General features: G+C 62.6%; 112 protein-coding genes and 2 tRNA genes (1 of these 114 only partly in view). 53 read left to right on the plus strand and 61 right to left on the minus strand.

All coding sequences use genetic code 11. The features are described 5' to 3' along the window. A partial coding sequence (locus HB630_RS25595) for a TIGR02300 family protein (RefSeq protein WP_213775501.1) occupies positions 1-222 on the plus strand: 222 nt, incomplete at its 5' end. Positions 223-397: 175 nt separating this feature from the next. Further along, positions 398-473 (plus strand) — tRNA-Ala (locus HB630_RS25600). Between the two features lie 96 nt (positions 474-569). On the opposite strand, the gene HB630_RS25605 is transcribed toward HB630_RS25600, so the two are convergent. Then, positions 570-1,040 (minus strand): MarR family transcriptional regulator, encoded by a 471-nt coding sequence (locus HB630_RS25605; protein WP_213775502.1) that lies wholly within the window; start codon positions 1,038-1,040, stop codon positions 570-572. 163 nt (positions 1,041-1,203) lie between these two features. Here HB630_RS25605 and HB630_RS25610 point away from each other — a divergent pair, with 163 nt between their 5' ends. From HB630_RS25610 to HB630_RS25625, 4 genes are all read left to right on the plus strand, one after another. Next, entirely contained in the window at positions 1,204-1,629 is a 426-nt protein-coding gene (locus tag HB630_RS25610; RefSeq protein WP_213775503.1) for an organic hydroperoxide resistance protein, read from the plus strand. A 200-nt stretch (positions 1,630-1,829) separates the two neighbouring features. Then, positions 1,830-3,035, plus strand: a complete 1,206-nt coding sequence (locus tag HB630_RS25615) for a CaiB/BaiF CoA-transferase family protein (protein WP_213775504.1) — start codon at positions 1,830-1,832, stop codon at positions 3,033-3,035. 285 nt (positions 3,036-3,320) lie between these two features. Next, complete coding sequence (locus HB630_RS25620) at positions 3,321-3,746, plus strand: Hsp20 family protein (protein WP_213775505.1); 426 nt, start codon at positions 3,321-3,323, stop codon at positions 3,744-3,746. Between the two features lie 51 nt (positions 3,747-3,797). Next, on the plus strand, positions 3,798-4,064 hold the full coding sequence (locus tag HB630_RS25625) for a DUF1150 domain-containing protein (protein WP_213775506.1): 267 nt from the start codon (positions 3,798-3,800) through the stop codon (positions 4,062-4,064). Between the two features lie 282 nt (positions 4,065-4,346). Here the strand turns inward: HB630_RS25625 and HB630_RS25630 are convergent, their stop codons facing one another. Then, positions 4,347-5,294 (minus strand): AEC family transporter, encoded by a 948-nt coding sequence (locus tag HB630_RS25630; RefSeq protein WP_213775507.1) that lies wholly within the window; start codon positions 5,292-5,294, stop codon positions 4,347-4,349. 99 nt (positions 5,295-5,393) lie between these two features. On the opposite strand from HB630_RS25630, the gene HB630_RS25635 reads away from it, so the two are divergent. Beyond that, positions 5,394-6,269, plus strand: a complete 876-nt coding sequence (locus HB630_RS25635; protein ID WP_213775508.1) for a LysR family transcriptional regulator — start codon at positions 5,394-5,396, stop codon at positions 6,267-6,269. Between the two features lie 91 nt (positions 6,270-6,360). On the opposite strand, the gene ptsN is transcribed toward HB630_RS25635, so the two are convergent. The 7 genes from ptsN to HB630_RS25670 form a co-directional block, all read right to left on the minus strand. Continuing rightward, positions 6,361-6,822, minus strand: coding sequence for a PTS IIA-like nitrogen regulatory protein PtsN (gene ptsN / locus HB630_RS25640; protein WP_213775509.1), 462 nt, complete (start codon positions 6,820-6,822; stop codon positions 6,361-6,363). 235 nt (positions 6,823-7,057) lie between these two features. Next, a complete protein-coding gene (gene raiA / locus HB630_RS25645; RefSeq protein WP_213775510.1) occupies positions 7,058-7,669 on the minus strand; it encodes a ribosome-associated translation inhibitor RaiA in 612 nt (203 codons plus the stop codon). 60 nt (positions 7,670-7,729) lie between these two features. After that, positions 7,730-9,379, minus strand: a complete 1,650-nt coding sequence (gene rpoN, locus HB630_RS25650) for an RNA polymerase factor sigma-54 (RefSeq protein WP_213775511.1) — start codon at positions 9,377-9,379, stop codon at positions 7,730-7,732. Between the two features lie 195 nt (positions 9,380-9,574). Continuing rightward, positions 9,575-10,585 carry an LPS export ABC transporter ATP-binding protein gene (lptB, locus tag HB630_RS25655; protein ID WP_213775512.1) on the minus strand — a complete coding sequence of 337 codons (1,011 nt, stop codon included), beginning with the start codon at positions 10,583-10,585 and terminating at the stop codon, positions 9,575-9,577. Positions 10,586-10,795: 210 nt separating this feature from the next. Beyond that, on the minus strand, positions 10,796-11,470 hold the full coding sequence (locus tag HB630_RS25660) for an LptA/OstA family protein (RefSeq protein ID WP_249781060.1): 675 nt from the start codon (positions 11,468-11,470) through the stop codon (positions 10,796-10,798). Between the two features lie 38 nt (positions 11,471-11,508). Then, entirely contained in the window at positions 11,509-12,273 is a 765-nt protein-coding gene (lptC, locus tag HB630_RS25665; protein WP_213775513.1) for an LPS export ABC transporter periplasmic protein LptC, read from the minus strand. Between the two features lie 415 nt (positions 12,274-12,688). Beyond that, positions 12,689-13,303: a ribonuclease D gene (locus tag HB630_RS25670; protein ID WP_213775514.1), complete on the minus strand. Its 615-nt coding sequence runs from the start codon at positions 13,301-13,303 to the stop codon at positions 12,689-12,691. 279 nt (positions 13,304-13,582) lie between these two features. Between HB630_RS25670 and HB630_RS25675 the strand changes: the two genes are divergently transcribed. Beyond that, the gene (locus tag HB630_RS25675) at positions 13,583-14,854 is read left to right on the plus strand and encodes an MFS transporter (protein WP_213775515.1); all 1,272 of its coding nucleotides are present in this window, start codon (positions 13,583-13,585) and stop codon (positions 14,852-14,854) included. Positions 14,855-14,965: 111 nt separating this feature from the next. Here the strand turns inward: HB630_RS25675 and HB630_RS25680 are convergent. After that, a tRNA-Leu gene (locus tag HB630_RS25680) sits at positions 14,966-15,052 on the minus strand. A 149-nt stretch (positions 15,053-15,201) separates the two neighbouring features. Between HB630_RS25680 and HB630_RS25685 the strand changes: the two genes are divergently transcribed. Continuing rightward, entirely contained in the window at positions 15,202-16,170 is a 969-nt protein-coding gene (locus tag HB630_RS25685; RefSeq protein WP_213775516.1) for a complex I NDUFA9 subunit family protein, read from the plus strand. A 193-nt stretch (positions 16,171-16,363) separates the two neighbouring features. Here HB630_RS25685 and HB630_RS25690 read toward each other — a convergent pair whose 3' ends face one another. Then, positions 16,364-17,170, minus strand: coding sequence for an undecaprenyl-diphosphate phosphatase (locus HB630_RS25690; protein ID WP_213775517.1), 807 nt, complete (start codon positions 17,168-17,170; stop codon positions 16,364-16,366). Positions 17,171-17,460: 290 nt separating this feature from the next. Between HB630_RS25690 and HB630_RS25695 the strand changes: the two genes are divergently transcribed. Further along, positions 17,461-18,153 carry a glutathione S-transferase family protein gene (locus HB630_RS25695; RefSeq protein WP_213775518.1) on the plus strand — a complete coding sequence of 231 codons (693 nt, stop codon included), beginning with the start codon at positions 17,461-17,463 and terminating at the stop codon, positions 18,151-18,153. After that, the gene (queG, locus tag HB630_RS25700) at positions 18,102-19,307 is read left to right on the plus strand and encodes a tRNA epoxyqueuosine(34) reductase QueG (protein WP_213775519.1); all 1,206 of its coding nucleotides are present in this window, start codon (positions 18,102-18,104) and stop codon (positions 19,305-19,307) included. The genes HB630_RS25695 and queG overlap by 52 nt, the downstream gene beginning before the upstream one ends. A gap of 92 nt (positions 19,308-19,399) precedes the next feature. Here the strand turns inward: queG and HB630_RS25705 are convergent, their stop codons facing one another. Both HB630_RS25705 and HB630_RS25710 read right to left on the minus strand, forming a co-directional pair. Then, a complete protein-coding gene (locus tag HB630_RS25705) occupies positions 19,400-19,870 on the minus strand; it encodes a nuclear transport factor 2 family protein (RefSeq protein WP_213775520.1) in 471 nt (156 codons plus the stop codon). Between the two features lie 62 nt (positions 19,871-19,932). Next, positions 19,933-20,730 carry an alpha/beta hydrolase gene (locus HB630_RS25710; protein ID WP_213775521.1) on the minus strand — a complete coding sequence of 266 codons (798 nt, stop codon included), beginning with the start codon at positions 20,728-20,730 and terminating at the stop codon, positions 19,933-19,935. Positions 20,731-21,025: 295 nt separating this feature from the next. Between HB630_RS25710 and infC the strand changes: the two genes are divergently transcribed. The 7 genes from infC (at position 21,026) to HB630_RS25745 (ending at position 28,132) form a co-directional block, all read left to right on the plus strand. After that, positions 21,026-21,565 (plus strand): translation initiation factor IF-3, encoded by a 540-nt coding sequence (gene infC, locus HB630_RS25715; RefSeq protein WP_213775628.1) that lies wholly within the window; start codon positions 21,026-21,028, stop codon positions 21,563-21,565. 359 nt (positions 21,566-21,924) lie between these two features. Next, entirely contained in the window at positions 21,925-22,125 is a 201-nt protein-coding gene (gene rpmI / locus HB630_RS25720) for a 50S ribosomal protein L35 (RefSeq protein WP_213775522.1), read from the plus strand. Between the two features lie 77 nt (positions 22,126-22,202). Continuing rightward, positions 22,203-22,562, plus strand: coding sequence for a 50S ribosomal protein L20 (rplT, locus tag HB630_RS25725; RefSeq protein WP_213775523.1), 360 nt, complete (start codon positions 22,203-22,205; stop codon positions 22,560-22,562). Between the two features lie 186 nt (positions 22,563-22,748). Next, on the plus strand, positions 22,749-23,831 hold the full coding sequence (gene pheS / locus HB630_RS25730; RefSeq protein WP_213775524.1) for a phenylalanine--tRNA ligase subunit alpha: 1,083 nt from the start codon (positions 22,749-22,751) through the stop codon (positions 23,829-23,831). After that, a complete protein-coding gene (pheT, locus tag HB630_RS25735) occupies positions 23,828-26,251 on the plus strand; it encodes a phenylalanine--tRNA ligase subunit beta (RefSeq protein WP_213775525.1) in 2,424 nt (807 codons plus the stop codon). Before pheS ends, pheT begins: the two co-directional genes overlap by 4 nt. 58 nt (positions 26,252-26,309) lie before the next feature. Next, positions 26,310-27,080, plus strand: coding sequence for a sulfite exporter TauE/SafE family protein (locus HB630_RS25740; RefSeq protein WP_213775526.1), 771 nt, complete (start codon positions 26,310-26,312; stop codon positions 27,078-27,080). A 107-nt stretch (positions 27,081-27,187) separates the two neighbouring features. Beyond that, positions 27,188-28,132, plus strand: coding sequence for an MBL fold metallo-hydrolase (locus tag HB630_RS25745; RefSeq protein WP_213775527.1), 945 nt, complete (start codon positions 27,188-27,190; stop codon positions 28,130-28,132). A 131-nt stretch (positions 28,133-28,263) separates the two neighbouring features. Here HB630_RS25745 and HB630_RS25750 read toward each other — a convergent pair whose 3' ends face one another. Beyond that, entirely contained in the window at positions 28,264-29,697 is a 1,434-nt protein-coding gene (locus HB630_RS25750) for an FAD-dependent oxidoreductase (protein ID WP_213775528.1), read from the minus strand. A gap of 196 nt (positions 29,698-29,893) precedes the next feature. On the opposite strand from HB630_RS25750, the gene HB630_RS25755 reads away from it, so the two are divergent. Continuing rightward, on the plus strand, positions 29,894-30,778 hold the full coding sequence (locus HB630_RS25755) for a YiiX/YebB-like N1pC/P60 family cysteine hydrolase (RefSeq protein WP_213775529.1): 885 nt from the start codon (positions 29,894-29,896) through the stop codon (positions 30,776-30,778). Positions 30,779-30,802: 24 nt separating this feature from the next. Here the strand turns inward: HB630_RS25755 and HB630_RS25760 are convergent, their stop codons facing one another. After that, entirely contained in the window at positions 30,803-31,570 is a 768-nt protein-coding gene (locus HB630_RS25760; protein WP_213775629.1) for a DUF3313 domain-containing protein, read from the minus strand. Positions 31,571-31,822: 252 nt separating this feature from the next. Between HB630_RS25760 and HB630_RS25765 the strand changes: the two genes are divergently transcribed. The 3 genes from HB630_RS25765 to HB630_RS25775 all read left to right on the plus strand — a co-directional run bounded on the left by HB630_RS25765 (position 31,823) and on the right by HB630_RS25775 (position 34,768). Then, the gene (locus tag HB630_RS25765; RefSeq protein WP_213775530.1) at positions 31,823-32,563 is read left to right on the plus strand and encodes a response regulator; all 741 of its coding nucleotides are present in this window, start codon (positions 31,823-31,825) and stop codon (positions 32,561-32,563) included. After that, a complete protein-coding gene (locus tag HB630_RS25770) occupies positions 32,560-33,906 on the plus strand; it encodes an ATP-binding protein (RefSeq protein ID WP_346656140.1) in 1,347 nt (448 codons plus the stop codon). Before HB630_RS25765 ends, HB630_RS25770 begins: the two co-directional genes overlap by 4 nt. 109 nt (positions 33,907-34,015) lie before the next feature. Then, positions 34,016-34,768 carry a sulfate transporter family protein gene (locus HB630_RS25775; RefSeq protein WP_213775531.1) on the plus strand — a complete coding sequence of 251 codons (753 nt, stop codon included), beginning with the start codon at positions 34,016-34,018 and terminating at the stop codon, positions 34,766-34,768. Positions 34,769-34,795: 27 nt separating this feature from the next. Here HB630_RS25775 and HB630_RS25780 read toward each other — a convergent pair whose 3' ends face one another. Together HB630_RS25780 and nth are read right to left on the minus strand one after the other, a co-directional pair. Further along, complete coding sequence (locus tag HB630_RS25780) at positions 34,796-35,998, minus strand: ABC transporter substrate-binding protein (protein ID WP_213775631.1); 1,203 nt, start codon at positions 35,996-35,998, stop codon at positions 34,796-34,798. 161 nt (positions 35,999-36,159) lie between these two features. Continuing rightward, the gene (gene nth / locus HB630_RS25785) at positions 36,160-37,005 is read right to left on the minus strand and encodes an endonuclease III (protein WP_213775532.1); all 846 of its coding nucleotides are present in this window, start codon (positions 37,003-37,005) and stop codon (positions 36,160-36,162) included. A 22-nt stretch (positions 37,006-37,027) separates the two neighbouring features. Between nth and HB630_RS25790 the strand changes: the two genes are divergently transcribed. Both HB630_RS25790 and HB630_RS25795 read left to right on the plus strand, forming a co-directional pair. Further along, positions 37,028-37,549, plus strand: a complete 522-nt coding sequence (locus HB630_RS25790; RefSeq protein WP_213775533.1) for a DUF2244 domain-containing protein — start codon at positions 37,028-37,030, stop codon at positions 37,547-37,549. 54 nt (positions 37,550-37,603) lie between these two features. Next, entirely contained in the window at positions 37,604-38,500 is an 897-nt protein-coding gene (locus HB630_RS25795) for a bifunctional helix-turn-helix domain-containing protein/methylated-DNA--[protein]-cysteine S-methyltransferase (RefSeq protein WP_213775534.1), read from the plus strand. A gap of 18 nt (positions 38,501-38,518) precedes the next feature. Here the strand turns inward: HB630_RS25795 and HB630_RS25800 are convergent, their stop codons facing one another. The 8 genes from HB630_RS25800 to dnaK all read right to left on the minus strand — a co-directional run bounded on the left by HB630_RS25800 (position 38,519) and on the right by dnaK (position 45,691). After that, positions 38,519-39,142, minus strand: a complete 624-nt coding sequence (locus HB630_RS25800; protein WP_213775535.1) for a 2,3-bisphosphoglycerate-dependent phosphoglycerate mutase — start codon at positions 39,140-39,142, stop codon at positions 38,519-38,521. A gap of 33 nt (positions 39,143-39,175) precedes the next feature. Further along, positions 39,176-39,991 carry a 4-hydroxy-tetrahydrodipicolinate reductase gene (dapB, locus tag HB630_RS25805; RefSeq protein ID WP_213775536.1) on the minus strand — a complete coding sequence of 272 codons (816 nt, stop codon included), beginning with the start codon at positions 39,989-39,991 and terminating at the stop codon, positions 39,176-39,178. A 76-nt stretch (positions 39,992-40,067) separates the two neighbouring features. Beyond that, on the minus strand, positions 40,068-40,370 hold the full coding sequence (locus HB630_RS25810) for a DUF1330 domain-containing protein (RefSeq protein ID WP_213775537.1): 303 nt from the start codon (positions 40,368-40,370) through the stop codon (positions 40,068-40,070). A gap of 24 nt (positions 40,371-40,394) precedes the next feature. After that, the gene (gene pyrF / locus HB630_RS25815) at positions 40,395-41,105 is read right to left on the minus strand and encodes an orotidine-5'-phosphate decarboxylase (RefSeq protein ID WP_213775538.1); all 711 of its coding nucleotides are present in this window, start codon (positions 41,103-41,105) and stop codon (positions 40,395-40,397) included. A gap of 6 nt (positions 41,106-41,111) precedes the next feature. Then, positions 41,112-41,690, minus strand: coding sequence for an NAD(P)H-dependent oxidoreductase (locus HB630_RS25820; RefSeq protein WP_213775539.1), 579 nt, complete (start codon positions 41,688-41,690; stop codon positions 41,112-41,114). A gap of 122 nt (positions 41,691-41,812) precedes the next feature. After that, positions 41,813-42,412: a methyltransferase domain-containing protein gene (locus HB630_RS25825; protein ID WP_213775540.1), complete on the minus strand. Its 600-nt coding sequence runs from the start codon at positions 42,410-42,412 to the stop codon at positions 41,813-41,815. A 95-nt stretch (positions 42,413-42,507) separates the two neighbouring features. Beyond that, a complete protein-coding gene (dnaJ, locus tag HB630_RS25830; RefSeq protein WP_213775541.1) occupies positions 42,508-43,647 on the minus strand; it encodes a molecular chaperone DnaJ in 1,140 nt (379 codons plus the stop codon). A gap of 142 nt (positions 43,648-43,789) precedes the next feature. Continuing rightward, positions 43,790-45,691, minus strand: a complete 1,902-nt coding sequence (dnaK, locus tag HB630_RS25835; protein WP_213775542.1) for a molecular chaperone DnaK — start codon at positions 45,689-45,691, stop codon at positions 43,790-43,792. 397 nt (positions 45,692-46,088) lie between these two features. On the opposite strand from dnaK, the gene HB630_RS25840 reads away from it, so the two are divergent. Both HB630_RS25840 and pncA read left to right on the plus strand, forming a co-directional pair. Further along, the gene (locus HB630_RS25840) at positions 46,089-47,033 is read left to right on the plus strand and encodes a hypothetical protein (RefSeq protein ID WP_213775543.1); all 945 of its coding nucleotides are present in this window, start codon (positions 46,089-46,091) and stop codon (positions 47,031-47,033) included. Then, the gene (pncA, locus tag HB630_RS25845; RefSeq protein ID WP_213775632.1) at positions 47,030-47,686 is read left to right on the plus strand and encodes a bifunctional nicotinamidase/pyrazinamidase; all 657 of its coding nucleotides are present in this window, start codon (positions 47,030-47,032) and stop codon (positions 47,684-47,686) included. The genes HB630_RS25840 and pncA overlap by 4 nt, the downstream gene beginning before the upstream one ends. Here pncA and grpE read toward each other — a convergent pair. Beyond that, positions 47,683-48,285 (minus strand): nucleotide exchange factor GrpE, encoded by a 603-nt coding sequence (gene grpE, locus HB630_RS25850; protein WP_213775544.1) that lies wholly within the window; start codon positions 48,283-48,285, stop codon positions 47,683-47,685. The genes pncA and grpE overlap by 4 nt on opposite strands. A 113-nt stretch (positions 48,286-48,398) precedes the next feature. Further along, a complete protein-coding gene (gene hrcA, locus HB630_RS25855; RefSeq protein ID WP_213775545.1) occupies positions 48,399-49,487 on the minus strand; it encodes a heat-inducible transcriptional repressor HrcA in 1,089 nt (362 codons plus the stop codon). 146 nt (positions 49,488-49,633) lie between these two features. On the opposite strand from hrcA, the gene rph reads away from it, so the two are divergent. From rph to hemW, 3 genes are read left to right on the plus strand one after another with little or no spacing between them, the layout of a single operon-like run. Next, the gene (gene rph, locus HB630_RS25860) at positions 49,634-50,347 is read left to right on the plus strand and encodes a ribonuclease PH (protein WP_213775546.1); all 714 of its coding nucleotides are present in this window, start codon (positions 49,634-49,636) and stop codon (positions 50,345-50,347) included. A gap of 24 nt (positions 50,348-50,371) precedes the next feature. Further along, a complete protein-coding gene (gene rdgB, locus HB630_RS25865) occupies positions 50,372-51,007 on the plus strand; it encodes an RdgB/HAM1 family non-canonical purine NTP pyrophosphatase (RefSeq protein ID WP_213775547.1) in 636 nt (211 codons plus the stop codon). Next, positions 50,994-52,151, plus strand: coding sequence for a radical SAM family heme chaperone HemW (hemW, locus tag HB630_RS25870; protein ID WP_213775548.1), 1,158 nt, complete (start codon positions 50,994-50,996; stop codon positions 52,149-52,151). The genes rdgB and hemW overlap by 14 nt, the downstream gene beginning before the upstream one ends. A 57-nt stretch (positions 52,152-52,208) precedes the next feature. Here hemW and HB630_RS25875 read toward each other — a convergent pair whose 3' ends face one another. Continuing rightward, entirely contained in the window at positions 52,209-53,432 is a 1,224-nt protein-coding gene (locus tag HB630_RS25875) for a penicillin-binding protein activator (protein ID WP_213775633.1), read from the minus strand. Between the two features lie 237 nt (positions 53,433-53,669). Between HB630_RS25875 and rsmI the strand changes: the two genes are divergently transcribed. The 7 genes from rsmI (at position 53,670) to HB630_RS25910 (ending at position 60,689) form a co-directional block, all read left to right on the plus strand. Then, entirely contained in the window at positions 53,670-54,629 is a 960-nt protein-coding gene (gene rsmI, locus HB630_RS25880) for a 16S rRNA (cytidine(1402)-2'-O)-methyltransferase (RefSeq protein WP_213775549.1), read from the plus strand. Continuing rightward, entirely contained in the window at positions 54,616-55,035 is a 420-nt protein-coding gene (locus HB630_RS25885; RefSeq protein ID WP_213775550.1) for a YraN family protein, read from the plus strand. Before rsmI ends, HB630_RS25885 begins: the two co-directional genes overlap by 14 nt. A 36-nt stretch (positions 55,036-55,071) precedes the next feature. Next, positions 55,072-56,019, plus strand: coding sequence for a glutathione synthase (gshB, locus tag HB630_RS25890; RefSeq protein ID WP_213775551.1), 948 nt, complete (start codon positions 55,072-55,074; stop codon positions 56,017-56,019). A gap of 335 nt (positions 56,020-56,354) precedes the next feature. Next, entirely contained in the window at positions 56,355-57,158 is an 804-nt protein-coding gene (cpaB, locus tag HB630_RS25895) for a Flp pilus assembly protein CpaB (protein ID WP_213775552.1), read from the plus strand. 34 nt (positions 57,159-57,192) lie between these two features. Next, positions 57,193-58,650 (plus strand): type II and III secretion system protein family protein, encoded by a 1,458-nt coding sequence (locus HB630_RS25900; RefSeq protein WP_213775553.1) that lies wholly within the window; start codon positions 57,193-57,195, stop codon positions 58,648-58,650. Between the two features lie 39 nt (positions 58,651-58,689). Continuing rightward, positions 58,690-59,427, plus strand: coding sequence for a CpaD family pilus assembly protein (locus HB630_RS25905; protein ID WP_213775554.1), 738 nt, complete (start codon positions 58,690-58,692; stop codon positions 59,425-59,427). Further along, a complete protein-coding gene (locus HB630_RS25910) occupies positions 59,424-60,689 on the plus strand; it encodes an AAA family ATPase (protein ID WP_213775555.1) in 1,266 nt (421 codons plus the stop codon). Before HB630_RS25905 ends, HB630_RS25910 begins: the two co-directional genes overlap by 4 nt. A 135-nt stretch (positions 60,690-60,824) precedes the next feature. Here the strand turns inward: HB630_RS25910 and HB630_RS25915 are convergent, their stop codons facing one another. From HB630_RS25915 to HB630_RS25925, 3 genes are all read right to left on the minus strand, one after another. After that, complete coding sequence (locus HB630_RS25915) at positions 60,825-61,646, minus strand: tetratricopeptide repeat protein (RefSeq protein ID WP_213775556.1); 822 nt, start codon at positions 61,644-61,646, stop codon at positions 60,825-60,827. A 308-nt stretch (positions 61,647-61,954) separates the two neighbouring features. Beyond that, positions 61,955-62,200, minus strand: coding sequence for a PilZ domain-containing protein (locus tag HB630_RS28800; RefSeq protein WP_213775557.1), 246 nt, complete (start codon positions 62,198-62,200; stop codon positions 61,955-61,957). A gap of 181 nt (positions 62,201-62,381) precedes the next feature. Continuing rightward, the gene (locus HB630_RS25925; RefSeq protein ID WP_213775558.1) at positions 62,382-63,242 is read right to left on the minus strand and encodes a mycofactocin-coupled SDR family oxidoreductase; all 861 of its coding nucleotides are present in this window, start codon (positions 63,240-63,242) and stop codon (positions 62,382-62,384) included. Positions 63,243-63,467: 225 nt separating this feature from the next. Here HB630_RS25925 and HB630_RS25930 point away from each other — a divergent pair, with 225 nt between their 5' ends. From HB630_RS25930 to HB630_RS25940, 3 genes are all read left to right on the plus strand, one after another. Beyond that, entirely contained in the window at positions 63,468-65,006 is a 1,539-nt protein-coding gene (locus HB630_RS25930; protein ID WP_213775559.1) for a YifB family Mg chelatase-like AAA ATPase, read from the plus strand. Between the two features lie 152 nt (positions 65,007-65,158). Next, positions 65,159-65,626 (plus strand): hypothetical protein, encoded by a 468-nt coding sequence (locus HB630_RS25935; protein WP_213775560.1) that lies wholly within the window; start codon positions 65,159-65,161, stop codon positions 65,624-65,626. A gap of 261 nt (positions 65,627-65,887) precedes the next feature. Continuing rightward, positions 65,888-68,152, plus strand: coding sequence for an ATP-binding protein (locus tag HB630_RS25940; protein ID WP_213775561.1), 2,265 nt, complete (start codon positions 65,888-65,890; stop codon positions 68,150-68,152). Between the two features lie 209 nt (positions 68,153-68,361). Here HB630_RS25940 and coaA read toward each other — a convergent pair whose 3' ends face one another. The 7 genes from coaA to hisB all read right to left on the minus strand — a co-directional run bounded on the left by coaA (position 68,362) and on the right by hisB (position 73,305). Then, positions 68,362-69,318 (minus strand): type I pantothenate kinase, encoded by a 957-nt coding sequence (gene coaA / locus HB630_RS25945; RefSeq protein WP_213775562.1) that lies wholly within the window; start codon positions 69,316-69,318, stop codon positions 68,362-68,364. 131 nt (positions 69,319-69,449) lie between these two features. Then, positions 69,450-69,773 (minus strand): phosphoribosyl-ATP diphosphatase, encoded by a 324-nt coding sequence (locus tag HB630_RS25950; RefSeq protein ID WP_213775563.1) that lies wholly within the window; start codon positions 69,771-69,773, stop codon positions 69,450-69,452. A gap of 82 nt (positions 69,774-69,855) precedes the next feature. Further along, the gene (hisF, locus tag HB630_RS25955) at positions 69,856-70,632 is read right to left on the minus strand and encodes an imidazole glycerol phosphate synthase subunit HisF (RefSeq protein WP_213775564.1); all 777 of its coding nucleotides are present in this window, start codon (positions 70,630-70,632) and stop codon (positions 69,856-69,858) included. 137 nt (positions 70,633-70,769) lie between these two features. Next, positions 70,770-71,519 carry a 1-(5-phosphoribosyl)-5-[(5-phosphoribosylamino)methylideneamino]imidazole-4-carboxamide isomerase gene (gene hisA / locus HB630_RS25960; RefSeq protein WP_213775565.1) on the minus strand — a complete coding sequence of 250 codons (750 nt, stop codon included), beginning with the start codon at positions 71,517-71,519 and terminating at the stop codon, positions 70,770-70,772. Then, entirely contained in the window at positions 71,507-72,157 is a 651-nt protein-coding gene (gene hisH, locus HB630_RS25965; RefSeq protein ID WP_213775566.1) for an imidazole glycerol phosphate synthase subunit HisH, read from the minus strand. The genes hisA and hisH overlap by 13 nt, the downstream gene beginning before the upstream one ends. After that, on the minus strand, positions 72,154-72,681 hold the full coding sequence (locus HB630_RS25970; RefSeq protein ID WP_213775567.1) for a DUF2628 domain-containing protein: 528 nt from the start codon (positions 72,679-72,681) through the stop codon (positions 72,154-72,156). The genes hisH and HB630_RS25970 overlap by 4 nt, the downstream gene beginning before the upstream one ends. A gap of 30 nt (positions 72,682-72,711) precedes the next feature. Beyond that, positions 72,712-73,305 (minus strand): imidazoleglycerol-phosphate dehydratase HisB, encoded by a 594-nt coding sequence (gene hisB, locus HB630_RS25975; RefSeq protein ID WP_213775568.1) that lies wholly within the window; start codon positions 73,303-73,305, stop codon positions 72,712-72,714. Positions 73,306-73,474: 169 nt separating this feature from the next. Here hisB and hslV point away from each other — a divergent pair, with 169 nt between their 5' ends. After that, positions 73,475-74,032, plus strand: a complete 558-nt coding sequence (gene hslV / locus HB630_RS25980; RefSeq protein WP_213775569.1) for an ATP-dependent protease subunit HslV — start codon at positions 73,475-73,477, stop codon at positions 74,030-74,032. 102 nt (positions 74,033-74,134) lie between these two features. Next, on the plus strand, positions 74,135-75,436 hold the full coding sequence (hslU, locus tag HB630_RS25985) for an ATP-dependent protease ATPase subunit HslU (protein WP_213775570.1): 1,302 nt from the start codon (positions 74,135-74,137) through the stop codon (positions 75,434-75,436). Positions 75,437-75,529: 93 nt separating this feature from the next. Here the strand turns inward: hslU and HB630_RS25990 are convergent, their stop codons facing one another. The 3 genes from HB630_RS25990 to HB630_RS26000 form a co-directional block, all read right to left on the minus strand. After that, complete coding sequence (locus tag HB630_RS25990) at positions 75,530-76,123, minus strand: Smr/MutS family protein (RefSeq protein ID WP_213775571.1); 594 nt, start codon at positions 76,121-76,123, stop codon at positions 75,530-75,532. Then, positions 76,120-77,544: an MltA domain-containing protein gene (locus HB630_RS25995; protein WP_213775572.1), complete on the minus strand. Its 1,425-nt coding sequence runs from the start codon at positions 77,542-77,544 to the stop codon at positions 76,120-76,122. Before HB630_RS25995 ends, HB630_RS25990 begins: the two co-directional genes overlap by 4 nt. 124 nt (positions 77,545-77,668) lie before the next feature. After that, complete coding sequence (locus tag HB630_RS26000; RefSeq protein WP_213775573.1) at positions 77,669-78,373, minus strand: Tim44/TimA family putative adaptor protein; 705 nt, start codon at positions 78,371-78,373, stop codon at positions 77,669-77,671. 557 nt (positions 78,374-78,930) lie between these two features. Here HB630_RS26000 and secB point away from each other — a divergent pair. Continuing rightward, on the plus strand, positions 78,931-79,422 hold the full coding sequence (secB, locus tag HB630_RS26005; RefSeq protein WP_213775574.1) for a protein-export chaperone SecB: 492 nt from the start codon (positions 78,931-78,933) through the stop codon (positions 79,420-79,422). Between the two features lie 14 nt (positions 79,423-79,436). On the opposite strand, the gene dnaQ is transcribed toward secB, so the two are convergent. From dnaQ to HB630_RS26025, 4 genes are read right to left on the minus strand one after another with little or no spacing between them, the layout of a single operon-like run. Beyond that, positions 79,437-80,153: a DNA polymerase III subunit epsilon gene (gene dnaQ / locus HB630_RS26010; RefSeq protein ID WP_213775575.1), complete on the minus strand. Its 717-nt coding sequence runs from the start codon at positions 80,151-80,153 to the stop codon at positions 79,437-79,439. Positions 80,154-80,178: 25 nt separating this feature from the next. Further along, a complete protein-coding gene (gene coaE / locus HB630_RS26015; protein WP_213775576.1) occupies positions 80,179-80,778 on the minus strand; it encodes a dephospho-CoA kinase in 600 nt (199 codons plus the stop codon). A 38-nt stretch (positions 80,779-80,816) separates the two neighbouring features. Further along, complete coding sequence (locus tag HB630_RS26020) at positions 80,817-81,425, minus strand: Maf family protein (protein WP_213775577.1); 609 nt, start codon at positions 81,423-81,425, stop codon at positions 80,817-80,819. Positions 81,426-81,435: 10 nt separating this feature from the next. Beyond that, on the minus strand, positions 81,436-82,275 hold the full coding sequence (locus tag HB630_RS26025; protein WP_213775578.1) for a pyruvate, phosphate dikinase/phosphoenolpyruvate synthase regulator: 840 nt from the start codon (positions 82,273-82,275) through the stop codon (positions 81,436-81,438). Between the two features lie 464 nt (positions 82,276-82,739). Between HB630_RS26025 and hemJ the strand changes: the two genes are divergently transcribed. From hemJ to HB630_RS26060, 7 genes are all read left to right on the plus strand, one after another. Then, a complete protein-coding gene (hemJ, locus tag HB630_RS26030) occupies positions 82,740-83,162 on the plus strand; it encodes a protoporphyrinogen oxidase HemJ (protein ID WP_213775634.1) in 423 nt (140 codons plus the stop codon). A gap of 253 nt (positions 83,163-83,415) precedes the next feature. Next, complete coding sequence (gene rho, locus HB630_RS26035; RefSeq protein ID WP_213775579.1) at positions 83,416-84,681, plus strand: transcription termination factor Rho; 1,266 nt, start codon at positions 83,416-83,418, stop codon at positions 84,679-84,681. Positions 84,682-85,023: 342 nt separating this feature from the next. Beyond that, positions 85,024-86,385 (plus strand): tRNA uridine-5-carboxymethylaminomethyl(34) synthesis GTPase MnmE, encoded by a 1,362-nt coding sequence (gene mnmE, locus HB630_RS26040; protein ID WP_213775580.1) that lies wholly within the window; start codon positions 85,024-85,026, stop codon positions 86,383-86,385. A gap of 145 nt (positions 86,386-86,530) precedes the next feature. Next, positions 86,531-88,408 (plus strand): tRNA uridine-5-carboxymethylaminomethyl(34) synthesis enzyme MnmG, encoded by a 1,878-nt coding sequence (gene mnmG / locus HB630_RS26045; RefSeq protein ID WP_213775581.1) that lies wholly within the window; start codon positions 86,531-86,533, stop codon positions 88,406-88,408. A 125-nt stretch (positions 88,409-88,533) separates the two neighbouring features. Then, positions 88,534-89,235 carry a 16S rRNA (guanine(527)-N(7))-methyltransferase RsmG gene (gene rsmG / locus HB630_RS26050; protein ID WP_213775582.1) on the plus strand — a complete coding sequence of 234 codons (702 nt, stop codon included), beginning with the start codon at positions 88,534-88,536 and terminating at the stop codon, positions 89,233-89,235. Continuing rightward, entirely contained in the window at positions 89,232-90,083 is an 852-nt protein-coding gene (locus HB630_RS26055) for a ParA family protein (RefSeq protein WP_213775583.1), read from the plus strand. The genes rsmG and HB630_RS26055 overlap by 4 nt, the downstream gene beginning before the upstream one ends. Positions 90,084-90,249: 166 nt before the next feature. Beyond that, the gene (locus HB630_RS26060; protein ID WP_213775635.1) at positions 90,250-91,131 is read left to right on the plus strand and encodes a ParB/RepB/Spo0J family partition protein; all 882 of its coding nucleotides are present in this window, start codon (positions 90,250-90,252) and stop codon (positions 91,129-91,131) included. Positions 91,132-91,141: 10 nt separating this feature from the next. Here HB630_RS26060 and holA read toward each other — a convergent pair whose 3' ends face one another. From holA to HB630_RS26080, 4 genes are all read right to left on the minus strand, one after another. Then, positions 91,142-92,170: a DNA polymerase III subunit delta gene (holA, locus tag HB630_RS26065; protein ID WP_213775584.1), complete on the minus strand. Its 1,029-nt coding sequence runs from the start codon at positions 92,168-92,170 to the stop codon at positions 91,142-91,144. 124 nt (positions 92,171-92,294) lie between these two features. Then, positions 92,295-92,843: an LPS assembly lipoprotein LptE gene (lptE, locus tag HB630_RS26070; RefSeq protein WP_213775585.1), complete on the minus strand. Its 549-nt coding sequence runs from the start codon at positions 92,841-92,843 to the stop codon at positions 92,295-92,297. Then, positions 92,830-95,469: a leucine--tRNA ligase gene (gene leuS, locus HB630_RS26075; RefSeq protein WP_213775586.1), complete on the minus strand. Its 2,640-nt coding sequence runs from the start codon at positions 95,467-95,469 to the stop codon at positions 92,830-92,832. Before leuS ends, lptE begins: the two co-directional genes overlap by 14 nt. A gap of 104 nt (positions 95,470-95,573) precedes the next feature. Continuing rightward, a complete protein-coding gene (locus HB630_RS26080; protein ID WP_213775587.1) occupies positions 95,574-97,271 on the minus strand; it encodes a diguanylate cyclase in 1,698 nt (565 codons plus the stop codon). Positions 97,272-97,377: 106 nt separating this feature from the next. Between HB630_RS26080 and HB630_RS26085 the strand changes: the two genes are divergently transcribed. After that, positions 97,378-98,067 carry a YggS family pyridoxal phosphate-dependent enzyme gene (locus HB630_RS26085; protein ID WP_213775588.1) on the plus strand — a complete coding sequence of 230 codons (690 nt, stop codon included), beginning with the start codon at positions 97,378-97,380 and terminating at the stop codon, positions 98,065-98,067. A gap of 103 nt (positions 98,068-98,170) precedes the next feature. Here the strand turns inward: HB630_RS26085 and HB630_RS26090 are convergent, their stop codons facing one another. Continuing rightward, positions 98,171-98,692, minus strand: coding sequence for a L,D-transpeptidase family protein (locus HB630_RS26090; protein WP_213775589.1), 522 nt, complete (start codon positions 98,690-98,692; stop codon positions 98,171-98,173). A gap of 248 nt (positions 98,693-98,940) precedes the next feature. Between HB630_RS26090 and HB630_RS26095 the strand changes: the two genes are divergently transcribed. Together HB630_RS26095 and HB630_RS26100 are read left to right on the plus strand one after the other, a co-directional pair. Further along, complete coding sequence (locus tag HB630_RS26095; RefSeq protein ID WP_213775590.1) at positions 98,941-99,627, plus strand: response regulator transcription factor; 687 nt, start codon at positions 98,941-98,943, stop codon at positions 99,625-99,627. 51 nt (positions 99,628-99,678) lie between these two features. After that, positions 99,679-100,122 (plus strand): cyclic nucleotide-binding domain-containing protein, encoded by a 444-nt coding sequence (locus HB630_RS26100; protein ID WP_213775591.1) that lies wholly within the window; start codon positions 99,679-99,681, stop codon positions 100,120-100,122. A 54-nt stretch (positions 100,123-100,176) separates the two neighbouring features. Here HB630_RS26100 and HB630_RS26105 read toward each other — a convergent pair whose 3' ends face one another. The 8 genes from HB630_RS26105 to tesB form a co-directional block, all read right to left on the minus strand. Next, on the minus strand, positions 100,177-100,992 hold the full coding sequence (locus HB630_RS26105; RefSeq protein ID WP_213775592.1) for an exodeoxyribonuclease III: 816 nt from the start codon (positions 100,990-100,992) through the stop codon (positions 100,177-100,179). A 99-nt stretch (positions 100,993-101,091) separates the two neighbouring features. After that, positions 101,092-101,889 carry an outer membrane lipoprotein carrier protein LolA gene (locus tag HB630_RS26110; RefSeq protein WP_213775593.1) on the minus strand — a complete coding sequence of 266 codons (798 nt, stop codon included), beginning with the start codon at positions 101,887-101,889 and terminating at the stop codon, positions 101,092-101,094. Positions 101,890-102,027: 138 nt separating this feature from the next. Beyond that, positions 102,028-104,481, minus strand: coding sequence for a DNA translocase FtsK (locus tag HB630_RS26115; protein WP_213775594.1), 2,454 nt, complete (start codon positions 104,479-104,481; stop codon positions 102,028-102,030). A 10-nt stretch (positions 104,482-104,491) separates the two neighbouring features. Then, positions 104,492-105,706 (minus strand): aminotransferase class I/II-fold pyridoxal phosphate-dependent enzyme, encoded by a 1,215-nt coding sequence (locus HB630_RS26120; RefSeq protein ID WP_213775595.1) that lies wholly within the window; start codon positions 105,704-105,706, stop codon positions 104,492-104,494. Between the two features lie 253 nt (positions 105,707-105,959). Next, on the minus strand, positions 105,960-107,468 hold the full coding sequence (locus tag HB630_RS26125; RefSeq protein WP_213775596.1) for an ammonium transporter: 1,509 nt from the start codon (positions 107,466-107,468) through the stop codon (positions 105,960-105,962). A gap of 44 nt (positions 107,469-107,512) precedes the next feature. Continuing rightward, the gene (locus HB630_RS26130) at positions 107,513-107,851 is read right to left on the minus strand and encodes a P-II family nitrogen regulator (protein WP_028348349.1); all 339 of its coding nucleotides are present in this window, start codon (positions 107,849-107,851) and stop codon (positions 107,513-107,515) included. A gap of 367 nt (positions 107,852-108,218) precedes the next feature. After that, on the minus strand, positions 108,219-108,557 hold the full coding sequence (locus tag HB630_RS26135; RefSeq protein WP_213775597.1) for a P-II family nitrogen regulator: 339 nt from the start codon (positions 108,555-108,557) through the stop codon (positions 108,219-108,221). 266 nt (positions 108,558-108,823) lie between these two features. Next, entirely contained in the window at positions 108,824-109,684 is an 861-nt protein-coding gene (gene tesB, locus HB630_RS26140; protein ID WP_213775598.1) for an acyl-CoA thioesterase II, read from the minus strand. Between the two features lie 205 nt (positions 109,685-109,889). On the opposite strand from tesB, the gene HB630_RS26145 reads away from it, so the two are divergent. Further along, the gene (locus HB630_RS26145; RefSeq protein WP_213775599.1) at positions 109,890-111,110 is read left to right on the plus strand and encodes a ubiquinone biosynthesis hydroxylase; all 1,221 of its coding nucleotides are present in this window, start codon (positions 109,890-109,892) and stop codon (positions 111,108-111,110) included. Positions 111,111-111,159: 49 nt separating this feature from the next. Here HB630_RS26145 and HB630_RS26150 read toward each other — a convergent pair whose 3' ends face one another. From HB630_RS26150 to HB630_RS26160, 3 genes are all read right to left on the minus strand, one after another. After that, on the minus strand, positions 111,160-112,098 hold the full coding sequence (locus HB630_RS26150) for an alpha/beta fold hydrolase (protein WP_213775600.1): 939 nt from the start codon (positions 112,096-112,098) through the stop codon (positions 111,160-111,162). A gap of 3 nt (positions 112,099-112,101) precedes the next feature. After that, a complete protein-coding gene (locus tag HB630_RS26155) occupies positions 112,102-112,299 on the minus strand; it encodes a Trm112 family protein (RefSeq protein WP_213775601.1) in 198 nt (65 codons plus the stop codon). A gap of 123 nt (positions 112,300-112,422) precedes the next feature. Next, positions 112,423-113,001 carry the 3' portion of an LON peptidase substrate-binding domain-containing protein gene (locus HB630_RS26160; protein WP_213775602.1) on the minus strand. 99 nt of this gene lie beyond the right edge of the window, so 579 of the gene's 678 nt are visible here — the last part of the coding sequence; the start codon falls outside the window, past its right edge; the stop codon is at positions 112,423-112,425.

The raw sequence follows: 113,001 nt of genomic DNA on the forward strand, positions 1-113,001 counted from the left end.
CCCGCGGAGGCCGAGGAGCTGGTATCGCTCGAGGAAGCCGACGCCGAGGAGAATAGCGGAAAGGTTCAGGCCGTCGTTCCGGAGTCGGAAGACGACATCGAAATCGATGAGACCATCGAAGACGATGATGATGACGACTCCACCTTCATCGCCGACGAAGAGGAAGGCGACGAAGACGTCACCGACATTATCGGCGACGTCGGCGGCGACGAGGAGACTTGAGATAATCCCCGAACTGTGTTCAGGGTTTTCTATCCCGTGCGTCGCCCAAGGCGCGCGGGCGAGCATGATCCGGCCCCTTGATGGGCACGTTGGCGGAAGGCAATTTTCCGGATCGATCATGCTCAAAAGAGTAGAGCGGGACGGCGATCTGATTTAAATCGATCGCGCTGGTTTCGGGGCCATAGCTCAGCTGGGAGAGCGCTTGCATGGCATGCAAGAGGTCGGCGGTTCGATCCCGCCTGGCTCCACCAACGTTTCGCAAGCCGTTTCGGCCGTGTTCTCTCCCGGAACGAACGCCCGTTAAGTTCCGTGGCACCCGCCAGATCCGTGACTGCGACGATTGGAAGTTACTGCGCGGAGCTGTCTTCCAGCGCGGCGTTCAGGCGGTCGCGCAAGGCGGTGAGCTGATTTTTCGTCGCCAATAATTCGGGGACCGAGCACGCGGACGCGGCGAGGATGGCGTGCGGCACCGATTTGGCCTTTTCCTGCAGCGCCTGGCCTTGCGGCGTGAGCGAGATCAGGACCTGCCGCTCATCCTCGGTGTTACGGGTGCGCTTGACGAGCTGCGCCACTTCCAGCCGCTTCAGCAGCGGCGTCAGCGTTCCCGAGTCCAGAAACAGCCGTTCGCCGATGTCCTTGACCGGCAGGCCGTCGCCCTCCCACAGCACCAGCATCACCAGATATTGCGGATAGGTCAGCCCCAGCCGGTCAAGCAGCGGCTTGTAGACGCGATTGAAGGCATGCGCGGTCGAGTAGACCGCAAAGCAGATCTGGTTGCCGAGCAGAAGCTGCGGGTCCGCAGGATGTTTTCTGGCCATTTGTAAATCCTTCCAACCGGCAGGTCGGCCGGTCAATTCTGGGCCCGGCCGGGCCAGCAATCAATTGCGAACAATTAAATGTGAGGCCTTCTTATTTATATTGCGCACAATCTACTTGTGTGCAATATATTTGCTGTCGAAACCCGAACCAAGGAACGCCACCATGTCCGTTAATGTGCTTTACCGAACCAGCGCCAAGGCAACCGGGGGCCGCGATGGCCACGCCGCGACGCTGGATGGAACGCTCGACGTCACGCTTGCCACGCCGAAGGAACTCGGCGGCGGCGGTGGCGCGGGCAACAATCCCGAGCAATTATTCGCCGCCGGCTATGCCGCCTGCTTCCTTGGCGCGATGAAATTCGTTGCTTCGCAGGGGGGCCCGAAAGTGCCGGCCGATACGTCGGTGACCTCGACGGTTGGCATCGGTCCGAGATCGGCCGGCGGCTTCGGCCTGGATATCCAGCTCGAGATCGCCCTGCCCGGGGTTCCGCGCGCGGATGCGGAAGCGCTGGTGGAGAAGGCGCATCAGGTATGCCCCTATTCCAACGCCACCCGCGGCAATGTCGACGTCCGCCTGACGGTTGTCTGACGAAGCCGGCTGGCCCGCCCGGCAAGCTGGCGGGCCAGCCGTCGCTTGAAGAAGCGCCGGACAGCCGGCGGGCCGCTTCCCGACATCTGTGACATGCGGCTGCGCGTGCGAAGGCATTGCTGCCGCCCCCGAACCTCGCTAGCTCTGTGATCCGAACACGCTTGCTTTCGTTCGATCAACATTTAGCGAAGGTTGTTTTGATGACTTCCCCAGTTGCTCCCGGCGCGATGGCGGGGCTGCGCGTAATCGATCTCACGCGCGTTCTCGGCGGCCCTTACTGCACGCAAATCCTCGCCGATCATGGCGCCGACGTGATCAAGGTGGAGCCCCCCGCCGGCGACGAAGTCCGCGACTGGGGCCCTCCCTTCCACGAAGAAGACGCGGCCTATTTCGTCGGCGTCAACCGCAACAAGCGTTCGATCGGACTCGACCTCGCCTCGGAAGGCGGACGCGCGGTGCTGATGAAGATGCTGGAAGGCGCGGATGTCCTGATCGAGAATTTCAAGCCGGGCACGCTCGACAAATGGGGCATCGGCAACGATCTTTTGCGCGCAAAATTCCCGCGCCTCGTACACTGCCGGATCTCGGGCTTCGGCGCCGATGGTCCGCGCGGCGGCAATCCGGGCTATGACGCCATCATCCAGGCGATGACAGGGATGATCAAGGCCACCGGTTCGCCGCAAAGCGGGCCGATGCGAATCGGCGTGCCGGTGGTCGACATCACCACCGGGCTTTATGCGGCGATCGGCATCCTGATGGCGCTGTCGGAGCGGCAACGGTCGGGGCTTGGGCAGTTTCTCGAAACCACGCTGTATGAGACCGGCCTTGCGGTCATGCACCCGCATGCCGCGAATTATTTCATGCATGGCAGGCCGCCGCAGCTCACCGGCAACGAGCATCCCAACCTCGTGCCCTATGCGATCTTTCAGACCCGCACCGACGATATCTTCATCGGCGTCGGCAATGACGGCACCTTCCGCAAGCTAGCCAAGGAAATCGGCAAACCCGAACTCGGCACCGATCCGCGCTTCGCGCGCAACAAGGACCGCATCGCCAACCGCGATGCGCTGCGCGCCGAGCTGGCAGCCGTTTTCAGCCAGCACGAAGCAGGTCCGCTGTGCGATCGTCTGCTGGCCGCGGGACTTCCCGCCGGCCCGGTGCAGTCGATCGATCAGGCGCTGACGAGCGCGCACACCGTCTATCGCGGCGACGTCATCGAGAAGGACTGGTACAAGGGCGTGGCTTCGCCGATCCGGCTGGAGCGCAGCAAACCGAGCCTGCGCCGGACGCCGCCGAAATTCAGCCAGCACACCAAGGAAGTGCTGTCGGAATTCGGATATTCCGAGGGCGAGATCGAAACCATGATCGCCAAGGGCGCGGTCTGCGGTCCGACCCGCAGGCGTTGAACCTGCCGTCGCTTCGGGGCTGGCAGAGCTGGCCGGCCCCGAAAGCCCGGCCGTTAACCAAATCCGGTCCTTGCAGGAGGCCCGACGGAACGCGAGTTCCCCAACTGCGCTCGGCCCGATGCCCTTCATCGCCCCCGCAACGATGCCCGATAGCGGGGCTCCACCGGCGCTTGAACGCCAGCAAAATCATGCCCATATTGCATGTTGACCGCACGGCAGTCCGCCGGACGGCCAAAAATGGGGTGCCGCAAGGGCCCCTCAAAGTCGCTTCGAGAGGACTTTGGAATGTCTCGTGTTCCTTCGTTATCCAGTCCGTTCCTTTTGGGATTCGACGAAATCGAGCGTGCGCTCGATCGTGTCGTGAAAGGCGCCGACGGTTATCCTCCGTACAACATCGAGCGCTGCGAACGCAGCAACGGCCAGCCCGAAAGGCTGCGCATCACGTTGGCGGTGGCGGGCTTCACCCGCGACCAGCTCGATGTAACCATTGAGGAAAACCAGCTCGTGATCCGGGGCCGCCAACAGGACGACAAGGCCCGGCAGTACATCCATCGCGGCATCGCCGCACGCCACTTCCAGCGCACCTTCGTGCTGGCGGAGGGGATGCTGGTGCTGGGCGCGGATTTGAAAAACGGGCTGTTGTCGATCGATCTGGCCCGGCCTGAGCCGGAAAAAATCGTTAAGACAATCGCTATCAATGAGCACGAATAATGGGAACGAGTAGCGGACTCGACCGCTTAGTCTCACAGAGGAGTCGAGACCATGACTGAAGGTAATTTTGCGTACGAACCGACCAATGTCTCCCCCGAGGCGCTGGCGCATCTGGGCGAGGGTCATATCGCCTATGTCAAGCAGGTCCGTTCCGAGGACGTGCCTGACCTGTTTCCGCAGGCGCCGAAGATCGCGCCCGGACTGAAGCTGTTTGCGCTCCACGCCGCCGACGGCACCCCGATCATGCTGACCGACAGCCGGGAAGCTGCGATCGCGAATGCATGGAGCAACGAGCTCCAGGCCGTCAGCGTGCATTGAGACCCGCCAGCCTGGCTGGTGTCATTCGCGGAGGGCCGCTTTTACAACCGCCGCTGACCCGAAATTAGAGCCTTATCGGTTCTGATTGAATCAGAACCGCACTCTAATACTTTGTTTAGACGCGTTTTCTTCACGCGAACCGGAATCCACTTCGCTTGAAAACGCTATACGCCAGCGTCGGCTGTTGAATCCGGACAAGAGTTGCGAAGCGCGCGTTCGCCCTCGATCGGTGGGCGCGGACGCGCGCTTGCTTTCGACTGCCCTTGGTCAGCCATGCTCGCGTCAGCCAGGGACATGGCCGAGCAGCATCAGGCAGGCTGTCAATGAGACGACGGATGCCATTGTCGTGAGAAGAATCGTTCCGGATGTCACGACGGCTTCGCGTTTGTAGAATTCGGCGATCATGAACGGGCCCGTACCTGTCGGCAATGCCGAAAGCAGCACAACGATCGCGGCCGGCATCGGCTGCAGCTTGAAGATGCCGTAGGCGCAGATCGCGGCGATCCCGGGCTGGATGATCAACTTCAATGCTGTGAGCATCGCCGCGATCGGCCAGTTGGACCGGCTACCGTGGTGCCTGACGGCGAGAAACAGGCCCAGCGAGACCAAGGCACAGGGACTCGCCGCGTCGCCCAGCATATGAAGCACGACCTTGGCGGCTTCCGGGACAGGCGTATGGGTCGTCGACCACAAGGCCCCCAGCAACGGCGCGACCAGCAACGGATTGCGGATCAGCGCCTTGCCGATCTTGACGAACAGACGGTGCGGCCGGCGTTCGGTCTGCAGGCCTATTTCCACAAAGATGATCGCGGTCGCGAACAAGACGCTGACCGTCAGGATGGTCGCGATCGTCACCAGAGCCAGGCTTTGACGGCCAAAGATCAATTCACAGAGCGGAAATCCGACGTAGCCGACGTTCGCGTAGCCCGCGTTCAGACCGTCAATCGACGCATCCGTCAAATGATGCCCGTTCGCGACCCGATAGATCAGCGTGCCGCCGAATATGACGACGATGCCGATCGTAAACGACGCGATGAACCCGGGCTGCCACAGCGTCGGCCAGTTCGCATCGGCCATGACCTGGAACAACAATGCAGGCAAGCCGAGATAAACGACAAAGCGATTCAGTTCCGAACTTGCCGCAGGCCCGAGCAATCCGAGACGGCCGCAGCCGAAGCCCGCGACGATCAGGGCAAACACCGGGCAGACCACGGACAGCGACGTGAGCATGGAGAATCCTTCAAATCGGCGCCCCTTGACTAGCCGATCCGAACTATTCCATTCCAATGCCGTTTTTGCTCCTTTCGATACCTTATAGGTATGATGGCGATGGCCCCCTCCCTCAATCAACTGCGGTATTTTTGCGAACTGGCGAAGGCCGGCAATTTCGGTCGCGCCGCCGAGCGTCTGCATATGTCGCAGCCGCCGCTGAGCCGGCAGATCGCGGCCCTGGAGCGGGAGCTTGGAACCCCGCTGTTTATGCGCTCCTCGAAGGGAGTTGTGTTGACCACGGCTGGACGCCAGTTCCTCTCGGACGCAACCGAGATTCTTCGTCTGGTCGAGCAGGCGCAACGCAACGCGGCCGCCACCGGGCGCGGGGAAGCCGGTCAGTTCACCATGGGCTTTACGATGTGCGCCGCCTACAGCGTGGTGCCTGACCTGACCCGCCGCTATCAACGGGCTTTCCCCGATGTCGATTTGCGTGTCCGCGAATTGATGCCGAATGCGCTGGAAAGCGATTTGAGGGACGGCGTCATCGATATCGCCATCAGCTTCCCCGGCAATGACGGTTCACGCTTCGAAACCCGCCCGCTGTTTCGGGAACCGCTCAATCTGGTCTTGCCGGAACGCCACCCGCTGGCGAGATCGAGGAAAATAAAAGTCGAGGATCTCGCGCAGGAGCGGTTTTTGATCGTGCCGCGCGATCAGGTGCCGTCGCTTTACGAGAGCATCGTCCAGTGTTGCCGCGCGGCGGGTTTCGATCCGGTGATCGGGCTCGAGGTTTATTTGCAGCAAACCATCGTCAACTTTGTTGCCGAAGGGCTTGGGATCGCCTTCGTGCCGGCATCCATGCAACGTTCGCAGATCAAGGGCGCGGTATTCAGAAAGGTCGATCATCCGCCGATGATCGACCAGCTTTTATATTGGTCGCCGGTCAACAAGAACCCCTGCCTCGCCGGATTTCTCGCGCTTTCGGAACGGTGACGGATGAAATCCGTGACGCGGCTCGCTCGCGAAAGAGCCTGCACGGCCGAAGGACCGGTGATGCGAGGTGGAAGCGATTGAGAAGCGCGCCTTACGCGGCGCTGGCCGGCGGCAGCGCCAGCACGGAGTAGATCGCCTGCGCGTCGCGCGAGGCGCGCAGCTTCTTGGCGACGTCCTGATCACGCAACAGGCGGGCGATCCGGGCCAGCGCCTTCAAATGATCGGCACCCGCGCCTTCCGGCGCCAGCAGCAGGAACATCAGATCGACGGGCTGGCCGTCCATCGCCTCGAAATCGATCGGCCGTTCGAGCCGGGCGAACAATCCGAACAGCTTTTCGAGCTTGGGAAGCTTGCCGTGGGGAATCGCAACGCCATAACCCACCGCGGTCGTGCCCAGCTTTTCACGTTGCAGCAGAACCTCGAAAATCGCGCGTTCGTTTTGCCCGGTCAGGCTGGCCGCGCGCGCCGCCAATTCCTGCAGCGCCTGCTTCTTGCTGTTAACCTTCAACGCCGGGAGAATCGCCTCGGGTGCGACCAGATCGGTAATCGTCATTGGGCGTTCCGAGGTGAATTAGACCGTCAGGGTGCGAAATAGGTTTAAAGCGGTAGCGTCAGGAAGATGCGACGGGAGACAGATTCTGGCCTGGCTCCCCGACGGGGCTTCTACTCCAACGCTTGCCCGGTGCCAACTACCCGCAAGGTTGTTCCTCAGGCTATCCCTGTCCCTGTCCTTAAAACGGCGCGGACCATAGGGAGGGGACCCAAAAGGCGTCAATGCCTGTCCGCATTCAACCCCCGGCGTTAACGGCCGGTGGATCGATCCAACCGACATTGCCGTCTGCACGGCGGTAGATGATGTTCACCCGGCCGCTCGATCCGTGCTGAAATACCATGCAGGGAGCGCCGGTCAGATCCAGTTCCATCACCGCTTCGCTGACCGAAAGCCACTTCAGCGACGTGGTCGCCTCCGCGATGATCACGGCGTTGTAGCCGCTCATCTCGTCTTCGCCGTCGGACGCCGGCGCCTCGATGACATAGCTCGGCGCGTCCAGCGTCGGCGCATCGATCTCGGCAAGCGCGGCGGAAGCCGCATAGGCCTTGCGGGCCGAGCGATCCTTCAGACGGCCCTTGTAGCGGCGCAGGCGCTTTTCGATCATCAGCAGCGCCTGATCGGCGCTGGCATAGGCGTCGGTGGCGTTGGAATCGGCTTCCAGCGTGATCCCGGAATCCAGATGCAGCGCGCAATCGGTGCGGAAGCCGAAGCCGTCCTTGCTGAGCGTGATGTGGCCGGAATAATTGCCATCGAAATATTTGCGGAGCACTTCCTCGGTGCGCGCGCTGACGCGGCCACGCAGCGCTTCGCCGATGCTGATGCTTTTTCCCGAGATCCGAAGAGTCATGGTGACGGCCTCGATTGGATGAAGGGGAACCGAGACTACCGCGATTTATCGCCGACGCAATCAAGCCGGTGCGGTGTCGCGGGAACGGTCCGAAGAGGCGGCGGGAGCGGAAAGGGCATTGCCGAGCATGCTCTGTTTGTCGCGGCGGCGCTGCACCGAGGACGGAATCCGCATCGCCTCGCGATATTTCGCGACGGTGCGGCGGGCGATATCAATGCCGGAATCGCGCAATCGTTCCACGATGGTATCGTCGGAAAGGATCGCGGCCGGATCTTCCGCGTCGATCAACTGCTTGATGTGGTGCCGCACAGCTTCCGCGGAATGGGCCTCGCCGCCGTCGGCCGACGCAATCGAGGCGGTGAAGAAATACTTCAATTCAAAACTGCCGCGGTTGGTCGCCATGTATTTGTTGGCGGTCACCCGCGACACCGTCGATTCATGCATCTGGATCGCGTCCGCCACCGCTTTCAGGTTCAGCGGCCGCAGATGCGCGACGCCCTTGGTGAAGAAGCCGTCCTGCTGACGCACGATTTCGGTCGCGACCTTCAGGATGGTGCGTGCGCGCTGATCGAGGGCGCGCACCAGCCATGTCGCGTTCTGCAGGCAATCGGTGAAATAGGACTTGTCGCCGTCCTTGCGGATCGTCTTCGACAGCTCGGTGTAATAGACCTGATTGACCAGCACGCGGGGCAACGTGTCGCTGTTGAGCTCGACATGCCAGCCGCCGTCGGGTCCGGGACGCACATAGACGTCCGGCACCACGGTCTGCAGCCGTGATGCGCCGAACTTCAAACCTGGCTTCGGATCGAGACGGCGAATCTCGCCGATCATGTCGGCGATATCCTCGTCATCGACGCCGCAGAGTTTGCGCAAGCCGGCGATATCGCGCTTCGCCAGCAGATCCAGATGCTCGACCAGCGCCTGCATCGCCGGGTCGTAACGGTTGAGCTCCCGGAGCTGGATCGCGAGGCACTCGCTCAAGCTGCGCGCGCAGACGCCGGGCGGATCGAATTTCTGCAATACCGCGAGCACGTCTTCGACGTCCCTCGGCGCCGCCCCAAGCCGCTCGGCGGCCTGTCCCAGATCCGGCGGCAAATAGCCGGCCTCATCGACCAGATCGATCAGATACTTCCCGATCATGCGCTGCGCCGGCGCGGTGACCGCCACGGCCAGTTGCTCGGCCAGATGATCGGCCAGCGTGAGCTCGGCGGCGACAAAGGCCTCGAGGTTATATTCGTCATCGTTGGACGCGCCGCCGCCCCATTCGGTATAGGCGGTCGGCGCCGCGTCCTGCGCGGTCCGCGCCGCGGCTTCGGCGGGCTCTTCGGAAAATACGTTGTCGAGACCGGTATCGAGGGTCTGCTCGATCTCGGTGCGGCTGCCGAGGTCGCTGTTCAGCCATTCCTCCTGGACCGGCTCGGAGCCTTCGCCGGACAAACCAGCCCCCTCGCCGTGATCGCCATCCGGCTCGCCGTAGCCCGCATCGCCGGAATCGGAAAACTCCGCCCGCTCCGGCACCGGTTCGCCCGCCACCGGCGCTTCGGGTCCGTCGCTGGCGCGCTCCAGCAGCGGATTGCGCTCCAGCTCCTCCTCGACAAAGGCCGAGAGGTCCAGATTGGACAGTTGCAGCAGCTTGATCGCCTGCATCAACTGCGGCGTCATGACCAGCGACTGCGACTGGCGGAACTCTAATCTCTGCGTTAGCGCCATGAAGGCAAGAACCGTTCCTAAAAATTGGTCCAATTCTTGCTTAGCGTAGTCCAGGACCGATGTATACGGCTTGACGGATTAGAAAATTTGATTAGAGCCGCCGACCGGCAAATTAAGGTCGCCGGTTTTGCGCCGGGATCGAGCCCCAAACATCACACCCCAGATAAAATCACACCCCAGGCCGGAGGCGGAAAATCAGAGGCGGAATTCCTCGCCGAGATAAAGACGGCGAACATCCGGATCATTCACGATCTCGTCTGGACTGCCTTCTGTCAAGATCTCACCGGCATAGACGATATAGGCACGGTCGGTCAGGCCGAGCGTTTCCCGCACATTGTGGTCGGTGATCAGGACGCCGATGCCGCGATTGGTGAGATGGCGCACCAGCGCCTGAATGTCGCCGACCGCGATCGGATCGATGCCGGCAAAGGGCTCGTCGAGCAGCATGTAGTTGGGCCGCGTCGCCAGCGCGCGCGCGATTTCGACACGCCGCCGCTCACCGCCGGAGAGCGCGATCGAAGGCGATTTGCGCAAGCGCGTGATATTGAACTCGTCGAGCAGGGAATCGAGTTCGTGCTCGCGCTTTTTCCTGTTGGGCTCGACGACTTCCAGCACCGCGCGGATATTCTGCTCCACCGTGAGGCCGCGAAAGATCGAGGCCTCCTGCGGCAGATAGCCGATCCCGAGCCGTGCGCGCTGGTACATCGGCAGCTTGGTGACGTCGTGACCGTCGAGCTCGATCGCGCCGCGGTCGGCCGGGATCAGGCCCGTGATCATGTAGAACACCGTGGTCTTGCCGGCGCCGTTCGGACCCAGCAGGCCGACCGCCTCGCCGCGCCGGACATAGATGCTGACGCCGCGCACCACCTGGCGGGTGCCGAAACTCTTTTCCACGCTATGCACAGCCAGATAGCCCGGCCGCTTCAACAATTGCGGCGCGGCAGGCGCCCCGTTGCTTCTGGCCTTCGGACGGGGTCTCGGCTTTTCGGCCGGCGGCGCCCGTTCGGGTCGCGGCGAATTGGGGTAGGGCGGATCGATGCGCGGCGCCGGCGCGTCGCGGGCGGTCGGCGGCGCATCGCGCACCGGACTGGTCAGCATGTCGCTGAAGGGATCGCGCAGCGACGTGATGTCGTCATGCGCGCGCGCAAATCCGGGCGGCTTGCGCTTCGCCGGACGTCGCCGGAACATGCCGAGTAAGTCGACCATCGAAGCTCAGCTCAGCCTTTCACGGTGATCCCGCGAGACGCCTGCGGGCTGATCGATTCGCGCACGAACCATGAATGAGTGGATGTCCGTTGCCCAGCCAAACGCCTCGATCCCGAGGCGCTTATCCCCCCGCCGGCTTACGCGCTAGATACAGTCTCGGTGGGCAAGCTTCAACCGCAGCGCCTGTGGATTTTACACAAGTAATTGATATTATTTCGGTTTATTTGATCCAGACCCCGCCCCGGCGGCGGGATTGGCGAGACCCGGAATCGCCGGAGTGCCGCCCTGATTGCCGGACGAGATGAACAGGCCCTGGACCTTGCCGTTATCTGATTCGACCCGCGACACGCCCGTCGTCATGTCGACCATCAGCCGGTCGCCGCGCAGCACGTTCTTGCCCTGGGTCAGAACGACCCCGCCAAGCATGGTGACGAGGTTGGTCTTGGTGTCGAACACGGCGGTCTCCCCGGTCACGACCTGTTCCTTCTGGGTGACGACGACATTGCCCCGCGCTTCCAGCCGGCGGATCGACGAGCTGCCGCCGGGTCCGGGCGTAGCCGACTGCATCGGCGCCGGTTTGGCCTGGGCCTTTGCATTGCCGGCCGGAGCGGCTGCGGGCGGGTTGTTCGAATCATAGAACACGACGAGCGTCTTCGAGGTCATGGTGGTGTCGCCCTGCACCACTTTCACATTGCCGGAGAATGTCGCTTCCTTTTGCTTGTCGCGCATCTCCAGCGTCGCCGCCTCGATCTGGATCGGCTGGTCCCGGTTCTGCGAAAAGCCCTGCATGGCGTTGGGCACGCCCTGTACCGCGCTCTGTGCCGCGGCTTCACCGATCAGCAGCGCGAATACGACGACGGACGCAACGCATCGCGCGGTTCGCATGATTCGGGCCCGGTGCCGGAAAAACATCGTCATGATCGTTATTTCGGGTTGGCGGATTTGTGGGACGGAGACCGCGGCTTGCCGGACCGCGCGGACGCCGGATCCGGCGCCACGGGCTCCGCCGATGCGGTGTCGGATTCCGCCGGCGGGTCCGGGGGAGGCAGCCGGTCCAGATGCATCACGACATTGCCTTCGAAGATGATCACCTCGCCGCTGCCGGTAATCCTGAGCCTGTCGGAAGACAGCGTTCCATTGGTCAGCTTGACGTCGACATGTTCGTCCGACGTCACCGTGCCCTTGCCCATATCGACCGACGCCTGGCTCAGGCGCGCTTCATAGCCTGTCGAAGTTTGCAGAAAGATATCCTTGTGCAGATCCAGCAGCTGATCCTTGGTGTTCATGAATCCCTTTTTGGCATCCAATGTCAGCGTCGACTGATCCTCCATCAATAGCTTGGCGCGCAGGATATTGAGGTCGAGATGGTCCGGGTCGGTTACATCCTGGATCGCGGTTTTCGCCCAGACTTCGTAGGGCCGACGATCGGTCGTGTAGCCGGCCATATGCGGCGATTCCATCGTAATCTTGGTGCCGGAGACGACCAGATTGTCGGCATCGATCGGCAATTTCGGCAGCAGCATCCGGAACGGATTGAAGACCGAGACCGAGACGATCGCCGCGAGCGACATCAGCACGACCGCCGGGACCGCGATACGCAGTATCCGCACCATCCGGCTGTGGCGCGCCGCTGCGGCGAAGCGCGCCTCCAGCCTTGTATCATAGGTTGGGCTTTGAACCGAATTCACCGCTGCTCCAAGGCGCTGGTCCCGTAAAAGGTTCTGATGGAATCAGAACCAGGGCGCTCATCTCGTGTTGACGTGTTTCTCGACGCGAACCGGTTTCCGCCGCTCCGGATCGCGCTCGATACCCGATCCGCCGTTCCGTGAACGGATCGGCGAAAGGATCAGATACAGGTTTAAGCCCGATTACCCGGCAAACCAGACCTTGACCCGACAAAATACGTGCCGGATGTAGCCGATGGCGATTTCCATTCTGGCCGTCCCCAGACCCTCGTCCCATGAGTATGTCCGAAACGGGGCGGTGCCCCGCGGCAAAACGCGTTGTCCGCGCGTGGACTCAAGGGCAGACTCCAGCTTCCGCAAAGAACCTGCGCCAGAAGGATAAAGTCCAGGCGCTGATTTTCTCGGAGCCGGAATGGCCTCAGGAATGCGCGAAGATGTCTTCGCTGTCCCAGCCGTCGAGGTCGAGTTTCGCCCGCGTCGGCAGAAATTCGAAACAGGCCTTCGCGAGTTCCGTGCGGCCCTCGCGCGCGATCATAGCATCGAGCTTTTCGCGTAGGGCGTGCAGATGCAGCACGTCGGACGCCGCGTAAGCCAGTTGCGCTTCGCTCAAGGCCTGCGCGCCCCAATCGCTCGATTGCTGCTGCTTCGACAGATCGATGTTGAGCACCTCGCGCACCAGATCCTTCAGGCCGTGGCGATCGGTATAGGTGCGGCAGAGCCGCGAGGCGATCTTGGTGCAATAGACCGGCTGCGGCATCACGCCGAGGGCGTTGTAGAGCGCGGCCAGATCGAACCGGGCGAAATGGAAAATCTTGACGACCTTGGGATTGGCAAGCAGCGCCTTCAGATTCGGCGCGTTGCTGTGCCCCTTCGGGATCTGCACCACATCGGCACTGCCGTCGCCATTCGACATCTGCACCACGCAAAGCCGGTCGCGATGCGGATGCAACCCCATGGTCTCGGTATCGATCGCCACCGAATCGGTATAGCGGGACAGATCAGGCAGATCGCCGCGGTGCAGGCGGATGGTCATGATTTCCAAAAACCTCGTCGAATCGATACCGGCCAACCTACCGCCCGAATCCGGAACAGGCGAGCGGGCTTGGCGCGAAGAATGTCTAACCAGCAATGGATCACAGGCGCGGACGGATTTCCACCTCAAAACGATTTGATTTTGCTTGGCTTTTCGATCATTGCGGCGGCGCAACACCTTGGCGCGACTTTGCGCCGACGTCGTGAAATTCCGCTAAACCGACCCCATCTCTTGCCGGCAAGCGCAGCGCGCTGCCGCCCCTCCTTACGAAAGAGTGCCATGAGCGAACAGACGCTGGCCGGACCGATCGACGATCAACAGGAGCTGGAGCGCGGCTTTTCGCGCTACCAGGCGCGCCTCGTGGCGCTGCTTGCGCTGGTGCAGTTCACGGTGATTCTCGACTTCATCATCATGTCGCCGCTCGGCGCCATCATCATGCCGGCGCTCGGCATCACGGCCGGACAGTTCGGCATCGCGGTTTCGGCCTATGCGTTCAGCGCCGGCATTTCCGGCGTTCTCGCGGCGGGCTTTGCCGACCGATTCGATCGCAAGCGTCTTTTGGTGTTCTTCTATATCGGCTTCGCCACCGGAACGGCGCTGTGCGCGCTGGCACCGAATTATCACCTGCTGCTGCTCGGCCGGATCGTCACCGGATTGTTCGGCGGCGTAGTCGGCTCGATCGTGCTCGCCATCGTCACCGACCTGTTTCCATTACACCTGCGCGGCCGTGTGATGGGCTTCGTGCAAACCGCGTTTGCGGCCAGCCAGGTGCTGGGCATCCCGGTCGGGCTGTTTCTGTCCAACCACTGGAACTGGCACGTCGCTTTCGGAGCGCTGGTCGGCCTGGCGCTCGCCACGATCGCCGCCGTCCTGATGTTGATGGAGCCGGTGAACGGCCATCTGCGGCTCAAGCAGGACAGGAACGCCTTCCGGCACCTGATCGCGACCGTCGGGCAGCCGCGCTATACGCTGGCGTTTGCGGTGACCACGCTGCTTGCCACCGGCGGCTTCATGCTGATGCCGTTCAGCAGCGCCTACACCGTGCATAATCTCGGGATCGATATCGTGCATCTGCCGACGATCTATCTGGTCTCCGGCATGTTCAGCATCTTCACCGGCCCGCTGGTCGGCCGGGCCAGCGATAGGTTCGGCAAGTTTCCCACCTTCGTCTTCGGCAGCGCGATATCGGTCGTGATGGTGACGATCTACACCCATCTCGGCCATGTCACTTTGACGACCGCGATCATCGTCAACGTCTTGATGTTCGTCGGCATCTTTTCGCGCATGATTCCGTCGCAGGCGCTGATTTCGGCGATTCCCGAACCCAGCCAGCGCGGCTCGTTCAGCGCGGTCAGCGCCTCGCTGCAACAGCTCTCCGGCGGGCTCGGATCGGTGCTGGCTGCGGCGATCATCGCGCAAAATGCCGACGGCTCGCTCCAGCATTTCGACCGGCTGGGCTACATCGTCGTCGCGACCTCGATTCTGTCGCTGATGGCGATGTATTTCGTGCAGAGGCAGGTCGCGAAACAGACCGGCGAGCCGGTTGTGTGAGGCCGGAGCTTATTTGTTGAGGCTGGACGCCAGGGGTTGCCCGACACGGACACCGCCGTTTCAGCGCACGGCCCTCGGTCCGCCGGCTTTTGCGCGGGATTCCGCGCAAAATGGTGCCCAGGAAAGGACTCGAACCTTCACGGCCGTTAAGCCACTGGCACCTGAAGCCAGCGCGTCTACCAATTCCGCCACCTGGGCATGGGGGGCGTTACTACGGATCGGTTGCGCGCTTGTCAAATTGGTGACCCCCGGGGCAAATATGCTACAGCGCGGGACATGACGGCGCGGCGCGAAAGCGCTAGATATCGGCGACACTCCCCTCGGCTTTGACTGGCAGGAACATCCCCATGGCATCGAATCTGGACACCCTCGTCACGGTTTTCGGAGGATCGGGCTTTCTGGGACGCCATGTGGTCCGCGCGCTCTGCAAGCGTGACTACCGGGTCCGGGTGGCGGTCAGGCGGCCGGAATTGGCCGGGCACCTGCAGCCGATCGGCAAGGTCGGGCAGATTCACGCGGTCCAGGCCAACATACGCCATCCGGCCTCGGTCGAGGCGGCGATGCGCGATTCCCACGTCGCCATCAATCTGGTCGGCATCCTGGCCGAAAGCGGCGCCCAGACCTTCGACGCGGTGCAGGGCAAGGGCGCGGAAACGATCGCCAGAGCCGCCAGCGCCATCGGCGCCCGGATGGTGCATGTCTCCGCCATCGGCGCCGACGAGAACTCCCGCTCGCGCTACGCCCGCGCCAAGGCCGCCGGGGAAAAAGCGGTGCTGGCGGCCATCCCCTCGGCCACCATCATGCGGCCCTCGGTGGTGTTCGGCCCGGAGGATCAGTTCACCAACCGCTTCGCGGCGCTGGCCAGGGTGTCGCCGGCGCTGCCGCTGATCGGCGGCGGCGCGACCAAGATGCAGCCGGTCTATGTCGGCGACGTCGCGACCGCGGTTGCGGACGCCGTCGACGGCCTAGCCAGGTCCGGCGCGACCTACGAGCTCGGCGGCCCGGAAGTGCTGACGATGCGCGAAATCCTGGAAATCATCCTGGCCATCACCGAACGCGACCGGATGCTGCTGCCGCTGCCGTTCGGGCTCGCGAAATTCAAGGCCGCGTTCCTGCAATTTGCGCCGGGCGCCCTGAAGCTGACGCCGGATCAGGTGGAACTGTTGCGCACCGACAATGTGGTGTCAGCGACCGCGAAATCCGCCGGCCTGACGCTGGAAGGGCTCGGCATCACCCCAGATTCGCTGGAAGGGGTGGCCCCGCAATATCTCTGGCGGTTCCGCGCCGCTGGCCAATTCCAGCGGAAGAGCGCGTAAGAACGGCTATTTGCGGCCGTCATTCCGGACGACGCGGAGCGGCGATCCGGAATCTCGAGATTTCCCGATGCGCCATTGCGCATCTGAGGTCTGGTCTGGAGCTTGTCATCGGGCGGCGCAGAGCGCCGACCCGGTAAGACCATCCCGGAATGACGAACCCGAATTCAACGCATCATCGCTGCGCGAAAAACGCTTACCGCCCCATCGCCAGCGCGATCAGGCCGAGCGTGCCGACGATGACACGCCACCAGGCGAACAGCTGAAAGCCGTGGCGTGTCACATATTCCAGGAACGTCTTCACCACGACGATCGCGGTGACGAACGAGACCACGAAGCCGATGGCGATGATTCCCAAATGATCGGTCGTCATCTCGGCGCGGCTTTTGTAAAAATCGTAGGCAAAGGCGCCGACCATGGTCGGGATCGCCAGAAAGAACGAAAACTCCGCCGCCGCGCGCTTGTCCGCACCCAACAGCATCGCCGCCACGATGCTGGCGCCGGAGCGCGACACGCCGGGAATCATCGCCAGACACTGCGCGATCCCGATCCACAGATAGGTCATCAGCGGAAATTTCGTCGCATCATGTTCGTGCGGGTTGTGATCGAGCTGATCGACCCACAGCAGGATCGCGCCGCCGACGATGAGCGAGAAGCAGACCACCCAGGGATTGAACAGGTGCTCCTTGATGAGTTTGCCCGCGATCAGGCCGATAATGACCGCGGGCAGGAACGCGACCAGCAGACCGATGACGAATCGCCGGTCATCGGGATTGGTGAACATGCCGAGCGCGACCCGCCACAGCCTTCCGAAATAGAGCACGACGATCGCCAGGATCGCCCCCAGCTGAATCAGGATGTCGAAGCTCTTCCAGAAATCATCCTCGCCGAGGTCGAAGAAACGCCCCGCCAGCAACAGATGGCCGGTCGAGGAAACCGGCAGAAATTCCGTGACGCCCTCAATAATGCCGAGAATCACCGCTCTCAATGTGTCAGACATCATGCTGGCGCCTTGTTCCCAAAGTTCGTTCGGCTACGCGCCTGGATGTCCCTGATACGACTTGCCGGAAAGCATGCAGGAACTTCAAATCGGTGACACCAGCCGCTATGATCGAAATGCGTCAAAAAAGCCGCGTTCTTCTCGCTTATTCGCCCCCCTGCCGCAATCGCAAAATGCAAAAACGCCGGTTGCCTCGCGCCGCTTCTTGAGTAGTTTGGCGCGCTTCCGAGCCGGGCCGCGCAGCCTCGCGGCAGTGAGAATTTCTTAAGCAACATAAAATTATCAAGGGCTTCATGTTCACGCTGTTCCATCATCCATTCTGTCCGCATTCGCGTTTCGTCCGCCTGGCGCTCGGCGAATACGGCCTCGATCTGCGGCTGGTGGAGGAACGGGCCTGGGAGCGGCGCGAGGGGTATCTTGCGCTCAATCCCGCGGGCACCACGCCGCTTTTGACGTCGGATGGCATTCCGCCGATTCCCGGTCCCGGCATCATCGCCGAATATCTGGACGAAACCTACGGCGAGAAGATGAACAACCGCCGGCTGCTGCCGACGACGACGGCCGAACGCATCGAAGTGCGCCGGCTGATGGCGTGGTTCAACGAGAAATTTTTCGAGGAAGCCTCCAATCCGCTGGTCACCGAGCGCATCTACAAGCGCTTCATGAGCGAGCAGAATGGCGGCGGCGCGCCGGCGACGGACGTGATCCGCGCAGCCAAGGCAAATGTGCGCTATCATCTGGCCTATATCGGCTGGCTGGCGCAGACGCGGAACTATCTGGCCGGCGACAACCTGACCTATGCGGATCTCGCCGCCGCAGCGCATCTTTCGGCGATCGATTATCTGGGCGATGTGCCATGGATCGAGGACGAGGCAGCAAAGGCCTGGTACGCGCGGGTGAAATCCCGCCCGTCGTTCCGTCCGCTGCTGAGCGAATGGCTGGCGGGGGTGCCGGCGTCGCGCACCTATGTGGACCTCGACTTCTGAACGCCGGCGTCAAGCTCGCGCCAACAGACCTCAAGGCCGCGCTCGCCAACGAAGCCCGCGCGCTTGGTTTCGACTGCGTCGGCGTCACCGATCCCGATGTTCCTGGAAGCGCCGCGCGGCATTTCCGCGCCTTTCTCGATGCCGGCGCGCATGGCGGCATGGACTGGCTCGCGGCACAGCCGGAACGCCGGATGGATCCGCGCGTGCTGTGGCCCGGTGTACGTTCCGTGATCATGCTCGGCGTCAATTACGGGCCGGATGAAAACCCGCTCGCGATCCTGGAGCGGCGAACACACGGCGCGATCTCGGTCTATGCGCAGGGCGACGATTACCACGACGTCATCAAGAAGCGGCTGAAGGCGCTGGCGCGCTGGCTGGCCGCAACCTCGGGCACCGAGGTGAAAGTCTTCGTCGATACCGCGGCCGTGATGGAAAAGCCGCTGGCGCGGGCGGCCGGGCTCGGCTGGCAGGGCAAGCACACCAACCTGGTCTCGCGCGAGTTCGGCTCCTGGCTGTTTCTCGGCGCCATCTTCACCGCCGCTGATTTGTTGAAAGACGAGGCAGAAGCCGATCATTGCGGTTCCTGCCAGGCCTGTCTCGACATCTGCCCGACCGCGGCGTTTCCCGCACCCTACAAGCTCGATGCACGGCGCTGCATTTCGTACCTGACGATCGAGAACAAGGGGATGATTCCCCATGAATTCCGCAAAGCGATCGGCAACCGCATCTATGGTTGCGATGATTGCCTCGCGGCGTGCCCCTGGAACAAATTTGCCCAGGCCGGGCGCGAGGCCAAGCTCGCCGCGCGCGACGAATTGCGCGCGCCGCACCTTGGCGATCTCGCCCGGCTGGATGACGCCGCATTTCGTGCCTTGTTCACGAAATCGCCGGTCAAACGCATCGGCCGCGATCGATTCATCCGCAACGTGCTGATCGCGATCGGCAACTCGGGCGATGCCGATATGGCGATCGAGGCCCGGCGCCTGCTCGACGACAACAGCCCGCTGGTCCGTGGCGCCGCGGTCTGGGCACTGTCACAACTGATGGAGCAAGAAGCATTCGCGGCGCTGGCGGCCGAGGCGATCGGCGCGGAGGCGGACGAAACTGTTCGCGAGGAATGGCAACTCGCAAATACGGCTGTCGCGAGAAACTAACCGTCACTGCAAGCGAACAATGGAATCAAGGCTGTGAAAAAGAAACTGGATGGCGTTGGAGCTCACGCTCCCCGCAATGACGGAATGAAAAATCACCGCTCCAGATGTCGCTTCATCTCGGGCCGCGCCTTCAATTCCGCGCCCTGTCTGGCGGCGATCCTGGCGATGCGCTCCGGGGCGAAGTTCATATCGACGAAGGCAGGCGCGGTGTCGGCTACCTCGCGATAGCTCGCGATTCCGCCGTCGCGGAGCTGCATGATCGCGACGCCCTCGAACATCGCGCGAGCATCTTTGGCCTCCAGCAGCGTCGAGCGATAGCTGAACGTATAGCGCGCATAGAGCGTCTCGCCGTCGCTGACCGGCGTATGCATGTCCCAGCGAAAATCCGCCGCCGTGCGGTAGAACCAGTCGTCGATCATGGCGGCGATCTTCTCGCGGCCTTCGAAGACGCCGTAGAAAACATCGTGATAGACGCCATCCTCGGTGAACAGGGAAGCGAACGCCCGGCCATTTCGCCGTTCGACGGCGTCACAGAAGGCGCGCAGCATGGCGGTCGGGTTCATCGCGTCCTCCCAATCAAAACCGTCATGCCCGCGAAGGCGGATGATGACGTGCAGAAATAAGTTTACTTCATTTCCGCCACCGCCGCGATGATCCGCGCGATATCCTGCGGCCGCGACAGGCGGTGATCGCCGTCCTGGACCATCGTCAGCACCACGTCGTCGGCCGGTAGCCGGTGCGCCAGCGCGAAGGCGTGCCGCCACGGCACATCCGGATCCTGCGCACCCTGCAGGATATGCACCGGGCAGCCGACCTCGATGGCGCTGCCGAGCACGAGATGATGGCGGCCCTCCTCGATCAACGCACGCGTGATCGGATAGGGCTCGTCGCCATATTGCGACGGACGCAGCCACTCGCCGCTGGTTTCGATCTGCTGGCGAATCTCCGGCGAAAAACCTTTCCACATCAGTTCTTCGGTAAAATCCGGCGCCGGAGCGATCAGCACCAGCCCCGCCAGCGAGGCGCGCTTGTCGGCCCGCCGCGCCATTTCGCGCGCCAGCAGCAACGCGATCCAGCCGCCCATCGACGAACCGATGACCACCTGCGGACCGCTGCAGAAACGGTCGAACACCGCGACCGCCTCCTCGAACCAGCGCCCGATGGTGCCGTCCCTGAACGCACCGCCGGATTCGCCGTGTCCGGAATAATCGAACCGGACGCAGGCGCGATTCTGTTCGGCCGCCCAGGCATCCAGCGCCAGCGCCTTGGTGCCTTTCATGTCGGAGTGGAAGCCGCCCAGCCAGAACAGGCCCGGACCACCGCCCGTGCGGGCGCGCACCGCGATGCGGCGCAGACCACCATCTTGGCCGACTTCGATAAAGGCCAGTTCCGGATCGGTTGCGTTTGCTGATGGCTCGGTCATGGATCTTTCATCTTTCGCCTGCTGTTTGATGCAGCAGGCGCCGTCCGTCAACGGACGCAGATACCGGCTTGTGGCCATCGCGACGCTTGCGAAGCAAAACCCTGCTCTCTATGTGAGGTGATCCCAGCCTTTGATGCGAGCCGGCCTGAACCTTTGGCCCCGATGCGCGTTGTGGGCCGTGACCGAAATGTCTCGTATTTGATGGTTTTTGAGCAGGGGCGCGCGTGCGAGCTTGCCGGCTCGGCCTTATTCCTTCAGAATAGCGCCCTTCCTTCACAACTTTGGAGAGTTACCCATTCGCCGTCCTAATAGAGCCCCGCCCGCTGCGACCAAAGACGGGCCGCGCACCAATGATGAGATCCGCAACGCGCAGATCCAGCTGATCGACCAGGGCGGTACCAACCAGGGTACCGTCGAAACGGTGGTTGCGATCAAGATGGCCCTCGATGCCGGTATGGATCTGGTGGAGATTTCGCCGAATACCGTTCCTCCCGTTTGCAAGATTATGGACTACGGGAAGTTCAAATATTCCGCGCAGAAAAAAGCCGCCGAGGCCCGCAAGAAGCAGAAGATCGTCGAGATCAAGGAGATCAAGCTGCGGCCGATGATCGATGATCACGATTACGATGTGAAGATGCGGGCGATGCAGCGCTTCTTCGAGGAAGGCGACAAGGTCAAGATCACCTTGCGCTACCGCGGCCGCGAAATGGCGCACCAGGAAATCGGCACCAAGCTGCTGGACAAGGTGAAGGCCGATGTCGCCGAATACGCCAAGGTCGAGCAGGACGCCCGGTTCGAGGGCCGTCAGGTCGTGATGGTTCTGGCGCCGCGCTAGGTTAATCACGAACTGCCATTGGATAACGGTCCGCCAGGGCAGTCTGGCGGACCTTTTTATTCTATCGGCTCCCGCCTCGCGGTGGCCGTCTCCCTTTTCCCGCAAATGGGAGAACGGGCCCTGCGCTGCCTTTCCGGCGCACAATGCCGCCGTGCGGCCTCGTTCCGTTATTGCCAATTCGGCCTGGCTCTGCCATAAGCCCTGCCTTCATCGCCCGGCTGATTAAGGGCTGCCGTGGCGGTGTTTATGCGGGCTGTTTCATTTCGGAAATAGCTAAGCATTTTCAACGCTCTAACGAGCATTTTAGCCGACCGGACGCCTTCACGGGCGTTTTCGTGTTGCGGCCATAGGAGAGCCAAATGCCCAAGCTGAAGACCAAATCGGGCGCTAAAAAGCGCTTCAAGGTGACTGGCACCGGTAAAGTGATATCCGCCCATGCCGGCAAACGCCACGGCATGATCAAGCGGACGAAGAAGCAGATTCGTCAGCTCCGCGGCACCCGCGTGCTGTTCAAGACCGACGGCGACAACATCAAGAAGTATTTCTTGCCGAACGCCTGATCGCAGAACAGCGATTCATTGAGCCGGGCCGCGTCCGCGCGGCATTCCATCACCTCTGATTTCCAAGGATATCTGTCATGTCTCGCGTCAAACGCGGTGTGACCTCTCACGCCAAGCACAAGAAAGTCTACAAGGCCGCCAAGGGTTTTTACGGCCGCCGCAAGAACACCATCCGCGCCGCCAAGGCCGCTGTCGACAAGGCCGGCCAATATGCCTTCCGCGACCGCAAGCGCAAGAAGCGTACCTTCCGCGCGTTGTGGATCCAGCGCCTCAACGCCGCGGTGCGCCCGTTCGGCATGACCTACAGCGTCTTTATCAACGGCCTTTCCAAATCGGGAATCACCGTGGACCGCAAGGTGCTGTCGGATCTTGCGATCCACGAGCCGGCGGCGTTCCAGGCCATCGCCGAAAAGGCCAAGGCCGCGCTGGCGGCGTAAGTTCTCGAAAAGCCTTTGCTTTCACCTCTCCCATCGGGAGAGGTCGGCGCGTAGCGCCGGGTGAAGGGTTACGGCCTATCGATAGATCGTAACCTCTCATCCCAGCCCTCTCCCAAAGGGAGAGGGGGCGCGCCTTCGTTGCGGCAGCTTAAGTGGTTCTTCAACTGCCTTTGCCCAAGGATCGCCATGTCCGACCTCGCTCAACTCGAATCCGAAATCCTCACGCAAATCGCCGCGGCGGATAATGAGGCCGCGCTGGAGGCTGTGCGGGTCGCGGCCCTCGGCAAGAAGGGATCGATCTCGGCTTTGCTGGCCACGCTCGGCAAGATGTCACCGGACGAACGCAAGACCCAGGGCGCGACCATCAACCTGGCCAAGGACAAGGTCACGCAGGCGCTGGCCGAACGCCGCGACGTGCTGAAATCGGCCGCGCTCGATGCGCGGCTGGCCTCCGAGACTCTCGACGTCACGCTGCCCCTGCGCGAGGCGCCCGCGGAAACAGGCCGCATCCATCCGCTCAGCCAGGTGATGGACGAATTGACCGCGATCTTCGCCGACATGGGATTTTCCATCGCCGAAGGGCCGGACATCGAGACCGACGATTACAACTTCACCAAACTGAATTTCCCGGAAGGCCACCCGGCGCGGGAGATGCACGACACGTTCTTCTTCAACCCGAAGCCGGACGGCTCGCGCATGTTGTTGCGCACCCACACCTCGCCGGTGCAGGTGCGCACCATGCTGACGCAGAAGCCGCCGATCCGCATCATCTGCCCGGGCCGCACCTATCGCATCGATTCCGACGCCACCCACACGCCGCAATTCCACCAGGTCGAGGGCCTCGTCATCGACAAGGAATCGCATCTCGGCCACCTCAAATGGATCCTGCACGAGTTCTGTAAGGCGTTCTTCGAGGTCGATCACATCAACATGCGCTTCCGCCCGTCGTTCTTCCCCTTCACCGAGCCGTCGCTTGAGGTCGATATCCAGTGCCGGCGCGACAAGGGCGAGATCCGCTTCGGCGAGGGCGAGGACTGGCTGGAGATTCTCGGCTGCGGCATGGTGCATCCCAACGTGCTGCGCGCCTGCGGCATCGATCCCGATGTGTATCAGGGCTTTGCCTGGGGCATGGGCATCGACCGCATCGCGATGCTGAAATACGGCATGTCGGACCTGCGGCAATTGTTCGAGAGCGACGTGCGCTGGCTCAGCCATTACGGCTTCAAACCGCTCGACGTCCCGACGCTGGCGGGAGGGCTGAGCTCATGAAATTCACCCTTTCCTGGCTGAAGGAACATCTCGACACCGACGAGCCGCTGGAAAAGCTCGCCGACAAGCTCACCATGATCGGGCTTGAAGTCGAACACATCGAGGACAAGGCGAAGGCGCTTGCGCCTTTCACCATCGCGCGGGTGATTTCGGCCGAGCAGCATCCCAATGCGGACCGCTTGCGGGTCTGCATGGTGGATACCGGCCAAAAGAACGAACAGGGCGCCGCCGCACCGGTGCAGGTGGTCTGCGGCGCGCCGAATGCGCGCGCCGGCCTCGTCAGCGTGTTTTCGCCGCCCGGCACCTTCATCCCCGGCAAGAACATCACGCTTGGCGTCGGCACCATTCGCGGCGTCGAGAGCCGCGGCATGCTGTGCTCGGCGGCGGAATTGCAGATTTCGGAAGATCACGACGGCATCCTGGAGCTGCCGGCCGATGCGCCGATCGGCGCCGGCTATGCGCAATGGGCCGGGCTCGGCGATCCCGTGATCGAGATCAACCTCACGCCGAACCGGCAGGACTGCACCGGCGTCCACGGCATCGCGCGCGATCTTTCCGCGGCCGACATGGGGAAGCTCAAGGACCCCGCGATCCGTCCCATCAAGGGCGAGTTTCCCTGCCCGGTGAAAATCACCGTCGACGATGAAGGGCTCTGTCCGGGCTTCGCACTGCGGCTGGTGCGCGGCGTCAAGAATGGTCCGTCGCCGGAATGGTTGCAGCAGCGCCTTACCTCGATCGGGCTGCGGCCCATCAACGCGCTGGTCGATATCACCAATTTCATGACCTACGACCGCGCCCGGCCGCTGCATGTGTTCGACGCCGCGAAAGTGAAGGGCCACCTCACCGTGCGCCGCGCGCGCGACGGTGAGACGCTGCTGGCGCTCGACGGCCGTACCTATACGCTGGACAACAATGTTTGCGTCATCGCCGACGATCACGGCGTCGAATCGCTGGCCGGCATCATGGGCGGCGAAGCCTCCGGCTGCGACGACAGCACCACCGACGTGCTGATCGAATCGGCGCTGTGGAACGAGATCAATATCGCCCAGAGCGGCCGCAAGCTCGGCATCAACTCGGACGCGCGCTATCGTTTCGAGCGCGGCGTCGATCCGGCTTTCATGGTGCCGGGGCTCGAAATGGCGACGCGGCTGGTGATGGAGCTGTGCGGCGGCACGCCTTCCGAGAACGTCGTCGTCGGCAAAGCTCATGGCGACGACCGCGTGATCGATTTTCCGCTGTCCGAGGTGAAGCGTCTCGCCGGCATCGAGGTATCGCTGGCGGAGACGCGGCGCATCCTCAGCCACCTCGGCTTCATGATGGCCGGCACCGGCCCGGTGATGAAGGTCGCGGTGCCGTCCTGGCGCAGCGACGTGCATGGCAAAGCCGATATCGTCGAGGAGATCGTGCGCATCGTCGGCGTCGACAAGGTGCCGATGACGCCGTTCGAGCGCGGCGACGCGCCGCGCAAGCCGGTGCTGACCCCGATCCAGCTCCGCACCCGCCGCGCCAAGCGCGCGCTGGCCGCGCGCGCCATGGTCGAGGCGGTGACCTGGTCGTTCATCGCCAAGCCGGCCGCCGGATTGTTCGGCGGCGGCCAGGCCGAGCTCACGCTCGCCAATCCGATCGCCTCCGACCTGTCGGAGATGCGGCCGAGCCTGCTGCCGGGCCTGGTCGCGGCGGCGCAGGCCAACAACGATCGCGGTTTCGCCGATGTGGCGCTGTTCGAGGTCGGGCAGATCTTCAAGGGCGACAGACCGCAGGACCAGTTGATCGCCGCCGCCGGCGTCCGCCACGGCTTTGCGTCGTCGAAAGGCATCGGGCGCAACTGGTCGGGCTCGGCCACAGCCGATACGTTCGACGCCAAGGCCGATGCGTTCGCGGCGCTGTCGGCCGCCGGCGCGCCGATGCAGGCGCTGCAAATCGTCCCCGGCGGTCCCGGCTGGCTGCATCCGGGGCGTTCCGGCACCATCCAGATCGGCCCGCAAAACATCCTCGGTTATTTCGGCGAGTTGCATCCGCGCGCGCTGGAAACGCTCGACGCCGACGGCCCCCTGATGGCGTTCGAGGTGATCCTCGATCGCATTCCCGACGCCAAGAAGAAACCGACCCGCGCCAAGCCGCAGATCGAGCTGTCGGCATTCCAGCCGGTGTCGCGCGATTTCGCCTTTATCGTCGATCGCAGCGTCCGCGCCGGCGATATCGTCCGCTCCGCGCAAGCCGTCGACAAGAAACTGATCACCGATGTCACGGTGTTCGATGTCTATGAGGGCAAAGGCATCGAGGACGGCAAGAAGTCGATCGCGATCGCCGTCACGATCCAGCCGCGCGAGAAGACCATGACCGACCAGGAAATCGACGCGGTCGGCGCCAGGATCGTGGCCGAGGTGACCAAGAAGACCGGCGGCAGCCTGCGCGCATGAACCCCGTTTCTTTTCGGAGTGTGATCTCCACGCAAACGCTTCGCGTTTGCCGCGAGGGATGAGCGCGTTCAGCCTGATCCCGGCGGATGTCAGCATCAGTGTCGTCGCTGGTATCTGCGCGATCGCGTTGTTGTCCGGCGTCGCACGCGGGTTTTCCGGTTTCGGCTCGGCGCTGATTTTCATGCCGCTGGCCAGCAGCATCGCGGCGCCGCGCCTGGTCGCCGCGCTCTTGCTGGTGATCGATTTCGTCGCCGCCGCGCCGCTTCTGCCCAATGCCTGGAAACATGCGGATCGCAAAGCAACCGCCGTGATGGTCGCCGGCGCCTTCTTCGGCGTGCCGATCGGCACTTATTTCCTGATCCGGCTCGATCCCGTGACGACGCGCTGGATCATCTCCGGATTTGTCGTCGCCCTGCTGATTCTGCTGCTGTCGGGCTGGCGCTATCGCGGCAAGGATCACCCCCTGCTTTCCATCGTCATCGGCGGCCTGTCCGGCTTTGGCAGCGGACTGGCGCAGACCGGCGGACCGCCGATCGTCGGCTACTGGCTCGGCCGGCCGATCGCCTCCAACATCGCACGCGCCAACATCCTGCTGTTCTTCGGCGCCTCGGACTCCTTTTCCGTCGTCAGCTACGCTTTCACCGGGTTGATCACATGGGACGCGCTTCGCTTCTCATGCCTGGTCGGTCCGGCCTATGCCGTCGGTGTCTGGTTCGGCTCCAAATTATTCGGCCGCGCCAGCGAGGCGCTGTTTCGCTCGATCTGTTACGTCTTGATCGCCGCCGCGGTGATCGTCGGCCTGCCCACACTCGACCGCGTATTGCGCTGATCCGCCGTGGTTGCCGGCGTGACGAAAGTCGGCTTTGCTCCATCGGTGAATACCGTTAGCTACGCGCCGCAAGAAACGACCAACGGAAAGATCAACGGGAGGACATCATGATCGAACGCCGCGATATCCTGAAGCTCGCCCTCGCCGGTGCCGCTACCGCGGTCGCCGGACCGGCGCTTTCGCAGACAGCGGCGAAGCCCCGCACCAAAATCGTGTTCCTGGGCACCAAAGGCGGCCCGCGCGTCAGCGTCACGCCCTCCAATCCCGCTAACCTCGTGATGGTCAACGACACCCCGTTCGTGATCGATTGCGGCATGGGCGTCAGCCATCAGCTTGTCAGCGCCGGCGTGCCGCTTGAATCGGTGAAATATATTTTCATCAGCCATCACCATTCCGATCACAATCTCGAATACGGCAATCTCGTCTACAACGCCTGGGCAGCCGGCCTTTCGACGCCGCTCCATTCCTTCGGCCCGAACGGCCTCGAAGCGATGACCAGGACCTATTGGGAGCTGAACAAATTCGACGTCGAGACCAGGATCGAAGACGAAGGCCGTCCCGATCCGCGACCGCTCCTGATCGCAAAGGACATCACCGAAGACGGCGTGGTGCTGCAAACGCCGGACGTCAAAGTGACGGCGTTCCGCACGCCGCACCCGCCGATCACCGATAATTTCGCCTACAAATTCGAGACGCCGGACGGCGTGATCGTGTTCTCCAGCGATACCGCCTACAATCCGAAACTCGCGGAATTCGCCAAGGGCGCCGACGTGCTGGTGCATGAGGCGCTCTACGTCCCCTGGGTCGATCGCCTGGTCACCAGGGTCAAGAATGGCGCGACGCTGAAGAAACATCTGCTGGACAGCCATACCGCCGCCGACGATGCCGGCCGCATCGCCGACGCCGCGGGCGTCAAGGTGCTGGTGCTCAGCCATCTGGTGCCGGGCGACCTGGATGTGACCGACGAGGACTGGAGCAGCGAAGCCAAGAAGACGTTCAAGGGCCGGATCGTCGTCGCCAGGGATTTGATGGAATTGAAGCTGCCAGTGTGATCCTCGACTCAACCACTGTCATTCCGGGATGGTGCGTTAGCACCAGACCCGGAATGAGGGCATCGGATCAAATGCAGGGCAAGCTCCCGCTCGAAAACGCGATAGCCATCGCGCGCGATGCGGCCACGGCATCAATCGATCGGCGAGAACGGCGTTGCGGTTCGGGCCGGCGCCGCAGCGCGGCGCGGCTTCGGCGTCCGCGCCTGCGGCGCTCGCACGGACGACGTATCTTTCGGCCCGCCGATTTTTTGCAGCGCTGCATCCGCAGCGCGCTCGCCGCTTTCCCAGGCGCCATCGACCGTTCCCCACAGCGTCTCATGGGTCGCTTCCCCGGCGAAGAACAGGCTGCCGACCGGCTCTTTCAAAATCCCGCGCGACGGCTGTCCGCCGGGCGCGGCCGATGACATCGCACCGAGCACGAACGGCGCTTCGTTCCAGCGCGTGACGCTGGTCTTCCTGATCGCCGCGGCCGTCTCGCTGCCGAACAGTTTTGCCAGCCATTCCGAGGCGAACGCCACCATCGCCGCCTCGCCCTGCGCCGACAGATCGCGGCCGAACGAGCCGGCAACATCGATCACGCATAACGACGACGATCCGATATCGGCGAACAACAGCGCCGTCCGCGTCGAATTGCTCTGCTCGATGATGACATCGTCACGCGCCAGCCCGAGCGGATTGCCCGACAGTTGCAGCGCAATGTGATCGTAGCTGCCAAGGCTCAATTTCGCCGCGGCATCGAGCTGGCGCTTGGGAAGATCTGGCGTGAATTTGATGTTGCCGGCCGCCAGTACATTGCTCGACACCGTGATGATGGCGGCGCGCGCTGCGATCTTGCCGGCCGGCGTTTCGACCATGACATCGCGCCCGCTCCAGCTGACGCGGTTCGCCGGCGTCGACAGCGCGACGGGAACGTCTCCGCCGAGTCTTGCAACCAGCGTACCCAGGCCCTGCCGACAGGCGATCGCGACGTTGTGGTCATGGGCGCGGGCCTTGTCGATCGCGGAAATGTCCTTCAGATCCTTGCCGGCAAAATCGGCCCCCAACACGAACTCCACCGTCCCGGCCCAGTCGCCGAGGTCTTTCGGCAGAACCGAGGCGCAGGATATATCGGCCCGGCCGCGCGCAGCGTCGTCGATGGCGCGGTTGGCGCGCACCAGGGCGGCGAGAAATTCCTCGGTTTCACCGGCCCGCGCGTTGCGGCGGCCGATACGGATTTTCTGGCCCAGCGGCGCCGGCGAGATATCGAGACCCGCACTCCGCCCGAGCTTGATCATCGGATTGGTGTCGGAATTCTGCAACCAGCGGGCGCCGCGATCGAACGGCGCCTCGAATGTCGTGGTGTCGGTGAGGCAGCGGCCGCCGATCTGGCTCGCGGCCTCGACCACGATCACCTTGCGATTGGCGGCCTGAATCCGCCGCGCCGCCGCGATCCCGGCAGCGCCGGCGCCGATCACGACGATATCGGCTTCACGGGGAAGCGGCGCTCCCCAGGCGCGGGCGCCAAGCGCCGGTGGCATCGCCAAGGCCACGGACGCCGACAGGAAATCGCGGCGCGTCATTGTCATGTCGTGGTTTCCGAAAGGCTTGCAAATACGGGAACGTCTGGTGAATCTTGCCGCATCCCAAGGGGCTCAGCAACCATCATGGTGAATCAATCATGATTGATCTGCCAAGGGCATGAACCAAATTGCAACAGCTTTCGCCCATGATAAGGAAAGACAAAGCGGCCGGACAAGGCCGCCTGGGGGGAAAGCTGCTCTCATGGGCGTCGTGCTCGATACCGTCGGCAAGTGGATCGCAAGGTACCTGCAAAAGGAATTGCCGGGCTACGAGCCGTTTACGCCAAGCGACCCCGAACATCTGCGTGGCGTTATCGAGCAGGGCGACGTCCTGCTGGTCGAAGGCAACAACCGGGTTTCCGGCATCATCAAATACCTTACCCAGTCCACCTGGTCGCATTCCGCGTTGTTCGTCGGGCCGATCGAGGGCGCGACCGAGCCCGACGGCGAACCGCATGTCCTGATCGAGGCCAATATCGGCGAGGGCGTCACCACTGCGCCGCTGTCGAAATATTTTCCCTATCACACCCGGCTCTGCCGCCCGATCGGCCTGTCGTTCGAGGACCGCAACACGGTCTGCCGCTACGCGATCAACCGGATCGGCTTCGGCTACGACACCAAGAACATCCTTGATCTGATGCGCTATCTGGTTCCGCTCCCGGTCCCGCAACGCTGGCGGCGGCGAATGATCGCGTTCGGCTCCGGCGATCCCACCAAGATGATCTGCTCGGCGCTGATCGCGCAGGCGTTCGATGCGGTGCGCTATCCGATCCTGCCCAAGGTCACCCTTGCCGGCAGCCGTCAGGCCCGGCGCGAAATCCTCCACATCCGCGACTCGTCGCTCTACATGCCGCGCGATTTCGACATCTCGCCCTATTTCGAAATCGTCAAACCCACCATCGTGCTCGGCTTCGACTACACCGCGCTGCACTGGGCCGACAAACAAAAGCCGCTCCGGGAGGTAGCGGGCGATCTCGGCCTGTTTCCAGGACCGCTCCAGCCGCCGCCGCTCGTTCCTGAAGGGATTGACGAGGAAGCGGCGCTTCCTGGAGAAGAAATAACCTCGGTTGAAGAAGCAGCGGCTTGAAAGCTGGCCGGATGCCAGGCGGACTTACGGCTTGTCAGCCGGCGCCGCGCCGTCATCGGTCCATTCCGGCGGCAAGCCGACATGCTCAGCAACCATGCCGGCCACGCCTGGCGCCTTTCCGAATGCTGAACAGGCGGCATATTTCGGCTTTCCGCCGAGCGACGATCCGATCTTCTGCAACGATGGCAATGCCGGCATCTTTCCGAACGGCGTGCTACCGGTCACCAGTAACCGGCTAAAATCACCGCCAAACGCCGTCGCAAGGTCATAGGCATCACCCGATGTCGAAACCCTTGGAGAACTCGTGAATGAATCGGCGCCGCGCGCCCAGATCATGGCGGCTTGCTGGTGGCCGGCCCTGTCAAGGGCTTCCGCCTCGAGGGAAAGACTTCCCAATCCGATCGGAAGGCGCGGCACCGGAACAGGCGCGCCAAGGCTGAGAGCCGCGGGCACGATTGAAATAACTTTCGATGCGCCTGCCGCCACTTCGTTCGTAGCTGCGGCATCCGTGATGACGGCGTGAACCGTCAGATCGGCCGGCTCGCCGCTGCCCACCACTTCGAACCGGTCGCTCAGACTGGCGCACAACGACCGGTCAACCGCATTCGCTACCAGTACACGCTCTTTCGCGGGAATCGGAGACGACACAGCCTCCGGAAACGCCGTCGGTATAATCCTCACCGATCTTGCCGCAAGAACATAATCATGGTCGACACGGATAAGCGACTTGGTCAACGCGCCGTTCGAGGACTCCATATTATCGTAGGAAGTGAGCGACCCCGTCCGGGTCATCGGCGCGCTCGCGCAACCTGACAGCGCCACCGCCGCTGTCAGTTGCGCGGTAAAAAACAGCAGCTTTGGCAGCGATGGTTTTACCAACTTGTCTGTTCCGGTCACGCAATTTTTTCGATGAACAACGTCATGACCGTCCTTGCCCGGCAGCGCAATGGCGGGGCGCGGCCTTAATAAAACTTTACATTTACGGCTATGATCTCGAACGCCATTTGCCTTTAAATTCGCCAAATGCTCGGCTTAACGGAATCCATGGGTCTTCTGCCTCTTGTTCCGCTGCGCGCAAAAGCGCGCATCCTGTGCGTCGAAGACGATGCAGAGATTGCCCGCATGTTGACCGAGGTGCTCAAGGAGAGCGGATTTGAGCCGTTCTTTGTCGGCTCGGCAAAAGAGATGGATGCGGTGCTAGACCAGCACCGCATCGACTTCGTTCTGCTTGACCTCATGCTGCCGGACGAGGATGGTTTCAGCATCTGCCGCCGGCTCCGGGCGCATTCATCGATTCCGATCGTGATGGTCACAGCGCGGGGCGAGGACATCGACCGCATTGTCGGCCTGGAGATGGGCGCCGATGACTATGTTACAAAACCCTTCAATTCACGCGAGCTTGTCGCCCGGATACGCACCGTCCTGCGTCGCACTGAAACTGCGCCGGGACTGACGCGACTGCGCGAGCGGAAACTTTGCTTTGCCGGATGGCAGATTGATCCCACGCCGCGCGAACTTCACGATCCCGATGGCATCAGGATTGCCCTGACCAGCGTCGAATTCGATCTGCTGCTTGTCTTCTGCCGCAACCCGGGACAAATCCTGACGCGAGAGCAGTTGATCGAACTGACCCACGGGCGTTTGGCCGGTCCCGTCGAACGAAGCATCGACGTCCATATCAGCCGCATCCGACAGAAGATCGAGGCTGATCCACGTGATCCGTCCATTATCAAGACCGTCCGTCTGGGAGGATATGTCTTTACGCCCGATGTGGTGCAGGCGTGACGAAAGCGTTGAAACGCCTGATCCCGCGTAGCCTGACCGGGCAGGTCACGGGTATCGTCGCCGTCTCGGTGATACTCGGCATGATATTCACCTTGGCCGTCGTCGTTTTCTTTTTCGATGTGACCTTTCCCGGACGAAGCTCAAGCTCCGCAGCGTTTCGCATTTCCGACATCACCAGGCTCGTTCGCGCGGCAGCGACTCCCGATGAAGCAGACACCGTTATCGCAAACGCACGCAATATCGGCTTTGAGGTCAGCCGCGTCGCAATATCCAGTCTCGCGCCCTTGCCGGGCCGCGTCGGCATGCCGGTGTCATCCTCGCTCGTGATCCGAAGATTGAATGCGGAGCCGGGGATCGAAGTCCTAAACAGGCTTCGAACGCCTTCCGGTTCACGATATCAGCTCATCGTGAGGCTCGATGAACGGCAGGCTCTCGTGTTCGAACCGACGGAGGGAATCAGTCTGTGGCGTCACCTGTTGACACCGACCACCCTCGTGTTGGCGATCATCATGATCTTCGCGCTGCTGCTTTCGATATACGCGATCCGTTGGATCATCGCACCGCTAGCCGCCGTCGCCAAGGCGGCGCATTCATTCGGCCGCTTGCCGCAGGACGATCAGGACGTCAGTCTCAAGGGCCCGCGCGAAATCAGGCAGGTGGCGGATGCCATCAACGGGATGCGGACGCGCATCCGTGCGCTGCTCGACGATCGTGGCCGCATGCTTGCGGCGATCAGCCACGATCTGAGGACGCCGCTCACCCGCCTGAGGCTGCGTGCCGAGCGCGTTGGCGACGCCGGCCTGAGTGGCGCGATGCTCGGCGACATCGCCCAGATCAGCCGCATGCTGGACGAGACGCTGGACTATCTGCGCGATGACGCAAAGGCCGAAACGATGTCCAAGGTAGACCTGCCGAGCCTGCTGCAGACGATTTGCTCCGACTTCGCGGATATCGGACATTCCGTCTCCTATCGGGGACCGGCCCGGCTGACCTGGGTCTGCCAGCCGAAGGCCCTGACGCGCGCGCTCACCAACATCGTCGAGAATGGCCTGAAGCACGGCCACACCGTCATCGCGGGAATCGGCATCGACCAGAAAGGATCGGCCGAAATCGAAATCTCCGACGACGGACCAGGGATTCCCGAGCCATTGCGCGACCGGGTATTCGAGCCCTTCTTCAAGGCGGACCATGCGCGCAGCGATGGCGGCTTCGGCCTCGGACTTTCAATCGCCAGCGATATCGTCAAAAGACATGGCGGCGATATCGCCCTCGTCGATCGCGCGCCGCGTGGCCTCATCGTGCGGATCACGCTGCCGGAAGAAATAGCACTCGGAGCCGCCTGAGGCGGCGGGCGTCGAAGGAACGGCCCGTGATCGTTCCCGCCACCCGGCCTTGCCGAAACCGGCTTGTATCTCTACCTCTGCGAGGACCGTTCCGGAGGAACCGACGACGATGATAGATGCTGCCGCCAGGGCGCTCTCGCAAATCCTGTCGCCGCCGATGCGTTCGATCCTGTGGCGATCGATCGGGCTGGCGCTAACCTTGATCGTGGTGCTGGCGATCGGGCTGCAGCGGCTGTTGAGCTGGTTCGCGACATCGGGCGAAGGCTGGGCGGAGGCGATGCTGGGCCCGGGCTCCCACACCCCGCTCAATATCGTTTCATGGATCGTCTCGATTGCCGCCGGCCTCGGTATCGTATTCGGGGCGGTGTTCCTGATGCCGGCGATCACCTCGCTGGTGGCAAGCATCTTCGTCGACGAGGTCGCCGATCATGTCGAGCGCGAACACTATCCGGCCGAGCGGCCGGGAACGGCGCTGCCGTTCAGCGTCGCCATGATCGAAGGCATCAAGGCCGCGCTGCTGACGATCCTGGTCTATCTGATCGCACTGCCATTCGTGTTCATTGCGGGGGCCGGCGTCATCGTATTCTTCATCGCGACCGCATGGCTGCTCGGCCGGGAATATTTCGAACTCGCCGCCATGCGATTCCGCTCGCCTGAGGAAGCCAAGGCGATGCGGCGGCAAAATGCCGGGATCATCTTCACCGCCGGACTGGTGATCGCGGCGTTCGTGTCGATCCCGATCGTCAACCTGGCCACGCCGCTGTTCGGCATGGCGTTCATGGTTCACATGCATAAGCGACTCTCCGGCTCGCGGCCGGAACTGATCGAGCCGGCACGCAAGACCGGCCTGCCGGCAGCATAGCGCCGCTTCACCAGCACCATTCCGCGATCAGTGCTGCGCTGCCAGCGGGCAACCGCCTTTGTCCAGCGGGCGGAACGCCTGATCGCCGGGAATCGTTGCCAGGATCCTGTAATAATCCCACGGCGCGGCGGATTCCGGCGGCGTCTTCACCTGGGCCAAATACATGTCATGCACCAGGCGGCCGTCTTCGCGCAGGCGTCCGTTCCTGACGTAGAAATCATTGACCGGCATTTCCCGCATCTTCGCCATCACTGTCTTGGCCTCATCGGTGCCCGCCGACGTGACGGCGGCCAGGTAGTGACGGATCGCCGAATAGGCGCTGGCCTGCACCATGGTCGGCATTTTTCCCTGTCGCTCGAAAAAGCGTTTTGACCAGGCACGGGTCTCGTCGTTGCGATCCCAATAGAAGCCGGTGACGAATTTCAGTCCCTGCGCAGCCTCAAGCTGCATGGCGTGAACATCCGACAGGAACACCAGCAACGTCACCATCGTCTGGTTTTTGGTCAAGCCGAATTCGTTCGCCTGCTTGATGGCATTGACCATGTCGCCGCCGCCATTGGCGAAGGCCACGACTTTCGCGCCCGACGCCTGGGCCTGCAGCAGATAGGAGCTGAAATCCGCGGTGTTGAGCGGATGTCGCACGCTGCCGAGCACCTTGCCGCCGGCCGCCTGCACCGCGCTGGTCGCATCGGCCTCGAGCGAATGTCCGAACGTATAGTCGACCGTGATGAAGAACCAGGTGTCGAGGCCTTGCGCGACGATCGCCTTGGCAAGGCTCGTGGTGAGCGCGTAGCTGTCATAGATCCAGGATGCTTCGGTCGGCGTGCAGGACTTGCCGGTAAAGGCCGTGCTGCCGACCGCGCCCGCAATCGCGATCCGGTCATGTTCGGCAGCGAGCTGCTCGACTGCGAGCGCCACCGACGAATTGTCGAATCCGATCGCCATGTCTACCTTGCCGGCCTCGAACCATTGCCGCGCGATCGCTGCCCCGATATCGGCCTTGTTCTGATGATCGGCGAAGATGATGTCGACGGGCTTGCCGAGCACGCTGCCGCCGGCATCCTCCGCCGCCATGCGCGCCGCGGTAACGGTGCCCGGGCCGCCGAGATCGGCATAGAGGCCGGACTGGTCGTTGAGCACGCCGATCCTGACGACATCGTCGGAAATCTGCGCCCGAGCTTCGGATCCGAAGGACAGAAGAAGGCAAGCGGCTTCCACGGCCGCAACCACAGCGGATTGCAATCGCACGGCGTCTCTCCCGATTGGTCCTTGATCCGGACCTTGATGGGAGAGCGTATGCCCGGCCTCAATCGCACACAAGCACGGCGATCATCCGAAGATTCTTACAGAAGGCGGGATGATCGCCGGAGCGAGCGGGCGCGGGTCCGCACCTACACTGTTTTTTCCGGCCAGCGGCAAAGATCGTTGATCAGGCAGACCTCGCAGCGCGGTGCTCGCGCGAGGCAGGTATAGCGGCCGTGCAGGATCAGCCAGTGATGGGCATGCAGCATGAACTCGGACGGGATCACGCGCTCAAGCCCGAGCTCGACTTCGAGCGGCGTCTTGCCGGGTGCGAGGCCGGTGCGGTTGCCGACGCGGAATACATGGGTGTCGACCGCCATCGTGCGTTCCCCGAACGCCATGTTGAGCACGACGTTGGCGGTCTTGCGCCCGGCGCCGGGCAGCGATTCGATCTCGGCGCGGGTGCGCGGCACCTCGCCGCCGAAATCGGTGATCAGCTTTCGCGATAGCGCGATGACGTTCCTGGCCTTGGTGCGGTAAAGGCCGATGGTCCTGATGTAGTCGCGCAGCCTGTCCTCGCCGAGCTCGATCATCTTTTGCGGCGTATCGGCGACGGCAAACAGGGCGCGCGTCGCCTTGTTGACGCCGGCATCGGTCGCCTGCGCCGACAGCACGACGGCGACCAGGAGTGTATAGGGATTGAGATGCTCAAGTTCGCCCTTCGGCTCGGGATTGGCCTTGCGAAAGCGGCTGAACGCCTCGTAGACCTCGGCGGGTGTCCAGGGCTTGACGGGCCTGGTGGTGGACCCGGCTGAAGCCTTCGGCGATTTTTTCGCTACGCCCGCGGGCGGTGATTTGGCCTTGGTCTTTTGCGGCGATTTGGCGAAGGCTGATTTGGCTTCCGGTTTCTTGCCCGATCGAACGGGGGACTTGCCGTCGCGTTGGGCGGCTTGGCGGCTGGATTTGGCGGGCGCCTTGCGGATGATTTTGGCCATGATCCGGGTATACTGAGCTGCGATGACCGCAGGCAATGACTTTGATCCGGCGCCGCGCGAGCCCGAATTGTTTTCCGCGCTGCTGACGCCGCACCGTTCGCTGAACCGCACCGGCTTTATCCTGCTGATGACGTTTCTCAGCGCGATCAGCTTTGTCGCAGGCTTTGCATTCTGGCTGATGGGCGCCTGGCCGGTGTTCGGCTTTTTCGGACTGGACGTGCTCCTGATCTACTGGGCGTTCAAGATCAATTTCCGGCGCGCCAGGGCGACCGAGGAGATTTCGGTGACGCCCTCCGAATTGCGGGTAAGGCGGGTCAGCCACCGCGGTCACGTGGTCGAGTGGGTGCTCAATCCGGTATGGGTACAGCTCGATCAGGAGATCCATGCCGAGTTCGGTATCGAGCGGCTTTATCTGGTCTCGCGGGGCCGCCGGGTCTCTATCGCCAATTTCCTGGGGCCCGATGAAAAAGCAAGCTTTGCCAAGGCGTTATTGGCGGCGTTGCAGGCCGCCAAACGCGGTCCGACCTATAATCCGATCACTTGAACGCGGTCAGGAATCGGGTGGTTTGGGAGCCCTGCCTGACCTACATCCACGGTGATGATGACCCTCGCCATCAATGAAAATCGGCTCGCCAAGCCCGGCCCGCAGAACGCCGCGCTCCGCGACTATGATTCGGTGCGGCGGGCGATCGCCTTCATCTCCGAACGCTGGCGCGCGCAGCCGGCCATCGAGGCGATGGCGGAAGCGGCCGGCGTGACGCCCGACGAACTGCACCATCTGTTTCGGCGCTGGGCCGGGCTGACCCCAAAGGCCTTCATGCAGGCGCTGACGCTCGATCACGCCAAGGGCCTGCTGCGCGATTCCGCCAGCGTGCTCGATGCCGCGCTCGATTCCGGCCTGTCCGGTCCGGGGCGGCTGCACGATTTGTTCGTCACCCATGAGGCGATGTCGCCGGGCGAATGGAAGAACGGCGGCGCCGGCATGACGCTGCGCTATGGATTTCACGTTTCCCCGTTCGGCAGCGCGATCGTGATCGCAAGCGACCGCGGACTGGCGGGGCTTGCCTTCGCCGATCCCGGCGGTGAACAGGTTTCATTCGCCGACCTGAAACGGCGCTGGCCGAACGCGGCCTATGTCGAGGACCATGATGGCACGGCCGCATTGGCGCAGCGGGTCTTCGATCCGAAATTGTGGCGTCCGGAGCAGCCGCTGCGCGTGGTCCTGATCGGCACCGACTTCGAGGTCCGGGTGTGGGAGACGCTGTTGAAAATCCCGATGGGCCGCGCGGTCTGCTATTCCGATATCGCGACCCGGATCGACAAGCCGAAGGCGTCCCGCGCGGTGGGCGCTGCGGTCGGCCGGAATCCGGTGTCGTTCGTGGTGCCCTGCCATCGCGCGCTCGGCAAGGGCGGCGCGCTGACCGGCTATCATTGGGGCATCACTCGCAAGCAGGCGATGCTGGGCTGGGAAGCCGGGCAGGTGGGGCTCCCCTAAAATCCCGGCGACGAGGTTTCAGGCCGCGAGATCGAGCTTCGAGGCGACCGTCGCATCGGCATTGAGCCGGTAGATGATCGGCACGCCGGTGGCGAGTTCGCGCTTCAGGATGGTTTCCGGCGACAGCTTCTCCAGCACCATGATCAGCGCGCGCAGCGAATTGCCGTGCGCCGCCACCAGCGTACGCTCGCCGCGCAGCACGCCGGGCAAAATCTCCTGGACATAATAAGGCAGCGTGCGCGCCAGCGTGTCCTTGAGGCTTTCGCCGCCGGGCGGCGGCACGTCGTAGGAGCGCCGCCAGATCAGGACCTGTTCCTCGCCCCATTTCTTGCGGGCGTCGTCCTTGTTCAGGCCGGATAGATCGCCGTAGTCACGTTCGTTGAGCGCGAGGTTCTTGCTGACCGGAAGCCCGGTCTGGCCGATTTCAGCCAGCATGAGATCGAGCGTGTGCTGGGCCCGCGTCAGCATCGAGGTGAAGGCGACATCGAACGACAGTCCCTGCGCCTTCAGCTTGCGGCCGGCTTCCTTGGCCTCCGCGACACCCTTCTCGGTGAGATCAGGGTCTTTCCAGCCGGTGAAGAGATTCTTCAGGTTCCATTCGCTCTCGCCGTGGCGCACGAGCACAAGAAGACGATCGCTCATTGCTCTGGTTTCCGTTGTACTTTCGAACTGAATTCAGGTGTCGCCGAGGCCGAGCACGTCGGCCATCGTATAGAAGCCGGGCTGCTTGCCATGCGCCCATAACGCTGCTTTCAGCGCGCCGTGCGCAAACAACATACGGTCCTCGGCATGATGCGACAGCGTGATGCGCTCATGGGGACCGGCGAAGATCACACTGTGATCGCCGACCACCGTGCCGCCGCGCAACGAGGCAAAACCGATATCGCCGGCCCGCCGCGCGCCGGTAACGCCATCGCGGCCGCGCGCCGAATGTTTGTCCAGTTCGATTCCGCGGCCCGCGGCGGCGGCTTCGCCGAGCATCAACGCCGTGCCCGATGGAGCATCGATCTTGGACTTGTGATGCATCTCCAGAATTTCGATGTCGAAATTTTGGTCCAGCGATTGCGCCACGCGCTTCACCAGCGCCGCCAGCAGATTGACGCCGAGGCTCATATTGCCCGACTTGACCACGATAGCGCGCGAGGTGACGCTCCTGATCACGGCATCGTCCGACGCCGACAGGCCGGTGGTGCCGATGACGTGAACCAGCCCGCGCTGGGCGGCAATGGCGACATTGGCGATGGTGGCGCCCGGCACCGTGAAATCCAGAATGCCGTCGGCATTGGCCGAGAGCGACCACAGGTCGGCGGACAATGCGACGCCATTGGCGGGCAGGCCCGCCAGCACACCGGCGTCCTGGCCCAGCAGTTCGGAACCGGGCGCCTCCAGCGCGCCGGCCAGCGCCGCGCCCGACGTCTCCGCAATGACGCGCGTCAGCGCCCGGCCCATCCGGCCGCCGGCCCCCGCAACGATCAAGCGCATATCCGCCATGGCTCTCCCTCTCTTCGCCGTATAGCGGTCGCAGGCAGTTCCGGCAACCGACCGAGACTGGATCAGGCGTTCGGGTTCAGGGCTGCGGCCCGTCGTAACCTTCGATGACGATGATCTCGGCGACCGAATGCGGCTGCCGTACCTTGATGTTGTCCTGGTATTCCGGCGAGCGGTAGCAGGCCAGCGCCGTCTCGTAGTCGGGAAATTCGATCACGACGTTGCGCGAGCGGCTTTCGCCCTCGACTGCGGTGAACTTGCCGCCACGCACGACAAACCGCCCCCCGAATTTCTTGAAGATGGCCGCGTTGGCCAGCGCATAGGGCTTGTAGCCTTCCTCGTTGTGAACATCGACGCGACCGATCCAATATCCCTTCGCCATCCGTTTTTCTCCCTCGTTGCTTGTTTAACCCAGCGCTTGCGCGATCTCCGCCTGGATGGCCTCCGCCGCGCCCTTCGGATCGGCGGCCTCCATCACCGGCCTGCCGACCACAAGATAATCGGCGCCGGCGGCGATGGCGCGGGCCGGCGTCATGATACGTTTCTGGTCGCCTGTCGCCGATCCCGCAGGCCGAATGCCCGGCGTCACCAGATTCATCTGCCGGCCGATCATGTTGCGCAAATGGGCGGCCTCTTCCGGCGAACAGACCAGACCATCGATACCGAGCGCCTGCGCCTGCCGGGCCCGGGTCTCGACCAGAGCGGATACGCCAAGGCGATAACCGGCAGCCTCGAGATCGCCGTCGTCATAGGAGGTCAATACGGTAACGGCGAGGATCTTCAAATTCGATCCCGCCCGCGCCTCGGCGGCCGCCTTCATGGTCTGCGGATAGGCATGCACGGTGAGAAACGTCGCGCCCAGCGAAGCGATGCTCTCGACCCCGCGCGCCACGGTGTTGCCGATGTCGTGCAACTTGAGATCGATGAAGACCTTTTTCCCCGCATCCGCGAGCCGGCCGACCAGCGGCAGGCCGCCGGCATAGGCGAGCTGGTAACCGATCTTGTAGAAGGTGACGCTGTCGCCAAGCCTCGCGATCATCTCTTCCGCCGCGGCCACGCCGGGCACGTCGAGCGCTACGATCAACCGGTCGCGAGGGGCGATATTGGCGGGCTGCATGTCACCTCACATCGAATATTGAGAGAATTCGATCAACTGCCGCACCAGCGCCTCTAGCTCTTCGGCGTCGGCGGGCTGTTTCAGCCGATCCATGTCGTCATAGGCTTCGTTCGCATAGGACAGCGCAAGCTGGTTCGGAATCACCGTCGCCCGGCAGGCCGTGAGAATCAACCGCAGCGCCGCCAGCGCCCGGGTTCCGCCGAGGCGGCTTTCGGAAGCCGCCGCGATCGCAAAGGCGCGTTCGCGAAACACCTGGCCCCGGGTTTCGTGGAGATCCTGTACGCGCGTCACCCAGTCGATCATGTTCTTGACCAAGGGCGGGACCGAAGAATTGTATTCCGGGGTCACGATCAGAACCCCCTGATGCGCGCCGATCATGCGCTTGAGATTGACCGCGTTCTTCGGCACGCCGGATTTTGCCTGCAGGTCGCCGTCATAGATCGGCAGCGGAAAATCCGCGAGCGAAATCCGAGTGACCTCGACGCCGGCCAGCGCGATTTCATGGGCGATCGCCGCCGCCAGTTTCGCATTGAGCGAGCCGGTGCGCAGCGAACCGGGGATCACGAGGATTTTCAGCGCGGCCATGATTGGAAATCGCGTTGGAGCATGATCCGGAAAAGTGGGAACCGGTTTTCCGAAAGATCATGCTCAAACTAAAGAGGGATCACGATCCACCGGAAACCGCCGCGCGACAAATTCGGGCGGTATCAGCGCTTGCGATACACCCAGACCCGCGCGGGGGGAAGGTTCATCCAGACCCGTTCGGACGCTTCCGTGGAAACGCCCGGCAGCGATTTCGGAATCGGCGGCACCACCGAATAGGTGAACTGCACGAACGGTGCGCCCGGCGCCAGCGCCGCAAAGGCTTCGCGGATCAGTTTCAGGCGCGTCAGCATCGGCTTGGTGACCAGCGGCAGGCCGGAGACCACGGCGGAGGCCGGATCGCTTAGCACCTCCCACAGCGAGTCCCGCAACTTGTAGGCATCGCCCTGCACGACCTTGGCCTGCGGGTAGCGATCGCGCAGCAGCGCGCAGAAGCCGGGATTATATTCCACCAGCACGAGCCGCTTCTGATCGATGCCATGCTCGATCAGCGCGTTGGTAATCGCGCCGGTACCCGGCCCAAGTTCGACGACAGGTCCTGAGGAGTCGACATCGACATATTGCGCCATGGTGCGGGCAAGCATCCGCCCCGACGGCATCACCGCGCCCATATGCAGAGGTTTCTCGATCCATGAACGGAGAAAGCGCACCTCGTCATCGAGACGGGGCTTTTTCAACGCTCGCACAGACGAGTGCAATGACATGTCACTACCAGGAGGGACCGCAATGAAGCGGCAAATGTCAGAATATCGTCACAAAGACGTATAGGCCGCCGTTGAAACGGTCAAGCCAAACACCGTCATTGCGGGGCAGCACGGCTGCCGAAGAAATCCTTGACTTTCGTGAAGAAACCCGCGGCTTCCGGTTGCGTTGCACCGGACGATAATTTTTCGAACTCAGCGAGCAATTCCTGCTGCCGCTTGGTCAGATTTTGAGGCGTTTCGACCGCGACCTGAACGTACATGTCGCCGGTCTGGCGCGAGCGCAGGATCGGCATGCCTTTTGATGCAATGCGAAAACGCCGGCCGGACTGAGTCCCGGAAGGAATTTTCACCTTGGTCTTGCCCTTGTCGATGGTCGGCACGTCGAATTCGCCCCCGAGCGCAGCCGTCACCATCGAGATCGGCACGCGGCAATGCAGATCGGCGCCGTCGCGCTGGAAAAACTCGTGCGAGGCCAGCGACAGGAAAATGTAGAGGTCGCCCGAAGGCCCGCCGCGGACGCCGGCTTCGCCTTCACCGGCAAGGCGGATGCGGGTGCCGTCTTCGACGCCCTGCGGAATATTGACCGACAAGGTCCGCTCCCGCGTCACCCGTCCCGACCCCGAACATGAGGGGCACGGATCCTCGATCATCTGGCCGCGTCCCTGGCAACCCGGACAGGTTCGCTCCAGCGTAAAAAATCCCTGCGCCTGCCGGATACGGCCGGCGCCACCACACATCGAGCAGGTTTTCGGCTTGGTCCCGGCCTTGGCTCCGGTGCCCGAGCAGGATTCGCAGGTGACGGAAACCGGAATCTCGATCTGCGCGGTCTTGCCGAGATAGGCTTCCTCCAGCGTGATTTCCATATTGTAGCGCAGATCCGCACCGCGCTCGCGGCCACCGCCGCCGCGCCCACGCTGTCCGGCCATGCCGAACAGATCCTCGAAAATATCCGAAAACGACGAGGCGAAGCCCGCGCCGAATCCAGGTCCGGCGCCGCCGGTGCCCTGTTCGAACGCCGCATGGCCGTACCGGTCATAGGCGGCGCGCTTCTCACCGTCCTTGAGAACCTCGTAGGCCTCGTTGATTTCCTTGAAGCGCACTTCGCTGCTGGCATCGCCCGGATTCCGGTCCGGATGCCATTTCATCGCCAGCTTGCGGAAGGCTGCCTTGAGCTTGGACTCGTCGGCGTCGCGCTCGACTTCGAGGGTTTCGTAATAGCAGCGCTTGGTGGACATCCGTCAAATCCGCCAGAAGTTCGTCGTCATTTCAAGGGAACGCGCTTTGAAAGATGCGGTCTTCGGCTTGATGAAAAATGACCCTCACCCATTGAGACGCACCGTGCGCTCTTTGGCATGAGGGTCATGTTCGTCGCCTGAATTAAGCAGACTTCTTGTTGTTCTTGTCGTCGTCGACCTCGGTGAATTCCGCGTCGACGACATCATCCTTTGCCGCGTCTTTGGCCGCATCGCTCTCGGCCTGCTGCGTATACATCGCCTCGCCGAGTTTCATCGAGGCCTGCGCCAGCGTGTTGGTCTTGGTCTTGATCGCCTCGGCATCGTCGCCCTTCAGCGCTTCCTTCAGGTCGCTGACGGCGTCCTCGATGGCGCGGCGCTCGGTGTCCGCGATCTTGGAGCCATGCTCGGCCAGCGCCTTCTCGGTGGAATGCACCAGCGAATCGGCGTGGTTCTTGGCATCGACCGCCTCGCGGCGCTTCTTGTCGGCCGCAGCATTGGCTTCGGCGTCCTTGACCATCTTGTCGATGTCGGATTCGGACAGACCGCCGGACGCCTGAATCCGGATCTGCTGCTCCTTGCCGGTCGCCTTATCCCTGGCCGAAACGTTGACGATGCCGTTGGCGTCGATATCGAAGGTCACCTCGATCTGAGGCATGCCGCGCGGCGCCGGCGGAATGCCCATCAGGTCGAATTGGCCCAGTATCTTGTTGTCGGCCGCCATTTCACGCTCGCCCTGGAAGACGCGGATGGTGACGGCGTTTTGACTGTCCTCGGCCGTCGAGAACACCTGGCTCTTCTTGGTCGGGATCGTGGTGTTGCGCTCGATGATGCGGGTGAACACGCCGCCCAGCGTTTCGATGCCGAGCGACAGCGGGGTCACGTCGAGCAGCAGCACGTCCTTGACGTCGCCCTGCAGGACGCCGGCCTGGATCGCCGCGCCGATCGCCACGACTTCGTCCGGGTTGACGCCCTTATGCGGCTCCTTGCCGAAGAACTGCTTCACCACTTCCTGGATCTTCGGCATGCGGGTCATGCCGCCGACCAGCACCACTTCGCCGATCTCACCGGCGGTAAGGCCGGCATCCTTCAGCGCCTTGCGGCAGGGCTCGATGGTCTTGTCGACGAGATCGGCAACCAGCGCCTCGAATTTGGCACGGGTCAATTTCATCGTCAGATGCTTCGGCCCGGTCTGATCGGCCGTGATGAAGGGCAGGTTGATTTCGGTCTGTGTGGTCGAGGACAGCTCGATCTTGGCCTTTTCGGCGGCCTCTTTCAGGCGCTGCAAGGCGAGCTTGTCGTTGCGCAGGTTGATGCCCTGCTCCTTCTGGAACTCGTCGGCCAGATAGCTGACCAGCCGCATGTCGAAGTCTTCACCGCCAAGGAATGTATCGCCGTTGGTCGACTTCACCTCGAACACGCCGTCGCCGATCTCGAGGATCGAGACGTCGAAGGTGCCGCCGCCGAGGTCATACACCGCGATGGTGCCGGCTTTCGACTTGTCGAGGCCATAAGCCAGAGCGGCCGCGGTCGGCTCGTTGATGATGCGCAGCACCTCAAGCCCGGCGATCTTGCCGGCATCCTTGGTGGCCTGACGTTGCGCGTCGTTGAAATAAGCGGGAACGGTGATGACGGCCTGATCGACCTTCTGGCCGAGATGGGCCTCAGCGGTCTCCTTCATCTTCTGCAGGATGAAGGCGGAGACCTGCGAGGGCGAGTAGGTCTTGCCGTCGGCCTCGACCCAGGCATCGCCGTTGGAGGCCTTGACGATCTTGTAGGGGACGAGCTTCTTGTCCTTCTCGACCATCGGGTCGTCGTAGCGGCGGCCGATCAGGCGCTTGACCGCAAAGAAGGTGCGCTCGGGATTGGTCACCGCCTGGCGCTTGGCAGGCTGGCCGACCAGACGCTCGCCATCATCGCTGAAAGCGACGATCGACGGGGTGGTCCGCATACCCTCGGCGTTCTCGATGACTTTCGGCGCCTTGCCATCCATTACGGCAACGCACGAATTCGTGGTGCCGAGATCGATCCCAATGACCTTTCCCATGGTTCTCATACCCTTTTTTCTGTGGCAGGTTGGTCGGGCCCTGACGGCGCACCAAACCGAACCCCCAAGCGTTCAAAAACTCGCGATATTGCGACGGTGAGCCTCATATAGGAGGGGGGCTAGGGCCTGCAAGGACTGGACGCAAGCTTCACCCCGCGAAAAGCCTGCCCTTTTTCAAAGATAGTGTCGGGCAGGCCGGCGGTTCAGGGCGTTGCCGACATATCCGCAAGCGAGCCGGTCAGCAACAGGTTAACCAGGACCTGCCCCCGATCTGTTGCCGGGAGACCAAACCGGCTAAAAGCGGGTACCCTGAATCGGGTCGCGCCTCCGAATCCTGCCGCGACTGGCCGCCCCTGCCGACCATTGAACGGCCTCAATGCGAACCCAGTAGATTTTCATGACCCACATTCGGTTTTTATCCGCGCTCGCCCTGCTCATCGCCACGCTCTGCCCGGCCTTCGCCGCGGACCCGGTGTTTCCGCCGGGCATCCGGGTCGGCCTGACCCCGCTGGTCGGCCTGGCGCCCGCCAAGACCTTCCTCGGATTCGAGACCGAGGACCATAGCGTCAAAGTGCTGGTGGCAGAGCTCCCGGCGGGCGCCTACAGCGAAGTCGCGAACGCCTTGAAGTCCGAGACGGCAAACAATATCCCCGGCGTCAGGCCGGAGAGCATCGAGACCACGGCCGGCATGGCCTACTACACCGTCGAAGACGCCAAGGATGGCGCCGTCAACCTGCGCCGCTATTCGATGATCATGCCGGGCGGCACGTTCTCCGGCTATATCGCGGTGCAGGTTCCGGAAAACGTGAGCAAGATCTACACCGACGATGCGGTGCGCAAGATGTTTGCCTCGGCCGCGATCCGCAAGGAGGTTCCGGTCGACGAGCAGCTTGCGCAGATGCCGTTCAAGCTCACAGAACTCGCCGATTTCAAGAACGTCCGCACGCTGGCGATCGGCGCCGCTGTCGTTCTCGCCGATGCCGACGAAGCGACCGGATTCGAGGCCGCTCCTTTCATGGTGATCGGCGTGGTCGGGCAGTCGCCGGCGACGCCCGACGATCGCGACCGGTTTGCCCAACAAGCCCTGACCTCGTTTCCGGGCATCCATGAATCCAGGATTACGATGTCGGAGCCGGTCAGGATCGACGGCATGCCCGGATTTGAGACGCGTATCGACGCGACCAGCGGCAAGGACAACACCAAGGTCACGGTGGTGCAATGGCTGCGATTTGGTGGCGGCCCCAACGTGTTGCGCATCGTCGGCAGCTCGCCGCGCGACCAGTGGGAAAAGGCGTTTCCGCGTTTCCGCGCCGTGCGTGACGGACTTCAGCAGAAGGGCTGATTGGGCTTGAGGCAGCAGCATTGATCAAACCCGGCGACGCATCGGTCCTTCTGGTCATCGACGTCCAGTACGGCTTTCTGCCGGGCGGCAGCCTTGCCGTCAAAGACGGCGATCAGGTCGTGCCTGTCATCAACCGGATCGCCGGCGGCTTCGCCCATGTGGTGATGACGCAGGACTGGCATACTCCCGGACACATCTCCTTTGCCTCCTCGCATCCGGGCAAGAAGCCTTTCGAAACGATCGATCTGCCCTATGGCAAGCAGGTGCTGTGGCCCGACCATTGCGTGCAGGGAACCGACGACGCCGCGCTTTCTCGGGATCTCTCGATCCCGCAAGCCGAACTTATCATTCGCAAGGGATTTCACCACAACGTCGACAGCTATTCGGCCTTCACCGAGGCTGACGGCAAGACCACGACCGGATTGGCCGCCTATCTCCGGGCCCGCGCGTTCGAGCAGGTATTCGTGGCCGGCCTGGCCACCGATTTCTGCGTCGCCTGGACCGCGCTCGACGCGCGCAAGGCCGGCTTCGAGACCTGGGTGATCGAAGACGCCTGCCGCGGCCTCGACACCTTGGGCTCGCTTGCCAAGGCCTGGGCCGACATGACCCAGGCCGGCGTCAAACGCATCCAGTCGGCGGATATCGCGCTTTAGTTCTGGGTCGCCTCAGGCGCGGCGGCTTTCGCGCCGCCCTTCGAGACCGCCACCAGCGCCGGCCGCAACACGCGCTCGCCGATCATGAAGCCGGCCTGCACGACCTGCACCACCGTCCCGGCAGGCACCGACGTATCGGGGACTTCGTACATCGCCTGCTGGAAATTGGGATCGAATTTCTCGCCCGACGGATCGAACTTCTTGACGCCGTTTTTCTCCAGCGTGTTGATGAGCGAGCGCTCGGTCAATTCGACGCCTTCGATCAGCGCTTTCAGGCCGGGATCGGCGGTGGCCTTGGCCTCGGCGGGGAGCGCATCCAGCGCCCGCTGCAGATTATCGGCGATGTCGAGAATGTCGCGCGCAAAGCCGGTGATGCCATAAGTGCGCGCGTCGGCCACTTCACGGCTGGTGCGCTTGCGCAGATTTTCCATCTCCGCCAGCGTACGCAGCATCTTGTCGCGCGCCTCAGCCACTTCCTTTGTCAACGCCTCGACCGATCCTGTCTCCGGATCGTCGGGCATCACATAGGGCTTCGAGACCACGGGCTCGGCCTGCGCCGCATTCGCCGGATCTTCATGGGGCCGGTTCGGATCGGTCATGGGTTGCCTTTTCGAAAAATCGCTCAGGTTCGGGTCAATCGGGGATTTGCTGGCCCGGGATATCGTGCTTTAGGCGACGAAAATCAAGCTCTCGAAGCGCGGCGCAGGCGGGTTCACCCGCCCAGCATCCGGCTGACGATGCGGGCGGCATAATCCACGGTCGGGATCACCCTTGCATAGTTCAGCCGAGTCGGCCCGATCACGCCGAGGACGCCGACGATATGGCCGGCGCCGTCGCTATAGGGCGCAATGATGGTGGACGAACCGGACAGCGAAAACAGCTTGTTTTCCGAGCCGATGAAGATCCGCACGCCATCGCCGCTTTCGGCGCGGCCGAGCAGATCGATCACGCCGCGCTTGGTTTCGAGATCGTCGAATAACAGCCTGATGCGTTCGAGGTCATCGAGCGCGTGCAGATCTTCCAGCAGATTGGCGTGCCCGCGCACGATGAGTTGCCGGTCCTCATTGTCGCCGCCGGACCAGCTTGCAAGGCCCGCGGCGATCACCTTCTGCGTGAGATGATCGAGCTCGGTGCGGTCCTGCGCCAGCGCGGTTTCCAGTTCCAGACGAGCCTCCGCCAGCGTGCGCCCCCTGATGCGCGCGTTGAGAAAGTTGGAGGCTTCCGTCAGCGCCGAGGGGGGAACTCCGGAAGGCAACGTCAGCACGCGGTTTTCCACCTGGCCGTCTTCGCCGACCAGCACCGCCAGCGCCTTTTCCGGTTCCAACCGCACGAATTCGATGTGCTTCAGCCGCGAATTGGATTTGGCCGTTAACACCACCGCCGCGGCCCGGGTCAGGCCGGACAGCCGGGTCAACGCTTCGCCCAGCGCGGCCTCGACCGACTGCGCGCGGCCGACGGCGGCGAGCTGGGTCTGGATCGATTGCCGCTCCGCCTCGGTGAGATCGCCGACCTGCATCAGGGCGTCGACGAAGAAGCGCAACCCCAGTTCGGTCGGCAGCCGGCCGGCCGAGGTATGCGGCGCGTAAATCAGGCCAAGCTGCTCGAGATCCGACATCACATTGCGGACCGAAGCCGGCGACAGCGGTACCGCGATCAGCCGCGCGATATTGCGCGAACCGACCGGCTCGCCGGTGGCGAGATAACTTTCTACGATTTGACGAAATATGTCGCGCGAGCGCTCATTGAGCTGCGCGAGCCCGGCATATGGCGCCATCAGACTGATCGGATCGTGGTGGGCCACTGGCTACTCCCTGAGACAACCGTCCCTAATCTGTCCATCGGGCGGCCCGGTGACAAGCCATCATCGGTGCCAAAGGCCTTGCCGCACCGCCCAGCCGCCCCTACAAGCACGGCCAACCCTTTCCGCTGATTTTTTGGAGAATTCCGATGCGGCCGAGCCGCCGAGCCCCCGACGAACTGCGTCCCGTGTCGCTGGAACGCGGGGTCGTCAAATATGCCGAGGGTTCCTGCATGGTGAAATTCGGCGATACCCATGTGCTGGTGACGGCCACGCTGGAAGAGCGGTTGCCGCCGTGGCTCAAGGGGCAGGGCCGGGGCTGGGTCACGGCCGAATACGGCATGCTGCCGCGCGCGACCCTGGAGCGCACCCGCCGCGAAGCCGCCGCCGGCAAGCAGGGCGGCCGCACCGTCGAGATCCAGCGCCTGATCGGCCGCTCGCTGCGCGCGACCGTCGATCTTGAAGCCCTGGGCGAACGCCAGATCACGGTGGACTGCGACGTATTACAGGCCGATGGCGGAACCCGTACCGCCTCGATCACTGGCGCCTGGGTCGCCCTCGCCGACTGCATCGGCTGGATGAAGACCCGGAACATGGTGAAGGGCAACGTGCTGCGTGACAATGTCGCGGCGGTCTCCTGCGGCATCTATAACGGCACGCCGGTGCTCGACCTCGACTACGCCGAGGATTCGGAAGCCGATACCGACGCCAATTTCGTCATGACCGGTGACGGACGCATCGTCGAGGTGCAGGGCACGGCGGAAAAGACGCCGTTCTCGCAGGACGAATTCCTGGCGCTGATGGCGCTGGCGCGCAAGGGCGTGGCGCGGCTGGTCGACCTGCAGAAAATAGCGGTCGCGTAATCGGGATGGCGTAGACTGCAAGCCATGCACCGCCGAATCACTGGCCAGCTCGTGATCGCGACCCACAATCCCGGCAAGCTTGCCGAGATGCGTGAATTGCTGGCGCCTTACGGCATCGAGGCGGTGTCGGCCGGCGAGCTTGGCCTGGATGAACCGGAGGAGACCGGTACGAGCTTTCGCGCCAACGCACAGATCAAGGCCCTTGCAGCGGCGAAAGCCGCGCAGTTGCCGGCCTTCGCCGACGATTCCGGACTGGTGGTCGATGCGCTCGACGGCGCACCTGGAATTTATTCCGCACGCTGGGCCGGCCCGAACAAGGATTTCACCGGCGCGATGACGCGGATCGAGCGATTGCTGCAAGAGCGCGGCGCGACCACGCCCGAGCAGCGCCGGGCGCACTTCGTTTCCGCCCTGTGCGTGGCCTGGCCCGACGATCATATCGAGGAAGTCGAGGCGCGCGCCGACGGCACGCTGGTATGGCCACCGCGCGGAACCGCAGGCTTCGGCTATGATCCGTCGTTCATGCCCGACGGGCATACACGCACCTTCGGCGAAATGACCAGCATCGAAAAGCATGGCCTGCCGCCGCTGGGGCTCGGCCTGTCGCATCGGGCCCGCGCCTTCGTCAAGCTCGCGGAGATTTGCCTTGAGCCGCGCTGACCGAGAAGCCTTCGGCGTCTATGTGCATTGGCCGTTTTGCCTGTCGAAATGCCCCTATTGCGATTTCAACAGCCATGTCCGGCATGCGCCGATCGACGAGGAGCGCTTCGCGCGCGCCTTTGCGCGGGAAATCGAAACCACGGCGGCGCGCGCGCCTGGCCGCGAAGTGACGTCGATTTTTTTGGGAGGCGGCACGCCGTCGCTGATGCGGCCGCAAACCGTCGGCTCGATCCTGGATGCGATCGGAAAGCATTGGCGCGTGGCGTCGGATGCGGAAGTGACGCTGGAGGCCAATCCCACCAGTGTCGAGGCGACGCGGTTTCGCGGCTATCGCGCCGCCGGCGTCAACCGGGTCTCGCTCGGCGTGCAGGCGCTCGACGATGCCTCACTGAAGGCGCTGGGGCGTCTGCACACGGCGCGCGAAGCACTGGATGCGGTGGCGATCGCGCGCGGCGCCTTCGATCGTTACTCGTTCGATCTGATTTACGCCCGTCCCGACCAGACGCCCGAAATGTGGGCCGATGAACTGAAGCTCGCCATCTCCGAGGCCGCCGAACATCTGTCGCTCTATCAGCTCACGATCGAGGAGGGCACGCCGTTCTTCGGGCTGCATGCCGCCGGCAAACTGAAGACGCCGGATGAAGCCGTCGCGCGCGCGCTCTACGACGTCACGCAGGAGGTCTGCGCGGCGCAGGGCCTACCGGCCTACGAGATTTCCAACCATGCGCGCGCGGGCGCGGAATGCCGGCATAATCTGGTTTATTGGCGCGGCCGGGAATATGCCGGCATCGGCCCGGGAGCGCATGGCCGCCTCGACATCCACGGCGCAAGACATGCGACCGTCACCGAAAAACGGCCCGAGGCGTGGCTGATGCGGGTCGAATCGATCGGCCACGCCATCGTCACCGACGACATCCTGAACAGCGAAGAGCGCGCCGACGAATTCCTGCTGATGGGCCTGCGTCTGGCCGAGGGCATCGACCCCGAACGCTACGCGGCCTTGTCAGGCCGCGCGCTTGATCCAGACCGCATCGCGACGCTGCGCGAGGAAGGCGCCATCATTGTCGACGCCGATGGACGGCTGCGGGTGACGCAGTCCGGATTTCCGGTGCTCGATGCCGTGGTGGCGGATCTGGCGGCGTAATTCTTTCCAATGCCGTCCCGGCGGGAACGCATGGTCGCGCGCCCGGCACGACGAAAACTACGTCCCGAAGCTCTTGGGCGATCCCGCGACGGCCGCGCCGCCGCCCGATCCCACCCGCATCACCGCAAGGCCGCGCTCGTTGGTGCCGTCGGCGCGAAACCGGAACAGGCCGTCGATGCCCGAAAAGCCGGACGGATTGGTCAGCACGTCGGAGGAAAAACGCTGGGGCCCCTGGGTTCGCGCCAGCGCTGCGACCAGCGCCACCGAATCATAGGCCAGCGTCGCGGTTCGCACCGGGTCGGAGCCGTATCTGCCGCGGTAGCGGCCGGAAAAGCTTCGGAAGCCGGACGGATCCGGCGCGGCATAGAAACCGCCCTGCAAGGCCGCGCTCGCAAACACGCGCGGATTGTCCCAGAGGCCGGTACCGAGCAGCTGGACATTGCGCAAATTCGCACCCGCCGCGGTCAGCGCATCGGCGACCGCCGCCACCGAATCGCCGTCGTCGGCGATGAACAGCGCGTCGGCCGTATTCAGCGACTGCGCCACGCTGCGCACGGCGGCGGTGCGATCCGCGCCATATTTCTCAAACGCCGCGATACGCCCGCCGCGCCGCGGCACGGCCTGCTTGAACGCCGCCTCGACCACATTGCCATAGGCATTGTCGGGCAACAGCGCGGCAAAGGAGCGTTTTCCGATGCTGGTGGAATATTCGATGATCCGGTTGACATCGGACTCCGGCAGGAAGCTCAACAGATAGACGCCGCGGCCGGCCACGCTCGAATCGGTCGAGAACGCGATCACCGGGACACCGCGCGCCCGCGCCAATTGCGCTGCCGCCGGGACCGATATCCCAAACAGCGGACCCAGGATGATCTCCGCCCCCTCGTCGAGCGCCTGCTGCGTTCCCTGCTGCGCGCCTTGCGGGCTGCCGGCGTCATCCTTGATCAGAAGCTGGATATTGGGATTCTGGAATTCCGCCAGCGCCATCTCGGCGGCGTTCTTCATCGATTGCGCCGCGATGCCGGCATTGCCGGGCGCCGACAGCGGCAGCAGCAATCCAACCTTGACCTGCCCGTTGCCGACCGCGAGCGGTTGTTGCGGAGGCCCGGCCGGACCAGGCGCCGCGGGACCGGGCTGCGAACCGAATGGGCTGGAAAACTGGCTGAGACCCTGCTGCACGCCAGAACAGGCCCCAAGCAAGGGGGCGCCGAGAATCAGGCCAACCACCGTCCGCCGGGTCGTCCCGACGGGCTGGGATTTGCGATTGAGCGGGCCTACCATCACATCTCTTCTCTTGACCGACCACCATCGGCCAGGACTTCACCTCCCAATCATCAGGAGACGCGGATTCAGGCATATTGTCGGCGAATAGTTAACCAAAACAAAAGGATTATACCCGTGCGGCAACCCCGCCGGTGGGCGAAATTCCGGCTTCTCTCGTGTCGTGCCGAGCACCGGCTCCCGGGATTCCCGGGCTGGATCGTGGCGCCGGCGCCCCGTTCCATCTAGATTGAGCTGATGCGCGCAAAGGCTGCTTCCCCAGATACCATCGAAGGCGTCACGGGCTTCACCGCCCGCCGGTTTTCCATTGGCGGCGAGACCCTGGCTGCGCCAAAAGCCGCACCCGGCCTTTATCTGGTGGCGACCCCGATCGGCAATCTCGGCGACATCACCTTGCGGGCGCTGGAAACGCTGGCCGGCGTCGACGTCATCGCCTGCGAAGATACCCGAATCACCCATCGGCTGACCGAGCGCTACGCGATATCGGCGCCATTGACTCCCTATCACGAGCACAACGCGGCCGCAGCGCGGCCGAAAATCCTGGCGCGGCTGGCGCAGGGCGCCTCCATCGCCCTTGTCTCCGATGCCGGCACCCCCTTGATCTCCGATCCCGGCTTCAAGCTGGTGCGCGAGGCCTGTGCAGCCGGTTATCCCGTGACCGCCCTTCCCGGACCTTCCTCGATACTGGCGGCGCTGTCGGTCGCGGCATTGCCCACCGACCGGTTTTTCTTCGAGGGATTCCTGCCCGCCAAGGCAACGGCACGCCGGGCGCGGCTGGCCGAGCTTGCCAAAATCGACGTCACGCTCGTCCTGTTCGAATCCGGCAGCCGGATCAGGGATACGCTTGCCGATCTCGCGGAGATCATGGGTACACGCGACGGCGCGATCTGCCGGGAACTGACCAAGCTGCACGAGGACATTCGCCGGGCGCCGATCGCCGAATTGGCCAAAGCGGCGGATGGGCTGGAGATTCGGGGCGAATTTGTCGTGGTGATCGGACCGCCGCCGGCCGACGCCCAGCTCATGAACGAAGACGAGCTGAACGAAGTCTTGCGAGACCGGCTCAAGCACGACAGCGTGAAGGATGCGGTTGCGCATGCGGTGGAGCTTTCGGGGCGCCCGCGCCGCGAGGTCTACGCCCGCGCGCTTGCACTCGCCAGGGAGAGCGAAGCGGAAGACGAAGATGGCGAAGGCTGACGATATCCGTTCCCGGCCCGCGGCGGCTCCTGTGAAGGCCGCCGCGCCGGCGCGCGTTGCGGCGTTTCGCACCGGGCTCTCGGCGGAGGCCAGAGCCGCCGCGTTCCTGATGGCCAAGGGCTACCGCATCCTCGCCAAACGCTTCCGCACGCCCTATGGCGAGATCGATCTGGTGGCGCGGCGGCGCAATCTGCTCGCCTTCGTCGAGGTCAAGGCCCGCGCCAGCCTCGATGAGGCCGCTTATGCCGTGACGCCGCGTCAACAACGGCGCATCATCGATGCCGCCCGGGCCTGGCTGATGGCGCATCCCGAACATGCCGAGTTCGACCTGCGTTTCGACGCCGTGCTGATTGCGCCACGGCGTCTGCCGCGCCATCTGGTGGCGGCCTTCGACGCCAGCGCGTAACATCCTCTTCAACAAGACCAACCAGCGGGCCTGCCCATGAAACTGAATGTCGCCGTCCAGATGGACCCCATCGCGCGCATCAATATCCGCGGCGATTCGACCTTCGCGCTGCTGCTGGAAGCGCAGAAGCGCGGCCACGGCCTGTCTTACTACACCCCCGACAAGCTCTCACTGCATGGCGAAGAGTTGGTGGCTCCGGTCCAGACGCTCACCGTGCGCGACGAGGTCGGCAATCATTTCACACTGGGCGAGCCGCGGCGCGAACCGCTTGCGGCGTTCGACGTCGTCCTGCTGCGGCAGGATCCGCCGTTCGATCTCGCCTACATCACCTCGACGCATTTTCTCGAGCGGATCCATCCGAAGACGCTGGTCGTCAACAATCCCGCGAGCGTGCGCAACGCGCCGGAAAAAATATTCGTGATGGATTTTCCGCAATTGATGCCGCCGACTTTGATCTCGCGCGATCTCGACGAGATCAACGCGTTTCGCGACCAGCATGGCGCGGTGGTGATGAAGCCGTTGCACGGACATGGCGGCGCGGCGGTATTCCGCGTGATGCCGCAGGACATGAATTTCGGCTCGCTATTCGACATGTTTTCGGTGACGTTCAAGGAGCCCTGGGTGATCCAGCGTTTCCTGCCCGAGGTCAAACACGGCGACAAGCGCATCATTCTGGTCGACGGCGAATTCGCCGGCGCGGTCAATCGCGTGCCCGCGGCCGACGATCTGCGCTCCAACATGGTCCGCGGCGGCGCCGCGCAAGCGACCGAGCTCAGCCCGCGCGAGCGCGAGATCTGCGCGACCCTCGGCCCGGCGCTGCGCGAGCGCGGGCTGCTGTTCGTCGGCATCGACGTCATCGACGGCAACCTCACCGAAATCAACGTGACGTCGCCGACGGGTATCCGCGCCATCGCGCGGCTCGGCGGGCCGGACATCGCGGCGAAAATCTGGGACACCATCGAGGCGAAGCGGGCAAAGGCTTGATTCAAAGCTTCGCATTCGCGACGAAACGCCGAAATGATTAAGGCCGCTATGCGGCAGCGTTTTCGCGCATCGTCCTTGAGCACGCCGGCGTGATCGCCGGCAAATGGCTGTTTTTCAAATGGCGCCGTCCGGCGCTTACAAGAAAGTACGGCAACTTCTGTTTCGAGGGATAACACTCCGTTCACCATGCGGAGAAATCCCCGCACAGCTTGCCGTAAACCCGCCGCTCCTCAAGCAGGCTTATACTTTTGCTGCTTAGTCATGCACAGGGAAGAAGCTGAGACTGCCGCCGTGCAGCTCAGATGTCCCGGCGTGAGAGCAGATAGTAAAAGCGTATGAATATCGCCCGCATTGTTGTCCTGACCATCGCTCTCGGTGCCGGCGGTGTTGCCGCTTATCTTGCGAGCGGCGGCGGGTCTGACAGCAGGCCTCCACAAGCCCAGCCGGTGGCCCAATTGCAAACCGTGGACGTGCTGGTTGCGAAGGCCGATATCGGTCTCGGCCAGACGGTCAAGCCCGAAGACATGCAATGGCAGACCTGGCCCGCGGCAACGGCGAGCAACAATTTCATCCGCCGCAGCGAGCGTCCCGACGCGACCACCCAGATTGCCGGTTCGATCGCGCGTGTCCCGATCATCACTGGCGAGCCGATCCGTGAACAGAAGCTGGTCAAGGGCAATGGATCGGGCTTCATGGCGGCGATCCTGCCCTCCGGGATGCGCGCCATTTCGACCGAAATCTCGCCCGAGACCGCCGCCGGCGGCTTTATCCTGCCGAATGACCATGTCGACGTCATTCTTTCGAGACACCTGAAGAATCCGGATCACGCCAGTTCGAACGACGTCGTTACCTCGGAAGTCATCCTGGCCAACATCCGCGTGCTCGCGATTGATCAGGCGCCGAAGGAAAAAGACGGCCAGAACACCGTGCTCGGCAAGACCGTCACACTCGAATTGAAGCCCGAGCAAGCCGCGATTCTTGCCGCCGCACGTCAGAGCGGCACGCTGGCGCTGGCGCTGCGCAGCATGGCCGACGTCAACATCGTCGAGAGCAGTGCCGACGATCAGGCCCCCAAACGTGGCAACGGAATCAACGTCGTCCGTTACGGCGTCTCGACCCCTGCATCCACACAGAAGTGAACACGACACAGAAGTGACCAAGAGGACGACGGAAATGACGTGCAGGGGAAATCAGCCGATCGTGCGGACCTTTCTGGTCCGCGCGCTGTCGTTCTCGCTCGTGGCGGCATTGACATTTAACCTGGCTCCGATGGCAATCGCGGCGGGCGACTCGCACACCGAAGCGCCGATTTCCTCCGGCGGGCAAAAGGCGCGCTTTCTCGCACTCGGCATCGGCAAATCGGTGGTGATCGATTTGCCGCGCGACATCAAGGATGTGCTGGTCGCCGACCCCAAGATTGCAAACGCGGTCATCCATTCATCGCAGCGCGCCTATATCATCGGCACGGAGGTTGGCCAGACCAACGTCGTGTTCTTCGATTCCGACGGCCAGCAGATCGCCGCCTATGACATCGCCGTCAAGCGCGACCTCAACGGCGTGCGCGCGGCCCTGAAACAGGCCATGCCGAACGCCGACGTTCAACTCGAGGGCGTCGGCGACGGCGCGGTGCTGACCGGCACCGTATCGAGTCCGGTCGAAGCGCAACAGGCGGGCGACCTGGCCACGCGGCTGGTCGGGAGCGCCGACAAGGTTGTCAACTCGATCGTCGTCCGAGGCCGCGATCAGGTGATGTTGAGAGTCACCGTCGCCGAGGTCGCGCGCTCGATCGTCAAGCAGATGGGCATCGACCTCAGCGCCAGCCTGAATTACGGCAACACGGTCGTAACCTTCAACAATTCGAACCCGTTCACGGCAAACGGCGGTCCGCTGGTCTCCGGCAACAGCCTGACCGGCACGTTCGGCAGCGCCCCGTCGGTCACCGCCACCATGCGGGCGATGGAAAGCGCAGGCCTGATCCACACGCTGGCCGAGCCGAACCTGACCGCGATCTCGGGCGAGTCCGCGACCTTCATCGCCGGCGGCGAGTTTCCGGTGCCGACCGGCGTCACCTGCCAAACGCTGGCGTCGGGAGCCGTCGGACAATGCGCACCGTCGATCTCGTTCAAGAAGTTCGGCATCTCGCTCAATTTCACGCCGGTCGTGCTGACCGAAGGCCGGATCAGCCTACGGGTGATGACCGAGGTCTCTGAAATCTCGAACGACAACTCGATCAATATCAGCGGCATTTCGGTGCCGTCGATCAAGACCCGCCGCGCCGAAACGACGCTGGAGATTCCGTCGGGCGGCTCGATGGCGATGGCCGGACTGATCCAGGAACAGACCAAGCAGGCCGTCAACGGAATGCCCGGCGTGGACCAGTTGCCGGTCCTGGGCCAGCTTTTCAGAAGCCAGGACTTCGTCAACAACCAGACCGAGCTGATGGTTCTGGTGACGCCCTATATCGTTCGGGCGGTCTCCCAGAAAGAGCTGTCGCGCCCTGACGACGGGTTCGCGCCGGCGTCGGATTCGCAATCGGCGCTGCTGGCCCGCATCAATCGAATCTACGGCGTTTCAGGCCGCGTCGAGCAAGTCGCAGGCTACCCGTGCAATTTCGGCTTCATCACCGACTGAGACGGAACCGACCGGCCAACGCGGGACGAGGACAGAACGATGACAAACAGAACTTTGAACCATCGCCGCCGAACCTTGGGTGTGCTCGGCGCACTCTCGGGCCTTTCGATCGCACTGGGAGCCTGCACCACCTCGGACGGTGAAGTTACCGCGAGCGTTCCTGAGGATTACCGCCTGCGGCATCCGATCGCGATTCGGGAAACGGACCAGTCGGTCGTGATCTTTGTCGGGCATGGGCGCGGCGGCCTGTCCGCATCGCAACGTACCGATGTATTGGGGCTGGCGCAAAGCTGGCGACGCGAAGGAACCGGCGCGATCGTGGCCGACGTTCCGGTCGATACCCCTAACGCGGCGGCGGCCGCGGATGCATTTCGCGAAATTCGATCGGTGCTGTCGTCGGCCGGCGTGCCGCCGCGCGGCATTACGGTGCATCGCTATCGCCCGGATGACCCGCGCCAGTTGGCGACGATCCGGCTGAATTATCCCAAAATCGCGGCTGTGGCCGGTCCTTGCGGCCTGTGGCCCGCGGATGTCGGACCGTCACTCTGGGATCCGAGCTATTCCGAGAACAAGTCCTATTACAATTTCGGTTGCGCCACCCAGCGCAACCTGGCGTCGATGGTCGACAACCCGTCGGACCTGGTGCAGCCGCGGCCGGAAACCCCGGCCTACACGGCGCGGCGCACGGAAGGTTTCGAGAAGTACCGCAAGGGCACCACGACCGCGACCATCTATCCGGAAGCCGACAAGGCCGAACTCAGCGATGCAGGAAAATGATCAGCCGCGCCCGTCAAAATTCCAAGGAACAACCGGACATCACACCGATCGAGGACGATTACATCGCTCCAGCGCCTCGGGTATCGGTGCAGGCCTTTTGCGAAACCGAGACGACCGCGAGCGTCGTGCGATCGGCGGGTGAAGACCGTCGTCTCGCCAAGGCCCATCTCTCGGTCCATATGGGCGGCATGGCCGCCGCGATCGACGCCTATCACAAGGCGCCGACGCCGAACGTGATCGTGCTGGAAACCGAAGGCGACAGCGATATCCTCGTTGGCCTCGACGAACTCGCGACGGTGTGCGACCCCGGAACCCGTGTCGTCGTGATCGGCAGCGCCAGTGATATCACCCCCTATCGCGAACTGGTACGCCGCGGCGTCAACGACTACGTCGTCGGGCCAGTCGAAGCGATCGACGTGGTGCGCTCGATTTGCAGCCTGTTCTCGGCGTCGGAAGCCATCATGGCCGGCCGGGTCATCGCCGTGGTCGGAGCCAAGGGCGGCGTCGGCGCCTCCACCGTCGCGCATAATATGGCTTGGGCGATCGCCCGCGATTTGGCGATGGATTCCGTGGTCATCGATCTCGACCTTGCGTTCGGCACCGCCGGCCTCAACTACAACCAGGATCCGCTGCAGGGCATCGCCAATGCGGTGTTCTCGCCCGACCGGCTCGATACCGCGGTCGTCGACCGCTTGCTGGCGAAATGCACCGACCATCTCAGCCTGCTGGCGGCGCCGGCGTCGCTGGAGCGGGTCTATGATTTCGGCGCCGAAGCGTTCGATGCGATCTTCGACACCTTGCGCATGACGACGCCCTGCATCGTGCTGGATGTCCCGCATCAATGGTCGGGATGGACCAAGCGGGCTCTGGTCGGCGCGGACGACATCCTGATTGTCGCCGAGCCCGACCTGGCCAATCTGCGCAACGCCAAGAACATGCTGCACATGCTGAAATCGGCGCGGCCGAACGACCGCGTGCCGCTATATTGCCTCAACCAGGTCGGCATGCCGAAGCGGCCGGAAATCGACGCCCGCGGATTCGCCAAGACGGTCGAGAGCCAGCCGATTGCGTCGATTTCCTTCGATTCGAAAATGTTCGGCACAGCCGCCAATAACGGCCAGATGATCGCGGAGATTTCTGCCAATCATCGCACCGCCAAGACGTTTCTGCAGATGGCGCGGCGGCTGACCGGCCGCGGTGAGCCCAAAAAGCAGCAGCGCTCGCTGCTGGCTCCGATTCTCAAGAAACTTCGGGCATCGTAATTTGCTGGTGCCCTTTCGGTTCTGATTGAATCAGAGCCGGCTCTCCTGTTTTGTTTTAACGCGTCTTCTTCACGCGAACCGGAATCTTCGCGCGAAAACGCGATAGACACGGCGCTTCGTGAGCGGCCGTAAGGATCAGTCGGCTTGTCCGGCGGAAGCCATCGGAATCCTAGCATCCGCATGGGCGTTGTCTTTGCGCGACAGCAATCGTCTTAGATAGGTGACGTTCGCGGCGGCTTCCTCGGGCGGGCGGCCCGCCTTCACGATATTTTCAGCCTCGGCAAGACGGCCTTGCAAGCCAACCACCAACGCCAGATTCAGCCGCACGCGCGGATCCGCGCCCGCATGGCTGTTGGCGCGGCGCAAAATTTCTTCCGCCTTGGGCAGGTCTTTTGAGAGAACATATGAAAGACCGAGATTGGACAGCACCGAAGGCTCATCCGGTGCAATCCTCAGCGCGCTTGCATAATATTGTTGCGCTTCGTCGTATCGGCCAAGCTGATCGAGCGCGGCTCCCTGCGCCGACAGGATCCGCCAATCCGGATTGTCGGGGCTGTGGGCGCGGCTGAGGACATCGAACGCTTCCTGGAAGTCGCCATTGTCGGCCAGCGCCCGCCCGTAGCCGGCCAGCAGCGCCTTGTTGCTGGGGTCGGCGATCGTCGCCTTTTCAAGCACCGCAACCGCCTGGGCCCGCTGTCCCTCGGCACGGAGCGCCTTGCCATATTGCAAGGCCGCGTCGGCATCCTTGGGATTGGCGCGAAAGCGGTCGCCGTAGACTTCCACGTCGTGCCGGGGGTCGGCCGCGCTGCTTGCTTCGGCTTTATCGCCCAGCGCGCCGGTAATATCCGACATGCCCGATGTCTGACAGCTACAGAGCCCGGCTACCAAAATCGCTGAGGAGGCTGCGGACGCAAGGCGTCTCGCGAAGCGGTATCGTTCGAACAATTGCCGGCACATACACTTTGACCTGGGGTCAGCGACTGTTCAGAAATGCACACAGTAACCCTAAATTCCGGTTAAACAGGCGGCACCTTTTCGTTGCCGCCGCAGGATCGATCTGGGCAGGCCCGCCGGCGTCGACATCGCGTTTACGGATTTATAGCGTTTTCGAGCGAAGGCCTGCCCCGCACTTGGATAGCGGCGGCTTCCGGTTCGCATGAAGAAAACACGTCAAAACAAGATGTGAGGGTCCAGTTCTGATTCGATCAGAACCGGTAAGGCTCCAGAAACGCCAATGGGCCGTGAGATTCTGGGAGGCCTTCGCGCTAATCGATGAATTCGGCACCGAATTCGCAACCGATCCGCCATGCCAGCCGGCATTGGCGGGCATGGCCGGTCGACAATATGATGGTGAATTCAGAGGGAATCTCGGGGTATTCGGCAACGATCTTCACGCCGCCCTGCGATACGTCCGTGACCATGCAATCACGCGGCAACGAACCGGTCCCGAATTGAATCTTCGCGACCCTCCTGCACTGTTGACGTTCGGTTTTGCGTCGATTCACCAGCATGTCGGTCCCTCGTCCCCACTCGATAACAGCGCATCAGGCACTCGATATCGATTTACAGAAGAACCGTTGGAATAACCCTAGCGGAACCGCTCGCAATGTATCGGTTCTTTTTGGGTTCTTTTTACCGAGTTGATTCAATTGCGCTGGGCGCCCGCCCGCCAAAGCGTTCCCGAATCTCGCTCTATGCGGCGTTGTTGGCGCTATCACCGCCGGTCACGTCATAGGTCGCACCCGACACCATGTAAGCTTCGTCGCTGGCCAGAAACACCACTGCGGGGGCGATGGCTTCCGGCTCGATCCAGGGCACGCCGAGCGGTGATTTGGCGGCAAGCTTCTGTTTGGCCTCGGCCTCCAGCCTGTCGATCGGTTCGGCATTGTTCAGATCGTCGACGGCCTGGGCGTAGCGCTGCCGGTGCCGCGTCAGCGGCGTGTCGATCAGTCCGGGGATGACGGCATTGACGGTGATACCGTATTGGCCGAACTCCAGCGCGGCGGATTTCATCAATCCGATAATGCCCCATTTGGAGGCCGAATAGGCCGCGCCAAATTTGGTGCCATGTCGGCCCTGGGTCGAGGAAGTGACGATGATGCGCCCGCCGCCATTCCTGACCAGATGCGGCGCCACCGCGCGAATGGCGTTACAGGTGCCGGTGAGATTGACATCGATCTGGTCATGCCAGTCCGCGTCCTCCATCTCCAGGATCGGTTTGAACGACTGGATGCCGGCATTGGCGAACAGGATGTCGATCTTGCCGAAAGTCCGGACCGCTCTTTCGGCCGCGTCGCGCAGCGCGGACAGATCGCGCTGATCGAGCCGGCGCGAGGCCCATTTGCCGCCCGCGGCTTCGACCAGCCGCCCGGTTTCATCGAGTTCGTCGCCGGTCGCGGGCTCCACTTCCAGCGTGGCGCTGACGGGACCCGCGATGTCGATCCCCATGATGGCGGCGCCTTCGCGCGCGAACGCCACCGCAGTCGCACGCCCGATCCCGCGGGCCGCGCCGGTGATGATAGCGACCTTACCTTCCAATCGTCCGTTTGGCATTGTCTTGCCCTCCGAGAGCTTCGCCGCGCCCCATCAACCGGGGCAGGCGCAGACTGGTTCTGAATTGGGGTCGGATAAACGCCCGACCCGGCAACTCACTGTTGTTGCCAAGGGAAACAAGAGCCCGGATGCAACCGTCGGGCATTGATCCTAATCATGTTCCCGTAATGTTCTTGCGCGAACCGCCGCTTTCCGCTAGCCTCGCCAGCGGGAATGAGGGGCGGCATGGTCCAGCGGGTTTCCACCGTAGCGTTTGAGGGGATCGAGGCCCGCGCGGTCGCCGTGCAGGTGCAGGTCGCGCCGGGATTGCCCGCTTTCGCCATTGTCGGCCTGCCGGACAAGGCGGTTTCCGAGGCGCGCGAGCGGGTTCGCTCGGCGTTGATCGCCTCGGGACTGGCGCTGCCGGCGCGCCGAATCACGGTCAACCTCGCGCCGGCCGATTTGCCCAAGGAAGGCAGCCATTACGATCTGCCGATCGCGCTCGGCCTGATGGCGGCGATAGGTGCCATTCCGGCGGATGCGCTGAATGGTTTTACCGTGCTCGGCGAACTCGGGCTCGACGGATCGATCGCGCCGGTGGCAGGCGCCTTGCCAGCCGCGATCGGCGCCAATTCGCGCGACGAAGGCCTGATCTGCCCGGCCGCGTGCGGCGCCGAAGCGGCCTGGGCGAGCCCGGATATCCAGATCATCGCTGCCAATTCGCTGATTCAGATCGCCAACCATTTCAAGGGCACGCAGGTCTTGTCGCGCCCGCAGCCGAAGGTCCATGAGCGCGAGCCCGAACTGCTCGATCTGCGCGACATCAAAGGACAGGAAAGCGCCAAGCGCGCGCTCGAGATTGCGGCCGCCGGCGGACACCACCTTCTGATGATGGGTTCGCCCGGCGCGGGCAAATCGATGCTGGCAGCGCGGCTGCCCTCGATCCTGCCGCCGCTATCGCCATCGGAATTATTGGAAGTGTCGATGATCGCTTCCGTCGCCGGCGAAATCCACGGCGGCGCCTTGACCACGCGGCGGCCGTTCCGCAGCCCGCATCATTCCGCCAGCATGGCCGCGCTCACCGGCGGCGGCATCCGGGCCAAACCCGGCGAGATTTCGCTGGCGCATCAGGGCGTGCTGTTCCTCGACGAATTGCCGGAATTCGATCCGCGCGTGCTGGATGCGCTGCGCCAGCCGCTGGAGAACGGCGAGGTCGCGGTGTCGCGCGCCAATCATCGCGTCACTTATCCGGCGCGCTTCATGCTGGTCGCAGCGATGAATCCGTGTCGTTGCGGCCAGGCTTTTGAGCCCGGCTATTCCTGCAAACGCGGACGGATCGAGCGCTGCACCGCCGATTACCAGAGCCGCATCTCCGGCCCACTGATGGATCGCATCGACTTGCGGATCGAAGTGCCGGCCGTGACCGCGGCGGACCTGATCCTGCCGCCGCCCGCGGAAGGCTCCGTTGAAGTCGCCGCCCGCGTCGCGGCGGCGCGCGACATCCAGCGCGCGCGTTATGCCGCGGCGGGATTGACGCATGTCCGCACCAATGCGGAGGCGCCGGCTTCGATGCTGGAAGAGATCGCACAACTCGACGCGCAAGGGACCAAGCTGCTGCGCGACGCCGCCGAAACCATGCGCCTTTCGGCGCGCGGCTATCATCGCGTGCTGCGCGTCGCGCGCACGCTGGCCGACCTCGATGGCGCGCAGCAGATCGGACGTCTGCATCTCGCCGAGGCCCTGTCCTACCGTGTACTGGCCGAAGACATCCGCCGCGCCGCGTAAGACGCTTTTTGACGCGGTTTCCTGACGCGGACCGATACCCGCTCCACTCAAAGCGCGATCTCCGCGTCAACCCGATGGTAACGAGTTTTGTTTACGCTCTGCCAACCATAAGCCCGGTTTACCGCGGGCAAGCGTTAAGCGAGTAGCGTGGCATGTTGCGTTTCAAGGTTCTGGTCTCGGTCATTCCATTGATGGTTGCGGCCGTCCTTGCCCGCGTCGAGCTGCTGCCCGGTCCGCAGCCCTGCATTTCCATCGGCGACGAAGCGCTCCAGATCACATCCGCCCCCTGGCACGCCGACCTTCACGTCAGTTTCACCGACGATCCGGCGGCCGCCACGGTGCGGGTTCAGGTCGCCGACAGCGCCGAGGCCGCTGATTTCGCCGTTGTCGACGACGTCGATGGTTCAGAGGCCGACACCTGCGGGGTGACGCCGGCGACGCACTTCGTCGCGGTCTCCGCCAAGGCCTCCGGTTCCGCACCCGTCGTCTATCTCTCGCCAGACGGTCCCGCCGATTATCGGATCTTTGTCAGGTCAAGGACGTTCACGACGCGCGAAGCCGCCGCCCTGATTGTCGGCGCCGGCCGTACACATCTTGGCTTGGCTGCCGCATCGCTTTGAATATTTGTTTTGCCGCGTCGTCTTGACGCGAACCGGAACCCACCCCGAGCAAATCCGGGGGCAGGCTTTGACCCGAAACACTACGCTTTAACGCTCCATCAACCCTGTTCCTATCACGTCCCGTGAGGATATCCCGGCTCAAGCACTTTGCAACATCACCGCCGCATCGTCGTCACGCGGCAGATGCCGAGCGAACTTGAACGAACGCCGACCGTACGAATCGACCGCGATGACGCAAAAGACAATTCAGGGCAATCGGCGATGAAGCAGGGTTTCCGGATCAGGGCGCGTATACGCCGCCTTGCGCGACGCCATCCCCGGATCATTTTCCTGGTCCGCTCCTTCACGATCTTCTCCGCCGCTTTCGGCGGCGCCTATGGCTTCATTTCCGGAAGCCGGTCCGAACATTCCGGCTACGACCCCAACGCCTTTGCGATCGGCGCGAGCTTCCTGTTCGCCATCGCCTGTGTCGCGCTCGCAACCCTGAGCATACGATTGCGCTGGATGCGCAAGAGGCTGCGCAAGGTTCTGCTGCATAATGAAGCGCTCGTCGACCGCAATTGGGAACTAAAGGAAGCCGAAGAGCGCACCCGCAGCCTGTTCGAATCGCAGGGCGATCTGATCGTATTGCGCGACGCCGAGGGCCGCATCACGTTCGCCAACGAAGCCTATTGCGAACTGTCCGGTCAGCCGCGCCGCGCGTTGATCGGCAACCGCTTCTCACTCACCGTCCTCGAGCAAGGCGACATCGCGCTCGACAGCAACGGCACCCGCATTCACGACCAGAAGATCGCCGGTCCGCTTGGACCGCGATGGATCGCCTGGCGCGAAGGGTTGGTCCGTTCGGATGCAGGCCAGCCGGCGGAGACGCAATGCGTCGGCCGCGACGTGACCGATCGCACCGAAACCGAACGCGCGCTCGGCGAAGCCCGCGATCATGCCGACGCCGCCAACCGTGCCAAGTCGCGATTCCTCGCGATGGCCAGCCACGAAATCCGCACGCCGCTCAACGGCATCATCGGCATGAGCGGGCTGTTGCTGGACACGCCGTTGACGCCGGAGCAAACGACCTATGCCCGGGCGGTAAAGACCTCGGGCGAGGCGTTGCTGTCGTTGATCGAAGAGCTGCTGGATTACTCCAAGATCGAAGCCGGCAAGATCGACATCGAGCATCGGCCCTTCGCGCTCGCCGCGTTGATCGAGGATATTACCGAACTGCTGGCGCCGCGGGCACAGGCCAGGCAGCTCGAGATCGCAGCCTATGTGGACGAACGGCTGCCCGCCGAGGTGGTCGGCGATGCCGCCCGTTTGCGTCAGGTGCTGCTCAATCTCGCCGGCAACGCGATCAAGTTCACCTCGACCGGCGGCGTGGCGCTGATCGTCGAGCCCGGCATTTGGCCCGGTGAGATCAGTTTCCTGGTGCGCGATACCGGCATCGGCATCGCGCCCGAGGCCCAGAAGCGGATCTTCCGTGAATTCGAACAGGCCGATGAACGCATCGCCCGAAACTATGGCGGCACCGGACTGGGGCTGAGCATCAGCGAGCGCATCGTCAAGCGAATGGGCGGCCGCATCCGGCTTGAGAGCCAGCCCGGCGCCGGTTCGACCTTCGACGTGTCGGTGCCGCTTGCCGCGGCCGGCGATGGGAAAAATGCGCCAACAACATTCATCGCGCCCGATCTGACCGGCCAGTCGGTCATGCTGGCGGCGCCGCAAACCATCGAAGCCTCGCTGGTGGCGCGGCGGCTGCAACGCTGGGGCGGCCAGACCTGCATGGTATCGGATCTCACGGCCGCGCGGGCCTTGCTGCCGGAACGGTCCTGGCATGCGGTGCTGCTCGATCATGGCTTCGGGGCAACCGAGGTCGAAGCCTTCGGAGAGGCGGCGCGCGCCCACGCCACGCAGCGCATCGTGATGTTCACACCCGCCACGCGGCATGAACTCAAGCTCTTGCCCACCTTTACCGGCTATCTGGTCAAGCCGTTGCGCGTAGCTTCGCTCGCGGCCCGGCTGGCGACCGCGCCGGAGATTCCGGCACCGAACCTTGCCGGCGATCCCCAGCTCGACATCACGGATCACATGGCTGATCAGGCCGCGACAGCCCCGGCTGCGCCTTCGCGCGGGCTTTCGATCCTGGTGGCGGAGGATAACGAGATCAACGCGCTGTTGATGCGCTCGCTGTTGACGAGACTCGGACATCACGCCGTCCTCACCACCAATGGCGAGGAAGCGCTGGAATCATGGCTATCGGCGAGATCAGCCGGCACCCCTTATGACCTGATCCTGATGGACCTCCAGATGCCGCAGCTCGACGGCGTCGAAACCACCAAGCGAATTCGTGCGCATGAGTCCGGCCAGCCGGACCGTCCGACCCCGATCCTCGCGCTGACGGCCAACACGCTGGTGGAAGACCGCTATGCCTGCTTCGAGGCCGGCATGGATGGCTTCCTGATCAAGCCGCTCGATCGCGACAAACTGGCCGACGCGCTCGCCGGCCTCGCCGCCTCACGGCATCTGGTGGCGTAAGGCCAATTGCGGTTCTCATTGCGAGGATATCACTGGCCCTGCCGGCCTGCCTGGTAACCTCCAGACTCTCTGTCATTCCGGGGCGATGCAAAGCATCGAGCCCGGAATCTCGAGATGCCCCGATGCGCAATTGCGCATCTGAGCTCTGGTGCTTACGCACCATCCCGGAATGACAAGTCTGGATTATCTTGCGGCGGACTCAATCGCTGCTACAGCCGCCGCAACGCCACCTGTTCGACGACGTGGTCGGCGCCTTTTTTCAGGATCAGCGTCGCGCGCGGCCGCGTCGGCAGGATATTGTCTTCAAGATTGGCAAGGTTGGTTCGTTCCCAGATCGCTATCGCGGTTGCGGTGGCTTCCTCGTCGGACAGCAACGAATAGCGATTGAAATACGATCGCGGATCGTGAAACGCGGTGTCGCGCAGCGCCAGGAAGCGCCGCACATACCATTCGCGCAACACCGGCTCTTCGGCATCGATATAGACCGAGAAATCGAAAAAGTCCGATACCACGGGCACGGCGTTGCCATCGCGCGGGAGGCGGCCGGTCTGCAAGACATTGACGCCTTCGACGATCAGAATATCCGGCTGATCGATCTCGATCCATGCATTCGGAACGATATCATAGGTCAAGTGCGAATAGACGGGCGCGCGAACCCTGCGCCGACCCGCCTTGATGTCGCTCAGGAAGCTCAACAGCGTCGGCAGGTCGTAGCTGTCAGGAAAACCCTTTTTCTGCATCAGGCCCTGCCGCTCAAGCACGGCATTGGGAAACAGAAAGCCATCGGTCGTCACCAGATCGACCTTCGGCCGCGGCGACCACCGGGCCAGCATCGCCTGCAACACGCGTGCGGTGGTGGATTTGCCGACGGCAACAGAGCCCGCAACGCCGATGATGTATGGCATCTTGCGGTCCTGGATGCCGAGAAACCGCCGCTGCGCGTAAAACAGCCGCTGCGCGGCATCGACATACATCGACAACAGCCGCGACAGCGGCAAATAAATCTCTTCGACCTCCCTGAGATCGAGCCGGTCGTGCATCGAGCGCAAGGCCGCGATCTCTTCGGACTTGAGCGTCATCGGCATGTCGTCACGCAGTCGGGCCCATTGCTCCCTGGAGAACACGCGATAGGGGTTGTACGGCTGATCGGCTGCGCGAATATCCATGACAACGCTCTTGTCTAGTGATCAGACCCGATCTTTCGTGGAAAACCGGTACCCACTTTTCCGGATCATGCTTCATATCTTGAGCATGATCTTTCTCGGAAAACCGGTACTCCACTTTTCCGGATCATGCTCTAGTCGCGCTTGCGCGCAGCCTTTTCTTCCAGTCCGGACATGTTGGTGCGCTGCGCGAGCATCGCCTCGACTTCCTCGAGCGTCACGCCGCGCGACTTCAAAAGAACCAGGAAATGAAACAGCAGGTCGGCGCTTTCGGCGATGATGTGTTCGCGATCGTTCTCGACCGCGGCGATGATCGTCTCCACCGCCTCCTCGCCGAGCTTCTTGGCGCAATGCTTTGGACCCTTGTCCAGCAGCTTGCGGGTGTAAGACGCCTCTCCGCCCGACGCCGCACGGGCATCGACGATGGCAGCGAGATCATGGATCGTAAAACGCGGCATCAACTCAACTCACGCGCAGCTTGGCTGGTCAGGGCGGCGCTACAGCCCCTTCGACCTGTAGCACTTCTGTCATAAAGAGTCGTCAGGGATCGAGCCGCATCGGCAGCCCGGCGCGAACCATGTGATCCTTGGCTTGGCGGATGGTAAATTCTCCGAAATGGAAAATCGATGCCGCCAGCACCGCCGTCGCATGCCCTTCGCGGATGCCGTCCACGAGGTGGTCAAGGTTACCGACGCCGCCTGAGGCGATCACCGGTACCGAAACACTGTCGGCGATGATTCGGGTGAGCGGCAGGTCGAACCCCTGCCGGGTCCCGTCCCGGTCCATCGAGGTCAAGAGGATTTCACCGGCCCCGAGCGAGACGACCTCCTGGGCATATTCGATGGCGTCGATGCCGGTCGAATTGCGCCCGCCATGGGTAAAGATCTCCCAGCGGTCCGATCCGCCGCCGCGCTTGACGCGCTTGGCGTCAATCGCGACCACGACACATTGATCGCCGAATTTCTCGGCCGCCTCCTTGACGAATTCGCGGCGGCTGACGGCGGCGCTGTTGATCGACACCTTGTCGGCGCCGGACCGCAGCAGGGTACGGATATCGTCGACGGTGCGAACGCCGCCGCCCACGGTCAGCGGCATGAAACAAGCCTCCGCCGTGCGGCGAACGACATCGAGCATGATGCCGCGATTTTCGTGGGTGGCGGTAATGTCGAGGAAACACAGCTCATCGGCGCCGGCGGCGTCATAGGCGATGGCGGCTTCGACGGGATCGCCGGCATCGCGCAAATCGACGAAATTGACGCCTTTGACGACCCGGCCGTCCTTGACGTCGAGGCAGGGGATCACGCGCACCTTGAACATCGATGTCTCCCATGATCGGCTTCAGCTGCGCTGAATCCGATCCGTCGTGTTATCCTTTGTCTGGGCATGATCTCCGCGCAAACGCGTTCCGCGTTTGTCGCGAGGGAAAACCGGTTTTCACTTTTCAGGATCATGCTCTAAACCGCGGCACGGGCGTCGCGGATCAGCGCCAGCGCAGTGGCGGGATCGAGACGGCCATCATAGAGCGCGCGGCCCGCGATCGCTCCGGCCAGCTTCTTCGCCCGCGGCGCCAGCAACGCCCGGACATCGTCGATCGAGGCCAGTCCGCCGGAGGCGATGACAGGTATTGAAATGCGCTCCGCCAGCGCGATGGTCGCATCGAGATTGAGCCCCTGCAGCAGACCGTCCCGGGCGATGTCGGTGAAGATGATCGCGGCCACGCCGGCATCCTCGAATCGCCGGGCGATATCGAGCACGGTGACTTCCGAGGTCTCGGCCCAACCCTGGACCGCGACCTTGCCGTCGCGCGCATCGAGACCGACCGCGACGCGGCCGGGGAATTTCCTGGCGGCGTTTTTCACGAATTCCGGATCGCGCACCGCGGCCGTGCCGATGATGACGCGCGCCACGCCCTTGGACAGCCAGGCTTCGACGGTGCCGAGGTCGCGGATGCCGCCGCCGAGCTGCACCGGCATGGTGATCGTCTTCAGCATGGCTTCGACCGCATGCGCGTTCATCGGCTGGCCGGCGAAGGCGCCGTCAAGATCGACCACATGCAGATATTCGAACCCCTGCGCGGCGAAGGCACGCGCCTGATCCGCGGGATCGAGATTGAAGACGGTGGCGCGCGTCATGTCGCCCTGTTCGAGGCGGACGCACTGGCCGTTCTTAAGATCGATGGCGGGGAAGAGTATCACGGCTTCCACTTCAGGAAATTCGAGATCAAAGCCAACCCGAAACGCTGGCTCTTCTCGGGATGAAACTGGGTGCCGATCGCGGTGTCCTTGGCCACGATCGCCGTCACCGGGCCGCCGTAATCGGCGCGCGCCAGCACGTCCGCCTCGTTGGTCGCGTTGAGGTGATAGGAATGCACGAAATAAGCGTGGCGGCCTTTCGGACCCAGCGGCAGGCGCTCGAGCACCGGATGCTCGCGGAGCAGGTCGAGCGTGTTCCAGCCCATATGGGGGATCTTCAAATTCTCCTCGCGCGGCGCAATCTTTTCGACGTCGCCCGCAATCCAGTTGAAACCGTCGGTGGTGACATGCTCCTTGCCGCGCGTCGCCATCAACTGCATGCCGACACAAATGCCGAAGAACGGCCGAGCCTTGTGGCGCACGGCTTCCGTCATCGCCTCGATCATGCCATCGAGCATATCGAGGCCTTTGCGGCAATCGGCGAAGGCGCCGACGCCGGGCAGCACGATGCGGTCGGCGCGATAGACGGTGTCGGGATCGCGGGTAACGACGATCTTCGGCGGCTCTTCCATGCTCCGCGCCGCGCGCTCGAACGCTTTCGCCGCGGAGTGCAAATTGCCGGAGCCGTAGTCGATGATGGCGACGCTCACCGTGAAGCTCCGGGTTGCGGGAACAATCCGATGATCTCGCTCGGCGGCGCCGGCGGCTTTGAGAATGGCTGGCCCGGAACATCGCGCGTCGGCGGCGGGCCGCCGCGATCGACCGCCGCCTGGTCATTGGTCAGGCCGCGCTGTTTGGCGGTCCAGCGGTCGAAGAAGCGCCGCTCGGCGGCCTCCTCATCGTCGGCAACCACGATGTCGAGCTGGCGCCAGTTGCGCCGAGACAACGTCCAGCGTTGCAGGCTGGCGCCTTCAAATCCCATCAACAGCGCGATCAGCACGTCGACGAAAAACGCGGTTCCTCGCCCGGCGTCGAAGAACGCCATGGCGAACTCGATCGCGGCAATGGCGACGATCCAGCCGATCAGGGCGAGCCACAGCCGATGCCAGGCGAGCCACAGCGGGCCGAACAGCGCAGCCCAGAGATGAAACCCGTCGCGCACGAACGCGAATTTGTCGGTCGCGACGAGGCTTGCATCCGTCGCCACCGGAGCGTGAACTGTATAGACCGGCATCATAATCTCCGCCGAGAACGCAAAAGGACGCTAGCCGCCGAGCTGTCCCTTGGTGGAAGGCACTTCGCCCCCCGCTCGCGGATCGATCGCGACCGCGGCGCGCAGCGCCCGCGCCAGACCCTTGAAGCAGGATTCGGCGATGTGATGGCTGTTCTCGCCATATAGGGTCTCGACGTGCAAAGTCACGCCGGCGTTCACCGCAAAGGCGTTGAACCATTCGCGGACCAGTTCGGTATCGAACTCCCCGATCTTGTCGCGCGGGAATTCCACCTTGAACACCAGCACCGGCCGGCCGGAAATATCGATCACGACGCGAGACAGCGTCTCGTCCATCGGCATATGGATCGAAGCATAACGGGTGATGCCGGCCATCGATCCGAGCGCCTGCTTCACGGCTTGGCCAAGCGCGATGCCGACATCCTCCGTGGTGTGGTGGTGGTCGATGTGAAGGTCACCCACCGCCTTCACGGTGATGTCGATGCGGGAATGCCGGGCCAGGAGGTCGAGCATATGGTCGAAAAAGCCGATCCCGGTCGAAACCCTGGACACGCCGGAACCGTCGAGGTTTACAGCCACCTCGATATCGGTCTCCTTGGTCTTGCGCTTGATGGTTGCTGTGCGCATGAAATGTGCTTTCCCGTGCCGAAACGCCGCCCTTTTAACAGGCGGATGTCGTCTTCGCTACTGCGGGATGGCCGGTTCAGGCCCGAACTTCGGCCTATGGTGACTGGAATCCGTTCCGATTGTAACCCGGCGCGCCAATCCCTAAATCTGGCCGAACGCGAGGTATTCCATGCAAGCATCACAGACCGCATCGCCCGTCTGGCACGGCACCACCATTTTAACGGTCCGCAAGGGCGGTAAAGTGGTGATCGGAGGCGACGGCCAGGTCTCGATCGGCCAGACCGTCATCAAATCCAACGCTAAAAAAGTCCGGAAACTCGGCAAGGGCGATGTGATCGGCGGTTTTGCCGGCGCCACCGCCGACGCCTTTACGCTGTTCGAACGCCTGGAAAGCAAGCTTGAACAATATCCGGGGCAACTGACCCGGGCGGCGGTCGAACTGGCCAAGGATTGGCGGACCGACCGCTATCTGCGGCGGCTGGAAGCGATGATGATCGTCGCCGACAAGGACGTATCGCTGGTCCTGACCGGCACCGGCGACGTGCTGGAACCGGAAGCCGGCGTGATGGCGATCGGCTCCGGCGGCAATTACGCGCTGGCGGCCGCCCGCGCGCTGGTCGATTCCGACAAGGATGCCGAGACCATCGTGCGCCGCTCGCTCGATATCGCCGCCGACATTTGCGTCTACACCAACCGCAACGTCACGATCGAAAGCCTGAGCGGCTGATCGAGGCCAGCGGACGATGTGTTCCGCCTGACGACGACGGCCCCGTCTGGCGGCCTCAAATGCGGCTTGTTCTTGCACCATTTCAACCCTAGCTAGGGGCCCATGACCGACTTTTCTCCCCGTGAAATCGTTTCCGAACTCGACCGCTTCATCGTCGGACAGGCCGACGCCAAGCGCGCGGTATCGATCGCGTTGCGTAACCGCTGGCGGCGGCTGCAACTCACCGGCAGCCTGCGCGACGAGGTATTGCCGAAGAACATCCTGATGATCGGGCCGACCGGCGTCGGCAAGACCGAGATCGCGCGGCGGCTGGCAAAGCTGGCAGGCGCCCCCTTCATCAAGGTCGAGGCCACGAAATTCACCGAGGTCGGCTATGTCGGCCGCGACGTCGAGCAGATCATCCGCGACCTTGTCGAGGTCGCGATCGGGCAAGTGCGGGAGCGCAAACGCAAGGACGTCCAGGCCCGCGCGCAGCTTGCCGCCGAAGAACGCGTACTCGACGCCTTGGTCGGCGCCAATTCCAGCGCCGCGACGCGCGATTCGTTCCGCAAGAAGCTGCGCGCCGGCGAGCTCAACGACAAGGAAATCGAGGTCGAGACGCAATCCTCTGGCGGAATGCCGATGTTCGAGATTCCCGGCATGCCGGGCGCGCAGATGGGCGCGATCTCGATCGGCGACATCTTCGGCAAGATGGGTGGACGGACCAAGACCCGTCGCCTGACCGTCGAGAATTCGCATGAAATTCTCGTCAACGAGGAATCCGACAAGCTGTTGGACAACGATCAATTGGTGCTGGAAGCCATCACCGCGGTCGAAAACAACGGCATCGTGTTCCTGGACGAGATCGACAAGATCTGCGTGCGCGATGGTCGCGTCGGCGGCGACGTCTCGCGCGAAGGCGTGCAGCGCGACCTGCTGCCGCTGATCGAAGGCACCACGGTGTCGACCAAGCACGGCGCGGTCAAGACCGACCATATCCTGTTCATCGCCTCGGGCGCGTTCCATATCGCCAAGCCGTCCGACCTGTTGCCGGAATTACAGGGCCGGCTGCCGATCCGGGTCGAGCTGGAGGCGCTGACCCGCGACGATATGCGCCGCATCCTCACCGAACCCGAGGCGTCGCTGATCAAGCAATATGTCGCGCTGATGCAGACCGAAGGCGTGAGGCTCGACATCACCGACGGCGCCATCGACGCGCTTGCCGATGTCGCGGTTGCGGTGAACTCCAGCGTGGAGAATATCGGCGCAAGGCGGCTACAGACCGTGATGGAGCGCGTGCTCGACGAGATCTCGTTCACCGCGCCCGACCGCAACGGCGAAACCGTCCAGATCGATGCCGACTATGTCCAGAAGCACGTCGGCGATCTCGCCAAGAACGCCGATCTGAGCCGCTTCATTCTCTAAGACAGTTCAGAGCGTTTGCGAGCGAAAGCCTTCCCGGACCTGGATAGCGGGGTGGCTACCGGTTCGGGTGAAGAAAACGCGACAGAATAAAAGCTAGACCCGTACCCGCCGGATCCGCACGTAAAGCGCGCCCTCGCCGCCATGGCCGATATGCGCTTCCTCGAAACCAACCACCATGCTGCGAAATTCCGGCAGGCCGAGCCATTGCGGCACCTGGCGGCGCAGCACGCCGCGCTCGGATTCGCTTCCTGCCGTGCGGCCCTTGCCGGTGATGACCAGCACGAAGGTGAGGCCATCGGCATGCGCGCGCCACAGGAAATCCGACAGCGCCCGGTGCGCACGTATCTGCGTCATGCCGTGCAGATCGAGCCTCGCATCGATGTCCTTTTTGCCGCGCGAAAGCTGCGAGCGTTCGCGGCGTCCGAGCGGCGCCAGCGGCGGCGGTGCGGGCGGTGGCAGATCTGGCTTCGATGCCGGCGCGGCTTTGCTCCGCGGCGACGGCGGCGAAACGGCGGATTTCGCGACAACCGGAGCCTCATCTTCCTGCGCCTTCACCGGCCGCGGCCGCTTGCGCAAGGGTTTGGTCTGTTTCGCCACGCTTTCCCATAACACGCGCTCTTCTTCGCTCAGCGCGCGCTTGCGCCGCGAAGGCGGATCAAGTTCTGGAATGGACTTTGGGCGTTTCATCGGCCGCTGCGGTAATGACGGCCATGCCGGTGATGACGCCAGCCCGGTTTCACCTCCGGCCGGGCTTCCGGCAGCGGGATGGCTGTGGTGGCGTCAGCTTGAGCCGTCGATAGCGGTGTTGCAGATGCCGGCTGTAACGGCGCGGACGCCATGTTCTTTTGATCTTTTGGCCGATCCTTCAGCGGATCAACCTGCGGGAACAACCGGGCGATCCTCGCCGACGGCCTTGGATCCGGCAACGGCATCCTGCGGCCCTGCACCACCGGATCGAGGCTCTTCGGCACCAGCATGATGAAGTTCATAGTGTGCCGGAGCCGGCCCGACACTTTCGCCGCATCGGCGCCCGCGCCGAAATAAAGATCGGCGCGCGCGGGGCCGGTGATCGCCGAACCAGTATCCTGCGCAATCATCAAGCGGTGAAAGGGCGTCTTCGACTGCTCGGATTCGATCGGAAGCTGGCCTTCGATGAAGAATGGCGTGCCATAGACATGCAGCGATTTGTCGACCGCGATCGAGCGGCCCGGTGTCAGCGGCACGCCCTGCGCGCCGACGGCTTCGTCCTTGTCGGAGAGCGGCACTTCACGGAAGAAAATGTAGGAACGGTTCTGACGCCGGACGTCCTTGGCCCCGTCGGGATTCTGATCCATCCATTCCCTGATCTTCTGCATCGACATCTGTTCTTTCGGGACGATGCCGCGATCGATCAGGACACGGCCGACCGGCGTATAGGGATAGCCATTATGCGCCGCGTAGTTGATGCGGATGGTCGATCCGTCCGGGAGACGGACCCGCGCCGAGCCCTGGATCTGCGCGAATAAAAGATCGGTCTGGCTTTTGAGCCAGCATATTTCGAGGCCGCGGCCGGCAATCGCACCGTCTTCGATCTGGCCGCGATCGTAATAAGGCACGAGCTTGCGCCGGCCGATCTTGCGGAACACCTCGCCTTTGTTGGGCAGTTCGGGCGAATCCTGCGTGAACCCGCGCACGAACAAATTGGACGGGCGGCGATAGACTGGCACGTCGTAGACATCGGTCTGCGTCCGCGACCCGTCGATGATCGGCTCATAATACCCTGTCACAAAGCCCGCATCCTCCCCGAGCCGCGAAATCTGCAAGGGGCGGAAATATTCCTCGAAAAAAGCGCCCGCCTTGGCATCGTCGGCGATGTCGGCGGCTTTTGCAGCGCGGCAAGGTTCGCGCAGCGAGATTCCCAGCGCTCTCGGATCGACCGTGGTGTCCGGTTGCGCGGATATCGCCTTGCAGCTCGCGCGAAAGGTCTTGAAGGCAGCGAGACGATCGTCATCGTTCCAGCCCGTAATATCGGTCCAGGCAACTGGCGCGTATTGGCTGCCGTTGATCACCATCGGCCAGGCGCGTTGCGGATAGGGCAGATGGCGAGGGCGCGAACCGTCGGCAGGCATGGGTGCGAGCGAGAGGCTAGCTGCAATCGCTATCCCCGCCGCGACATGCCGGGCACCGTTTCTCGAGTTGAAGTTCCTGATTGCAGCCTGCAGCCCCGGCAGCAGGAACCTCGATAGGGCGGCGCTAGTGTGCGCTGCCCGTGCCAACCAGCTTCCAGTTCGGATCGCGTGAGGTAACGTCACGGGCAAATGTCCAAACGTCGGTGATGTCGGTGACCTTATCGGGGTTGCCGTCCACGATCGTACCAGCCTTGTCGCGGGTGACCGAAATCATCTGCGACACAAAACGCATGGTCAGCTGCACAGTCCGGTCCCGCGCTTCGGCATTCACGAGTTCGGCCTTGTCGATCGAAACGAAACGGGTCTCGGTCTTTCGCTCCTGCTTCTCGCGATCCTTGATCGCACTTTCGAAGCTGTCATAGACCTCGGTGGATAATAAATCTTTCAGCGCCCGCCGGTCGCCATTGGCAAAAGCCAGCACGATCATCTCATAGGCGCTGCGCGCGCCGCTGAGAAAATGCTTGGGATCGAATGACGAATCCAGCGCGGCGACGGCGTCGAGCCCCTGTGCGAGCGGCGTACCCGGTTCAGCAAGACCCTTCCAGCGATCGGTTGGCGGGCTGACATCGGCCGTCGGCGCCAGTGGCACCTGCTCGATCACCGAGCCCGGCATCGGAACGACCTTGCTGTCCGGCGCGCCCTGCACCACGTTGCGGGCCGCTCTATCATAAGGCGGCCGCTCGCTCCCGGTGCGCTGTCCGAGCACATTGCGCAGGCGCAGGAAGATGAAGACCGCCAGCGCCAGGAAGATGATGGTGTAAATATCCACGTCGTATTCGCTTTCTGATCGGCGCCGGCAATGGAACCGGCGATAGAACGATCCCCTGGAGGGACGGCGGAGACTACCTCATGGATTAAGTCTGAAACATGTAGGCACGAAACTGTGCCCGGCCAATGGCGTGTGTTGGCCCAATAAAGCCCACACCGACGGCAACAGGATAAGCCAATGCTCTCACCTGTCTGCTTCCCCTGACTTGTAGCCGGTTTTCGCCGCGAGGGGAAACCCCGATCATGCCTGGAAACCGCGCACATTCAATAATTTAGAGCATGGTCCGGAAAAGTGGGCACCGGTTTTCCGAAAGATCATACTCAAACAACTGGAATGCGCGGCTAAGCTATCGGCCGCTGGCCGACCTGCCGGGCTCGCGGATTTGCGTGCCGGCAACCGATCTGCCGCCATCGTCGCCGTTGTCGTCCTTGTGGAACACAGCGGGGCTATGTTAGCCACTCGCCCCGACAGAGACCTTCGCGCCTTTGCGCCCTTTTGTGCGAATTCAGACAGAAAACGGTCCCTGCCGGCATGAAAACGTTCCAGGAGAGACTTCGATGACCAATGGTAACGGTGCCCCCCCTGAGGCGGCCCCTCCCCCCCAGTTGAACGTGCTGGCGCAGTACACCAAGGACCTCTCGTTCGAAAACCCCAATGCACCAGCCTCGCTGGGACCGCAGCCCCAGCAGCCGGCGATCAATATCCAGATCAACGTCAACGCCAACAATATCGCTGAAAACGAATATGAAGTGGCGCTTTTGATCGAGGGCAAGGCCGAAAACAGCGGCAAGGTCATGTTCAGCTTCGACCTCGCCTATGCGGGCGTGTTCCGCATCGTCAACGTGCCGAAGGAAAATCTGCATCCGCTGATCATGATCGAGTGTCCGCGGCTATTGTTCCCGTTTGCCCGCGAGATCATTGCAACTTCGGTCCGCGATGGCGGTTTTCCGCCGCTGATGCTGGACCCGGTCGATTTCGTCGGCCTGTACCGCCAGAACATGGAACGGCAAGCCGCCGCGGAGCAGGCCGCCCAGGTCAAGCCGAGCTAGCCTTTCAAGCCAAGCTAACCTGCGGCATTGGCCGCTGTCGCGGGTAAAAAATCGTTCCAGATCGGCTTGTCACTTAACGTGGCGACAAAGGCGCGGTGTACGGCGCGCTCCTCATCGGTGATCCGGGGCGTGAGTGGCACTTCGCGCTGCCGCCGCGGCATATCGCCATACCCGCCGGCGCGGGTGTCGCGAACCTCGGCCGCAAGGATCAGTTGCGACTGCCGGGCCCCGATCAGGTCGATATAGACCTCGGCCAAAAGCTCGGCGTCGAGCAAGGCGCCGTGCTTGGTGCGGCGGGAATTGTCGATCGCGTAGCGCGAGCAGAGATCGTCGAGACGATTGGACACGCCCGGATGCTTGCGGCGCGCCAACAACAACGTATCGACCAGGCGCTCTTTCGGAATCGGCGGCCGCTTGATCCGATCGAGTTCGGCGTTGATGAAGCCGATATCGAACGACGCGTTGTGGATCACCAGCGGCGCATCGGCGATGAATTCCAGGAATTCGTCGACAACCTGCGCAAATAGCGGCTTGGTGGCCAGGAATTCGGTGGAAAGACCATGCACCGCGAAAGCTTCCGCCGGCATGTCACGCTCGGGATTGATGTGCCGGTGAAAGGTCTGGCCGGTCGGCATCCGGTTGAAAATCTCGACGCAGCCGATCTCGACCAGCCGATCGCCCCGCAGGGGATCAAGGCCGGTGGTTTCGGTATCGAGAATGATTTCGCGCATCGACCTCGGACCAGGAAACAGCGAATCAGGATCGCCGTTTCGGCATTTTAGCAGCCTCGGCCAGGATGTCCCGGATTTGGGCGCGGACCGGATCGAGGCCGTGCGACGTATCCACGATAAAATCCGCCCGCTGGCGCTTTTCGACGTCCGGCAATTGCCGCGCCAGGATGTAGTCGAGCTTTTCGGCGGTCATGTTGTCTCGCGCCAGGATCCGCTCGCGCTGAACGTCAGGCGACGTGGTGACCACGACAACGGCATCGACACGCTTCTCGCCACCGGTCTCAAACAATAATGGCACGTCCACGACCGCAACGGGCGCGCCGGACCGCTCGGCTTCATCGAGGAATTTCTGATGGTGGGCGCGCAGCATCGGGTGGACAAGCTGCTCCAGCCGCTTCATCGCGTCGACATCATGCACGACTTTCGCCGACAGCCTGGCGCGATCAACCTTGCCGTTGACGGTTGTGCCCGGAAACGCGGCTTCGATCACGGGCGCGGCCTCCCCCTCATAGATCTTGTGAACGGTCGCGTCGGCGTCGTAGACGGGGACGCCAGCTTCGGCGAACAGCTTCGCGGTGGTCGACTTCCCCATTCCGATCGAACCGGTCAGCCCGAGCACTATCATGGCAGCCTCATCATTCGCGGCCCGTCAGCATTTTGCCGTCATACCGCAAGCAATCCTTCACCACGCAGGAAAGCCAGCAAGGGCAGCAACGGCAATCCGAGGATGGTGAAATGATCGCCTTCAATGCGCTCGAACAAATGTACCCCGAGCCCTTCAAGTTGATAGGCGCCGACGCTGGTCGTAACGCTTTCGCCGGCTTCATCCAGATAGGCGCCGATTTCAGCCTCGGTCAGTGGCCGCATCGTCATCCGTGCAATGGCGACGGTTTCAAACATGATCCTGCCGTCGCACGCGACAGCAATTGCGGAGTATAATTCATGATTCGCTCCCGCCAATGAACGCAACTGGTCCGCTGCCTGCGCGCGACCCGCCGGCTTGGTGAACAGCCGATCCCCGAGCGCCAGGGTTTGATCGGCGCCGACGACGATTCTCCCCGGACGGCGCGAAGCTACTGCCAGGGCCTTCTCCCGCGCCAGCAATGATGCGACCTTGTCAGGCCGCGAAAGGCGTGAGTCGAGCTGGATCCTTCGCTCATCGATGTCGGCCGGAATCGCATCGAACACAATGCCGGCATTGGCGAGCACCGCCTGCCGCGCACGACTTTGCGAAGCCAGGATCAACGGATATTTTCCGCGCCAGATCGTCATCTGCGAAACATCATTCGGAAAGCTGCTGCCGCTGCCGGTCGGCAAACAATTTCAATATGGCAGCCGCCGTTTCCTCGATCGAGCGCCGTGTCACGTCGAGATGCGCCCAGTTGAATCGGGTACTCAGCCGCCGCGCAAAAGCGACTTCATCGGCAACCGCCTGACGGTCGATATATTCGTCATTGTCGGTATCGGCGCCCATGCTCAACAGCCGGTTCTGCCGGATCTGGATCAGCCGTTCCGGGGTCGCGTGCAGGCTCACCACCAACGGCTTTTTCAGAGCCTCCAATTGATGTGGGACAGCGATGCCCGGCACCAGCGGAACGTTCGCGGTACGGATGCCGCGGTTGGCCAGATAGATCGAAGTGGGCGTCTTCGAGGTGCGGGAGACGCCGACCAGAACCACGTCGGCCTCTTCCAATCCTTCGACGTGCTGGCCGTCGTCATGAATCATCGTGTAGTTCAGCGCATCGATCCGCTTGAAATATTCCGCGTTCAGCGTGTGCTGCGCGCCGACCCGGCCGGTGGTCGCAGCACCTAGATAAGCCTGAAATAGCTGCATCACCGGACCGATGATCGAAAGACTGGGAATATTGATTTCCTTGCACTTGTCCTCCAGCCGCGCGACCAGGTCCTTCTCCAGTAGTGTGAACAGCACGATACCGGGCGCTTCCTCGATCTCGTTCAGCACGCGATCGAGCTGCTTCTGGCTGCGTACCAGCGGATAGACATGTTCGACCGGCGTCACATTGGCATATTGCGCAGCCACCGCGCGCGCGACCGTGATCAGCGTCTCGCCGGTCGAATCGGACACCAGATGAAGGTGAAAATAGTTGCCGGTCGTGGGCACGATGGACCCTGTATATCCTGTGAGTCCTTGTGGAGCTTGGCTGGAAGAATCGGGCGCAGGTCGGAGCGTCAGGGATAACCCGGCTTTTTCTTCACAGCCCTTCACCAAAGGACAACTTCATTCGATGGTTTGAATGATAGTGGAGTTATGTGGACTTGTCTCTTCATAAGCTGGCCCAAAAAGCAGCACAAGCGTTTGAAACAAGTGGCGTTATTCAGGCAGCCAGATGTCTCGCCGGAGTTGTTGATGAATGTGAGCAACGTCTGAAAATCACGGGACAGATTTTTATGAGTCAAATCCACGTCCACTTAGACTCAAACCTAAGATTCTAAATTAATTGTTTTAGAAAAGGCCTGCTTGCGGATATGTCTCCGTTCCATGCGGTCAAGAACACTGAGCCCCGAGTCGGAACATTGAGCTGATCGGGCAGCCACCGCATGCTGATGAAGAAACGAGACCTCGCGATGTATGAGTGGATCAAGGCCCTGCATGTCATAGCCGTCATCTCGTGGATGGCCGGCATGCTCTATCTGCCACGGCTGTTCGTGTACCATTGCGAAGCGGAAACCGGGTCCAAACAGTCTGAAACCTTCAAGGTGATGGAGCGCCGGCTGCTCAAGTCCATCATCAACCCCGCGATGATCGTGACGTGGCTGGCGGGGCTCTATCTGGCATGGTCCGGTCACTGGTTTTCGGCCGGATGGCTGCACGGTAAGCTTCTGCTGGTGTTGATTCTTTCGAGCGTACACGGTTTTTTTGCCCGTTGCGTGAAGGATTTCGCCGCCGACCGTAACAGGCGAAGCCAAAGATTCTATCGGTTTATCAATGAGGTACCGACCTTATTGATGATTTGTATCGTAATCCTCGTGGTCGTAAAGCCATTTTAGCCGACACGATCTTCAACAATGCCGGCATCGTTAGCTGCTTGCGAAACGCGGACTGGTTTTCTATATTAGCGAAATCCCACCACACGCAGGCGGATGTGGTCGCGTTCCGGTATCTTCGCCGGACCGGCCGCCGCATCGGGTTTGAAGCCTCTCCGGCACTTTCCTTGCTCAGACCTGCGGACCATTTGCACGTCCGCTTTTCCTAAGCCGCCTCGCATCCTTCCCCAAAAAGCTACTCCACAGGACCACCCCAATGCGGGAAATAAAACTCCAAGACCTCAAGTCCAAAACGCCGGCCGAACTGGTCTCGTTCGCGGAAGAAAACGGGGTCGAAAACGCCAGTACCATGCGCAAGCAGGAGCTGATGTTCGCCATTCTCAAGCAGCTTGCGATCGCGGAGACCGACATCATCGGCGAAGGTGTCGTCGAGGTTCTCTCTGACGGTTTCGGGTTTTTGCGTTCGCCCGACGCCAATTATTTGCCGGGACCGGACGATATCTATGTTTCACCCTCGCAGATCCGGCGTTTTGGTCTGCGCACGGGTGATACCATCGAGGGCCATATTCGCAGCCCGAAGGAGGGCGAGCGTTATTTTGCGCTGCTGAAGGTCAATACGCTGAATTTCGAGGATCCGGAAAAGTCCAAGCACAAGGTCAATTTCGACAATCTGACGCCGCTGTTTCCGGATCAGCGCTTTCGGCTCGAGCTGGAAGACCCGACCAGAAAAGACCTTTCCGCAAGGGTGATCGACATCGTCGCCCCGATCGGCAAGGGCCAGCGCGCATTGATCGTGGCGCCACCGCGCACCGGTAAAACAGTGTTGATGCAGAACATCGCGCATTCGATCACCGCCAATCATCCCGAATGCTACCTGATCGTGCTTTTGATCGACGAGCGTCCGGAAGAAGTCACGGACATGCAGCGCTCGGTGAAAGGCGAGGTGGTTTCGTCCACCTTTGACGAACCGGCGGTGCGTCACGTCCAGGTCGCCGAGATGGTGATCGAGAAGGCCAAGCGTCTGGTCGAGCATGGCCGCGATGTCGTGATTCTCCTGGACTCGATCACACGACTTGGCCGCGCCTATAACACCGTGGTGCCGTCGTCCGGCAAGGTGCTGACCGGCGGCGTCGACGCCAACGCCTTGCAACGGCCGAAGCGGTTCTTCGGCGCCGCGCGCAATATCGAGGAGGGTGGCTCGCTCACCATCATCGCGACCGCGCTGGTCGATACCGGCAGCCGTATGGACGAAGTGATCTTCGAAGAGTTCAAAGGCACCGGTAACTCCGAACTGATCCTCGACCGCAAGGTCTCGGACAAGCGGACCTTCCCGGCGATCGACATCTCGCGTTCCGGCACACGCAAGGAAGAGCTGATCACCGATCCGCAACTCCTGAAGAAAATGTATGTGCTGCGGCGGATTCTCAATCCGATGGGCACGATGGATGCGATCGACTTCCTGCTCGACAAGCTGCGTAACACCAAGAACAACTCGGAATTCTTCGATTCGATGAATACCTGAGGCGTCTTGACGGGTTTGAATAGGGACGCCCCGGCTCGGCTCGGGCGTCCTTATTTATGATTTATGCTGCGATATATGTTGCAGCATTGCTGCAACATAACGCGGTGATTCGCCGTTCTAAATTTCGTATAAAATATTGTAATTGTTGGTTATTTTAAATTATTGACCTATTTTATTTTTGGCCAGCGTCGGAACGCTTCATTTTTCAGAGCCATATAGCGGTGGAAAATGGTGCGCTATTTGTGCAATGCACAATATACGGTTCGGTGCTAACCCTTGATGGATGGATGTCCATTATAGCGAATTGCTTTGCCTGTTCTGAAACTCGCGGGCAAATAGGCCATGCATCCTTCGGAACAGACGATCTTTGCACTTTCCTCGGGCCGGACGCCGAGCGCGATCGCACTCGTGCGCGTGTCCGGGCCGCGGGCCGGAGCCGTCCTCACATCGCTGGCGGGTAAGTTACCGCTGCCACGGGTGGCGACCCGGGCTGTGCTGCGCGATTCGGAGGCACAGCCGGTCGACGATGCGGTGGTGCTCTGGTTTCCGGGACCCGCGAGCGCCACTGGCGAGGACGTCGCGGAATTTCATGTTCATGGCGGGCGAGCGGTGCTGGCTTCATTGTTCGTAGCGCTCTCGGCATTTGACGACGTGCGGGCAGCGGAGCCGGGTGAGTTCACCCGGCGCGGATTCGAGAACGGCAAACTCGATCTCACCGAGGCGGAAGCGCTCGACGACCTGATTCATGCCGATACCGACCGGCAACGCCGCCAGGCGCTGCGCCAGTTGAAGGGGTTACTTGGCGACAGAGCGCGCGACTGGCGCGCCCGGATCATCGAGGCCTCGGCGCTGATTGAAGCCGGCATCGACTTTTCCGACGAAGGCGATGTGCCGGTCGAATTGATTGCGCCGGCGCGGGCAAAGATGAAAACGCTGCTTGGCGAAATCCAGCAAGTCCTTTCGGCGCAAGGCAAGGCTGAACGCCTGCGCGAAGGGCTTGTGGTTGCGATCGCCGGACCCCCCAATGTCGGCAAGTCGACGCTGATCAACCAGCTGGCGCGGCGTGAAGTGGCGATCGTCTCGCCCCACGCCGGTACCACGCGTGACGTGATCGAAGTTCAGCTCGATCTCGATGGTTATCCGGTGACGGTGGTCGATACCGCTGGCATTCGCGACACCGACGATCCGGTGGAGCAGGAGGGCGTACGGCGGGCGCAAGCACGGGCAGCGGAAGCCGACCTTGTACTATGGCTTTCGGATATGTCCGGCACGAAGCACGGGTATGGGGGCGCGACACAGGTATGGATGCTCCGCAACAAGATCGATCTTGAACACCAAAATGCCGATGCGGCCGATTCAAGTGGGTCATTGGCCGAGTTGCAGCGGGCTGACGGTGAATCGGGGTTTGCGATTTCCGCGAGCCGTGGCGATGGAATCCCGGAGCTGGTTTCGGCCCTGGTGGCTTTTGCCCAGGATTTCTTCGGAGCCGGTGAGGGTGGGCTGATCACGCGGCAGCGGCAGCGGCAGTTGTTGCAACAGACCGCGGAGTCGCTACGCCGCAGCATTTCTGTCGCAGATACCAGTGAGGAACTCGCGGCCGAGGAGCTTCGGGTTGCAGCTCAGGCGCTTGGACGGTTACTGGGCCGGGTTGACGTCGAGGACATCCTGGACGTGATCTTCCGGGAATTCTGTATCGGTAAATAAAATGTTTATTTCTGCGGGTTCTTGTTTCACGTGAAACAGGTTTTTGGCGACGGTGCTTTTCGGACACCAGATTGTTTCACGTGAAACATCCGGGGCCACCAAGATCCGCTTTCGACTCCGGCTATCTCGGGATAAAGGTCGCGGCATGATCGCCCAGCAAAATTCATTCGATGTGATTGTGATCGGCGGTGGCCATGCCGGCTGTGAAGCCGCGGCTGCGGCCGCGCGCATGGGCGCTGTCACGGCGCTGGTTACCCATCGATTTGCGACCATTGGTGCGATGTCCTGCAATCCGGCGATTGGCGGGCTCGGCAAGGGCCATCTGGTTCGCGAAGTCGATGCACTTGACGGGTTGATGGGCCGGGTCGCGGATGCAGGCGGCATCCAGTTCCGGATGCTCAATCGCCGCAAGGGCCCGGCCGTCCGGGGGCCCCGTGCCCAGGCCGACCGCAGGCTGTATGCTGCGGCGATGCAGGCGGCCGTCAAGGAGACCGCAAACCTTGGCGTGATCGAAGGCGAAGCCGACGAGTTGATCGTCTCCGGTGGCCGGGTCACCGGCATTCTCTTGGCGGACGGCCGAGAGCTGAGGGCCGGTGCGGTCGTGATCACGACCGGCACCTTTTTACGCGGCCTGATCCATCTCGGCGAGAAGAACTGGCCAGCCGGGCGCATTGGCGAGGCGCCGGCGATAGGCCTCTCGGCATCGTTCGAGCGCGCTGGCTTTACCTTGGGCCGGCTGAAGACCGGAACTCCGCCACGGCTTGACGGGACCACGATCGACTGGTCTGCGGTCGAAATGCAGCCGGGCGATGATCCCCCGGAGCCATTCTCGGTCATGACCGAGCGGATTACGACGCCGCAAATCCAATGCGGCATCACCCGCACCACATCCCCTACCCATGACGTGATCCGGGCCAATGTGCATCGCTCGCCGATGTATTCCGGACAGATCAAGAGCACCGGGCCGCGCTATTGTCCTTCGATTGAGGACAAGATCGTTCGTTTCGGTGATCGGGATGGCCATCAGATCTTCCTGGAGCCGGAGGGGCTGGACGACAATACGGTCTATCCGAACGGGATCTCCACGTCGCTTCCGGAAGACGTGCAGTTGGCGATTCTGGCGACCATTCCCGGGCTGGAGCGGGTCCGCATGGTCCGACCGGGCTACGCCATCGAATACGATCACATCGATCCGCGCGAACTCGAACCGACTTTGCAAACCAAGCGCCTGGCGGGGCTGTTCCTGGCCGGGCAGATCAACGGAACCACGGGCTACGAAGAGGCGGCCGGACAGGGGGTCGTCGCGGGCCTCAACGCGGCGCTGTTTGCCGGGCAGGCCGCACCCATCGTCTTCGACCGCGCCGACGGCTATCTCGGGGTGATGGTCGACGATCTCGTGACCCGCGGTGTCACCGAGCCATATCGGATGTTTACCTCGCGCGCGGAGTATAGGCTGACCTTGAGGGCGGACAATGCCGATCAACGTCTGACCGACAAGGGAATCGCGCTCGGCTGCGTTGGAAGCGCCCGCGCGCTTCGCCACGGGACCAAAATGGCCGCGCTTGATGCAGCGAAGTCATTGACGAAGACACTGACGATCACGCCGAATGAAGCCGCCAAGCATGGGATGGCACTGAACCGGGACGGTCATCGCCGGTCGGCATTTGAATTGCTGGCCTATCCGGAGGTCGGCTGGAGCGAGCTGCGCGGTATCTGGCCGGAATTGTCGGCCGTTGACCCATCGATCGCAATCCATCTCGAGATCGATGCCAAATACGATGTCTATCTGAAGCGCCAGATCGCGGATGTCGATGCCTTCCGGCGCGACGAAGGGCTGCTGCTCACCGATATCGATTACGCGGCCGTGCCTGGGCTCTCCAACGAAGCCCGCGCAAAGCTGGAGACCGCCCGGCCGCGCACGGTGGGGCAGGCGGGCCGGATCGACGGCATGACACCGGCCGCGCTTGGCATCCTGGCGGCCTATCTCCGGCGCGAAGCGCGACGCAAGACGGTGACGGCTTAGAGATTGTTTCACGTGAAACAGAGCCGCACTGTTTAAGCGACTCCAACGACGGCCCGTTACGAGTCATGATCTTTCAATGATTCGCGAAGGCCTGAGCGCCTCCGGATGCAATGCCGACGAGTGCGATGTCAAAAGCCACACAAGAGAACGCTCCCCCGGTTTCGCCCGCCGACAAGATAGCGGCACTGGCGCTGACTCCTGTTTCACGTGAAACAGAAGCGCGGCTGAATCGCTATGTCGATCTGCTGTTGCAATGGCAGGCCAAGACCAATCTGGTTGCGCCATCGACGCTTCCGACGCTTTGGACCCGGCACATCTCCGATTCGCTGCAGCTTCTGTCACTCGCCCCCGACGCCAGGCAATGGGCCGATTTCGGCAGCGGCGGCGGTTTCCCTGGGATCGTACTCGCTTGCGCTTTGGCCGAAACGCCAGGTGCCACGGTGCATCTCATCGAACGCAATGCGAAGAAGGTTGCGTTCTTGCGTGAAGCGTTGCGCGTGACCGGCTCGCCCGGCATCATTCATCTGTCTGATATCGAGGATATTGTGGATAGTAACCTTGATCGTATCGATTGCGTGACCGCGCGGGCGCTCGCTCCGTTACATCAACTCATCGGTTTCGCAGAGCCGTTGATAAAACGGGGTGCCAAAGCTCTGTTTCTCAAGGGTCAAGATGTTGAGTTGGAATTGACCGAAGCCACTAAATATTGGAACATCAACCCGCGTCTTCATTCCAGCCGCACCGGCGGACACGGCTGGATCGTGGAGCTCGATCACATCGAGCGGCACAATCCGTCCGCCGCCGCAGCATATGGCGTTCAGACATGACCGTAATTGATGAAATTTATCAAGAGGATAGAGCCCCGAGACCGGCGGGCCATCCACGCATTCTGGCGCTCGCCAATCAAAAGGGCGGGGTCGGAAAGACAACCACGGCGATCAATCTCGGTACGGCACTCGCGGCAATTGGCGAGCGCGTGCTGATCGTCGATCTCGATCCGCAGGGCAATGCGTCCACGGGGCTCGGCATCGATCGCCGCACCCGCAACGTCTCGACCTATGATGTGCTGATCGGCGAAGCGCCGCTGCGCGATGCGGTGGTATCGACCGCGGTGCCCCGATTGCACATCGCGGCGTCGACCATGGATCTCTCCGGGCTCGAGCTGGAATTGGGGTCGACGCGCGACCGCGCATTCCGGCTGCGCGATGCGATCGCGGCGCTCAACACCAACGCCGCGGAGAACAATGATTACACCTATGTGCTGATCGATTGTCCGCCGTCGCTCAACCTTCTCACCGTCAATGCGATGGCGGCGTCGGATGCGATCCTGGTGCCGTTGCAATGCGAGTTCTTCGCGCTGGAAGGTCTTTCGCAACTGCTGCAAACCGTGGAGCAGGTGCGCTCCACGCTCAATCCGAATTTGTCGATCCACGGCATCGTGCTGACCATGTTCGACTCGCGCAACAATCTGTCGAACCAGGTCGTCGCCGACGTGCGGCAGTTCATGGGCAGCAAAGTCTACAACACCATGATCCCGCGCAACGTGCGGATTTCCGAAGCGCCGTCCTACGGCAAGCCGGTACTGGTCTATGACCTCAAATGCGTCGGCAGCGAAGCCTATCTCAAGCTCGCGACCGAAGTGATCCAGCGTGAGCGCGAGCTTCGCACGCATTGAGATAGTGGATTTGTAGGGTGGGCAAAGCGAATCGTGCCCACCGCAAAGTTCGTGTCGGATCATCGGGGGCATGGCGCGGAGATCGCTTTTGCCCACCTGACGACGATAGACAAATAACTGAGATTTGAATTCCGGAGTGCTGCGAGTGAACCCAAGGGAGCTGGCGATGGCCGACGAAGCGCGTTCGCGACTGGGCCGCGGTCTTGCAAGTCTGATCGGCGATGTCGGTGGCGAGGCCGCGCATCTCGATCGGCCGCGCACGCAGCGCAAGGTGCCGATCGAATTCCTGAAACCCAATCCGCGCAATCCGCGGCGCGAATTCGCCGAAGCTGAGTTGCACGAGCTCGCCGATTCGATCCGGCAGCACGGCGTGATCCAGCCGATCGTGGTGCGCGCGGTCAAGGGCGTGGCGGACCGCTACGAGATTATCGCCGGCGAACGCCGCTGGCGGTCCTCGCAGCTTGCCGGCCTGCACGAAGTCCCGATCGTGCCGGTCGATGTCAGCGACAGTGACGCGCTCGAGATCGCCATCATCGAAAACGTGCAGCGCGAAAACCTCAACGCGATGGAAGAGGCGTTGGGCTATCACGCGCTGTCCGACGAGTTCAAACGCAGCCAGGACGAGATCGCGAAGATCGTCGGCAAGAGCCGCAGCCACGTCGCCAACATGATGCGGCTGACGAAACTGCCGGCCGAGGTGCAGGCCTATATTTCGGCGGGCCAATTGTCGGCCGGTCATGCCCGCGCGCTGATCGGTGCTGCCGATCCCGCCGCTGCCGCCAAACGGATCGTCGAGGAAGGCCTTAACGTGCGCCAGGCTGAAGCGCTCGCACATGACGATGGGGTGCCTGTTCGCAAACCGCAGAAGCCGCGCGGTAGCGGCAAGGTAAAAGATCCGGATACGATCGCGCTGGAAAAACGGGTGAGTGACGCGCTTGGCTTGGCGGTCACGGTCGATCATCGCGATCCCGGCGGCACCGTACTGATCCGCTACCGCGATCTCGATCAGCTCGACGAGATCGTCCGGCGGCTGGACAAGGCGGGTTAGCTCGTTCGTTTCACCCTCGCCGTCTGGCGTTCACCGCGATCGACATCAGCGTGCGTTGCGCAATCACGGAAGCGAGCGCCGCCTGTTTGCGCATGTCGAGCGCGGCGGTGGCGAGCTGATCGATAATCGATAGCAATCGCGCTGCGCTGAACTGGCGCAGCGCGATTTCGACATTGGCCTTCCGCGAGAAATGCAACCGCGGGAAGCCGCTATCGAGCAGGGTCGCGACCGGTGTTCCCTCGGCGACCGCAAGCGCTGATTTGTGCAGCCAGGCCGCTTGGCGCTGCGCGGCGGAGATGATGACGCCGGGATACGTGCCGGCGACCATCGCCTTGGCGAATTCGGTCTCGACCAGATCGGGCTTGCCGGCGAATGCGCCGTCGACGATCGGGTCGATCTTCAGCTCCGAGGCGTCCGCCACCACCGCCATCACGTCGTCGAGCGTGACCTCGCCCTTGCCATGCGCATAGAGCGTGAGCTTGCGCAATTCATTACGTGAGGCCTGACGGTCGCCGCCGAGCAACGACGTCAGGGTGGCGCGGGCGTCGGGGGCGATGCGCAGGCTTGCAAGGCGCAATTCATCGTCGATTAGCCGGGCGAGGTCACGCTCGCCATCGGGATAGCAGGCGATCGCAACCGCGGTCTTGGCGCGTTCGCAGGCCTTGCGCAGCGGCGATTCGGGCCGCAGGTCGCCGGCCTCGATGACGATGCGGCAATCCTTCACCGGCGAATCGGCCAGTGCGTCGACGCCGCCGGCAAAGCTGCGCGAACCGGCGCGGACCCGGATCGCGCGGCGGCCGCCGAACAACGGCACCGTCATCGCTTCGTCGACCAGCCGTGAAGGTTCGGCTGCGAGTTCGTCGCCATCGAGACGCACAAGCGAAAACGGATCGTTGGGATCGTCGACCGCGGAGGCCAGCAGCGCCTCGGCGCGTTCGCGCACAAGACCCGCATCGGGGCCGTAGAGCAGGATAATGGGACGCGCAGGATCGGGCCGGGCGAGATAGACGTCGATATCCTTTCCGCGCAGCGCGACCACAATCGAACCTTTTCGAATTTACATTGTCATTCCGGGATACCCGTCTTCGCCCGGGCCCCAAAGTCCCCGCGCGCCTCTGGATTTCCGGACCGCGCCTTCAACGCGTTCCGGAACGGCGGCGAGGTCAGCTGCCGGTGAAGAAATAGGACGCCAGCCGGGTCTGGATGTTCGACGCGATTTCCTGGCAGGCCCGATCCTCGGCGTCCCGGATGGCGCGGGCGCGGGCGAAGCGCTGGTAACTGCCCGGAATATCGTAGGAGACATGCGAGAACGTCGTTCCCGTCATCACCGACTTGTTGGTGGCGATCTCGACCAGGTTGAACTGCGCGTCGATGCCGTAGTTCTCGGTGGAGGGTAGTCCGGTGTTGGGATCGACGATCAGCGACGAGCGGGAGCTGGTGAATTGGATGACCAGCTTGTAAAGCGGCGGCGCGCCGGTGGCGGTGCCATAAAGCTTGAACGCCAATGCGTTGCGGATTTCCACGCCGAGGCGGGCTTCCTGCGAGGCGTTGGGCTTGTCGATCGGCGGAAGGTCCACCGTCAGCAGCTTGTCGCGCAAGCCGGTACCGTCGGCATGTTCGGCATACATCGGCTGAAAACAGCCGGCGGTCAGCGCTGCCAGCGCGGCGACGGCCAGGAGCCGGGCGGCAATACGGATCCTAGCCAACGACATTCACGATCCTCATGGGAACCACGATTACCTTGCGGACAGGCTTACCGCCCAAGGCTTGTTTTACCGCATCGAGCGCCAAAACGGCAGCCTCAATTTCCGGATTCTGGGCATCGCTCGCCACAGTAACCTCGCCCCGCTTCTTGCCGTTGACCTGAACCACCAGCGTCACCGTGTCCTCAACCAGCAAATCGCGTTCGATTTGCGGCCAATTGGCCTCGGAAACCAGGCCCGGCTGTCCCAGCACCTGCCAGCATTCCTCGGCCAGATGCGGCATCATCGGCGCAAATAGCTGAACGAGTACGAGGGCGGCCTCGCGAATCGCCCAGGCCAGATCCGGAGCGAGATTCGGCGCGGGTTTGTTTTCGCCTCCCAGCGCCCCGGCCAGCGCATTGGCGAATTCCCGGATATGGGCGAGGCAGACATTGAAATGCAGCCGCTCGATGCCGGTCGAAACCTTGTCGAGCGCGCCATGCGTGGCCTTGCGAAGCGCCAGCGCGTCGGTTCCGAACGAAGCCGGCCGCGCCGCCGCCGCGGTCCTGGCGGCATCAGCCGATTCATTGGCCAGTCGCCACAGCCGCTGCACGAAGCGCGACGCGCCCTGCACGCGCTCGTCGCTCCAGATCACGTCGCGGTCGGGCGGCGAGTCCGACAGCATGAACCAGCGAGCGACATCGGCGCCATAGGTCGCAATGATATCGTCGGGATCGACCGTGTTCTTCTTCGACTTCGACATCTTCTCGATCGGGCCGATATGGATGTCCTCGCCGGTCGCAAGCAGATTGGCGAGGCGGCGTCCGTCAGCGCTGGGCTCGATCTTCACTTCCGCCGGCGTAACATAGGAGCCGTCGGCCTTCTGATAGGTCTCATGCACCACCATTCCTTGCGTGAACATGCCGGCGAACGGCTCGTCCATGCCGATATGGCCGGTGGCTTTCATGGCGCGGGTGAAGAAGCGGCTGTAGAGCAGGTGCAAAATCGCGTGCTCGACGCCGCCGATATATTGATCGACCGGCATCATCCGGTTGGCGACATCAGGCGTAGTCGGCGCCCGCTCGTTCCAAGGATCGGTGAAACGCGCGAAGTACCAGGACGAATCGACAAAAGTATCCATCGTGTCCGTCTCGCGCGTCGCCGGGCCGCCGCATTGCGGGCAAGTGACGTGCTTCCAGGTCGGGTGATGGTCGAGCGCGTTGCCCGGCCTGTCGAAGGTCGCGTCGTCCGGCAGCGTTACCGGAAGATCGCCATCCGGTACCGGCACGACGTCGCATTTCGGGCAGTGGATCACAGGGATCGGGCAGCCCCAGTAGCGCTGGCGCGAGATGCCCCAGTCGCGCAGGCGGAAATTCACCTGGCGCTCGCCAACGGGCATGTTGCCGCGGATCTCCCCCTCGAGCCGCCTCGCAACCTCTTGCTTGGCAGCATCGATCGTCAGCCCATCGAGGAAGCGCGAATTGATCATCCGGCCGTCGCCGTCATAGGCGGTGTCGGTAATGACGAAGGTCTTGGGGTCCTGCCCTTCCGGGCAGACCACGGGCGTGTTGCCGAGGCCGTATTTGTTGACGAAATCGAGGTCGCGCTGGTCGTGCGCCGGGCAGCCGAAAATGGCGCCGGTACCATATTCCATCAGCACGAAATTGGCGACGTAAACCGGCAACTTCCAATTCGGATCGAAGGGGTGGACCACCCTGATGCCGGTGTCAAAACCCTGTTTCTCGGCGGTGTCGATGATTTCCTGCGCGGTGCCGATGCGCTTGATCTCGGCGATGAACGCCGCAAGCTTCGGATCCTTGGCCGCTGCCGCCTGCGCCAGCGGGTGATCGGCGGCGATCGCCATGAACTTGGCGCCGAACAGCGTGTCGGGCCGCGTCGTGAAGATTTTCAGCTCGGTTTCACCGGCCGGCGATGTGGCCGGATCCAGTACGAAACGAATCAGCAGGCCCTCGGAGCGCCCGATCCAGTTGCGCTGCATCAGGCGCACCTTGTCGGGCCAGCGGTCGAGCGTATCGAGTGCGTCCAGCAATTCCTGCGAATATTTCGTGATCTTGAAGACCCACTGGCTCATCTCGCGCTGCTCGACCACCGCGCCGGAACGCCAGCCGCGGCCGTCGATCACCTGCTCGTTCGCCAGCACGGTCATGTCGACCGGGTCCCAGTTCACCTTGCGCTTTTCGCGCTCGGCGAGCCCCGCCTTCATGAAATCGAGAAACATCTTCTGCTGATGTTTGTAATAGGAGGGATCGCAGGTGGCGAATTCGCGCGCCCAGTCGAGCGACAACCCGATCGACCGCAATTGCTTCTTCATTGCGGCGATGTTGTCGTAGGTCCATGCCTTGGGGGCGATCTTGCGCTCGATCGCGGCGTTCTCCGCCGGCAGTCCGAAGGCGTCCCAGCCCATCGGGTGCAACACGTTATAACCCCGGGCGCGCATGAACCGCGCCAGCACGTCGCCCAGCGTATAATTGCGGACATGCCCGATATGGATACGCCCGGACGGATAGGGGAACATCTCCAGCACGTAATATTTGGGCCGCGGATCGTCGTTTTTCGACGCGAAGATCGCCTGTTCCTCCCACTGGCGTTGCCAGCGCGGCTCGGATTCGCGTGCGTTGTAGCGTTCAGAGGTCATGAAATTGCGGAGCTTTCTTAGCGTCGTCGGGGCGGACTAGGCCACAAAAGACCGCAATGGGTCAACGGCTTGAGTGGGCCGCGAGGCCGGGAGGAGGCGGTGGCCTAGCTCGCCATCGCCATGCCGTCCCCGCCGTCCGTCATCCGGACAAAGCTGTGTTCGACCACGGTGTTACGGCCGCGATGTTTGGCGGCGTAGAGCGCGGCGTCGGCCGCTTCGATAAGGTCGCCGGACTGTTGCGTGTCGTTGGGCCGGGTAGAGGCCACCCCGACGCTGACGGTAACATTTTGATGCACGCTGGTGGCGTGCGGGAGCGCCTGATCCCAAACGGCCTTGCGCACCATCTCGCCGATTTCCAGCGCCCGCGCCGAATCCGTGTTCGGCAGCAGCAGGCAGAACTCCTCGCCGCCATAGCGTCCGGCAAAGCTCATAGTATAGGCGGCGATCCCGGCCAGCGTTTCGCCGAGCTTTGTCAGGCAGACGTCGCCCTCGGGATGGCCGTAAGTGTCATTGAACATCTTGAAGTGATCGACGTCGATCATCAGCAGCGCCAGTTCGGAATTGGTTTGCTGCGCTTTCATCCATTCGAAGTCGAGCCGGCTCTGGAATCCGCGCCGGTTGGCCAGGCCGGACAGCATGTCGATCGACGCCATCACGGTAAGGCGGTCGTTGGTTGCGAGCAGTTCGCGTTCGCGCTCGCCAAGCTGTGCCGCCATCGCATTGAAGGCGCGCGCCAGCGGCACGAATTCGGCCGGCAAATGATTATGCGGCGCGCGTGCGGTCCGATCACCCTGGCCAAAGCGCCTGGCCATCGCCACCATCGTCTCGATCGGGTTGATGATCAGCTTCTCCGCTGCGACCAGCGCGCCGAGCAGAACGAACAGGCAGACGAAGCCGAGTTGCAGATACGCCGTGCGGATGTCGCGATTGATCGCAGCCGTTACCCTGGTTTCGTCGATGCTGGTAATCAACCGCGACTGCGTTCCGGGAATGCGTGCAAAGTTGATGGTGCGGTTCGATCCGTCAGCGGCGATGAATGAAAGCGATCCTTTCGTCTCTTTCGAGTCGATCGCCTTGTCGGCGATGGCGGACAAAAGCGGCAGTGAATCCAGCGAGCGGCCGACCATGCTGGCCTGATCCGCCGGCGCCGCCAGCACGATTCCCGTGCTGTCGATCAGCACGGCCGAGATTCCGGGACGGCCGCCGAAATTACCCATGATCTTCGACAGCCAGCCAAGGCTGATGCCGGCCACGATCACGGCATCGGAATCTTCCCTGATGGCGGAGACGGGATAGGCCGCGACCACGATGGGCAGGCCGGTCGCGATGGCAAACAGGAAGTCGCTGAAAACGACGTTCCGGACTTCCTGCGCTTTCTTGAAATAAGCGCGCCTGCCCAGATCGAGTCCGACCAATTCGTTGCGCGTTGCGCATTGGACATGGCCGTCGCCGCCCGCGATCATGAGGCTGCTGATCCACGGCAGATTGATCGGCAGGCTCGCGCGCAGGATATCGCAGCTGCGGGCGACGCCGCCCGCCGAGGCGCGGATATAGGCCGCCGATTTCAGCATCGTTTCGACCGACGAGATGACTTCGCGCTGGGTGTCGGCGGTGTGCTCCGCGAGTTCGGAAAATTCCTGGGAAGCCAGCGCGATCTGCTTGGAGCGGGTATCTTCGAGGGAGCGGGCGCGGTCCAGCATCAACGGCGCCACCACGATCAACGCCAGCAACGCAAGCCGCGCCCTGATTCCAAGGAGCTTCCTGAGTTTTGCTCTTTTGCGGTTGAAAGTGAAACGTGGCATCGTTGTCCCCGACCCCGCACGCAAGGTAGAGAGAAGGGTTCAAGAAGCCTTTCCTGAACTCGGTAAAATTCGAATAACCCGGTAGATTTACCGATCGGTAGCCGCCATGACGCCTGAAACGCCTTCGCCGATAACTATGCCTTTACCAAGCGCACTCGCTGCAGTGGAAAGCGAGATCGCGCGCGCTTGCCGCGATGCGCGCCGCGACCGCGCCTCGGTAACGCTGATCGCAGTGTCCAAGACCTTCGATGCTGACGCGATCACGCCCGTTATCGCGGCTGGCCAGCGCGTTTTCGGCGAGAATCGCGTGCAGGAAGCCAAGGCGAAATGGCCAGGGTTAATATCGGCCTATCCTGGTATCGCCCTGCATTTGATCGGGCCGCTGCAATCCAACAAGGCCAAGGAAGCCGTGGCGCTGTTCGACGCCATTCATTCGATTGACCGTCCGAGCATTTGCGAAGCGTTAGCCAAAGAAATCGTTTCGCAAAAGCGGCAGCTCGAACTGTTCGTCCAGATCAACACCGGCGAGGAGCCACAGAAGGCGGGCGTCGCGCCGGGCGAGGCGGATGCCTTTATTGCGAATTGCCGCGAGAAATATGGGTTGGCGATTTCCGGCCTGATGTGCATTCCACCGGTCAATGATGCGCCGGCGCCGCATTTCGCGCTGACGGCGAAGATCGCCGCGCGCAACGGGCTGAAGAATCTGTCGATGGGCATGAGCGCCGATTTCGCGGTCGCGATTCAATTTGGCGCGACCCATGTGCGGGTCGGCTCGGCGATTTTCGGAAAGCGGTGAGATCAAGGCCCATCGTCTCGAGAGCATGATCGGGAAAAGCGGAAGCCGGACGCGATTGCGATCTGATCGTTGTTCAACGTGATCCTTGACGTCTCCAATGAAATCATCCGATCACGATTTGGGTCTGCGGCCCGAGCCGTTCGAGCAGCCGCAGCATCGCTGATTTTGTCATCGAGATGCATCCCGCGGTCGGCGAAAAATCCGGCCGCGCCAGATGCAGGAATACCGCGCTGCCCCGCCCGGCGATTCGCGGCGAAGTGTTATGGTCGATCTCGATAATGAAATCATAGAGATGGTCGTCGCGTTTGAGCCGATCACCGCTGTGGCCGCGCTTGAGCCGGACCGGCTGATTGTAATGGCGGCTCAGCGGGTCCTCGCACCAGGCATCCTCGGGGCGGATGGCGCGGAGCGGCAAGGAGGTCCGCGGCCGCGGGTGACGGTCGGCGCGCCACCACACTCGCCGCGGATGGAAGATTCCCCTCGGGGTCCCACCGTCGCCTTCGCGTTTGTCGGCTTTGATGCCGCCGCGACCAAGTGCCACCGGTACCGTCCGCCCGCCTGCGGTCAACCAGCCCCGATTTGGATGGCCGGCCGCGGGGCGGACCAGAACTTTTTCACAAGCCATTGAATTTACTTCGTTTTATGTGAGGCCGAGGTCTCCCTCGATTGGCCTGGCCGGCAAAGACGCGCATTACTGGCATTACAGGACGTTCATCCAAATACCTTCCGGTTTTGAGGTAAACTCCAGTCCGGCTTGTGAATCTGTAACAGAGGCTTACCTCTGAACGAAACTAGTCCGACGAACCGAGATTCATCTATCGAGATCCGGCTGAAGACGCTTCCGTCTGCCCCGGCTCCAAAGGACCATACGCCATGGCAAATGCCCGCAAGATCCTGATCGTGGACGATGACACCGATCTCCGCGACACCTTGGTGGAGCAATTGTCGTTGCACGAGGAATTCGAGGCCTCCGCCGTCGATACCGGCGCGAAGGGCGCCAATGCCGCCAAGGCCAATGCGCCCGATCTGGTGCTGATGGATGTGGGCTTGCCGGATACCGATGGCCGCGAAGTCGTGCGCTCCTTGCGCAAGGGCGGCTTCAAGGCGCCGATCATCATGTTGACCGGCCACGACACCGATTCGGACACCATCCTTGGGCTGGAATCCGGCGCCAATGATTATGTCGCCAAGCCGTTCCGGTTCGCGGTGCTGCTGGCGCGGATTCGGGCCCAGCTCCGTCAGCACGAAGCCAGCGAAGACGCGGTGTTCTCGGTCGGTCCCTATAGTTTCCGGCCCGGCTCCAAGATGTTGACCGGCGCCAACGCCAAGAAAGTACGGCTGACCGAGAAGGAGACCGCGATCCTGCGATTTCTCTACCGGGCCGGCCAATTGCCGATCTCGCGCGAGACCCTGTTGCAGGAAGTGTGGGGTTACAATTCCGGCGTCACCACGCACACGCTGGAAACCCACATCTACCGGCTGCGGCAGAAGATCGAGAAGGACGCCGCCAACCCCGAGATACTGGTGACGGAAGCCGGTGGTTACAAGTTGGTGCCGTGATACGATTCGGACAGCGAATCGTAGTTAGAGAATCCCGGTCACCGGACCTGCATGTCGATCGAAGATGATGTTGCCTTGCTGGAGCGCGTCCCGACACTGCGCCTGTTGGGAAATACGGCTCTGCGCATGCTGGCCATCGGCTCCGAGCAACGCAATTTTTACCGCGGCGATGTGCTCTTCAACGCCGGCGATGACGCGGACGCGGGATTCATCGTTCAGCGCGGAAGGTTTCGCGTCTCGGACGAGAGTGGTGCCGAACTGATTGCGGGTCCCGGCGCGTTGATCGGCGAACTCGCGCTGATGGTTGCGATGCAGCGACCGTCGACCGCGGTCGCGCTGGAACATGCCTTGGTGATCCGAATCGCGCGCAGTCTGTTTCAGCGCGTGCTCGAAAGCGATGCAGCGGCGGCGGGCCGGCTGCGCGATGAGTTCGCCAACCGCACCAGCCAGATTGCCAGCGATATTCTGACGGCGGGCGCCAAGCTGAACATTTGACCTTGTGTCTCGCCATCCCGAGGTTGCCCGTGGACCGGAATGACGGGACGGTCCCTACACTTCCAGCGTTGCCGTCACCGGGACATGGTCGGATGGCCGCTCCCAGCCCCGAGCCTCGCGCAGGATCTGAAAATCGCTGACGCAGTCTTTCAGCGCCCGCGATACCCAGATGTGATCGAGCCGGCGGCCGCGATCGCCGGCGGTCCAGTCGGCGGCGCGGTAGCTCCACCATGTGTAGACTTTTTCCGATAGCGGGATGCGGTCGCGCGCGATATCGCTCCATTCGCCGTGGGCCTGCACCGCCAGCAGCTTCTCGCATTCGATCGGCGTGTGCGACACCACTTTCAGCAATTGCTTATGCGACCACACGTCGTTCTCATGCGGCGCCACGTTGAGATCGCCGACCAGGATATGCCGGTCGTCGCCGCGCGGGTGCAGGGGTTCGCACGCCTTCATCTCGTCGAGGAATTGCAGCTTGTGCTCGAATTTCGGATTGAGGGCGGGATCCGGAATGTCGCCGCCGGCCGGAACGTAGAAATTATGCAGCACCAGCGGCTTTGAAAGCTGTGCCGCGGCGCCGAACTCGACCGAGATATGGCGAGAATCGATCTTGTCGCAAAATGTTCGGATATCGGTCTTCTCAAAGGGCAGTTTGGAAACGACGGCGACGCCGTGATAACCCTTCTGGCCGTTCAACGCGATATGCTCATAGCCCAGACGCTTGAAGTGTTTCAGCGGAAAGGCGTCATCGATACATTTGATTTCCTGCAGGCACAGCACATCCGGGCGCGCCGACTTCAGAAATTTGGCGACAAGATCGATGCGGAGCCGCACCGAATTGATATTCCAGGTTGTCAGGGAGAACCGCATGCGGAGTGGGTAATAACATGCTCCCGGCCGTTGTCTCGTCCCTTTCGTCGGGAAAAAAGCAAGACGAAGACGGATTCCACAGAATCGAGCCTTGAAAAATCAGCCCGGCGGGGTCGGATAATTGGTGAAGTCGATCTTGAACAGGCTGGGATCGACCTTCTTGGAAGTATCCAGATTATAGACCGCCACCGTCGTGTCATAACCTTGCGGATCGGTCACGGTCCATTGCTTGAGCTGACCGTCCTTGGCGCCGATCATCAGCATCAGGCGGCTGGTGCCGATCAGGGCCTGCTTCTCCTCGATGGTGATGCTGATGAACATGTCGTCCGCCGTCACGTTCACGACGTTGGTGTCCTTCATGAGGTCGATACGGTCGGACAGCAGATATCGTAGCGGCGTTTGCGACAGCGGATAGATGTCCTGGGTCGCAAGCTTGCGGTCGCGCACCGCAAGTGACGATCCATCGGCAATAAGCTCGACCGGGCTCGGCGCATCATATTCGAAACGCACCTTGCCGGGTTTCTGGATGTAAAAATCGCCGGTGGTCTTGCTGCCGTCCGGGCCGACCTGCACGAAATTTCCGACCAAGGTCTGGAGCGACGAAAGATAGGCGCTTACCCTGGCGGCTTGCGATTTTTGATTGGCGTCGAACGTCGAAAAAATATTGACCGGAACGTTGCGGCGCGGATCGGGGATGACGGGATCCGGCGGCTGTGCCTGAGTCGTCCCCGTCGTTATCGGGGACGATGCGCCGATCTGGATATCGCGACCTTTTGGCGCAGGCTTCGGCACCGGGACGTTCTGTGCCGAGGTCGGGACGGCTGCGCCCATCATGAGTGCCGCCATCGCCATTACCAGACCGGCGCGTGCGCCGCGGGCCGCGAGTTGTTTTGTCATTGGAAATTTCGAAGCTCTGTTCAACGAGTCATCCCGACTGGCCAGCGGCCATTTTATCGCGCTTAGGCCGAGGCCGGTATCGTTTTTCCGTGAGAAAATAGTTGCAACTCCGGCAATCACTTGGCCGATGAGCACGGCTCAGAAGCCGCCTTCTTCTTCAGCGACCAGAATTTCCCGCTTGCCGGCGTGATTCGCCTGCCCGACGATACCTTCAAGTTCCATTCGTTCCATCAGCGACGCGGCGCGGTTGTAGCCGATCTGCAGCCGGCGCTGGATGTAGCTGGTGGACGCCTTGCGGTCGCGTTTGACGATCGCCACCGCCTGCGAGAACAGGTCGCCGCCGCCATCGCCACCCATGCCGGTGGCATCGAACACCGCGCCGTCTTCGTCGGTGGGTTCCTCTGCCGTGACCGCTTCGAGGTATTCGGGTTGGCCTTGCGACTTGAGATGGCGCACCACTTTCTCGACCTCTTCGTCGGAGACGAAGGGGCCGTGTACGCGGCTGATGCGTCCGCCGCCGGCCATGTAGAGCATGTCGCCTTGTCCGAGCAGTTGCTCGGCGCCCATCTCTCCGAGGATGGTGCGGCTGTCGATCTTCGAGGTGACCTGAAACGAGATGCGGGTCGGGAAGTTCGCCTTGATGGTGCCGGTGATGACGTCGACCGAAGGGCGCTGCGTGGCGAGAATGACGTGCAGGCCGGCGGCGCGCGCCATCTGCGCCAGCCGCTGCACCGCGCCTTCGATGTCCTTGCCGGCGACCATCATCAGATCGGCCATTTCGTCGACGATGATGACGATGTAGGGCAGCGGATCGAGATCGAGCTTCTCGTCCTCGTAGATCGCCTTGCCGGTTTCCTTGTCGAATCCGGTATGGACCGTGCGGGTGAGTTCTTCGCCCCTTGCTTTGGCCTCGCCAAGGCGCGCGTTGTACCCGTCGATGTTGCGCACGCCGAGTTTGGCCATTCGCTTGTAGCGCTCTTCCATCTCGCGCACGGCCCATTTCAGCGCGACAACCGCCTTCTTCGGATCAGTCACGACCGGCGTCAAAAGATGCGGAATGCCGTCATAGACGGAGAGTTCGAGCATTTTCGGATCGACCATGATCAGGCGGCATTGATCCGGGCGCAGCCGGTAAACCAGGCTCAGGATCATGGTGTTGATGGCGACCGATTTGCCGGAGCCGGTGGTGCCGGCGATCAGCATATGCGGCGTGCGGGCGAGATCGATGATGACGGGATCGCCGCCGATGGTCTTGCCCAGGCACAGCGGAAGCTTGGCGACGGATTCGATGCTTTCCTTGGCGACCAGCAATTCGCGCAAATAGACTTTCTCACGATGTGCGTTCGGCAGCTCGATGCCGATGGCGTTACGGCCGGCGACCACGGCGACGCGCGCCGAGATTGCGCTCATCGAGCGCGCGATGTCGTCGGACAAGCCGATCACGCGGGAAGATTTGATGCCGGGGGCCGGTTCAAGCTCGTACAGGGTGACGACCGGGCCGGGATTGGCCTTGAGGATTTCGCCGCGCACGCCGAAATCCTGCAACACGCCTTCCAGCGCGCGCGAATTGTTATCGAGCTCGGCTTTACTGAGCGGCTGGCGATCGGAAGCCTTGGGTGCGGTAAGCACCGAGACCGAAGGCAGTTCGAATTTTCCCGACGATTTGCGCGCCGGTAGCGCGGCCTTCTTGCGCGGCGCGCGGGCGACGGGCGCCTCTTGTTCCTCCTCGTCGTTCTCTTCCTCGTCCTCGAAATTTTCTCCGGCTTCCGGTGCCAATGAGGGTGCCATGCGGCCGGCGAGACTGGGCTCCTGACGTTCGAATGAGGCTGTGCGGCTCGCCGCCGGCGCGCTCGAGACCAGCGAGCGGTACGCCGTGCCCAGCAGCCAGCCCAGCCGCGCCCTTGCGCTCATCGCGGCATGAAACAGCCAGCCCAGCGAAACCGAACCGCGGTCATCATCGTCTTCGGCGATCGGCGCATCGTCATCCTCGATCTCGGCGGTTTCGTCGTCTTGCGGCCGCGAACCCAGGCCGCAGGCGACCAGGAACGTCACGATCATGGCGGCGAACAGGATGCTCCCGAGCACGAGGCGGTAGACGAAACCCGGAGGGCCGAACACCATTGCGGGCGCGCGCACCAGCGCATCGCCGACGACGCCGCCCAGTCCGGTCGGCAGCGGCCATCTGCCGCCATGCGGCCAGCAGCTGACAAAGCCCGCCGAAATCACCGTACACAGGATCCAGCAACCGAGCCGCAGCGCTTCGCGATCAAAGTGGCGATGGGTCAGCATACGCCAGCCCCACACCGCTACCGGCAGGATCAGCATGATCGCGCCGAGGCCGAGAATCTGCATCAGGAGGTCGGCGCCGATGGCGCCGGGATAGCCGACAACGTTGCGGATGGCGCGCGACGTGGCGTGGCTGAAGCTCGGATCCTGCACCGACCAGGTCATCAGCGCCGCGGTCGCCACGCCCGCGAGCGCAATCAGACCAAGCCCGGCAAGCTCACGCAGCCGCCGCGCCAACGCTTCGCGTATCGAGACCGGCAAATGGCCGATGACGGGAATGACACGTTCGATCGCGGGCATGCTCATGGTCTTGCGACTAATCCAGAGTTTCGACCAGCCGGTGCAATGCTTCGGCTGTTGTTTCACTGTCTGCCACCAGCGCCAGGCGGATATAGCCGGCGCCGGGATTGAAGCCGTCAGGTTGCAGGCGGGCCAGATAACTTCCAGGCACTACGCGCACGCCGGCATCCCGGTAGAGTTTTACTGTCGCCGCTTCGTCGCCGCCGCACGCCGATACGTCGAGCCAGACGCAAAAGCCGCCGGCGGGGCGATGATAGCCGTAGCGGTTGCCGAGAATCTGGTCGGCGAGATCGAACTTGATGCGATAAAGCCTGCGGTTCTCCTCGACATGCGTTTCGTCGCCATAGGCTGCGATCGCAACCTGCTGCAGCGGCACCGGCACCTGGGGCGCGGCGACGTTGCGCAATTCGTGAAACAGGCCGAGAAACTTCTTGTCCCCGGCGGCGAAGCCGACCCGCATGCCCGGCAGGTTCGAACGCTTCGACAGCGATTGGAACGCGACGACATTGGCAAAGTCTGGCCCGGCGCATTCCAGTGCGCTGCCCGGCGCGTCCTTGGTGTAGATTTCCGAATAGCACTCGTCGCTCAGAATCATGAAGCCGAAGCGGTCAGCGAGCTGTTTCAGCCGGCTGAAATAGGCGCGCGAGGCCACCGCGCCTTGCGGGTTGGCCGGCGACGCGATGTAGATCGCAACGGTGCGGGCGAGCGTGGCGTCGTCGAACGCCTCGAGGTCGGGCAGGAATCCGTTGGCGACCGTGGTCGGCAGGTAGATGGGTTCGCAGCCGGCGGCACGGGCGCCGGCGCCATAGGCGGGGTAAAATGGATTGGGCATCAGGATGGCAGGCCGGCCGTTGCGCTTATCGACGCAGCGTGCGGCGGTCAGCGCGGCGAAGAACAGGCCTTCGCGGCTGCCATTCAAGACCAGAATTTCGCTGTCCGGATCGATTCCGCGCGGCAGATCGAATCGGGTGGAGAGCCAATTCGCCGCCGCCCGCCGGAACGGTTCGATGCCCTTGGCGATGGGATAGCGGCCGAAATCGGCGATGTATTTGGCCAGCACCGGGCCGACGAATGCCGGGACAGGGTGCTGCGGTTCCCCCAAGGACAGCGTAATCAACGGCTTAGCTGGCTGGTACGGTGCCAGGAGCTCGGTCAGTCTGGCGAATGGCGAGCGTTCGCTTTCCTGGTGGCCGATGCCTTGCGGCGCGCGAGATGAAGCGGTCATTGCCATGTGGGACGCAATACTCCAGGGACGGCGCAGTTCAGGGGGCCAGCCGGAAACAGACCAGACCACCATAGATACGGCGAGGTTAAGGCGCGATTAACCATCGGTCGCCGGCGTCAATCCAGCCTTTAAATCTAGCTCAAAAAGAAAGGGGCCCCAGCTTGCGCTGGAGCCCCTCAACGGTCGGGGCATTGCCGGGTATGTGCCCAAACCGTAGCTCTGAACGCGGCCCCCTAGGGGGCGCGCGTTCCGGGAGAACTTACATGTTGTAAGCGCGCTCCCCGTGATCGGTGATGTCGAGACCCTCGCGCTCTTCTTCGATCGAGGGACGCAGGCCGACGATCACGTCGACGATCTTGTAGAGGATCGCCGAGCCGACGCCGGACCAAACCAGCGTCGCACAGACCGCTTTGCCCTGCGCGATCATCTGGGTGACGAGGTCATAAGTGCCGGCGTTGTTGCCGGTGATGTTGGTGTAGTCGGTGATGCCGACGCCACCGAGCGCTGGATTGACCAGGATGCCGGTGCCCAACGCGCCGACGATTCCGCCGATGCAGTGGACGCCGAACACGTCGAGCGCGTCGTCATAACCCAGCGCGTTCTTCACCGTAGAGACGAAGAACAGGCAGATCGGCGAGACGATCAGGCCGAGCACCAGTGCGCCGATCGGGCCAGCGAAACCCGAAGCCGGCGTGACGGCCACGAGACCGGCGACCGCGCCGGAGCAGATGCCCAGCAGCGATGGCTTGCCCTTGACGATCCATTCGCACAGCAGCCAGGACAGCGCCGCACCTGCGGTGGCGACCATGGTGTTGACGAAGGCCAGCGCCGTGGTGCCGTTGGCTTCCAGGTTCGATCCGGCGTTGAAGCCGAACCAGCCGACCCACAGCAGCGAGGCGCCGATCATGGTCATGGTCAGCGAGTGCGGAGCCAGCAGGTCCTTGCCGTAGCCGGTACGCTTGCCGACGATCAGTGCGCCGACCAGACCGGCAATGCCGGCGTTGATATGCACGACCGTACCGCCGGCGAAGTCGAGGGCGCCAGCGCCGGCGAGCCAACCGACCGAACCGGTGACCTCGTCGAGCTTGGCCTGGGCCGCTGTCTTGGCCGCACCATCCGCCGCGGCGGCCAGCGCCTTGGCAGCATTCGCGATGTCATCGGGAGCGGCGACGTACCAGACCCAGTGCGCGATCGGGAAATAGATGAAGGTGACCCACAGCAGGATGAACAGCATGCAGGCCGAGAATTTGATGCGTTCGGCAAAGGCACCAATGATCAGGGCCGGTGTGATCATCGCGAAGGTCATCTGGAACACGAAGTAGGCGAGTTCCGGAATCACCACGCCATTGGAGAAGGTCGATGACGTCGAGTTGGCATCGATGCCGTGCATGAAGGCTTTGCCGAAGCCGCCGACATAGGCCGTCATGCTGCCGCCGTCACTGAAGGCAAGCGAGTAGCCGTAGATGGTCCAGATCACGCCGACCATGGCGACGATCGCGAATACCTGGGTCAGGATCGAGGCCATGTTCTTGGTGCGGACGAGACCGCCATAGAACAACGCAAGGCCGGGGACCGACATCATCAAGACGAGCGCGCTGGAGACGAGCATCCAGGCGGTATCGCCCTTGTTGGGGACGGGCGCAGCCGCCGCAGCATCGGCCGCGGGGGCAGCCGTCTGGGCAAGTGCAGTATCGACGAAACCTACGGCGCAGAGCCCTGCTATTGCGAGGACTGCCCATCCCGCGCTGGTGGGACGCTTAAACGTCATTTGTTCAACTCCTGATTTTTGAAAATTGGTGAGCGCGAGATTGATTAGAGTGCTGCGGCGTCTGCCTCTCCCGTGCGGATGCGAACCGCATGGTCGAGGTTGATGACGAAAATCTTGCCGTCGCCGATCTGTCCGGTCTTGGCCGCCGATGTGATGGCGTCGATGGTCTTGTCGACCTGGTCCGAGGCGATCGCGACCTCGATCTTGATTTTTGGCAGGAAGCTCACCGCGTATTCAGCACCGCGATAGATTTCCGTATGGCCCTTCTGCCGCCCGTATCCCTTGACTTCCGTTACCGTGAGACCGTGAACGCCGATGGCGGTCAGGGCATCGCGGACTTCCTCGAGCTTGAATGGCTTGATGATCGCCATAACAATTTTCATGGGTCCTATCCCCGCTTGGGCCCGGATCAGACGAGACCGGGCGTTTCGACTGAGGTTCACCACGCGGAGCGATTTCACGACGCGGGCACAGCCACCGTCCATAGAATCAAATGCCGTGCCAGAACGGGCATGTTGCCTAACGGATTATGAACGCGGGCGTTTTCGTACTTTGCAGGGCTAGGACGAAACTGCGTTATTCGGTCGCGCCTAAAGTCTAGTCATGCCCGCCCAAAACACGGGCATGACAGACTCCCGACATAATCATGCCCACGCGGAGAGCACTCCGGAGGTATCAAGATGGTGGATCATTGCAAGGCGTCGCCATACTGCAAGATATCGAGGCCTTAGGGGATGTTGCAGTGGGATCTTATAGCGCGTCGCTATCGGTCTCGCCGGTCCGGATCCGAAGCGCATGATCGATCGGCGTGACAAAGATCTTGCCGTCGCCGATCTGGCCGGTACGGGCGCTGGTGGTGATGACCTCGATCGCCTTGTCGGCGAGGTTCGACGTCACCGCGATCTCGATGCGCAGCTTCGGCAAAAAATTCACGATATATTCGGCGCCGCGATAGATTTCAGTATGGCCCTTCTGGCGGCCGTAACCCTTGACCTCGGTCACGGTCATGCCGTTGACCCCGATCGCCGAAAGCGCCTGGCGGACTTCGTCCAGCTTGAAGGGTTTGATGATGGCAACAACGAGCTTCATGGTCAGGCCTTCGTTTCCCAGGATTCCGAAAGGGTATAACACCCGGACTGGCGGGATCGACAGCCCTGCTCCCAAGTCTGGCATCTTTCTGTGCGAATGGCATAAAAAATTTGCAAGCCCAATTGAAAAACGATCGGGCAGATGCGCTCTGCCCTATCCATTCGCTTTTTAAAATGCCTAAATAACAGGCGGCGTGCCTTTAGCGCTGATTAATCCGGGCTTGGCGGCCCGCTTCCGGCCAGCGAATGGTTACCTGGATGATGGTGTCACCGCCGTTCGCGCACCGAGCCTTCCTGGGCGACGGAAGCCACCAGCGTGCCGTCGGGCTTGAAGATCAAACCGCGAGCCAAGCCACGGCCGCCTTGCGCGCTTGGCGAGTCCTGGGCGTAGAGCAGCCACTCGTCGGCGCGAAACGGCCGGTGAAACCACATCGCGTGATCGAGGCTCGCCGGCATCATCCGCTTGTCGAACAGGGTGCGCCCATAGCGCGCCATCGCGGCGTCCAGCAGCGAAAAGTCCGACGCATAGGCCAGCGCGCACAGATGCAATGCGGGGTCGTCGGGCAATTTCGCAGCGGTCCTGATCCAGACATGGATGCGGCCGTCCTCGATCTTCTGGCCGAAATAGCGGCCGAGTTCGACCGGACGTAACTCGATCGGGCGGTCGGATTCGTAATAGCGGCGGACGAAGTCCGGCATTTCGCGAAACATCGGCTGTTTTGCGAGCTCCTCGGCCGTGAGCTTTTCCGGCGGAGGAACGTCGGGCATTTTGTCCTGATGATCGAAAGCGCCCTGTTCTTCGACGTGAAACGACACCATGATCGAGAAGATCGCGTTGCCGTGCTGGATCGCGGTGACCCGGCGGGTCGAATAGCTCTTGCCGTCGCGCAGCCGTTCAACCTCATAGATGATCGGAATCTGGGGATCGCCCGGCAGGATGAAATAGCAATGCAGCGAATGCGGCAGGCGGCCTTCGACGGTGCGGCATGCCGCCACCATCGCCTGTCCGATCACCTGACCGCCAAATACCCGCTGCCAACTGGTTTTGGGGCTGTTGCCGCGGAACAGGTTCACCTCGAGCGGCTCGAGGTCGAGGATGGAAATCAGGTCGATCAGGCCTTTGGACATGAAAGCGCTTTCGGTGACATCGACGAGCCGTCAACTATCATAATCGTCATTCCGGGGCGAAGCGAAGCTTCGAACCCGGAATCTCGAACTTCCGGGTTCGCGCAAGTGCGTGCCCCGGAATGACCGTTATACAACCTCTTGCTTCGGCCTTCGGTTTCGCCCAGCTATACTCTCTAGGCAAGTGAATGAGTAAGCAGGTCTAGCCATGTCGACACAGCGAAGCATTGTCATCGGCGGCGGCGCGTTTGCGGGGCTGGCGCTGGCGCTGGCGCTGCGTCAGGGCCTGGGTGCCGAGATCCCCATTATCGTGGCCGATCCGGCGCTGGCGAACCGGCCAAGCCGCGATCCGCGCGCCACCGCCATCGTTGCGGCATGCCGCCGGCTGTTCGATGCCATCGGGATCTGGGGGCAGATCGCCGAGGGAGCGCAGCCGATCCTCGACATGGTCGTCACCGATTCCAGGCTGGAAGATGCAACCCGTCCGGCATTCCTGACATTCGCAGGCCAGGTCGAACCGGGCGAGCCGTTTGCCCACATGGTCGAGAACCGGCACCTGATCGATGCGCTGGTCCGGAGCGCGGAAGCCGCGGGCATCGATCTGCGGGCTACCGCGGTGACCGACTTCGCTGTGCGTCCGAATGGCATCGACGTGACGCTGTCGGACGGTAGCGTGATCGAGGCCAGCCTGTTGGTGGCGGCCGACGGCGCGCGCTCGAAACTGCGTGAGCGGGCCGGCATCGCTACCCATGGCTGGGAGTACGACCAGTCCGGCATCGTTGTCACCGTCGGCCATGAGCGCGATCATCACGGCCGCGCCGAGGAGCATTTCCTTCCCGCGGGTCCGTTTGCGATCCTGCCGCTCACGGGAAAGCGCTCGTCGCTGGTCTGGACCGAGAAGCGCGACGAAGCCGCGCGGATCGTCGGCCTGAGCGAAGACGAATTTCACAGCGAACTCGAACGGCGTTTCGGGCTGCATCTCGGCGAGGTCAAGGCGCTCGACACGCCGCGCGCGTTTCCGCTCGGCTATTTCGTCGCGCGCTCGTTCATCGGCGAACGGCTGGCGCTGGTCGGAGACGCCGCGCACCTGATTCATCCGATTGCAGGGCAGGGCCTCAATATGGGTTTGAAGGATGTCGCGGCGCTTGCCGAAGTCATCGTCGATGCCGCCCGGCTTGGCATCGATCCCGGCCAGGCCGACGTGCTCGATCGCTATCAGCGCTGGCGGCGGTTCGATACCGTGGCGATGGGGGTTGCGACCAATTCGCTCAATCTGTTGTTCTCGAACCGGTCGGCGCTGCTGCGGACCGTGCGCGATATCGGGCTCGGCTTGGTCGATCGTGCGCCGCCATTGAAGAGCTTGTTCATCCGTCAGGCGGCTGGCCTTGCGGGCGAGGTGCCGCGCCTGCTCAGGGGCGAGGCGCTGTAGGCAGCAGAGTAAGACGTCGTGAGGAGCGGCCGATACGGCTGCTCAAGGATCATCTTGCTTCGCCGGCGAGGATAAAATCCGTCACGGAATCGATCAGACCGGGATCCAGCACCCGTTCGGGCTGGTTGTAGGCCGCGAAATCATCCGCGTCATCGGTGACGTCGACCAGCACGTGATTCATGTCCGGCAGCCACACCGTCTTCGCCACCGGCGAGGCCGCGCCGAGCGCAATGAAATCGACGCGCGCGATCTGCAGGTCGCGGCCGCCGGCGATAATCAGCGTCGGCGCGTCGATCTTTTTCAACGGGTCGATCGGATCTTCCGCGAAGGCGGAAGCCATGCCCGGCTGCATCGACGGGTCGATCGCCAGTCCGCGCGGTGGCGGGTCGACGATCTGTCCCGCCATGATGGCGTCGATGGCGGTTGCGATCGGTGCGTAGACGTCCGGCGCCAGCTTTTTCTCAAGCTGGTCCTTGATCAGATCGCCCTGCCGCCGTGCCGCGGTCGCCAGCAGTACCAGACGGTCGACCGGCAGGCGGCCCGCGGTCAGGATCGCCACCAGACCACCCTCGCTGTGGCCAACCAGGGTGACATGCGAAAATTGCCGGCTGCCGCGCAGGTAATTCACTAGCGCCGCGGCGTCGTCGACATAATCCTTGAAGCGGAAATCCTCCGGCCGGCCGAATTGCGGCTTCCATCCGCCGGCGCCGCGCTTGTCGTAGCGGAGTGTCGCGATCTTGTGCGCGACCAGCGCGTCCGAAAGCTTCTTCAGGGTCGCAGGTTTGAGCTGCGGCCCATTGCCGTCGTGGTCGGTCGATCCGGATCCCGCGATCAACAAGGCGACAGGCGGACGCTCAACATCGGGTGGTGTCGTCAGCACGGCGTCGATGGCGCCGACACGAATTTGGCTTTCTGTGGCGGACGCGCCGATGGCCATAACCGAAAGGCCGAATGCCGCGAGCACCAGGGCGATCGTCCGGACGCGCATCGGCTAGTCGATCTTCCGCGCCTCTTCCGGCAGCATGATCGGGATGCCGTCGCGGATCGGATAAGCCAGCTTGGCCGAACGCGAGATCAATTCCTGCCGCGCCGCGTCGAATTCGAGCGGGCCCTTGGTGATCGGGCAGACCAGGATTTCCAGAAGCTTGGGATCGACGGTGCCTTCCGGGCGCTCGGGCGGGGCGGTCATGGTTGTAGTCTCCGGCTGGATCGGTCGAGGCTGTAGCATATTCGCCAGGCGAATATAGCGATAAGTCCGTGGCCGGAAGTGCGTTGCTAAATGCGTCAATACCGATGATCGGCGGCTGAATCCCTACTGCAGCGGCGGGTCGCCGCCGCTGGTGCGCTTTTTCGCCAGATCCATTTCCGTGACCGCGACCAGGATCTCGGCGCGGGTTTTCAGGTCGGGCGCCTCCAGCATCGCCTGTTTTTCCGGCGGCCCATAGGGCGACATCATGGCCAGCGCGTTGACCAGGGCTTCGTTCGGGGCGCTTTCGACGCCTTCCCAATCGACCTTGAGATTGTTCACCTTGAGGAAATCCGTCAGCACGGACAGCAAGGCCTCGCGATCGACGGCCTCCTCACCCTTGCGCGCGGTGAAATCGTCGATATAGCGAAAATAATCCACCTTGCACTGCCGATAGGAGGTCAGCACGTCGATCTCCTCGACCACCCTGAACCGCGTGATGCCGGTCAGCTCAAGGATATAACGGCCATCGCCGGACTCCGCGAGCTGGGTGATGCGGCCGACGCAACCGACACGAAACAGCATCGGCTTGGCTTCATTGGCCGAATGGGTGGTGTCCGGCTGGATCATGCCGATCAGCCTGTGGCCGTCGCGAAAGGAATCGTCGACCATCGCCAGATAGCGCGGCTCGAAGATATTGAGCGG

Origin of the sequence: Bradyrhizobium sp. dw_78, from assembly GCF_018449525.1 — a bacterium.
GTDB lineage: Bacteria > Pseudomonadota > Alphaproteobacteria > Rhizobiales > Xanthobacteraceae > Bradyrhizobium.

Coding starts and splice junctions, on each gene's coding strand:
- HB630_RS25810 (WP_213775537.1), bottom strand. CDS start 40,370: ATGGCGAAGGGATATTGGATCGGTCGCGTCGATGTTCACAACGAGGAA.
- leuS (WP_213775586.1), bottom strand. CDS start 95,469: ATGACCTCTGAACGCTACAACGCACGCGAATCCGAGCCGCGCTGGCAA.
- HB630_RS25990 (WP_213775571.1), bottom strand. CDS start 76,123: ATGAAACGCCCAAAGTCCATTCCAGAACTTGATCCGCCTTCGCGGCGC.
- lptB (WP_213775512.1), bottom strand. CDS start 10,585: ATGGTCGACTTACTCGGCATGTTCCGGCGACGTCCGGCGAAGCGCAAG.
- HB630_RS25605 (WP_213775502.1), bottom strand. CDS start 1,040: ATGGCCAGAAAACATCCTGCGGACCCGCAGCTTCTGCTCGGCAACCAG.
- HB630_RS28800 (WP_213775557.1), bottom strand. CDS start 62,200: ATGCTGGTGAATCGACGCAAAACCGAACGTCAACAGTGCAGGAGGGTC.
- mnmE (WP_213775580.1), top strand. CDS start 85,024: ATGCATCCTTCGGAACAGACGATCTTTGCACTTTCCTCGGGCCGGACG.
- HB630_RS26145 (WP_213775599.1), top strand. CDS start 109,890: ATGTCGACACAGCGAAGCATTGTCATCGGCGGCGGCGCGTTTGCGGGG.
- cpaB (WP_213775552.1), top strand. CDS start 56,355: ATGAATATCGCCCGCATTGTTGTCCTGACCATCGCTCTCGGTGCCGGC.
- HB630_RS25675 (WP_213775515.1), top strand. CDS start 13,583: ATGAGCGAACAGACGCTGGCCGGACCGATCGACGATCAACAGGAGCTG.
- dnaQ (WP_213775575.1), bottom strand. CDS start 80,153: ATGCGCGAAATCATTCTCGATACCGAAACCACCGGCCTTGATCCCCTG.
- HB630_RS26085 (WP_213775588.1), top strand. CDS start 97,378: ATGACGCCTGAAACGCCTTCGCCGATAACTATGCCTTTACCAAGCGCA.
- HB630_RS25625 (WP_213775506.1), top strand. CDS start 3,798: ATGACTGAAGGTAATTTTGCGTACGAACCGACCAATGTCTCCCCCGAG.
- HB630_RS26105 (WP_213775592.1), bottom strand. CDS start 100,992: ATGCGGTTCTCCCTGACAACCTGGAATATCAATTCGGTGCGGCTCCGC.
- raiA (WP_213775510.1), bottom strand. CDS start 7,669: ATGACTCTTCGGATCTCGGGAAAAAGCATCAGCATCGGCGAAGCGCTG.
- HB630_RS25620 (WP_213775505.1), top strand. CDS start 3,321: ATGTCTCGTGTTCCTTCGTTATCCAGTCCGTTCCTTTTGGGATTCGAC.
- HB630_RS26100 (WP_213775591.1), top strand. CDS start 99,679: ATGTCGATCGAAGATGATGTTGCCTTGCTGGAGCGCGTCCCGACACTG.
- HB630_RS26115 (WP_213775594.1), bottom strand. CDS start 104,481: ATGAGCATGCCCGCGATCGAACGTGTCATTCCCGTCATCGGCCATTTG.
- rho (WP_213775579.1), top strand. CDS start 83,416: ATGCGGGAAATAAAACTCCAAGACCTCAAGTCCAAAACGCCGGCCGAA.
- HB630_RS25875 (WP_213775633.1), bottom strand. CDS start 53,432: ATGGTAGGCCCGCTCAATCGCAAATCCCAGCCCGTCGGGACGACCCGG.
- secB (WP_213775574.1), top strand. CDS start 78,931: ATGACCAATGGTAACGGTGCCCCCCCTGAGGCGGCCCCTCCCCCCCAG.
- HB630_RS26135 (WP_213775597.1), bottom strand. CDS start 108,557: ATGAAGCTCGTTGTTGCCATCATCAAACCCTTCAAGCTGGACGAAGTC.
- rdgB (WP_213775547.1), top strand. CDS start 50,372: ATGCACCGCCGAATCACTGGCCAGCTCGTGATCGCGACCCACAATCCC.
- HB630_RS25825 (WP_213775540.1), bottom strand. CDS start 42,412: ATGTCATTGCACTCGTCTGTGCGAGCGTTGAAAAAGCCCCGTCTCGAT.
- coaA (WP_213775562.1), bottom strand. CDS start 69,318: ATGGATATTCGCGCAGCCGATCAGCCGTACAACCCCTATCGCGTGTTC.
- HB630_RS25690 (WP_213775517.1), bottom strand. CDS start 17,170: ATGATGTCTGACACATTGAGAGCGGTGATTCTCGGCATTATTGAGGGC.
- lptE (WP_213775585.1), bottom strand. CDS start 92,843: ATGTCGTTGGCTAGGATCCGTATTGCCGCCCGGCTCCTGGCCGTCGCC.
- dnaK (WP_213775542.1), bottom strand. CDS start 45,691: ATGGGAAAGGTCATTGGGATCGATCTCGGCACCACGAATTCGTGCGTT.
- HB630_RS26155 (WP_213775601.1), bottom strand. CDS start 112,299: ATGACCGCCCCGCCCGAGCGCCCGGAAGGCACCGTCGATCCCAAGCTT.
- coaE (WP_213775576.1), bottom strand. CDS start 80,778: ATGATAGTGCTCGGGCTGACCGGTTCGATCGGAATGGGGAAGTCGACC.
- HB630_RS25705 (WP_213775520.1), bottom strand. CDS start 19,870: ATGAACCCGACCGCCATGCTGCGCGCCTTCTGTGACGCCGTCGAACGG.
- HB630_RS25790 (WP_213775533.1), top strand. CDS start 37,028: ATGACCGCAGGCAATGACTTTGATCCGGCGCCGCGCGAGCCCGAATTG.
- rplT (WP_213775523.1), top strand. CDS start 22,203: ATGTCTCGCGTCAAACGCGGTGTGACCTCTCACGCCAAGCACAAGAAA.
- HB630_RS25795 (WP_213775534.1), top strand. CDS start 37,604: ATGATGACCCTCGCCATCAATGAAAATCGGCTCGCCAAGCCCGGCCCG.
- HB630_RS25995 (WP_213775572.1), bottom strand. CDS start 77,544: ATGCCTGCCGACGGTTCGCGCCCTCGCCATCTGCCCTATCCGCAACGC.
- HB630_RS25685 (WP_213775516.1), top strand. CDS start 15,202: ATGGCATCGAATCTGGACACCCTCGTCACGGTTTTCGGAGGATCGGGC.
- dapB (WP_213775536.1), bottom strand. CDS start 39,991: ATGGCGGATATGCGCTTGATCGTTGCGGGGGCCGGCGGCCGGATGGGC.
- HB630_RS25925 (WP_213775558.1), bottom strand. CDS start 63,242: ATGCCAAACGGACGATTGGAAGGTAAGGTCGCTATCATCACCGGCGCG.
- HB630_RS25670 (WP_213775514.1), bottom strand. CDS start 13,303: ATGACCATCCGCCTGCACCGCGGCGATCTGCCTGATCTGTCCCGCTAT.
- HB630_RS26120 (WP_213775595.1), bottom strand. CDS start 105,706: ATGGCAATGACCGCTTCATCTCGCGCGCCGCAAGGCATCGGCCACCAG.
- HB630_RS25765 (WP_213775530.1), top strand. CDS start 31,823: ATGGGTCTTCTGCCTCTTGTTCCGCTGCGCGCAAAAGCGCGCATCCTG.
- HB630_RS25900 (WP_213775553.1), top strand. CDS start 57,193: ATGACGTGCAGGGGAAATCAGCCGATCGTGCGGACCTTTCTGGTCCGC.
- HB630_RS25745 (WP_213775527.1), top strand. CDS start 27,188: ATGATCGAACGCCGCGATATCCTGAAGCTCGCCCTCGCCGGTGCCGCT.
- tesB (WP_213775598.1), bottom strand. CDS start 109,684: ATGTCCAAAGGCCTGATCGACCTGATTTCCATCCTCGACCTCGAGCCG.
- rsmG (WP_213775582.1), top strand. CDS start 88,534: ATGTCAAAAGCCACACAAGAGAACGCTCCCCCGGTTTCGCCCGCCGAC.
- HB630_RS25775 (WP_213775531.1), top strand. CDS start 34,016: ATGATAGATGCTGCCGCCAGGGCGCTCTCGCAAATCCTGTCGCCGCCG.
- pheT (WP_213775525.1), top strand. CDS start 23,828: ATGAAATTCACCCTTTCCTGGCTGAAGGAACATCTCGACACCGACGAG.
- rph (WP_213775546.1), top strand. CDS start 49,634: ATGCGGCCGAGCCGCCGAGCCCCCGACGAACTGCGTCCCGTGTCGCTG.
- HB630_RS25935 (WP_213775560.1), top strand. CDS start 65,159: ATGTTGCGTTTCAAGGTTCTGGTCTCGGTCATTCCATTGATGGTTGCG.
- pheS (WP_213775524.1), top strand. CDS start 22,749: ATGTCCGACCTCGCTCAACTCGAATCCGAAATCCTCACGCAAATCGCC.
- hemJ (WP_213775634.1), top strand. CDS start 82,740: ATGTATGAGTGGATCAAGGCCCTGCATGTCATAGCCGTCATCTCGTGG.
- nth (WP_213775532.1), bottom strand. CDS start 37,005: ATGGCCAAAATCATCCGCAAGGCGCCCGCCAAATCCAGCCGCCAAGCC.
- HB630_RS25740 (WP_213775526.1), top strand. CDS start 26,310: ATGAGCGCGTTCAGCCTGATCCCGGCGGATGTCAGCATCAGTGTCGTC.
- HB630_RS26020 (WP_213775577.1), bottom strand. CDS start 81,425: ATGACGATCTGGCGCGGAAAATATCCGTTGATCCTGGCTTCGCAAAGT.
- HB630_RS26130 (WP_028348349.1), bottom strand. CDS start 107,851: ATGAAAATTGTTATGGCGATCATCAAGCCATTCAAGCTCGAGGAAGTC.
- HB630_RS25905 (WP_213775554.1), top strand. CDS start 58,690: ATGACAAACAGAACTTTGAACCATCGCCGCCGAACCTTGGGTGTGCTC.
- HB630_RS25695 (WP_213775518.1), top strand. CDS start 17,461: ATGTTCACGCTGTTCCATCATCCATTCTGTCCGCATTCGCGTTTCGTC.
- hisB (WP_213775568.1), bottom strand. CDS start 73,305: ATGCGCACAGCAACCATCAAGCGCAAGACCAAGGAGACCGATATCGAG.
- HB630_RS26060 (WP_213775635.1), top strand. CDS start 90,250: ATGGCCGACGAAGCGCGTTCGCGACTGGGCCGCGGTCTTGCAAGTCTG.
- HB630_RS25630 (WP_213775507.1), bottom strand. CDS start 5,294: ATGCTCACGTCGCTGTCCGTGGTCTGCCCGGTGTTTGCCCTGATCGTC.
- rpoN (WP_213775511.1), bottom strand. CDS start 9,379: ATGGCGCTAACGCAGAGATTAGAGTTCCGCCAGTCGCAGTCGCTGGTC.
- HB630_RS25915 (WP_213775556.1), bottom strand. CDS start 61,646: ATGTGCCGGCAATTGTTCGAACGATACCGCTTCGCGAGACGCCTTGCG.
- pyrF (WP_213775538.1), bottom strand. CDS start 41,105: ATGCAGCCCGCCAATATCGCCCCTCGCGACCGGTTGATCGTAGCGCTC.
- grpE (WP_213775544.1), bottom strand. CDS start 48,285: ATGACCGATCCGAACCGGCCCCATGAAGATCCGGCGAATGCGGCGCAG.
- HB630_RS25970 (WP_213775567.1), bottom strand. CDS start 72,681: ATGCCGGTCTATACAGTTCACGCTCCGGTGGCGACGGATGCAAGCCTC.
- HB630_RS25760 (WP_213775629.1), bottom strand. CDS start 31,570: ATGACCCGGACGGGGTCGCTCACTTCCTACGATAATATGGAGTCCTCG.
- queG (WP_213775519.1), top strand. CDS start 18,102: ATGGCTGGCGGGGGTGCCGGCGTCGCGCACCTATGTGGACCTCGACTT.
- HB630_RS26080 (WP_213775587.1), bottom strand. CDS start 97,271: ATGCCACGTTTCACTTTCAACCGCAAAAGAGCAAAACTCAGGAAGCTC.
- HB630_RS25950 (WP_213775563.1), bottom strand. CDS start 69,773: ATGCCGCGTTTTACGATCCATGATCTCGCTGCCATCGTCGATGCCCGT.
- hslU (WP_213775570.1), top strand. CDS start 74,135: ATGACCGACTTTTCTCCCCGTGAAATCGTTTCCGAACTCGACCGCTTC.
- HB630_RS25660 (WP_249781060.1), bottom strand. CDS start 11,470: ATGCGAACCGCGCGATGCGTTGCGTCCGTCGTCGTATTCGCGCTGCTG.
- HB630_RS26055 (WP_213775583.1), top strand. CDS start 89,232: ATGACCGTAATTGATGAAATTTATCAAGAGGATAGAGCCCCGAGACCG.
- HB630_RS25750 (WP_213775528.1), bottom strand. CDS start 29,697: ATGACAATGACGCGCCGCGATTTCCTGTCGGCGTCCGTGGCCTTGGCG.
- HB630_RS26095 (WP_213775590.1), top strand. CDS start 98,941: ATGGCAAATGCCCGCAAGATCCTGATCGTGGACGATGACACCGATCTC.
- HB630_RS25820 (WP_213775539.1), bottom strand. CDS start 41,690: ATGGCCGCGCTGAAAATCCTCGTGATCCCCGGTTCGCTGCGCACCGGC.
- HB630_RS25910 (WP_213775555.1), top strand. CDS start 59,424: ATGATCAGCCGCGCCCGTCAAAATTCCAAGGAACAACCGGACATCACA.
- HB630_RS26090 (WP_213775589.1), bottom strand. CDS start 98,692: ATGGCTTGTGAAAAAGTTCTGGTCCGCCCCGCGGCCGGCCATCCAAAT.
- ptsN (WP_213775509.1), bottom strand. CDS start 6,822: ATGACGATTACCGATCTGGTCGCACCCGAGGCGATTCTCCCGGCGTTG.
- dnaJ (WP_213775541.1), bottom strand. CDS start 43,647: ATGTCCACCAAGCGCTGCTATTACGAAACCCTCGAAGTCGAGCGCGAC.
- HB630_RS25840 (WP_213775543.1), top strand. CDS start 46,089: ATGACCCACATTCGGTTTTTATCCGCGCTCGCCCTGCTCATCGCCACG.
- hslV (WP_213775569.1), top strand. CDS start 73,475: ATGCAAGCATCACAGACCGCATCGCCCGTCTGGCACGGCACCACCATT.
- HB630_RS25930 (WP_213775559.1), top strand. CDS start 63,468: ATGGTCCAGCGGGTTTCCACCGTAGCGTTTGAGGGGATCGAGGCCCGC.
- HB630_RS26150 (WP_213775600.1), bottom strand. CDS start 112,098: ATGCGCGTCCGGACGATCGCCCTGGTGCTCGCGGCATTCGGCCTTTCG.
- hisF (WP_213775564.1), bottom strand. CDS start 70,632: ATGTTCAAGGTGCGCGTGATCCCCTGCCTCGACGTCAAGGACGGCCGG.
- HB630_RS26125 (WP_213775596.1), bottom strand. CDS start 107,468: ATGACGTTTAAGCGTCCCACCAGCGCGGGATGGGCAGTCCTCGCAATA.
- gshB (WP_213775551.1), top strand. CDS start 55,072: ATGAAACTGAATGTCGCCGTCCAGATGGACCCCATCGCGCGCATCAAT.
- rpmI (WP_213775522.1), top strand. CDS start 21,925: ATGCCCAAGCTGAAGACCAAATCGGGCGCTAAAAAGCGCTTCAAGGTG.
- HB630_RS25710 (WP_213775521.1), bottom strand. CDS start 20,730: ATGACCGAGCCATCAGCAAACGCAACCGATCCGGAACTGGCCTTTATC.
- rsmI (WP_213775549.1), top strand. CDS start 53,670: ATGCGCGCAAAGGCTGCTTCCCCAGATACCATCGAAGGCGTCACGGGC.
- HB630_RS25800 (WP_213775535.1), bottom strand. CDS start 39,142: ATGAGCGATCGTCTTCTTGTGCTCGTGCGCCACGGCGAGAGCGAATGG.
- HB630_RS26110 (WP_213775593.1), bottom strand. CDS start 101,889: ATGACAAAACAACTCGCGGCCCGCGGCGCACGCGCCGGTCTGGTAATG.
- HB630_RS25755 (WP_213775529.1), top strand. CDS start 29,894: ATGGGCGTCGTGCTCGATACCGTCGGCAAGTGGATCGCAAGGTACCTG.
- HB630_RS25885 (WP_213775550.1), top strand. CDS start 54,616: ATGGCGAAGGCTGACGATATCCGTTCCCGGCCCGCGGCGGCTCCTGTG.
- HB630_RS25635 (WP_213775508.1), top strand. CDS start 5,394: ATGGCCCCCTCCCTCAATCAACTGCGGTATTTTTGCGAACTGGCGAAG.
- mnmG (WP_213775581.1), top strand. CDS start 86,531: ATGATCGCCCAGCAAAATTCATTCGATGTGATTGTGATCGGCGGTGGC.
- HB630_RS25615 (WP_213775504.1), top strand. CDS start 1,830: ATGACTTCCCCAGTTGCTCCCGGCGCGATGGCGGGGCTGCGCGTAATC.
- HB630_RS25940 (WP_213775561.1), top strand. CDS start 65,888: ATGAAGCAGGGTTTCCGGATCAGGGCGCGTATACGCCGCCTTGCGCGA.
- HB630_RS25610 (WP_213775503.1), top strand. CDS start 1,204: ATGTCCGTTAATGTGCTTTACCGAACCAGCGCCAAGGCAACCGGGGGC.